This window comes from Agrobacterium salinitolerans (genome assembly GCF_027498475.1).
Taxonomy (GTDB): domain Bacteria; phylum Pseudomonadota; class Alphaproteobacteria; order Rhizobiales; family Rhizobiaceae; genus Agrobacterium; species Agrobacterium salinitolerans.
The window spans coordinates 455,391-568,906 of record NZ_JAPZLN010000003.1; the positions used below are offsets into that span (position 1 = coordinate 455,391).

Annotated in this window: 112 protein-coding genes, 3 tRNA genes, 1 pseudogene and 1 other annotated feature (2 of these 117 cut by a window edge); of the genes and pseudogenes, 55 read left to right on the forward strand and 61 right to left on the reverse strand. The window is 58.9% G+C overall.

What is annotated here, in order from left to right; translation table 11 throughout:
* Positions 1-251, reverse strand: the 5' portion of a protein-coding gene (locus tag O9X91_RS14185; protein WP_162854289.1) for a COX15/CtaA family protein. Its footprint begins 853 nt before the window's first position; only the first 251 of its 1,104 coding nucleotides appear in the window; the start codon lies at positions 249-251; its stop codon lies off the left edge, out of view.
* A 141-nt stretch (positions 252-392) separates the two neighbouring features.
* Between O9X91_RS14185 and O9X91_RS14190 the strand changes: the two genes are divergently transcribed.
* Positions 393-605: a DUF2842 domain-containing protein gene (locus O9X91_RS14190; RefSeq protein ID WP_020811154.1), complete on the forward strand. Its 213-nt coding sequence runs from the start codon at positions 393-395 to the stop codon at positions 603-605.
* Positions 606-702: 97 nt separating this feature from the next.
* Positions 703-1,929 (forward strand): polysaccharide biosynthesis GNAT family N-acetyltransferase UppA, encoded by a 1,227-nt coding sequence (gene uppA / locus O9X91_RS14195; protein ID WP_142912601.1) that lies wholly within the window; start codon positions 703-705, stop codon positions 1,927-1,929.
* Positions 1,930-1,957: 28 nt separating this feature from the next.
* On the opposite strand, the gene uppB is transcribed toward uppA, so the two are convergent.
* Positions 1,958-4,225, reverse strand: a complete 2,268-nt coding sequence (gene uppB, locus O9X91_RS14200) for a polysaccharide biosynthesis protein UppB (protein WP_142912600.1) — start codon at positions 4,223-4,225, stop codon at positions 1,958-1,960.
* A gap of 210 nt (positions 4,226-4,435) precedes the next feature.
* Between uppB and uppC the strand changes: the two genes are divergently transcribed.
* The 6 genes from uppC to O9X91_RS14230 all read left to right on the forward strand — a co-directional run bounded on the left by uppC (position 4,436) and on the right by O9X91_RS14230 (position 10,235).
* Entirely contained in the window at positions 4,436-5,008 is a 573-nt protein-coding gene (gene uppC, locus O9X91_RS14205) for a polysaccharide export protein UppC (protein ID WP_080790905.1), read from the forward strand.
* 16 nt (positions 5,009-5,024) lie between these two features.
* Positions 5,025-6,167, forward strand: a complete 1,143-nt coding sequence (gene uppD / locus O9X91_RS14210; protein ID WP_162520438.1) for a polysaccharide biosynthesis type 4 glycosyltransferase UppD — start codon at positions 5,025-5,027, stop codon at positions 6,165-6,167.
* A gap of 223 nt (positions 6,168-6,390) precedes the next feature.
* On the forward strand, positions 6,391-7,944 hold the full coding sequence (gene uppE, locus O9X91_RS14215; protein ID WP_137410175.1) for a polysaccharide biosynthesis glycosyltransferase UppE: 1,554 nt from the start codon (positions 6,391-6,393) through the stop codon (positions 7,942-7,944).
* Positions 7,941-9,182, forward strand: coding sequence for a polysaccharide biosynthesis O-antigen ligase family protein UppF (gene uppF / locus O9X91_RS14220; RefSeq protein WP_142912599.1), 1,242 nt, complete (start codon positions 7,941-7,943; stop codon positions 9,180-9,182). The genes uppE and uppF overlap by 4 nt, the downstream gene beginning before the upstream one ends.
* A 77-nt stretch (positions 9,183-9,259) precedes the next feature.
* The gene (locus tag O9X91_RS14225) at positions 9,260-9,409 is read left to right on the forward strand and encodes a hypothetical protein (RefSeq protein WP_003521552.1); all 150 of its coding nucleotides are present in this window, start codon (positions 9,260-9,262) and stop codon (positions 9,407-9,409) included.
* A 172-nt stretch (positions 9,410-9,581) separates the two neighbouring features.
* On the forward strand, positions 9,582-10,235 hold the full coding sequence (locus O9X91_RS14230; RefSeq protein WP_269833224.1) for a hypothetical protein: 654 nt from the start codon (positions 9,582-9,584) through the stop codon (positions 10,233-10,235).
* A 59-nt stretch (positions 10,236-10,294) separates the two neighbouring features.
* Here O9X91_RS14230 and O9X91_RS14235 read toward each other — a convergent pair whose 3' ends face one another.
* Entirely contained in the window at positions 10,295-10,831 is a 537-nt protein-coding gene (locus O9X91_RS14235; protein WP_142912597.1) for a DUF1269 domain-containing protein, read from the reverse strand.
* A gap of 218 nt (positions 10,832-11,049) precedes the next feature.
* On the opposite strand from O9X91_RS14235, the gene O9X91_RS14240 reads away from it, so the two are divergent.
* The 3 genes from O9X91_RS14240 (at position 11,050) to O9X91_RS14250 (ending at position 11,951) form a co-directional block, all read left to right on the forward strand.
* Positions 11,050-11,126, forward strand: a tRNA-Pro gene (locus O9X91_RS14240).
* A 138-nt stretch (positions 11,127-11,264) separates the two neighbouring features.
* Entirely contained in the window at positions 11,265-11,525 is a 261-nt protein-coding gene (locus O9X91_RS14245) for a hypothetical protein (protein WP_077982477.1), read from the forward strand.
* Between the two features lie 222 nt (positions 11,526-11,747).
* Positions 11,748-11,951 (forward strand): hypothetical protein, encoded by a 204-nt coding sequence (locus O9X91_RS14250; RefSeq protein ID WP_077982478.1) that lies wholly within the window; start codon positions 11,748-11,750, stop codon positions 11,949-11,951.
* A gap of 304 nt (positions 11,952-12,255) precedes the next feature.
* Here O9X91_RS14250 and O9X91_RS14255 read toward each other — a convergent pair whose 3' ends face one another.
* A complete protein-coding gene (locus O9X91_RS14255; protein ID WP_162520445.1) occupies positions 12,256-12,810 on the reverse strand; it encodes a dual specificity protein phosphatase family protein in 555 nt (184 codons plus the stop codon).
* Between the two features lie 138 nt (positions 12,811-12,948).
* Positions 12,949-13,536 carry a YqaA family protein gene (locus tag O9X91_RS14260; RefSeq protein ID WP_077982480.1) on the reverse strand — a complete coding sequence of 196 codons (588 nt, stop codon included), beginning with the start codon at positions 13,534-13,536 and terminating at the stop codon, positions 12,949-12,951.
* Between the two features lie 520 nt (positions 13,537-14,056).
* On the opposite strand from O9X91_RS14260, the gene O9X91_RS14265 reads away from it, so the two are divergent.
* Complete coding sequence (locus O9X91_RS14265; protein WP_077982481.1) at positions 14,057-14,701, forward strand: exopolysaccharide biosynthesis protein; 645 nt, start codon at positions 14,057-14,059, stop codon at positions 14,699-14,701.
* Between the two features lie 3 nt (positions 14,702-14,704).
* Here the strand turns inward: O9X91_RS14265 and O9X91_RS14270 are convergent, their stop codons facing one another.
* A complete protein-coding gene (locus O9X91_RS14270; protein WP_142912575.1) occupies positions 14,705-14,983 on the reverse strand; it encodes a hypothetical protein in 279 nt (92 codons plus the stop codon).
* A gap of 176 nt (positions 14,984-15,159) precedes the next feature.
* Between O9X91_RS14270 and O9X91_RS14275 the strand changes: the two genes are divergently transcribed.
* A tRNA-Asn gene (locus O9X91_RS14275) sits at positions 15,160-15,234 on the forward strand.
* Between the two features lie 85 nt (positions 15,235-15,319).
* Here O9X91_RS14275 and O9X91_RS14280 read toward each other — a convergent pair.
* Positions 15,320-15,679 (reverse strand): DUF2934 domain-containing protein, encoded by a 360-nt coding sequence (locus tag O9X91_RS14280; protein ID WP_142912574.1) that lies wholly within the window; start codon positions 15,677-15,679, stop codon positions 15,320-15,322.
* A gap of 167 nt (positions 15,680-15,846) precedes the next feature.
* Between O9X91_RS14280 and O9X91_RS14285 the strand changes: the two genes are divergently transcribed.
* Positions 15,847-16,086 (forward strand): hypothetical protein, encoded by a 240-nt coding sequence (locus O9X91_RS14285; protein ID WP_142912643.1) that lies wholly within the window; start codon positions 15,847-15,849, stop codon positions 16,084-16,086.
* Between the two features lie 57 nt (positions 16,087-16,143).
* On the opposite strand, the gene O9X91_RS14290 is transcribed toward O9X91_RS14285, so the two are convergent.
* From O9X91_RS14290 to O9X91_RS14300, 3 genes are all read right to left on the reverse strand, one after another.
* Positions 16,144-16,587 (reverse strand): TIGR02594 family protein, encoded by a 444-nt coding sequence (locus tag O9X91_RS14290; protein WP_077982484.1) that lies wholly within the window; start codon positions 16,585-16,587, stop codon positions 16,144-16,146.
* Positions 16,588-16,700: 113 nt separating this feature from the next.
* Positions 16,701-17,258 carry a methylated-DNA--[protein]-cysteine S-methyltransferase gene (locus tag O9X91_RS14295; protein ID WP_142912573.1) on the reverse strand — a complete coding sequence of 186 codons (558 nt, stop codon included), beginning with the start codon at positions 17,256-17,258 and terminating at the stop codon, positions 16,701-16,703.
* A gap of 136 nt (positions 17,259-17,394) precedes the next feature.
* The gene (locus O9X91_RS14300) at positions 17,395-17,664 is read right to left on the reverse strand and encodes a DUF982 domain-containing protein (RefSeq protein ID WP_162520436.1); all 270 of its coding nucleotides are present in this window, start codon (positions 17,662-17,664) and stop codon (positions 17,395-17,397) included.
* A 189-nt stretch (positions 17,665-17,853) separates the two neighbouring features.
* Between O9X91_RS14300 and O9X91_RS14305 the strand changes: the two genes are divergently transcribed.
* The 4 genes from O9X91_RS14305 to sseA all read left to right on the forward strand — a co-directional run bounded on the left by O9X91_RS14305 (position 17,854) and on the right by sseA (position 22,641).
* Positions 17,854-19,293: a cryptochrome/photolyase family protein gene (locus O9X91_RS14305; RefSeq protein ID WP_269833223.1), complete on the forward strand. Its 1,440-nt coding sequence runs from the start codon at positions 17,854-17,856 to the stop codon at positions 19,291-19,293.
* A gap of 122 nt (positions 19,294-19,415) precedes the next feature.
* Complete coding sequence (locus tag O9X91_RS14310) at positions 19,416-20,453, forward strand: cysteine synthase A (protein ID WP_191217783.1); 1,038 nt, start codon at positions 19,416-19,418, stop codon at positions 20,451-20,453.
* Between the two features lie 12 nt (positions 20,454-20,465).
* Complete coding sequence (locus O9X91_RS14315; RefSeq protein WP_269824234.1) at positions 20,466-21,203, forward strand: alanyl-tRNA editing protein; 738 nt, start codon at positions 20,466-20,468, stop codon at positions 21,201-21,203.
* Positions 21,204-21,219: 16 nt separating this feature from the next.
* Entirely contained in the window at positions 21,220-22,641 is a 1,422-nt protein-coding gene (gene sseA, locus O9X91_RS14320) for a 3-mercaptopyruvate sulfurtransferase (RefSeq protein ID WP_269833222.1), read from the forward strand.
* A 302-nt stretch (positions 22,642-22,943) separates the two neighbouring features.
* On the opposite strand, the gene O9X91_RS14325 is transcribed toward sseA, so the two are convergent.
* A complete protein-coding gene (locus O9X91_RS14325; RefSeq protein ID WP_173988698.1) occupies positions 22,944-23,825 on the reverse strand; it encodes a DUF4344 domain-containing metallopeptidase in 882 nt (293 codons plus the stop codon).
* A 164-nt stretch (positions 23,826-23,989) separates the two neighbouring features.
* Here O9X91_RS14325 and O9X91_RS14330 point away from each other — a divergent pair, with 164 nt between their 5' ends.
* From O9X91_RS14330 to O9X91_RS14340, 3 genes are all read left to right on the forward strand, one after another.
* Positions 23,990-24,457: a DUF1203 domain-containing protein gene (locus tag O9X91_RS14330; protein WP_077982490.1), complete on the forward strand. Its 468-nt coding sequence runs from the start codon at positions 23,990-23,992 to the stop codon at positions 24,455-24,457.
* A 97-nt stretch (positions 24,458-24,554) separates the two neighbouring features.
* Positions 24,555-24,890 carry a PilZ domain-containing protein gene (locus O9X91_RS14335; protein ID WP_077982961.1) on the forward strand — a complete coding sequence of 112 codons (336 nt, stop codon included), beginning with the start codon at positions 24,555-24,557 and terminating at the stop codon, positions 24,888-24,890.
* Between the two features lie 207 nt (positions 24,891-25,097).
* Complete coding sequence (locus O9X91_RS14340) at positions 25,098-27,086, forward strand: bifunctional 2',3'-cyclic-nucleotide 2'-phosphodiesterase/3'-nucleotidase (RefSeq protein ID WP_269833221.1); 1,989 nt, start codon at positions 25,098-25,100, stop codon at positions 27,084-27,086.
* Positions 27,087-27,257: 171 nt separating this feature from the next.
* Here the strand turns inward: O9X91_RS14340 and O9X91_RS14345 are convergent, their stop codons facing one another.
* Positions 27,258-27,800, reverse strand: coding sequence for a DUF2087 domain-containing protein (locus tag O9X91_RS14345; RefSeq protein ID WP_142912566.1), 543 nt, complete (start codon positions 27,798-27,800; stop codon positions 27,258-27,260).
* A 241-nt stretch (positions 27,801-28,041) separates the two neighbouring features.
* Positions 28,042-29,010, reverse strand: a complete 969-nt coding sequence (locus tag O9X91_RS14350) for a LysR family transcriptional regulator (protein ID WP_142912565.1) — start codon at positions 29,008-29,010, stop codon at positions 28,042-28,044.
* A 148-nt stretch (positions 29,011-29,158) separates the two neighbouring features.
* Here O9X91_RS14350 and O9X91_RS14355 point away from each other — a divergent pair, with 148 nt between their 5' ends.
* Positions 29,159-29,776 (forward strand): FMN-dependent NADH-azoreductase, encoded by a 618-nt coding sequence (locus tag O9X91_RS14355; RefSeq protein WP_269834317.1) that lies wholly within the window; start codon positions 29,159-29,161, stop codon positions 29,774-29,776.
* A 32-nt stretch (positions 29,777-29,808) separates the two neighbouring features.
* Here O9X91_RS14355 and O9X91_RS14360 read toward each other — a convergent pair whose 3' ends face one another.
* The 3 genes from O9X91_RS14360 to ilvA form a co-directional block, all read right to left on the reverse strand.
* A complete protein-coding gene (locus tag O9X91_RS14360; protein ID WP_077982495.1) occupies positions 29,809-31,074 on the reverse strand; it encodes a GGDEF domain-containing protein in 1,266 nt (421 codons plus the stop codon).
* A 117-nt stretch (positions 31,075-31,191) separates the two neighbouring features.
* Positions 31,192-31,503, reverse strand: a complete 312-nt coding sequence (locus O9X91_RS14365) for an HlyU family transcriptional regulator (RefSeq protein ID WP_077982496.1) — start codon at positions 31,501-31,503, stop codon at positions 31,192-31,194.
* Between the two features lie 71 nt (positions 31,504-31,574).
* A complete protein-coding gene (gene ilvA, locus O9X91_RS14370; RefSeq protein ID WP_142912564.1) occupies positions 31,575-32,849 on the reverse strand; it encodes a threonine ammonia-lyase in 1,275 nt (424 codons plus the stop codon).
* 80 nt (positions 32,850-32,929) lie between these two features.
* Between ilvA and O9X91_RS14375 the strand changes: the two genes are divergently transcribed.
* Both O9X91_RS14375 and O9X91_RS14380 read left to right on the forward strand, forming a co-directional pair.
* Complete coding sequence (locus O9X91_RS14375; protein ID WP_162520435.1) at positions 32,930-34,387, forward strand: TrkH family potassium uptake protein; 1,458 nt, start codon at positions 32,930-32,932, stop codon at positions 34,385-34,387.
* 106 nt (positions 34,388-34,493) lie between these two features.
* On the forward strand, positions 34,494-34,748 hold the full coding sequence (locus O9X91_RS14380) for a heavy-metal-associated domain-containing protein (protein ID WP_003521591.1): 255 nt from the start codon (positions 34,494-34,496) through the stop codon (positions 34,746-34,748).
* A 340-nt stretch (positions 34,749-35,088) separates the two neighbouring features.
* On the opposite strand, the gene O9X91_RS14385 is transcribed toward O9X91_RS14380, so the two are convergent.
* The 16 genes and pseudogenes from O9X91_RS14385 to O9X91_RS14460 form a co-directional block, all read right to left on the reverse strand.
* Positions 35,089-36,582 (reverse strand): ABC transporter substrate-binding protein, encoded by a 1,494-nt coding sequence (locus tag O9X91_RS14385; RefSeq protein ID WP_269833220.1) that lies wholly within the window; start codon positions 36,580-36,582, stop codon positions 35,089-35,091.
* A gap of 230 nt (positions 36,583-36,812) precedes the next feature.
* A complete protein-coding gene (locus tag O9X91_RS14390) occupies positions 36,813-37,823 on the reverse strand; it encodes an ABC transporter ATP-binding protein (protein ID WP_162520434.1) in 1,011 nt (336 codons plus the stop codon).
* A gap of 11 nt (positions 37,824-37,834) precedes the next feature.
* Complete coding sequence (locus O9X91_RS14395) at positions 37,835-38,902, reverse strand: ABC transporter ATP-binding protein (RefSeq protein ID WP_142912561.1); 1,068 nt, start codon at positions 38,900-38,902, stop codon at positions 37,835-37,837.
* Between the two features lie 138 nt (positions 38,903-39,040).
* Positions 39,041-39,946, reverse strand: a complete 906-nt coding sequence (locus tag O9X91_RS14400) for an ABC transporter permease (RefSeq protein ID WP_142912560.1) — start codon at positions 39,944-39,946, stop codon at positions 39,041-39,043.
* Positions 39,936-40,880 carry an ABC transporter permease gene (locus tag O9X91_RS14405; RefSeq protein ID WP_077982500.1) on the reverse strand — a complete coding sequence of 315 codons (945 nt, stop codon included), beginning with the start codon at positions 40,878-40,880 and terminating at the stop codon, positions 39,936-39,938. Before O9X91_RS14405 ends, O9X91_RS14400 begins: the two co-directional genes overlap by 11 nt.
* 74 nt (positions 40,881-40,954) lie before the next feature.
* Entirely contained in the window at positions 40,955-41,443 is a 489-nt protein-coding gene (gene cueR, locus O9X91_RS14410; RefSeq protein ID WP_077982501.1) for a Cu(I)-responsive transcriptional regulator, read from the reverse strand.
* A 47-nt stretch (positions 41,444-41,490) separates the two neighbouring features.
* A pseudogene (locus O9X91_RS14415) lies at positions 41,491-41,790 on the reverse strand (2Fe-2S iron-sulfur cluster-binding protein); the annotation flags it as partial.
* A gap of 11 nt (positions 41,791-41,801) precedes the next feature.
* Positions 41,802-44,297, reverse strand: a complete 2,496-nt coding sequence (locus O9X91_RS14420) for a heavy metal translocating P-type ATPase (RefSeq protein ID WP_416172075.1) — start codon at positions 44,295-44,297, stop codon at positions 41,802-41,804.
* A 236-nt stretch (positions 44,298-44,533) separates the two neighbouring features.
* Positions 44,534-44,619 (reverse strand) — tRNA-Leu (locus O9X91_RS14425).
* A 236-nt stretch (positions 44,620-44,855) separates the two neighbouring features.
* Entirely contained in the window at positions 44,856-45,584 is a 729-nt protein-coding gene (locus O9X91_RS14430) for a nuclease (RefSeq protein ID WP_217004585.1), read from the reverse strand.
* Positions 45,585-45,748: 164 nt separating this feature from the next.
* Positions 45,749-46,279, reverse strand: a complete 531-nt coding sequence (locus tag O9X91_RS14435; protein ID WP_077982504.1) for a MerR family transcriptional regulator — start codon at positions 46,277-46,279, stop codon at positions 45,749-45,751.
* 273 nt (positions 46,280-46,552) lie between these two features.
* A complete protein-coding gene (locus tag O9X91_RS14440; RefSeq protein ID WP_003502236.1) occupies positions 46,553-46,891 on the reverse strand; it encodes an integration host factor subunit alpha in 339 nt (112 codons plus the stop codon).
* 244 nt (positions 46,892-47,135) lie between these two features.
* Positions 47,136-48,107, reverse strand: coding sequence for a beta-ketoacyl-ACP synthase III (locus O9X91_RS14445; RefSeq protein WP_077982505.1), 972 nt, complete (start codon positions 48,105-48,107; stop codon positions 47,136-47,138).
* Between the two features lie 4 nt (positions 48,108-48,111).
* The gene (gene plsX, locus O9X91_RS14450) at positions 48,112-49,173 is read right to left on the reverse strand and encodes a phosphate acyltransferase PlsX (protein ID WP_077982506.1); all 1,062 of its coding nucleotides are present in this window, start codon (positions 49,171-49,173) and stop codon (positions 48,112-48,114) included.
* Positions 49,174-49,274: 101 nt separating this feature from the next.
* Positions 49,275-49,838: a YceD family protein gene (locus O9X91_RS14455; RefSeq protein ID WP_077982507.1), complete on the reverse strand. Its 564-nt coding sequence runs from the start codon at positions 49,836-49,838 to the stop codon at positions 49,275-49,277.
* Between the two features lie 8 nt (positions 49,839-49,846).
* Positions 49,847-50,386 carry a ubiquinol-cytochrome C chaperone family protein gene (locus O9X91_RS14460; protein WP_077982508.1) on the reverse strand — a complete coding sequence of 180 codons (540 nt, stop codon included), beginning with the start codon at positions 50,384-50,386 and terminating at the stop codon, positions 49,847-49,849.
* Positions 50,387-50,657: 271 nt separating this feature from the next.
* Between O9X91_RS14460 and O9X91_RS14465 the strand changes: the two genes are divergently transcribed.
* Complete coding sequence (locus O9X91_RS14465; RefSeq protein ID WP_077982509.1) at positions 50,658-51,188, forward strand: outer membrane protein assembly factor BamE; 531 nt, start codon at positions 50,658-50,660, stop codon at positions 51,186-51,188.
* A 75-nt stretch (positions 51,189-51,263) separates the two neighbouring features.
* On the opposite strand, the gene O9X91_RS14470 is transcribed toward O9X91_RS14465, so the two are convergent.
* The 12 genes from O9X91_RS14470 to O9X91_RS14525 form a co-directional block, all read right to left on the reverse strand.
* Positions 51,264-53,402, reverse strand: coding sequence for a sodium-translocating pyrophosphatase (locus O9X91_RS14470; protein ID WP_269833218.1), 2,139 nt, complete (start codon positions 53,400-53,402; stop codon positions 51,264-51,266).
* Positions 53,403-53,620: 218 nt separating this feature from the next.
* Entirely contained in the window at positions 53,621-54,844 is a 1,224-nt protein-coding gene (locus O9X91_RS14475) for an MFS transporter (RefSeq protein ID WP_142912557.1), read from the reverse strand.
* Between the two features lie 79 nt (positions 54,845-54,923).
* Positions 54,924-55,421: a transcription antitermination factor NusB gene (nusB, locus tag O9X91_RS14480; protein ID WP_010971444.1), complete on the reverse strand. Its 498-nt coding sequence runs from the start codon at positions 55,419-55,421 to the stop codon at positions 54,924-54,926.
* 4 nt (positions 55,422-55,425) lie between these two features.
* The gene (gene ribH / locus O9X91_RS14485; RefSeq protein ID WP_077982966.1) at positions 55,426-55,872 is read right to left on the reverse strand and encodes a 6,7-dimethyl-8-ribityllumazine synthase; all 447 of its coding nucleotides are present in this window, start codon (positions 55,870-55,872) and stop codon (positions 55,426-55,428) included.
* A gap of 164 nt (positions 55,873-56,036) precedes the next feature.
* Positions 56,037-56,669 (reverse strand): LysE family translocator, encoded by a 633-nt coding sequence (locus O9X91_RS14490; protein WP_173988679.1) that lies wholly within the window; start codon positions 56,667-56,669, stop codon positions 56,037-56,039.
* Between the two features lie 124 nt (positions 56,670-56,793).
* A complete protein-coding gene (locus O9X91_RS14495) occupies positions 56,794-57,405 on the reverse strand; it encodes a riboflavin synthase (RefSeq protein WP_142912554.1) in 612 nt (203 codons plus the stop codon).
* Positions 57,405-58,649 (reverse strand): bifunctional diaminohydroxyphosphoribosylaminopyrimidine deaminase/5-amino-6-(5-phosphoribosylamino)uracil reductase RibD, encoded by a 1,245-nt coding sequence (ribD, locus tag O9X91_RS14500; RefSeq protein WP_269833217.1) that lies wholly within the window; start codon positions 58,647-58,649, stop codon positions 57,405-57,407. Before ribD ends, O9X91_RS14495 begins: the two co-directional genes overlap by 1 nt.
* A 2-nt stretch (positions 58,650-58,651) precedes the next feature.
* Positions 58,652-59,131, reverse strand: coding sequence for a transcriptional regulator NrdR (gene nrdR, locus O9X91_RS14505; protein WP_003496675.1), 480 nt, complete (start codon positions 59,129-59,131; stop codon positions 58,652-58,654).
* A gap of 12 nt (positions 59,132-59,143) precedes the next feature.
* A complete protein-coding gene (gene glyA / locus O9X91_RS14510) occupies positions 59,144-60,433 on the reverse strand; it encodes a serine hydroxymethyltransferase (protein ID WP_077982515.1) in 1,290 nt (429 codons plus the stop codon).
* A 195-nt stretch (positions 60,434-60,628) separates the two neighbouring features.
* Positions 60,629-61,960 (reverse strand): L,D-transpeptidase family protein, encoded by a 1,332-nt coding sequence (locus O9X91_RS14515; RefSeq protein ID WP_077982516.1) that lies wholly within the window; start codon positions 61,958-61,960, stop codon positions 60,629-60,631.
* 366 nt (positions 61,961-62,326) lie between these two features.
* Positions 62,327-62,836 (reverse strand): transcriptional regulator LdtR, encoded by a 510-nt coding sequence (gene ldtR / locus O9X91_RS14520; RefSeq protein WP_026363448.1) that lies wholly within the window; start codon positions 62,834-62,836, stop codon positions 62,327-62,329.
* A gap of 234 nt (positions 62,837-63,070) precedes the next feature.
* Positions 63,071-63,508: a DUF6163 family protein gene (locus O9X91_RS14525; protein ID WP_077982517.1), complete on the reverse strand. Its 438-nt coding sequence runs from the start codon at positions 63,506-63,508 to the stop codon at positions 63,071-63,073.
* A 174-nt stretch (positions 63,509-63,682) separates the two neighbouring features.
* Here O9X91_RS14525 and hemB point away from each other — a divergent pair, with 174 nt between their 5' ends.
* The 5 genes from hemB to O9X91_RS14550 all read left to right on the forward strand — a co-directional run bounded on the left by hemB (position 63,683) and on the right by O9X91_RS14550 (position 66,892).
* The gene (gene hemB, locus O9X91_RS14530) at positions 63,683-64,696 is read left to right on the forward strand and encodes a porphobilinogen synthase (protein ID WP_142912549.1); all 1,014 of its coding nucleotides are present in this window, start codon (positions 63,683-63,685) and stop codon (positions 64,694-64,696) included.
* A 97-nt stretch (positions 64,697-64,793) separates the two neighbouring features.
* Complete coding sequence (locus tag O9X91_RS14535; protein ID WP_077982519.1) at positions 64,794-65,252, forward strand: RDD family protein; 459 nt, start codon at positions 64,794-64,796, stop codon at positions 65,250-65,252.
* 177 nt (positions 65,253-65,429) lie between these two features.
* Positions 65,430-66,188 (forward strand): arginyltransferase, encoded by a 759-nt coding sequence (locus tag O9X91_RS14540; RefSeq protein WP_142912548.1) that lies wholly within the window; start codon positions 65,430-65,432, stop codon positions 66,186-66,188.
* A gap of 96 nt (positions 66,189-66,284) precedes the next feature.
* A complete protein-coding gene (locus O9X91_RS14545; RefSeq protein ID WP_059752528.1) occupies positions 66,285-66,506 on the forward strand; it encodes an AbrB/MazE/SpoVT family DNA-binding domain-containing protein in 222 nt (73 codons plus the stop codon).
* The gene (locus O9X91_RS14550) at positions 66,503-66,892 is read left to right on the forward strand and encodes a type II toxin-antitoxin system death-on-curing family toxin (RefSeq protein WP_059752524.1); all 390 of its coding nucleotides are present in this window, start codon (positions 66,503-66,505) and stop codon (positions 66,890-66,892) included. Before O9X91_RS14545 ends, O9X91_RS14550 begins: the two co-directional genes overlap by 4 nt.
* A 66-nt stretch (positions 66,893-66,958) precedes the next feature.
* Here O9X91_RS14550 and parC read toward each other — a convergent pair whose 3' ends face one another.
* Positions 66,959-69,211 (reverse strand): DNA topoisomerase IV subunit A, encoded by a 2,253-nt coding sequence (gene parC, locus O9X91_RS14555; RefSeq protein ID WP_077982522.1) that lies wholly within the window; start codon positions 69,209-69,211, stop codon positions 66,959-66,961.
* Between the two features lie 229 nt (positions 69,212-69,440).
* On the opposite strand from parC, the gene O9X91_RS14560 reads away from it, so the two are divergent.
* Positions 69,441-70,631, forward strand: a complete 1,191-nt coding sequence (locus O9X91_RS14560; protein WP_137410085.1) for a hypothetical protein — start codon at positions 69,441-69,443, stop codon at positions 70,629-70,631.
* Between the two features lie 43 nt (positions 70,632-70,674).
* Here the strand turns inward: O9X91_RS14560 and O9X91_RS14565 are convergent, their stop codons facing one another.
* The 4 genes from O9X91_RS14565 to aspS all read right to left on the reverse strand — a co-directional run bounded on the left by O9X91_RS14565 (position 70,675) and on the right by aspS (position 76,338).
* Positions 70,675-72,156, reverse strand: a complete 1,482-nt coding sequence (locus O9X91_RS14565; RefSeq protein ID WP_142912547.1) for a SulP family inorganic anion transporter — start codon at positions 72,154-72,156, stop codon at positions 70,675-70,677.
* A 75-nt stretch (positions 72,157-72,231) separates the two neighbouring features.
* Positions 72,232-72,287 (reverse strand) — a sequence feature (sul1 is cis-regulatory element that is thought to sense ions involved in sulfur or methionine metabolism; They are found in Alphaproteobacteria).
* Between the two features lie 77 nt (positions 72,288-72,364).
* Complete coding sequence (gene creD / locus O9X91_RS14570; protein ID WP_269834318.1) at positions 72,365-73,816, reverse strand: cell envelope integrity protein CreD; 1,452 nt, start codon at positions 73,814-73,816, stop codon at positions 72,365-72,367.
* Positions 73,817-74,071: 255 nt separating this feature from the next.
* A complete protein-coding gene (locus O9X91_RS14575; protein WP_137410083.1) occupies positions 74,072-74,548 on the reverse strand; it encodes an FUSC family protein in 477 nt (158 codons plus the stop codon).
* A 2-nt stretch (positions 74,549-74,550) separates the two neighbouring features.
* On the reverse strand, positions 74,551-76,338 hold the full coding sequence (aspS, locus tag O9X91_RS14580) for an aspartate--tRNA ligase (protein WP_142912546.1): 1,788 nt from the start codon (positions 76,336-76,338) through the stop codon (positions 74,551-74,553).
* A gap of 191 nt (positions 76,339-76,529) precedes the next feature.
* Here aspS and O9X91_RS14585 point away from each other — a divergent pair, with 191 nt between their 5' ends.
* The 7 genes from O9X91_RS14585 to O9X91_RS14615 all read left to right on the forward strand — a co-directional run bounded on the left by O9X91_RS14585 (position 76,530) and on the right by O9X91_RS14615 (position 83,905).
* Complete coding sequence (locus tag O9X91_RS14585) at positions 76,530-77,801, forward strand: MFS transporter (RefSeq protein WP_077982527.1); 1,272 nt, start codon at positions 76,530-76,532, stop codon at positions 77,799-77,801.
* An 82-nt stretch (positions 77,802-77,883) separates the two neighbouring features.
* Entirely contained in the window at positions 77,884-79,044 is a 1,161-nt protein-coding gene (gene rnd, locus O9X91_RS14590) for a ribonuclease D (RefSeq protein ID WP_269833215.1), read from the forward strand.
* A gap of 479 nt (positions 79,045-79,523) precedes the next feature.
* On the forward strand, positions 79,524-80,552 hold the full coding sequence (locus O9X91_RS14595) for an adenylate/guanylate cyclase domain-containing protein (RefSeq protein ID WP_217004566.1): 1,029 nt from the start codon (positions 79,524-79,526) through the stop codon (positions 80,550-80,552).
* Between the two features lie 96 nt (positions 80,553-80,648).
* The gene (locus O9X91_RS14600) at positions 80,649-82,007 is read left to right on the forward strand and encodes an esterase-like activity of phytase family protein (RefSeq protein ID WP_269833214.1); all 1,359 of its coding nucleotides are present in this window, start codon (positions 80,649-80,651) and stop codon (positions 82,005-82,007) included.
* Positions 82,008-82,246: 239 nt separating this feature from the next.
* Positions 82,247-82,594 carry a YunG family protein gene (locus tag O9X91_RS14605; RefSeq protein ID WP_077982532.1) on the forward strand — a complete coding sequence of 116 codons (348 nt, stop codon included), beginning with the start codon at positions 82,247-82,249 and terminating at the stop codon, positions 82,592-82,594.
* A 182-nt stretch (positions 82,595-82,776) separates the two neighbouring features.
* Positions 82,777-83,124: a hypothetical protein gene (locus O9X91_RS14610; protein ID WP_217004561.1), complete on the forward strand. Its 348-nt coding sequence runs from the start codon at positions 82,777-82,779 to the stop codon at positions 83,122-83,124.
* 148 nt (positions 83,125-83,272) lie between these two features.
* The gene (locus O9X91_RS14615) at positions 83,273-83,905 is read left to right on the forward strand and encodes a DapH/DapD/GlmU-related protein (RefSeq protein ID WP_077982534.1); all 633 of its coding nucleotides are present in this window, start codon (positions 83,273-83,275) and stop codon (positions 83,903-83,905) included.
* Positions 83,906-83,952: 47 nt separating this feature from the next.
* Here O9X91_RS14615 and ppx read toward each other — a convergent pair whose 3' ends face one another.
* The 4 genes from ppx to O9X91_RS14635 all read right to left on the reverse strand — a co-directional run bounded on the left by ppx (position 83,953) and on the right by O9X91_RS14635 (position 89,661).
* On the reverse strand, positions 83,953-85,476 hold the full coding sequence (gene ppx / locus O9X91_RS14620) for an exopolyphosphatase (protein ID WP_269833213.1): 1,524 nt from the start codon (positions 85,474-85,476) through the stop codon (positions 83,953-83,955).
* Entirely contained in the window at positions 85,473-87,671 is a 2,199-nt protein-coding gene (locus O9X91_RS14625) for an RNA degradosome polyphosphate kinase (RefSeq protein ID WP_077982968.1), read from the reverse strand. Before O9X91_RS14625 ends, ppx begins: the two co-directional genes overlap by 4 nt.
* A gap of 101 nt (positions 87,672-87,772) precedes the next feature.
* Positions 87,773-88,501: a DnaA regulatory inactivator HdaA gene (gene hdaA / locus O9X91_RS14630; RefSeq protein WP_077982536.1), complete on the reverse strand. Its 729-nt coding sequence runs from the start codon at positions 88,499-88,501 to the stop codon at positions 87,773-87,775.
* Between the two features lie 2 nt (positions 88,502-88,503).
* On the reverse strand, positions 88,504-89,661 hold the full coding sequence (locus tag O9X91_RS14635) for an AI-2E family transporter (protein WP_077982969.1): 1,158 nt from the start codon (positions 89,659-89,661) through the stop codon (positions 88,504-88,506).
* Positions 89,662-89,901: 240 nt separating this feature from the next.
* On the opposite strand from O9X91_RS14635, the gene O9X91_RS14640 reads away from it, so the two are divergent.
* From O9X91_RS14640 to O9X91_RS14660, 5 genes are all read left to right on the forward strand, one after another.
* Positions 89,902-90,696 carry a class I SAM-dependent DNA methyltransferase gene (locus O9X91_RS14640; protein WP_142912541.1) on the forward strand — a complete coding sequence of 265 codons (795 nt, stop codon included), beginning with the start codon at positions 89,902-89,904 and terminating at the stop codon, positions 90,694-90,696.
* A gap of 123 nt (positions 90,697-90,819) precedes the next feature.
* The gene (gene purM / locus O9X91_RS14645; protein WP_269833212.1) at positions 90,820-91,893 is read left to right on the forward strand and encodes a phosphoribosylformylglycinamidine cyclo-ligase; all 1,074 of its coding nucleotides are present in this window, start codon (positions 90,820-90,822) and stop codon (positions 91,891-91,893) included.
* Complete coding sequence (gene purN, locus O9X91_RS14650) at positions 91,890-92,564, forward strand: phosphoribosylglycinamide formyltransferase (RefSeq protein WP_077982539.1); 675 nt, start codon at positions 91,890-91,892, stop codon at positions 92,562-92,564. The genes purM and purN overlap by 4 nt, the downstream gene beginning before the upstream one ends.
* Positions 92,565-92,695: 131 nt before the next feature.
* Positions 92,696-93,631, forward strand: a complete 936-nt coding sequence (locus tag O9X91_RS14655; protein WP_269833258.1) for an omptin family outer membrane protease — start codon at positions 92,696-92,698, stop codon at positions 93,629-93,631.
* 224 nt (positions 93,632-93,855) lie between these two features.
* Positions 93,856-94,242 carry a hypothetical protein gene (locus tag O9X91_RS14660; protein ID WP_269824212.1) on the forward strand — a complete coding sequence of 129 codons (387 nt, stop codon included), beginning with the start codon at positions 93,856-93,858 and terminating at the stop codon, positions 94,240-94,242.
* 35 nt (positions 94,243-94,277) lie between these two features.
* On the opposite strand, the gene O9X91_RS14665 is transcribed toward O9X91_RS14660, so the two are convergent.
* Both O9X91_RS14665 and O9X91_RS14670 read right to left on the reverse strand, forming a co-directional pair.
* Entirely contained in the window at positions 94,278-94,904 is a 627-nt protein-coding gene (locus O9X91_RS14665) for an NUDIX domain-containing protein (protein WP_269833211.1), read from the reverse strand.
* 58 nt (positions 94,905-94,962) lie between these two features.
* A complete protein-coding gene (locus tag O9X91_RS14670; protein ID WP_269833210.1) occupies positions 94,963-97,185 on the reverse strand; it encodes a molybdopterin-containing oxidoreductase family protein in 2,223 nt (740 codons plus the stop codon).
* A 41-nt stretch (positions 97,186-97,226) separates the two neighbouring features.
* Here O9X91_RS14670 and O9X91_RS14675 point away from each other — a divergent pair, with 41 nt between their 5' ends.
* Entirely contained in the window at positions 97,227-98,090 is an 864-nt protein-coding gene (locus tag O9X91_RS14675; RefSeq protein ID WP_142912537.1) for a 23S rRNA (adenine(2030)-N(6))-methyltransferase RlmJ, read from the forward strand.
* Between the two features lie 4 nt (positions 98,091-98,094).
* Here the strand turns inward: O9X91_RS14675 and O9X91_RS14680 are convergent, their stop codons facing one another.
* On the reverse strand, positions 98,095-99,042 hold the full coding sequence (locus O9X91_RS14680; RefSeq protein ID WP_077982544.1) for a lysylphosphatidylglycerol synthase domain-containing protein: 948 nt from the start codon (positions 99,040-99,042) through the stop codon (positions 98,095-98,097).
* 207 nt (positions 99,043-99,249) lie between these two features.
* Between O9X91_RS14680 and O9X91_RS14685 the strand changes: the two genes are divergently transcribed.
* Both O9X91_RS14685 and O9X91_RS14690 read left to right on the forward strand, forming a co-directional pair.
* The gene (locus tag O9X91_RS14685; protein WP_077982545.1) at positions 99,250-100,023 is read left to right on the forward strand and encodes a ribonuclease T2 family protein; all 774 of its coding nucleotides are present in this window, start codon (positions 99,250-99,252) and stop codon (positions 100,021-100,023) included.
* A 112-nt stretch (positions 100,024-100,135) separates the two neighbouring features.
* Positions 100,136-100,732, forward strand: a complete 597-nt coding sequence (locus O9X91_RS14690) for a glutathione S-transferase (RefSeq protein WP_077982546.1) — start codon at positions 100,136-100,138, stop codon at positions 100,730-100,732.
* Positions 100,733-100,847: 115 nt separating this feature from the next.
* Here the strand turns inward: O9X91_RS14690 and O9X91_RS14695 are convergent, their stop codons facing one another.
* Complete coding sequence (locus tag O9X91_RS14695; RefSeq protein WP_077982547.1) at positions 100,848-101,504, reverse strand: outer membrane protein; 657 nt, start codon at positions 101,502-101,504, stop codon at positions 100,848-100,850.
* Between the two features lie 349 nt (positions 101,505-101,853).
* Here O9X91_RS14695 and O9X91_RS14700 point away from each other — a divergent pair, with 349 nt between their 5' ends.
* The 5 genes from O9X91_RS14700 (at position 101,854) to O9X91_RS14720 (ending at position 106,089) form a co-directional block, all read left to right on the forward strand.
* Positions 101,854-102,642, forward strand: coding sequence for an SDR family oxidoreductase (locus O9X91_RS14700; protein WP_269833208.1), 789 nt, complete (start codon positions 101,854-101,856; stop codon positions 102,640-102,642).
* Entirely contained in the window at positions 102,639-104,684 is a 2,046-nt protein-coding gene (gene uvrC / locus O9X91_RS14705) for an excinuclease ABC subunit UvrC (protein ID WP_162520430.1), read from the forward strand. The genes O9X91_RS14700 and uvrC overlap by 4 nt, the downstream gene beginning before the upstream one ends.
* A 103-nt stretch (positions 104,685-104,787) precedes the next feature.
* Complete coding sequence (gene pgsA / locus O9X91_RS14710; RefSeq protein WP_077982549.1) at positions 104,788-105,375, forward strand: CDP-diacylglycerol--glycerol-3-phosphate 3-phosphatidyltransferase; 588 nt, start codon at positions 104,788-104,790, stop codon at positions 105,373-105,375.
* Positions 105,375-105,629: a molybdopterin converting factor subunit 1 gene (moaD, locus tag O9X91_RS14715; RefSeq protein WP_142912535.1), complete on the forward strand. Its 255-nt coding sequence runs from the start codon at positions 105,375-105,377 to the stop codon at positions 105,627-105,629. Before pgsA ends, moaD begins: the two co-directional genes overlap by 1 nt.
* A 4-nt stretch (positions 105,630-105,633) precedes the next feature.
* A complete protein-coding gene (locus O9X91_RS14720; RefSeq protein WP_142912534.1) occupies positions 105,634-106,089 on the forward strand; it encodes a molybdenum cofactor biosynthesis protein MoaE in 456 nt (151 codons plus the stop codon).
* Between the two features lie 9 nt (positions 106,090-106,098).
* Here O9X91_RS14720 and O9X91_RS14725 read toward each other — a convergent pair whose 3' ends face one another.
* Complete coding sequence (locus tag O9X91_RS14725) at positions 106,099-106,995, reverse strand: branched-chain amino acid ABC transporter permease (protein WP_269833207.1); 897 nt, start codon at positions 106,993-106,995, stop codon at positions 106,099-106,101.
* Positions 106,996-107,056: 61 nt separating this feature from the next.
* On the opposite strand from O9X91_RS14725, the gene O9X91_RS14730 reads away from it, so the two are divergent.
* Together O9X91_RS14730 and O9X91_RS14735 are read left to right on the forward strand one after the other, a co-directional pair.
* Entirely contained in the window at positions 107,057-107,608 is a 552-nt protein-coding gene (locus tag O9X91_RS14730; RefSeq protein WP_142912532.1) for a CGNR zinc finger domain-containing protein, read from the forward strand.
* Positions 107,605-108,117 (forward strand): hypothetical protein, encoded by a 513-nt coding sequence (locus tag O9X91_RS14735; RefSeq protein ID WP_137410063.1) that lies wholly within the window; start codon positions 107,605-107,607, stop codon positions 108,115-108,117. The genes O9X91_RS14730 and O9X91_RS14735 overlap by 4 nt, the downstream gene beginning before the upstream one ends.
* A gap of 296 nt (positions 108,118-108,413) precedes the next feature.
* Here O9X91_RS14735 and ndk read toward each other — a convergent pair whose 3' ends face one another.
* On the reverse strand, positions 108,414-108,836 hold the full coding sequence (ndk, locus tag O9X91_RS14740) for a nucleoside-diphosphate kinase (RefSeq protein ID WP_003496769.1): 423 nt from the start codon (positions 108,834-108,836) through the stop codon (positions 108,414-108,416).
* A gap of 103 nt (positions 108,837-108,939) precedes the next feature.
* On the reverse strand, positions 108,940-109,635 hold the full coding sequence (locus O9X91_RS14745; RefSeq protein ID WP_077982555.1) for a glutathione S-transferase family protein: 696 nt from the start codon (positions 109,633-109,635) through the stop codon (positions 108,940-108,942).
* Between the two features lie 256 nt (positions 109,636-109,891).
* Between O9X91_RS14745 and O9X91_RS14750 the strand changes: the two genes are divergently transcribed.
* Together O9X91_RS14750 and abc-f are read left to right on the forward strand one after the other, a co-directional pair.
* Complete coding sequence (locus O9X91_RS14750; RefSeq protein ID WP_162520429.1) at positions 109,892-110,938, forward strand: GGDEF domain-containing protein; 1,047 nt, start codon at positions 109,892-109,894, stop codon at positions 110,936-110,938.
* 69 nt (positions 110,939-111,007) lie between these two features.
* A complete protein-coding gene (abc-f, locus tag O9X91_RS14755; protein ID WP_269834319.1) occupies positions 111,008-112,891 on the forward strand; it encodes a ribosomal protection-like ABC-F family protein in 1,884 nt (627 codons plus the stop codon).
* A gap of 221 nt (positions 112,892-113,112) precedes the next feature.
* On the opposite strand, the gene O9X91_RS14760 is transcribed toward abc-f, so the two are convergent.
* A protein-coding gene (locus O9X91_RS14760; RefSeq protein ID WP_137410060.1) for an EAL domain-containing protein crosses the window boundary here: on the reverse strand, positions 113,113-113,516 show its end. Its footprint extends 1,537 nt past the window's final position; 404 of the gene's 1,941 nt are visible here — the last part of the coding sequence; the start codon falls outside the window, past its right edge; the stop codon is at positions 113,113-113,115.

The following is a 113,516-nucleotide window of genomic DNA, read 5'->3' on the forward strand; positions in this document are numbered from 1 at the left end:
ATGCGCTTGTAGAGCTGGAATTCCTCTTCCCATTCGGCGACGGAAAGCGGCGGAATGGCGCCATGGATCGGCTTCCATTCGGTAATCGACAGGCCGGATTCGGTAAGCCGCGTGGCGCCGCCGACGAGGACCAGACAGAAGAGCGTGAAGAGCACGACGCGAAGCCAGATGCGCAGCAGGCGGCGGTCCTTCTCCTGTTTCTGCAGGGCAGCCTCCACCACCATATCCGCAGAACCATTTGCCATCGTCATGCCGCTCGAACGCATCTTTCAGGTCTCCCTCATACAGTCATGTTGATTAGCCCCAACCGGCACCACAAAACAAGGCCTCAGGGTTTGCGGCATCCGGTCGCGGCGGTATAGTCGGCCAGTTGTTCAATCACGGAAGATTTCATGCACCCTCGCCTCAGATCGCTCATCGGCACTATCGTCATCATCTGCCTCGTCGTCGTTTACGCCGTGGTGGCGACGGCCATTGCATCGGCGGCGCTGGCGCAATCGCCCTGGTGGGTGCATCTCGCTTATTTCGTGCTGACCGGAATCCTGTGGGTTCTGCCGGCGATGCTGATCATCAAATGGATGGCCGGACCCAAAAAACAGGGTTAAGCGCCGGCCATTGCATGACACCCTGAGGTCGCAATTTTATAAACCGATTGTTTGCCGCTCAGCGATATAGTCCGACCGAAACAACCGGAGAGAGTGGATGGCGGCTGAGGGGCCGGTCTTTATCAGCGACGAGCAAGCGCCGACCGCCGTGCAAAACGAGCGGCGGGGTGCTGATCGTCTGTTGATTGATCTGGTCGATGACGCCTCCACCATCCGCGTCGACTGGGAGCGGCTGGAAAACGATCCGCTCAATTCGCTGCATCAGAGTTTCGGCTGGTGCTCCATTTGGGCACAAACGCAGGATAGCGCGCTCCTGACGCTTCGCGGCCGGCAACGCGGCAAGACGATCTTTCTGCTGCCTCTCGAAATCGTAATGGAAGGCGGCGTTCGCAAGGCGCGTTTTCCCGGCGGCCGTTTCAACAATATCAATACGGGGCTTTTCGACCCCTCCTTTGCCGGACAGGCCGGACAGGAAATCGCGGCGGCGATTGCCCGGGAGGCGCGGAAGCTGTTGCATGGTCGAGCCGATATTCTGGCTTTGCACAACATACCGCTGAGGTGGCGCGACAGGACCAATCCCCTCTCGCATCTTGCTTCCGTCGAAAACCAGAATCCGGCCTTCCAGCTTCCCCTGCTCGAAAGTTTCGAGGCCACGCTTCGGCAGGTCAATGCCAAGAGGCGACGGAAGAAATTCCGTATCCAGAGCCGAAGGGCCGAGGAAATGGGCGGCTACAGCCATATGATCGCGCAATCGTCACAGGAAAAATACGAAATGTTGCAGGCGTTTTTCCGCCAAAAGGCCGCCCGTTTCGCCTCGCAGGGCATTCCGGATGTGTTTCGCGATCAGTCGGTGAAGGATTTCTTCTACGATCTCGCCAATTTCCCACAGACAGGCACGGACAGCCTGCTGGAGCTGCACGCCATTCGCCTGCATGGCGAAAACGAGGGCGTCATCGCCGCGATAGCCGGACTTTCACGCAAGCAGGATCACATCATCTGCCAGTTCGGTTCGATCGATGAATCCGTTTCGGAACTCAGCCCCGGTGAATTGCTGTTCTGGTTGATGATCGAAAGGGCCTGCCGCGAAAAGGCGGCAATCTTCGATTTCGGCGTCGGCGACCAGCTCTACAAGCGCAGTTGGTGCCCGCTTTTCACCGTGCAGCACGATATATTCCTGCCGGTGACGTTGAAGGGTCGCGTTGCGGCCTCGGCCTATGTCGCCATCGCCCGGACGAAGAGCCTGATCAAATCCAATCCGGCGCTTTATGCGTTGATACAGCGGTTTCGCGCCGGACGGCCGAAGATGGACAGCGCCGCCGACTGAGTTGCCGGCGCTGTAGGTATGCGGCGCCTCAGGCCGCGCTCAGATGGTCCGGCTTGCGCATGCCGGTCAGCGGCAGCGCCTGTCCATAACCCTCGGCAACCAGTTCACCGAGCGTCTTTTCCAACAATTCGCTATCCTTGCCCGGAACCGAGACGATAATTTCCGCCGGCAGGTTGCGCAGCATTTTCCCGAGGCTCGAGATCTGTACCGCGCCGCACTCGACGAGGACGGTATCGTAAGCGTCGGAGAGCGCGCCGAGGATCATCGTCAGACGGTCAATCGCACGCATGGCCTCGCGCGGCTGCGCATTGCCACGCGGCACAATATGGGCGTCGGACAGGCGGTCGCCGTGAATGGTTTCACCAAAGGCGGCCGCGCCCGCCAGAAGGTCCATCACACCGGGAAGTCCAGCCTCCGGCGCCATCAATCGCGTCGGACAGGCTGACGCCGTCATGTCGACGAGAACGACCGAACGACCCATTTCGGACAGAGCACGCGCCAGCATGACGGTCGTGGTCGAACCGCTATCACCGGCCGGAGACACGATCGCGGCGACCGGCTTGGCAAGGCGGGTAGCCAGGAAACCTGCAACGGCGCTAATGGAGAAGTCGTCATTGGCGTCGACCTCCTCCTCCACTGCCTCCTCTTTCGGAGCCGTGACATCCTCCACCGGCAGGGCCGGTATGGCGGCCGCAGCGGCGGCCGGTACACGCCGTTCTTCCTCTTCGGCAACGGGCTGGTATGCGGCGACCGGCATGGCTCGCGCAGCAGGCTGTATCGCTTCATGGCGCGCGACTACAGGCTGTTCCGGCACGTCCGTCGTTTTGTCCGGATCGGCTGGAGAACGGGAAGGAGAAGGCGGATCGGAGAGCGGCGGAACTTGGTTCCTGCCCAACGGCTTCAAGGCCCGGCCGGTGAAGAGCTCCACCAGCATGACGACGATGCAGGACAGCAGAAAGGCCGCCAACGTCACGACGATGGTGATGGCGCCGGTCTTAGGGAAATAGGGTGCGCGCGGCTCCACCGCCGTCGAGATGACGCGCGCATCGGCCGGCGTGGAATCCACCGAACCGGCGCGCGAAGTCGCTTCGCGGTAACGGGCAAGATAGGTTTCCAGAAGCTGCCTTTGCGCAGAAGCTTCCCGCTCCAGATCGTTGAGACCGACCTGCTGTTCGCCGGCACGAACGCTTTCCGATTTCAGCATGTTCAGCTGCTGAACCAGTTGCCGTTCCCGCAGACGCGAAACATTGGCCTCGTTTTCGAGACTTGCCAGCACCTTGCGGGTTTCTTCCTGAATCTGCCGCTGAATGCCGTCAAGCTGATTGCGCAGCGCACGGATGCGCGGATGGCCTTCCAGCATCGAAGACGAGAGATCGGAAATCTGGCTGCGGATCGTCGTCTCGTTTTCCTTCAGCCTCTGGATCGTCGGGGAACCAACGACATCGGGGAAAGTATCAAGCGGACGGCCGTTAGCAAGCGCGCTGCGCACGCCTTCCGCCCGCGCTTCCGCATTGGCGCGCTCGCCACGGATACGGCCAAGTTCGGTGGAGATATCGCTGAGCTGGCGGGTGGCAAGCGTTTCGCCCTGCCCTGCCGAGAGAAGATCGGCGGAGGCGCGGTAATCCGCGACCTTCCTGTCGGCCTCGCGCACCTTTTCGCGCAGATTGGCGATTTCCGGCTCCAGCCAGCGCGCCGCTTCCGTGCTTGTATCCAGCTTTGCGCCGCTTTGCAGGGCGATATAGGCCTTCATCATCGCATTGGGGATGGCGGCGGCGAGCTTCGGGTCCTGCGAGGAAAACTCGACAGTGATGACGCGCGAACTTTCGACCTGATAGACCTGCAGCTTTTCCCGGAAGGCCGTCAGCACCCGCTCCTCGGGCAACACCTGAAGCGGGTCCTTCTTGACGCCGACGGCGACCAGCAGCTGCGAGATGAGCGAAGGATGGGCCTCCGGATCGAACTCATCAAGCTCATAAAGCTTCATGTCTTTCGCGACCTGTTTGATGAGATCGACCGATTGCAGGATCTGCACCTGGCTGGAAACGGTCAATTCATCAAGAACCGGCTCGGCGGGCGCATTGGACTGCTGCGAGGCGCCGAAGGAGGCCGTGCGGGATTCGATGAGCACGCGCGCCTCGCCCTTATAGGCGGGCGACATCATGCTTGAGATCACGAAGGCGGTGCCTCCGGCCAGAAGCGTGATCGCCGCGATCCGCCCCTTGCGCTGCCATATGGCTGCGACAAGCTGCGCAAGATCGATATCCACATCCCTGTCGTCAATGCGATCGCCGTTCATGCAGGCTCCGTAACCGAGACAAACCTCGGGCGTTCAAATATAGATGGTCAATTTTCGCGAAGCTTAAGTCTTGCGGGTAACACAACAGTTAATCCCGGAGAATCCGACGAAATAAAGCCGATATTACCATCGCTCGCGCCGGTTGTTTACCGCACATTAACCCTAACAGAACGATAAGAATGATCAAAGATCGACTCGGAGCCAGATGAGATGCCGCTCGCCGGATCACGACATGTCACCGCACTGACGCTCGCCGTTTTGACGGCCCTTTCCGGCTGCGCGGCATATCAACCCGCGCCGAGGTCCTTTAACGAGGCTGCGCTGCAACCCTATCATGTCGATAGCGGCGACAGGCTGCGCATCAACGTGTTCGAGCAGGCCGGGTTGACCAACACCTATACGGTCGACCAGGCCGGTTATGTCGCCTTCCCGCTCGTCGGTCAGGTTCCCGCACGCGGCAAGACGCTGCCGCAGCTCGAAGCCGCCATAGCCGCCAAACTGCGGCAGGGTTACCTTCGCGATCCAGACGTGACGATCGAGATCGACCGTTATCGCCCGGTCTTCATCATGGGCGAAGTCGGTCGTCCCGGCCAATATTCCTATGTGCCGGGCATGACCGCGCAAAACGCCATAGCCATTGCCGGCGGCTTTACTCCGCGCGCTAATCAGGCCGATGTCGACATTACCCGCAAGATCAACGCCGAGGTGATGACCGGTCGGATCGGGATCACCGCGCCCATTCTGGCGGGTGATACCGTCTATGTGCGTGAACGCTTCTTCTAAGAACGGAGTGGCGCACGTGTCGGATGACGGCCCTCCCCTGCGTATCATTCATTGCTTCCGCTCCCCGGTGGGCGGTGTTTTCCGCCATGTGCGCGACCTCATCGAAGAACATGTGAAGCAGGGCCACAAGGTTGGCATCGTTTGCGACAGTTCCACCGGCGGCGCGCATGAGGAGCGGCTTTTCGCACAGATCACCCCGATGCTGGAACTCGGCCTCACCCGCCTGCCCATCAGGCGGTCCATCAGCCCCGGCGACCTCATGGCGCTGTGGAAATCCTACAAGCACATCAAAAGTTTGCGGCCGGACATTCTGCACGGACACAGCGCCAAGGGTGGCGCTCTTGCCCGGCTGATCGGCTCACTCCTGCGGGCGAACAGGTATCGCGTAGCCCGCCTCTATTCACCGCATGGCGGCAGCCTGCATTACGCCAGAAACAGCCTCAAAGGGCAGCTCTTCCTGCGGCTGGAGCGGTTCCAGGAACATTTCACCGATGCGCTCTGTTTCGTCTGCAATTTCGAGCAGGCGACGTATGAAGCCAAGGTCGGCAGGCCGCGCACCCGCACCGCGATGATCTATAACGGCGTTCAGGAAAGCGAGTTCGAAACCGTACCCGCGCGCGAAGACGCAGCCCGTTTTCTCTATATCGGCATGTTGCGCGACCTCAAGGGGCCGGATGTCTTCATCACGGCATTTGCAAAGATGGAACGGAGTCTCGGCAAGCCCATGTCCGGCGTGATTGTCGGCGACGGACCGGACAGGGACAAATATGCGGCGATGATCGACAAGGCTGGGCTTTCCCGGCGTATTTCCATGCATGCGGCCATGCCCGCCAGACAGGCCTTCGAACTGGCGACGACGGTGGTGGTGCCTTCGCGCGCCGAAGCCATGCCCTATATCGTGCTTGAAGCGCTTGCGTCGGGAAAGACGGTCATTGCCTCACATGTCGGTGGCATTCCCGAAGTCCTCGGAGAAGACAGCGAAGCGCTCGTACCGGCTGGTGACGCCGACGCGCTGGCGCGGATCATGGTCAAGGATGCCGAGGACGCCGACTGGGCGCAGCGGATCATGCCTCGTCCCGACAGCTTCAAAGCGAAATTTTCAACCCCGGTCATGGCGGATGAGATGATGAAACTCTATCGCGACCTGTTATCCACCTGATAGTCATTTCAAAAACACGATTTTTAATTGTATATTCCGGCCATCCTGTAGAAAATCATCATAAACGTTTCTTAGCATGTTTCGGCTAGTTTCCTGCTCGTAGAGCGCGTGCGCCCATTCGGATGCATAAAAGGCGCTCTGCCACTTTGAGGTTGCGCATCGTTCCGTTCGAAAATTCAATGCGATTTTCAGGCCGATGTGCTGGAGGGTGCGGACCAAGGCAATGACCAAGACTGACAAGGACAGAATGCAATTCGATCTGGCGTCATTGCGCAAGAAACTCTCTGACCATGAAGCCGGCGGGTCTTCGGCGTCCGAAACGGTCGTTCTCAATCCGCTTGCACGGCAGATCGCCAACCAGCTTCGCGCCGGCAACCATTCGCCCAATATGGTGATCGGGCAATTGCGGCTTCTGGAATTCACGATGCTCGTCGTCATCGCCGCCATCGTCAACGGCATCGCGGCCGATCGCGGTCTCGAAACCTTTCTGTCGGTTTTCGGCGGCGGCGTATTGGGGGCGGCGCTCTGCGTGTTTCTGTTGCAGGCCGGTGACTGCTATCAGCTTCCGACGCTGCGCACGCCGCTGAAGATGTTCGCCCGCATTCAGGGCGCGGTGTGCCTCTCCTTCGTGGGAATTGCCTGTTTCCTTCTCCTTTTCTTTCCCGATGCGCTGCATTCCTGGCAAGCCTTTGGCGTCTGGTATGCAACGGCTGCGGTCGCGATCTTCGCCGGGCGGCTGATCCTCGGTTTCGCCATTCGTCATTGGGGCCGCAACGGCGTCATGGAACGCCGCGCCGTCATCGTTGGCGGCGGCGATACCGCCAAGGACCTTATCCGCTCGCTGGAGCAGCAGTCCGACAACGATATACGCATCTGCGGCATCTTCGATGACCGGAAAAGCGCCCGCTCCCCCGAAGTTGTCGCCGGTTATCCCAAACTCGGAACCTTTGCGGAGCTGGTGGAGTTCGCCCGCCTGACGAAGCTGGACATGCTGATCATCGCCCTGCCGCTCAGCGCCGAGGCGCGCATTCTCCAGCTTCTGCGCAAACTTTGGGTGCTGCCGGTCGATATCCGCATTGCGGCGCATGCCAATAAATTGCGTTTCCGCCCCCGTGCCTATTCCCATGTCGGCAAGGTGCCAATGCTCGATGTGTTCGACAAGCCGATCCGCGACTGGGATTCGGTGGCGAAACGGGTGTTCGACATCACCTTCAGCCTCATCGGCATCGCCCTCTTATGGCCGGTGATGGTGGGGGCGGGAATTGCCGTGAAAACCACCTCGAAAGGCCCGATCCTCTTCAAGCAGAAGCGCCACGGCTTCAACAATGAGACGATCAATGTCTGGAAGTTCCGTTCCATGTATACGGAGCTCGCCGACCCGACCGCGAAAAAGGCCGTGACAAAGAACGATCCGCGCGTGACGCCCGTCGGCCGCTTCCTGCGCAAATCCTCGATGGACGAATTGCCGCAGCTTTTCAACGTTCTTTACGGCGATCTTTCGCTCGTCGGGCCGCGCCCGCATGCCGTTCACGCCCAGACGGGCGACTTGAAATATACCGAGGTGGTGGAGCACTATTTCGCACGCCACAAGGTAAAGCCCGGCGTCACCGGCTGGGCGCAGATCAACGGCTGGCGCGGCGAGATCGACCATGGCGACAAGATCAAATTCCGGACCGAATATGATCTCTATTACATCGAGAACTGGTCGCTGTTTCTCGATTTGAAGATTCTGTTCCTCACGCCGATACGGCTGCTGAAATCGGAAAACGCCTATTGACCCACACCGGTTACCAGCACGCGGCGGGTTTTGACGCACCTTTGGCCACCATGCGGCTCATCGGTGCGTTCTTCATCGCGTTTGGCGTGTTCCTTTCCGGCTTCGTCATCTCCGAGCCGGCGCCTTATGAGTTGATGATGGTGGGACAGGTGGCGCTCTGGTTCCTGCTCGGCCTTCGCCTTTCGCGCACCGTCGTCCTGCTTCTGTGCCTGCTGCTTGCCTTCAATGTCGGCGGTTATCTTTCGCTCACCACCATGGCCGATCTGGATGAGGGACCGCTTTATCTCGCCGTCTCGACCTTTCTGGCGCTGACATCGGTTTTTTACGCGGCGATCATCGAGGACAAATACCAGCGGCTGCTTTTGATTTTCCGGGCCTGGCTTGCAGCGGCGCTGATCACCGCCCTGCTCGGCATCATCGGATATTTCCACGCCATTCCGGGTTTCGAGGTCTTCACCCTCTACGACCGCGCCAAGGGCGCATTTCAGGACCCGAATGTTTTCGGCCCCTTTCTGGTGACCCCGTCGCTTTATCTGATCTACGGCCTCCTCACCGGCAAGGCGATGCATGCGCCTTTACGGATCGTCGGGCTACTCATCCTGTCGCTCGGCATTTTTCTGTCATTCTCGCGCGCGGCCTGGGGTTTGTTTCTGTTTTCCACCATCCTCCTCGTTTTCGTCATGCTGCTGAAAGAACGAACGGCCGCCTTCCGTCTGAAGATACTCGTGTTGTTTCTCGTCGCCGCGGGCCTCATGGTCGCGGCTATTATCATTGCGCTGCAGTTCAAACAGGTGTCCGATCTGTTCCTTAGCCGCGCCTCTGCGGTGCAATCCTATGATGGTGGGCATCTCGGCCGTTTTGCCCGCCACTATCTCGGCTTCCTGCTCGCAATGGATCATCCCCTCGGCATTGGCCCGATGGTGTTCGACAATATCTTTCCCGCTGCCGAACATAATATCTGGCTGAAGAGCCTGACGACGCATGGCTGGTTCGGTTTCGTGATCTATCTCGTGTTGATCTGCTGGACCGTTGCCGCCGGTTTCAGGCATCTGCTGCGGCCACGCCCCTGGCAGCCGTTCCTCATCATTTCCTGGGTTACTTTCGTGGGACATGTGATGATCGGCGCCGTCATCGATACCGACCACTGGCGGCATTTCTTCCTGCTGCTCGGCATATTGTGGGGGTGCATGGCGCTGGAGAAACGTGAAAGCCTGCGCCGCCGCGCACGCGCTGCGTAAAGACCTACCCTTACGGAACCTTACACCATTTCATGCGTTTAGCCCCCGATTCCGATTGTCAAACGGGGAGACATTTTATGACGCAGACCAATAATCTCTATCTCATTATCGGCGCCCTCATCGTGGTCATTGCCGGTCTCGGCATCTATGTCTGGCACGAGGAAAGCAAGCCGAAGGGAATCGAGATGAACATCGGCCCGAACGGCGTCTCCGTTCAGGAGAACTGATCCGCAAGCGTCGCGCAAAGTCCAGCCATTAAGACCGGGTGCATCCCAAGCCGAACGCGGCCAGGATTCGCCCGGTCTTCTTATGAGAGGAGACGAAAGGCGGGATCGATGCCCGCCGAGCCGGTTCGGTACGAATGATGCGTATCGCCCGATCAAGGAAACAGCTAGCGCAATGGTCTCCTCCATCGACCTGTCCACACGCCTCACCGCAACCAGAATGGCCCTCAAGGCCATCAAGGAGCAGGAAGACAATCCCGCCGTCACGTCCTCATCCTCGACTCGGACGTCTCTGCTCGGTTCCTACGGGCTCGACACCACCAACTCCTCCTCGTCCACCAATACCAGGCTCACGCAGCTTCTGGCGCAATATGCCCAGACCTCGAACGAGGATACGCAGACCGACGACACGGATACCCGGCTTTCTTCCGGCGATATTACCAAGGCCGATTTCATGAAGGCGTTGAAGGAGACGCTGGAAGAACTGACCGCGGATCCGGACAAGGCTTCGCAGGCCAAGGCCATGCTGGAGGCTTTGACGGCCGGCACGCTGACCGTCTCCGATCCTGCCGAAAGCGCGCAGGTCAAAGCTTGGGACGTGGCCGCAGATACAAAAACCACTTCCGGCCCTGCTATGAATATCGCCATGACGGGATGGAGCGACTTTCTGAAAGACCATCTCAAACGCGACGGCTCGACCTATGCGAGAAGCGAAACCGGCGCCTATGTCGATACTATCTCTGGCGACAACGCGTTTTTCGGCAGCGTCGGCAGCCGCTATTATTATCTCACCTGGCCACAGGCGAAAAACGGCACTTTGACCGTGTAAGCCGCATTCCCGGATGGCTGCGCCATGGAACATGCCGCAGCCTCGCTTTCAACGCCCGTTCAGGCGGCAGGCGCGGCAGCCGGTTCGGCTCCGCCGGAAAGCGCCTTTTGTAACTGCGCTTCCTGCGCCGGCGACAGCGACGTCTTGATGACCCGTCCGCGCAGGCCTTCGAATTCCGCCAGTACCTTTTCCGGCTGCACCTTGCGGATCAGCACGAACAGCGCCGAAGAACCATTGGGAATGGTCTCGCCGAGCGATTTGATGAAATCGTCATCGATACCGAAATCCGTCAGCGAACCCGCAAGAGCGCCCGTGCCCGCACCGATCGCGCCGCCGATGGCAAATCCCGCCAGCGGGTTGAGGAACAGCAGGCCGACAAGGCCGCCCCAGAGGCCGCCGGACAGGAAACCGGAGCTTGCACCTATCGCCGTCAGATTGACGCTCTGCTTCAGATGCACCTTGCCGTCTTCATCGCGAACGACAACCACGGCATCTTCCAGATCGACCAGATATTCCTTTTTCAGGCCAGCAAGCTTCAGAAGCACCCTGTCGGCCACTTCCGTTCCGTCAAAACCAACAACGACAAGTTCAGACATAGTTCGTCTCCCTGAGTTTCAATTCCGCTGCGATTGAACGCCGAAGCGGGCGGCTTGTTCCGGCAATGATGGAAAGAGGATGTGTCATGCGTTTGACGACCGCCCGTCCGGACTGCTTCAGCCCTTCTACACCATCCACATCCTTTGCTCCTTTTTTTATGAAAAGACCATTTTCCGCTTGCGCCCTAACAGGCTTATATATAAACGGCTTTCAGGTTCGGAGCGTAGCGCAGCCCGGTAGCGCACTTGACTGGGGGTCAAGGGGTCGTGGGTTCGAATCCCGCCGCTCCGACCATTAAAATCAGATAGATAGCCAGTTCCCCCAGAGCTGGCTATATTTGTTTCAGCCATCTGGTAACCCGCGCCATGCGCGAATTTAAAAGACCGGATTCGGCTATACATTTGTCCAGGCCTGAGAATGAGGTGCGCCTAGATGGCCAAAAAAACGAAAATAGAACACTCGGAATTCTCGGGCGAGTTTGAAGACGACGGCGTCACGGTTTTGGTTGATATCTACCGGCCCGCCGGCACCCAGCAGGATTGGACGCTCGAAGTCATCAGCGAGCATGACGATGTTACCACCTGGGACGAACCCTTCGCGACCGATAAAGATGCCTGGGAAGAATTCCTGGCAACGTGTGAGAAGGACGGGATTCGCAGCTTTCTGGATGGCGAGGATCCGTCCATCCACTAACGTTCGAATGCTCGACGCCGGACCGTTGGGGGTCCGGGGAAAAATCCCGTACTGCGACCATTGTGGTGAGGGAGAACATTCTCCGCATAGTTTTTGAAAATACAGTCTTCACTGTAAAGCCGCTGACCACCGCAGGGCAATCCCTACTGCCTTGTCGACTCTCCGTTGTTGACTCCTCGCTAAAATTAGAACATTTAGTGAACAAAAGAGAGGTCATCCGATATGTCCAACGCTGGAAAAATCACCCCCATACGGCCTGACGACATAGCGGGCTATGTCATCCAGTGTCACGACGGCGATGCGAAAGCGGCTGTCGAAGCCCTTCTCGGCGAAATCGAGCATCTACAGGAACAGCTTTCCCTGGCGGTCGCCATTATGGGAAAGGGATATACGCGCGGATGGACGCCGGATATCGGACGCGATTAGAATCGTCTTCGCCAGCCTCTTTTGGACGCGACGATACATGCGGCGAGCTCGAGCATTTCCCGTAAAAGTGCGAAGCGGTTTTACGTCCGGAAATGCGTGAAAACAAAAAGGGAGAGCACGTCCACAGATTCCGCTTAAACCGGACGTGCTCTGGGGGACGATTGGACCTAAGGCGTCGCGCCCCCGCCATTTTGTCCCGATGCTGCCAAGGCGAAGGGATGAGTCATAGGCTGCTTAATAACTGAACGGAGACCGGAAACAGGCGGCCCGGCATCCTTGCCTGCGTCGCCTGCCATTTACACATTCAATATTCGTTAGAGGCGATGGCGAAATCGTCGACGACGGGCATCTTTTCCGCGTTTTCCCAGGTCCGGTCCATGGCGTAGGTTTGCGACAGATAGGGAATGCCGATATGGCCGAAGCGGAAGGAAAGCTGGCTTTCCGCCTGTTCCTCGTCAAGCTTTGCCACGCGGCTGAGATAGAGCGCGGTGGCGAGGCCTGTCCTGTCCGCACCGGCCTTGCAATGAATGAGAATGGGCTTCGGCGCATCGCGCATGATGGCGACCAGTTCGTTGACCCTGTTCATATCGAGCTCCTGGCTTGCCGACATGCCAAAATCGATATGATTAAGTCCGAGATCGCGGGCGGTTTCGACCTCATCGCGATACCAGGCCTTGGATTCGTTCGCGCCGCGCAGATTGATGACCGTCCTGATACCGTGATCTTTGGTATAGCGGACGAGCTGCTCATTGCTCGGCTGATTGGAGCGATAAAGCTGCCCTGCGACAACCTCGTGAAAATTGCCCAGAAGCTGAATAGCGTAGAGATAACAGCCTGCGGCAAGCACAGCAAAACCCATGCCCCAAAGCGAGCACTTCCAGAATCTTCGCATAATAAAACGGTTCCCCTATTCGACGAGAGAACCGATACAGGTGGATTCTGACAGTAAGCTGAAAGTTCTGCGACAGTATTGTAAGAGTAGAAAAATTGCGCTTGATCAACGCACGAAAACGTAAACTGCATAGACCGCGATGAGTGCGGCGGCCGCCGCCGCAGTGATGGCGCCAAGGCGTTTCTCAATAAAATGACGTACCGATTCCCCGTATTTCTGCAGCAATCCGGCAAGGATGAAAAAGCGCGCGCCGCGCGTGACGACGGCAGAAAGAATGAACAGGCCAAGGCTGATATTGGCCGCGCCGGAAAGGATCGTCACGACCTTGATCGGCGGCAGATGCGCGAGCCCTGATGTCACCAGCAGGAGAACGATGGTTTCGTAGTCCACCGAGTTCTTCAGATGCTCGAAGCTGTCGAGCTTGCCGTAAAATTCGAGAATGGGCCGGGCGATGCTCTCAAAGGCATAATGACCGAGGAACCAGCCGGCGATACCGCCGAGAACCGAGGCGACAGTTGCCACGAGCGCATAAAACATCGCCTTTTTCGGCTTTGCCAGCACCATGGGTAGGAAAAGCACATCCGCAGGCACGACGAAGACGGAGCTTTCCACGAAAGCCACGATTGCCAGCCACCACACGGCGGTTTTACGCGCGGCGAGCGCCATCGTCCAGGCATAGATGTTTTTCAGCATGTGGTTTCTCCGGGAAGAGTGTTGCGGAGTGAAGGCAGGCAGGAGCCAAGGCATATCGGCGGTGATTCATGCGGTTTACCGACAGCTGCCGGAGGGCGGAGAACCGAACCCTGAATGAGGATTAGAGACAACGCAAGAGAATGGCAAATGTTGGAAGATTTATTTTTGCATCGCAAAAAATCATAAAGACGCGCATTTCCGGCCTATTCCGAAGGCCGGTTGTTGCAATGCAAAATTTCATCCTACGGTAGATGAACTCGCCTTTTTGCTGTAGAATAGCAATGGCGGAAAGAGGAGGAAGTTATCATGGACTATGTAAACTTCGTTACATCGATTAATCCGGTCATACTTGTCATTCTGCTGGTCGTTCTTCTTGCAGGCGCATACAGCAGCTGGGTTTCGCACTAAACAGGGCGAAACCGCACGACCAAATGTGAAGAGGCTCGTTTCTATCAGCGATAGGCATCGGGCAGGATGAATGGTATCAATCCCGGAGTTAAATCAACTTCCGGGACGACGCATGACGAACGAATTCGCATTCACTGATACGTCTGAAAAGCTCAGCACGACGCTTGAGAAGCTGATAGGAAAATTGCAGGGCCAGACGATTACGTTGCGCGAGTTGATGGAAGCGATCGGCGAACAGGGCCTGTTGCTCATCTGCGCTATCGCTTCCCTGCCCTTTCTCATTCCGGTTTCCATTCCCGGCGTCAGCACCGTCTTTGGCGCGGCGATCATCCTTGTCAGCCTGGCAATTACCCTCAACCGCCTGCCATGGCTGCCGGCGAAAATCCTTGACCGGAAGATGGAGACGGCAAAGCTCGTCCCGGCACTTCAAAAAGGTATCGCCATTGTCTCCAAGCTCGATGCTTTCATCCGCCCGCGCATTCCCGCGCTGACGACGGGCATCATCGCCAACCGGATCAACGGACTTGCGCTGATGACGGCGGGCGTATTGCTGATGATGCCGCTTGGCTTCATTCCTTTCTCCAACACCCTTCCAGGCGTTGCGATCCTGCTTTTTTCGGCCGGGATGATTCAGCGGGATGGCGTCACCGTGCTTGGCGGCTATCTTTTCCTGGGACTGACATCGATTTATTTCGCCGCGCTCGCCTATGCGGCGTTGTGGGCCGGCCAAGGCATCAGCAGCTCCATCGGCGCATAAGACCTAGTGCCGACCGTTATTGCGAGTGTCGCGGCGGTTGTGTCGCGACGCCCACCACACCGCCATCCGTCGCCGCCGGCGGCGAACCGCAGGGAGATCGTGCGAAAGCACAATGAGCCCAAGCGGTATCATCCAGAATCCGAGAACGGGCAGGAACCCCAGCGTTCCGCCCACCACCAGCGCCGAGCCCGTCGCAATCCTGCCAACGCGGGAACGCGGCATGGCAAGGCTCCATTTTCCGACATGGAGGCGCTGTGTTCTGTGGTCGATTCCGAATTTCATTCCATCCTGCCCTTTAACATCTGGCCTGTGGATATTTTTTTCATCGGCGATAAGCCCGGAAAATCGGGACTCTGACGAGATAAAACAAGAGGAATGCGTTTTTTTTGAAAAAACCGCTTGGCAAATCGGAAAAGCATTTGTATTACCCCGCTCACACCGCGCCAAGCGGTGGACGTTCCCTGGTAGCTCAGCGGTAGAGCATTCGACTGTTAATCGACAGGTCGCCGGTTCGAATCCGGCCCGGGGAGCCATTTTCTCTCAAAACATATAATGTAGAGCGTAAAATGGCTTTCCGCCCGGCCGGATAGACGCATCGCGCTTTTATACCTGAAGGCTTCAGGCTTTTTTCGGTGCGCGTTTGGTGGCCCGGGTTGTCGCGGTAAGCGCTGGCGGATCGCTCGCAGGGAAACTTTCTTCAAGGCTTTCGGTCAAATCATCGTCCTTGTCCATCTGAGATGCCGTCTGCTCTTTCTGAAGCGACTTTACAGCCGGTGACTTCGTTTTCTTTGCCGGCGTTTTAGCGGCGGGGGATTTTTTTGCGCCGCTTTTGCTGGCAGATTTCGCCTTGCCGGCATTGTTGGAGACTTCCTGCTCCGCTTCCATCCAGTGCCGTTCGTGATGACCCTCCGGCCTTCCCTCTTTCTCCCATATTGCGCGGGCTCTTTCCCGGATTTCGGCTTCGCGATCATGGTCCATAACGGCCTCCCTCTTTTCGTGGCACCGGCTTTATTTTGCCCATGGAAAACCCGAAAAAGCTAGAATTTGTTCCGCCTTCGAAAGCCGTAGATACGGATTTCGCGATCATCGAAGGAACCGCCCCGGCGGCCGATCGTTTGCTCCACGATAACAACAGGAGAATTCCGATGACCGGCGCCAGGCATAAAAGTCCCGAACCTCTCGATATTCGACAAAAAGACGTGGCGGATTTTGAAACCGACAGCGATCTGAAGTCTAAAGAAAGTGAAATCTATCCGGATGAATCGATCAGCCTTCGCGCGCGCAGGCAGGCGGCGCGGCAGCATGAGGATGCCTTTATCGTGGCGACCGACCTGGAAGACGACGATCAGCGAGACGCGGCACCAGGCACAAGAGAGCAGCCTTAGACCTGAAAAAGGAAAAGGCGGGTCAAAGCCCGCCTTTATCAAAAAATGCAAGGAGATTTATCGGCGGACCGAAACGATGGCCTTGCGATTGAAGTTCGACACCTGCACCCGGCCGGACTGGTTACCGCCGAGGATCTTGGCCGTCTTGCCGCTCATGCTTTTCAATATTCCGGCATGGTAACCACGGCCGTTGCGAATGACAACGACATCGCCCGGCTTGGCCTGACTGACAGGCACGGCATAGCCGAAGGATCTCCAGGACTTCGCAAACCCATAGGATTTTGGAGATTTCCGCCCGACCTTGCTGGCGACGGCATGCAGGAAAAGGCCGCACCAAGGGGTACTACGTGGATTTGCGCCAAGAATGTTCTTGAGGCTCTTGTTATTTTTGGACTCATGCAGCCCGGTGTATTTTTCTGCCTGGTTCAGCATGCCGGCGGAGGCCGATGCAACGACTGTAAAAGACAAGGCAACCGATAGAATTAACGCGGATACTTTCAAACGTTTCGCCCTTATGTTAGAGGGCGCCCGTGTATTGTGACAATTTAGCGACAATTTGACGAGAAATGGGCAGAAATCAGACGCCTATTCATGCGCGCTCATCTGTCATTGCTTCAAAACAGGCTGCCCTGCGCCTCATCGGCCCGGCTGCGGCCGGCATTTTCGAGATCCAGCATACGCAATTTGGTGGTGGTTCCACCCGGCGCAGAGAAGCCGCCAAGCCTGCCGCCGGCGGCAAGCACCCGGTGACAGGGAATGATCAGCGGCACCGGATTTTTCGCCATGGCCTGACCGACATCGCGGGCCTTTTCCATACCAAGACCAAGCGTCTTTACGATGCCGCCATAGGTCGTCGTGTTGCCCCAGCCGATCTGCCGCGCGACGGCGTAAACATCGAGGAAAAAACGATCCTGCCCGGCGAGATCGAGTTCGACTGTGGTAAAGTCGATTTCCTCGCCGCCAAAATAACGGGTGATCATTGCAACCACCTCACGCGTGCGTGTTTCCGGAACAGCGAGAGAGGCGGACGGCAGGCGCTTCAGGAGAAGCTTTTCTGTCTCGCCGGCATCAGGGCTGGGCAATTGCAGACGCGCGATACCATGCCCCGCCCATGCCAGGCCGCAATGGCCGAGGGCCGTGGGAAAAACAATATAACCGTGGTGGTTGCTCATCGCCGTCACTCATTCGCCTTTTCGTATGCACGATGCCATATCCCACATTCGAAACAACCCCGTTCCCACCCTCTCAACACACAAGGCCACCCGTTTTTGGCGGGTGGCCTTTTACACGTCAGTTCCGAAAATCCGTTCAGGATGCGATTTTGTCCGGCTCTTCCACCAGGCACTGCGCCTGCCGACTGGCGGCGACGAAGGCCGTGCGGGCGATTTCTCCCGCTACGTCGCCCATCAGCGAGGCGCGGCACAGGCGCAGCGCCTGTTCATGCACCTTGTCGCCCCGTTTGGGCCATTCATGCTGGAGAAAATCGAAAGCGTCGTAAACGCCGTTGAAAATCCGGGGAGCGCCGTTTTCAAGGGAGATGGTAACGGGCTTTTCCCACTTAACGTCATTCAGCAACATTGATTGCACTTCCATGCTCTATTAACCCGCGACAAACGCCGGCTCCTCCAGTTGGTTCCCTTTATCAGCGGTTTCAAGGGCGAAAAAATAACCCCCTAGAAACCGTGCGCCCCCATCTTTTCATTGTAGCCGATTTGCGGAACAAAGCGGTTCAACACTCGTTCAAGCGGAAGTGAACCGGGACCCTTCATGTCAACAACAGTCTCCCCCGCAATCGTCTGGTTCCGCAAGGACTTGCGCCTTTCGGACAATCTCGCCTTGCTTGCCGCCGTGGAGCGCGGGGGGCCGGTCATCCCCGTCTATATCAGGGAAGAATCATGTGGCCCGCTGGGCGGCGCACAGGAATGGTGGCTTCATCATTCGCTCGCCTCGCTTTCCGCCGCACTGGAAAAAACCGGCAGCCGTCTTCTGCTTTTAAGCGGCGAGGCCGAAAAGACGTTGCGCGCGCTAATATCCGAAACAGGCGCCGACGCGATATTCTGGAACCGCCGATATGATCCGGCCGGCATGGCCACGGACAAGGCGCTCAAACAGAAGCTACGCGACGACGGGCTGACGGTCCGCAGCTTTTCCGGGCATCTCCTGCACGAGCCATCACGGCTGCAGACGAAATCCGGCGGGCCTTACCGGGTCTATACGCCCTTCTGGCGGGCGCTGGAGGGCGGCGAAGAGCCACACGCGCCGGCGGATGCGCCAAAGAGCCTGAAGGCGCCCCAGGTCTGGCCGAAGTCCGAAAAACTCGCCGACTGGAAGCTGCTGCCCACCACGCCGGACTGGGCAAAGGATTTCAGTGACATCTGGACGCCCGGCGAAAACGGTGCGCAGGAAAAACTCGATGATTTCATCGATGGTGCCCTGAAAGGTTATGAAGAAGGCCGGGATTTTCCGGCAAAACCCGCGACGTCGCTGCTTTCACCGCATCTTGCCACGGGCGAAATATCGCCGGCGGCCGTCTGGCACGCCACGAAAGGGCTTTCGCGGCATATCGCCTCCGATGATATCAGCCGTTTCCGCAAGGAAATCGTCTGGCGGGAATTCTGCTACCACCTGCTGTTCCATTTCCCGGAACTGGACGAAAAGAACTGGAACGACGGTTTCGACGCCTTTCCCTGGCGGGATGATGAGACGTCCTTCACGGCCTGGACGCGCGGCATGACGGGTTACCCGATTGTCGATGCCGGCATGCGACAATTGTGGCAACACGGCATCATGCACAACCGGGTGCGCATGATCGTGGCGTCCTTCCTCATCAAACATCTGCTGATCGACTGGCGCAAAGGCGAGAAATGGTTTCGCGATACGCTTGTCGATGCCGACCCGGCGTCCAATGCCGCCAACTGGCAATGGGTGGCGGGCTCGGGGGCGGATGCCTCGCCGTTCTTCCGCATCTTCAACCCCATATTGCAGGGAGAGAAATTCGACGGCGATGGAGATTATGTACGCCGCTTCGTGCCTGAGCTTGAAAAACTCGAGCGCAAATACATCCACAAGCCGTTCGAAGCGCCGAAAGATGTACTGAAAAAGGCGGGCATCGAACTCGGGAAGACCTATCCGCTGCCGATCGTCGACCACGCAAAGGCGCGCGAAAGAGCGCTTGCCGCCTATGCCGCAGTGAAGAAGGCCACATAAAACTGGGTATCGGCAAAATTTTGCGTGGCTAAGCCAAAGCCGGGAAGATAATTTCTTGCCTTGAAGCGGTTGTAACGGGACATAACGGCACCTAATTTCCGCTCAGACAAGAAGGCTCGATCATGACCATTCATCCCTCTGCGCTCAGTGCTATCGGCAACACGCCGCTCATCCGTCTGAAGGCTGCTTCTGAAGCGACGGGGTGCGAAATCCTCGGCAAGGCGGAATTCCTCAATCCCGGCCAGTCGGTGAAGGATCGCGCCGCGCTCTACATCATCCGCGACGCCGAACGGCGCGGACAGTTGCGCCCAGGCGGCACCATCGTGGAAGGGACGGCCGGCAATACCGGCATCGGCCTGTCGCTGGTCGCCAATGCGCTTGGCTACAAGACCGTCATCGTCATTCCCGAGACGCAGAGTCAGGAAAAGAAGGACGCACTAAAACTTCTCGGCGCAAAGCTGGTCGAAGTGCCTGCGGCTCCCTATTCCAACCCCAACAATTACGTGAAGGTCTCCGGCCGGCTGGCAAAACAGCTCGCCGCCACCGATGAGAATGGCGCGATCTGGGCCAATCAGTTCGACAATATCGCCAACCGTCAGGCGCATATCGAGACGACGGCCCCGGAAATCTGGGACCAGACAGACGGCAAGGTGGATGGCTTCATCTGCGCAGTCGGCTCGGGTGGGACGCTTGCGGGCGTGGCCGATGGCCTGCGCGATTTCAATCCCGACATCAAGATCGGCCTTGCCGACCCTGAAGGTGCCGCCCTCTACGAATTCTACAAGCACGGCGTCCTGAAATCCGAGGGTTCTTCCATCACGGAAGGGATCGGCCAGGGCCGCATCACCGCCAATCTGGAAGGTTTCGCCCCGGACTTTTCCTATCGAATTGCAGACGCGGAAGCCTTGCCCATTCTCTTTGATCTGGTCACGAAAGAAGGCCTTTGCCTCGGCGGTTCTTCGGGCATCAACATTGCCGGTGCAATCCGCCTTGCCCGCGAGCTCGGTCCGGGGCATACAATCGTGACGATACTTTGCGACTACGGCAATCGTTATCAGTCGAAGCTCTTCAATCCGGATTTCCTGCGCTCAAAGGGGCTTCCCGTGCCGCAGTGGCTGGCGACCAAGAGCGAGATTCCGGTTCCCTACGAAACCGTTTAAGGAAATGCCGAAATGCCTGTGAATGCCCTGTTCCGTGACGATTTTTATCTTTCCACCGCAGAAGCGATCGTCACGGCGGTGCATGAGGATGGCGGCATAGAGCTAGACCAGACCTGCTTTTACGCCACCTCCGGCGGCCAGCCGGGCGATAGCGGCTTTCTCGAGCGGGCCGATGGGTCGCGCATCGAACTCGGCATCACCAGAAACGGTGCCGACAAGAGCGTGATCGTCCATGTGCCGCTCGAAGGCCAACCTTCACCCAAGGTCGGCGAAAAACTGACGCTGCATGTGGACTGGCCGCGTCGTTACAAGCTGATGCGCATGCACACCGCCTGCCACCTGCTCTCCGTCGTCTGCCAATGGCCGATCACCGGTGCGGCGGTCGGCGAGGATGAATCGCGTGTCGACTTCGACATGTCGGAGACCATCGACAAGGACGAGGTGACCGCAAAGCTGATGGAGCTGGTGAAAGCCAACCACCCCGTCTTCCTGCAATGGATCACCGACGAGGAGCTTGCCGCCAATCCGGGCATCGTCAAATCCAAGAATGTGCGCCCGCCAATGGGTCTTGGCCGGGTCAGCCTCGTCTGCATCGGCGAAAATTCCAGCATCGACAGCCAGCCCTGCGGCGGCACCCATGTTTCCGAAACGCAGGAAGTGGGCGATATTCACATTGCCAAGATAGAAAAGAAGGGCAAGGAGAACAGGCGGTTCCGCATTCGTTTCGGCGCGCCTGAAGCTGCTGCCTGAAATCAGGAGAGACATCGTGAGCACGGATAAGAGCCGTTTCGTCGTTTCGGCGGACTGGGTGGAAAAACAACTCGGCACGACCGGGTTTCGTCTCGTTGATGCCTCATGGTATCTGCCGGCGCACAAACGCAACGGTGCGGAAGAATTCGCAGCCGGCCATCTGCCCGGTGCGGTCTTTTTCGATCAGGACAAGATCGCCGATCATACCACCGGCCTGCCGCACTCCCTGCCCTCGCCGGAATTCTTTGCGGAACAGGCCGGTTCGCTCGGGCTCAGCGACACCGATACGATCGTGGTTTATGACGGTCCCGGCTTCTTTTCCGCGCCGCGTGTGTGGTGGATGCTGCGGGTGATGGGCGTGCGCAAAGCCTATGTGCTGGATGGCGGCCTCGACGGCTGGAAACGCGAAGGGCGGCCGCTCGAAACCGGCACGCCGGAAATCGAGCCGGCGACCTTTACGCCTGACTTCAACGAAAAGCGCGTGACGTCGCTGGGCGCCATGCGCGGCATCGTCGACAGCGGTGAAAAACAGATTGCCGACGCTCGCGGCGCCGGACGCTTTACCGGCGACGAGGCCGAGCCGCGTGCCGGCATGCGCTCCGGCCACATGCCCGGCGCGCGCAGCCTGCCCGCAACGGCCTTTTCCGAAAACGGCCACTTGAAGGATTTGACCGCCATCCGCAAGATGGTGACCGATGCCGGTATCGATCTTTCGAAGCCCGTCGTCACCAGTTGCGGCTCGGGCGTCACCGCCGCTGTCATCACCCTAGCCCTGGAATCGCTCGGCCATAAGGATAATTCGCTTTATGACGGCTCATGGTCGGAATGGGGCGGATTGCAGGATACGCCGGTGGTTACCGGTCCGGCGGATGCAATCCCCACATTGTCGCACGGGCCGCTGAAGGCGCATGTGACGCAGCTCGAAATGACGGCGCCGCCGAAGGTCAGCCTGCCGATCCCCGTGAACATCCAGACGGCGCTGATGCGGGTCAACAATATTCCCCTGCATTTCTACCGCTATCTTTACTGGCGGGTGGGAAAACGCTGGCACTGGCAAAAGCGCATGCGCATGAGCGACGCCGAGCTTTCCGCCATCCTGCGCGATCCGAAAAACAGTGTCACGGTTCTTTATATGAATGGTGCGCCCGCCGGTTTCTTCGAACTGAACAGGGCGAGCGACGAGGTGACCGAGCTTTCCTATTTCGGTCTACTGGAAGAGGCGATCGGCGCGGGCGTCGGCAAATGGTTCCTTCTGCAAGCGCTTTACGCCGCCTGGCAGGACAATCCGCAGCGGGTGACGGTGACCACGAATACGCTCGACCATCCGCGCGCATTGCAGCTTTACCAGATGATGGGTTTTTCGCCCGTCGGCACCTATGAGGCCTGGGTGGAGCCGCTTGCCGATACCGAGCTTTTGGAGATATCGCTGCGCAATTGAGTAGCGCCATTGAGAGCAACGCGTGCCATTCTCCGATAAGGAGTGTCTGTTCCCCGCTCCCTCATCCCTGTGCTCGTCACAGGAGTCCAGCCAGCCCAAGTCCTTGGGCTGAAAAAGACTCTCTCGCCGCGCAGACGCCGTCAGCTAGATTGCCGTGACAAGCAACAGGAATGAGGGGGTGAGGGAAATGTCAGCGCAGGAACCGCTGCGCAATGTTGGTGGGGATACTTTTTACGGCTCAGCAGCACGGCACTTTCCTCCCATATCAGGAAGCCAGATCGCCAGCGGCCGGCAATCTGCCTTCAGATTTCCCGTTCCAGATTAACGGCTGCCGTCGGTATTTTCCCGCCTACAGCACCTTTGTCTTCCGTGACGGTGTTCTGCAGATGATCGGCAATCAGTTCCGCCTGGAACTTGCCGAGTTCATAACAATAGGTGATCTCGCGCTTTTCCGCCGACCAAAAGACGTCGGGACGGCCGCAGGATTTGGCCGTCAGCTTGACGTCCCCTTTCAGGCCATAGCTGCTAAAACTGCGGCTGATGAGATCGAGAACTTTGGATTCCTTGATCATGATGGCGTATGGTTCAAGTTCCGGGTCGCGCGGCGGCATGTAGCTGATGGAGAATCTGGAAGGCGCCTGGCTGCGGTGGGGCGCGAGAAAATTCTCCCACGCCGACGCAACGCCCGGATAGGCGGCGGCGCATTTGTCGAATTCGGCATTGTTGAGCCCCATCATGGCGGCCAGATCGCCATAACCGTCCTTGTCGCGGCCAACCATCAGGCAGGCCATGTTGCGATCACGGCTCCTGTCTGGCACCAGCACAGAGAAGACCGGGGCTTCATGCTCAGGCAGGGTCTGCGCCTCACGCGCCAGATACCAGCTATCCGTGGCATTGACGAGCGCGGTGTCGAGCCACTCCTCGTTGGCCTGGAGGATAAGCGTTCCTGCGAGTTGATCCGCCGGGGCCTGGGAACTTGCCGTCTGCGCCGTTCCGAAATCCGAGATCAGCATGCGCGCGCCCTCGTGATAAAGCGAGAAGATCGCATTGCCGATGACGAAATTGACCGCCTGCTGAAGCTGTTCGTCGGACAGGCCATCGAGGCCAGACGCCATCTGGGCCTGAGCGGGAACCGTCAAGGAAACGAAAGCCAGTGGAACGACGGCCAGAAAACGACGGAACATAAAATCAGACCTTCCGGGAACGAGGAGCGTCACTGATTCCCGAAGCTAACGAGTCACGCAATGGGCCGGTTGCATCGCCCGTCAAGAATCGGGTGGATAGCGATCCGTTTCGGGACCATAGCTGCAAAGAAGCAACGCCAATCCCAACACAGGAGGTTCCCGACATGACCGATCTCGTTTTCACCGCAATGCCGGCTAAGGAAGCCGAAGCTTACCGGGCAGGAGCCGCCGACGCTTATGGCAATGCACCGGAGAACGCCGTTTCTCCTGGAGGTATGCCATGCCGCCACTGCCTTCGCCAGATCGGTGAAGGCGACGCGATGCTGATCCTCGCCTACCGGCCCTTTCCCTCGCTGCAGCCCTATGCGGAAACGGGGCCGGTGTTTCTGCATGCCGACGCCTGTGAGCGCTACCCGCAGACGCAGACCATTCCGCCGATGCTGGACAGCCCGGATTACATCGTGCGCGGTTATGGGGCCGATGACCGCATCGTCTACGGCACCGGCGCGGTGACGGCGACAAACGAAATCGTGTCACGCGCGCAGCAACTTCTGGAACGTTCGGATGTCGCTTATGTCCACGTGCGCTCCGCCCGCAACAATTGCTATCAGTGCCGTATCGACACAGCATAATCGGTAATTACATGCAATTTTAAGAGAAGAACTAAACGGCTCTCAAGTTTTCCGCGCCATGATGCAGGTATCGGAAACAATTCATTTGAGCAGCAAAATGACAAACAACCTCAATATGGCGACCCGGACCGCGCCCCGCAGCAAAACCAGGATTTTTGCGACCGTGCATTATTTCAGCCAGTCGACCAGAGGGCGTGTTGTCGATCTTTCCGCCACCGGAATGGCGCTCGAACTGGACGGGCCTTTCGCGGCTGCCAAGGGCAGCCGGGTCAAGGTGCAGAGTGAAGATCTGGGCTTCATCGAGGGCGTTGTGCAGTGGCAGCACATGAACCGCCTTGGCCTGCAGCTCAAGCTTTCCACCAATACGCTGGCGCAGCTATCCTCCTATTTTCGCTTCTTCCACGAAGAAGTGAGACCAACCCTCGCGCGCTGATCCAGAGCACGGCAATGCGCAGAGCGAAGAATGCGCATTCTCCAGTGCGGCGACACCTGCGCCGCACTGCCGTGATAAAAAATTTATCAAACGGTTGAAAACCGGCCCATCTGTCACGGCCCTGTCATTTTGGTGATGGACTCCTCTGCGATTGCTTCTACCCTGTCATTTTTCAAGACAGAGCAAGCTTCATCCGAAGGAGTTCCCATGTCGTCGCTTCTCGCTCTCCACCCCATTACCCGGCGTTCGCTGCTGGGCGGCATCGCAGCCTCCTCGGCGCTGGTGATGCTGCACCCTTTTGCTGCGCGTGCGGCGACCAACCAGGCGCATCTGCGCATCATGGAAACGACCGATATCCATGTTCACGTCTTTCCCTATGATTATTACGCCGATAAGCCGAACGACACGATGGGGCTTTCGCGCACCGCCTCGATCATCGACAAGATCCGCGCCGAGGCCGGCAATTCGATGCTGGTGGATAATGGCGACTTCCTGCAGGGCAATCCGCTCGGCGACTATATCGCCTATGAGCGCGGCATGAAAGCCGGCGACAAGCACCCCGTGATCAACGCCATGAACGTGCTGGGGTATGATTGCGGCACGCTCGGCAACCACGAATTCAATTACGGTCTCGACTATATGTCGAACACGCTGGCGGGCGCCGGTTTCCCTTATGTCTGCGCCAATCTCACCAAGGGCCAGCTTGCTTCCGATCCGAAAAACGACGAGCTGTTCTTCAAGCCCTATGTTATCCTGGAAAAGCAGATACGCGACGGCGGCGGCGTGACGAGCCCGGTCAAGGTCGGCATCATCGGCTTTGTGCCGCCGCAGATCATGATGTGGGATTCCAAGAACCTCGAGGGCAAGGCCCAGACGCGCGACATCGTCGAGGCGGCAAAAGCCTGGGTGCCCGTGATGAAGGAAGAAGGCGCCGATATCATCATCGCCCTTTCCCATTCCGGCATCGATGGCAAGGGCCAGAGCGACCGCATGGAAAACGCCTCGCTCTATCTGGCGGGCGTGGAAGGCATCGACGCCATCTTCACCGGCCACCAGCATCTTGTTTTCCCCGGTCCGAAGACCTGGGACGGTATCGAGGGTGCGGATGCGGTGAAGGGCACGCTGATGGGCAAACCGGCCGTGATGGCTGGTTTCTGGGGTTCGCATATGGGCCTGATCGACCTGCTGCTCGAAAAGGACGGCAAGAGCTGGAAGATCGTCGACTTCACCTCCGAAGCCCGGCCGATCTATCATCGTGACGACAGCCGCAAGGTCGTTGCCGACTACACCGACAAGCCAGAGGTTCTCGCCGCCGCCAAGGCCGATCACGAGGCGGCCCTCGCCTATGTGCGCCGTCCCGTCGGCAAGACGTCCGCACCGCTCTACTCCTATTTCGCGCTGGTGGCCGACGATCCGTCCGTGCAGATCGTTTCCAACGCCCAGACCTGGTATATCAAGGACATGCTGAAGGAAGGGCAATACAAGGATCTGCCCGTGCTTTCGGCAGCAGCGCCCTTCAAGTCTGGCGGTCGCGGCGGCGCGGATTATTATACCGATGTCCCCGCCGGTGACATTGCCATCAAGAACGTCGCCGATCTCTATCTCTATCCCAACACGGTGCAGGCGGTGCTGATCAACGGCGCGCAGGTGAAGAACTGGCTGGAAATGTCGGCCGGCATGTTCAATACGGTCGAGGCCGGCGCAAAGGATGCACCGCTGCTGAACGCCGACTTCCCGTCCTATAATTTCGATGTCATCGATGGCGTCACCTATCAGATCGACATTTCCAAACCGGCGAAATTCGACAAGGACGGCAAGGCGGTCAACCCGGAGAGCAACCGCATCGTCAACCTGCAATTTGAAGGCAAGCCCATCGATCCCGAGCAGAAATTCGTGGTGGCCACCAATAATTACCGTGCGAGCGGCGGTGGCAAATTCCCCGATATCGCCGGTGACAAGGTGATTTTCGTGGCCCCCGACACCAACCGCGACGTGATCGTGCGCTACATCATCGATCAAGGCACCATCAATCCGTCCGCAGACGCCAACTGGTCTTTCGCACCGGTGGCCGATACCACGGCGATCTTCGAGACCGGCCCCAAGGGCCGCCACTATGCAACCGATATCAAGGGCGCAAAAATCGAGGATGCCGGCGATGGCGCGGAAGGTTTCGCGAAGTTCCGTCTGGTTCTTTGAGGGCTGCGGCCTTTCGGCTGTTGGCGGCAGGGTGAAGCTCTGCCGTCATCCTTGGGCTTGTCCCAAGGATCTAACCACGTCAACAAATCAATCCGTAGCAGATCCTCGGGACAAGCCCGAGGATGACGCCGAGTTTGATGGAAACTATCGGCAATACCGAGGGCTATCCCCTCAATCGCGCCCACCGAGCGTTCGCAGCAGAAGCGGCAGTTCCAATGGCGGCTTCTGCTCTACACGCCGATAATCGCTACCATCGCGGTTGCGGCGGATGAGCCTCAGGCCGACCATGTCGCGCCTCAGCATGGCTGCATCCCCGAACAGGTGCAGGCTATCCAGAAAGCTGTTGAATTCGCGCTCTGAAAAGCTCTGCCCGGCGGGAATTTTCGCCCACAGATACCAGAGGCACAGTTCCTGATGCGAGCGGCGGGCCGGCCATTGCATCATCCGGCCGGCAGCGTCGAAGACACGAACTGTCTTCAGCACCCTGCCCTCATTGGCGGCCGAAAGCATCTCAGGGCGGGATTGCCCACTTTCAGCGGATGGGTTTCTTGACGCGCGCAGATGCTGGAAATTTCGGAACCCGGCAGCGCGGCTCAGCAGATTGAGCATCTCCACATGGCTTGGCTTTCGGTCCAGCCTGCCGATCTGTTCACGGACGGATTTGGCGAAAGTCGACAGGTCAGCGATATCGATGGAAAGGATCGAACGTGGCATGACTTACCCTCATGTGCCATTCCGAAAAGGTGTCGCTGATCGCCGGCTTCCGACATGGCACAGGATAAGTGCTGTCAAACTTTAAAAATGCAGGTTTAGCTTCCCTTACGGGACGGCGATGCCTCGGTGAACTGCTGACCGTAATTTAGGTATAGGCAGGCGATCCACCCACGTCAATTGGCCTTGCTGGCATAGCGGCACCTTCTCAGCCTAAAGGTAATTGTCGCAACTTCAACCAATGTCACTCAGCGGCGACAGCAATTGTCCTCTGCTTTTGGGCAGCAAGCATCCCGTTGAAATCCTTATGCTTCGGGCAGGCCGAAAGGCGCTGCTGAAATGCTTCGGTGAGCCATTGGCCGGCGGGGCCGGCGGGTGAATCGACACGCCGCAGCGCAAAGAGCGGATATTCGCCCTGCTCATAGGCCTCGAGTTCAAGCGCTTTGAGGCCGCCATTGGCCAGGTCGTTCCGCACGATCGATGCGGGCAGGCCGCCCCAGCCCAGACCGCCCTTAATGAGCTGGTATTTCGTGGCGATGTCGCTGACCCGCCATGTCTTGTAGGACAGCACGTTGAAATCCCGCCCCTTGGTGAGGCCCGATGCATCGGTGACGACAAGCTGAACTTCCTCGCGCACGTCAGCGAGAACCAGAGGCCGCTCGATCTGCGCCAGCGGGTGGTCTGACGCAACCACCGGCAACATGAAGGAATGGCCAACCTTTTCCATCACGAGTTCATCGTCCTGGCGCAATACCGCCCCTCCGATGCCGATGCCGGCCTTGCGGGAAAGCACCATCTCCATGACCATGCCCAGCTCTCCGACATTGAGGCTGAAGGTGACGGTGGGGAACTGCTGGCGAAAATCCCGCAGCACGGCCACGACAGCCTCGGCCGGCACCATGGTGCTGATGGCAACCGAAAGTTCCGCCTCAAGCCCCTGCTTCAGCCCCTTGGCGCGGGCGCGCATCTCCTGCAGGCCGGCGACAATACGCCTTGCATCCTCCAGCATGGCGCGACCTTCATCCGTCAGCTTCGGCTGGCGCACGCCGCTGCGCTCGAACAGTGTCACTTCAAGCTGCGCCTCAAGGTTGGCGATGGTGTAGCTGATCACCGACTGCGCACGATTGAGCGCCCGTGACGCGGCGGAAAAACTGCCGGTCTCGGCCACCGTCAAAAACACCTGCAATTGATCGAGTGTCGGGTTCGCGTCCATGTACCATCCATTTCATCGATAGATTGCTTCCACATTATCACAGTTTTCTTGATGGCAACAATTTTCCATATAGGGGCAAAGGAAGGGCATTGTGCTCTCCCGCCCTCCCAAGGCGCCCGTCAATTCATCGCTTATGCAAGGAAAGACCATGTCCAACATTCTTCTCATCACCTCCAGCCCGCGTGGCGACGAATCGGTTTCCAACAAGTTCGCCGGTGAACTCGCCAGCAAGCTGGAGGCAAAGTCGGCTTCCAACACCCTTGTCCACCGCGATCTCGCTGCTGACCCGATCCCGCATCTCGACACCGTCAAGACCGCCGCCATCCGCAAGGCGCCCGACCAACGCACCGCTGAAGAAGCGGTTGCCGCCGATTATTCCGACAAGCTGGTAACCGAGCTTCTGGCCGCCGATACCGTCGTCATCGGCACCGGCCTCATCAATTTCAACATTTATTCCGGTCTCAAGTCCTGGATCGACAATGTCGCGCGCGCCGGCCAGACCTTCAAATACACCGAAACCGGCCCGGTCGGCCTTGCCACCGGCAAGAAGGTCTACATCGTTCTGGCCGCTGCCGGCGTTTATTCCGAAGGCCCGGCCGTATCGATGAACCACGCCGTTCCTTACCTGAAGACCGTCCTCGGTTTCATGGGCATGACGGATGTGGAAGTCATCTACGTCGAAGGCCTGGCATTCGGTCCGGAAGCAGTCGAAAAGGCCGTAGCTGCCGCCGAAGCCAAGGTTGAAGAGCTGGCGCAGGCCGCCTGAGACAATTTAATGGAGGCTGATGCGGTAATGTATCAGCCGACCCACATTCCGTAACGGCCGTGGACCTGATCACGGCCGTTATTTTTTGCCGCATAGAGCCGCGAGTCGGCTTCCGACAGAAGTTCCATAAATACCCGCCCGTCCTCAAGACCAGTTGCAACACCGATACTGACGGTCAACGGCGTTCCATCGGGCCGGCGCAGACCCGCCAGCACGGCGGCGCGCAGACCTTCCGAGAAGGCGAGCGCGGCCTCATGCGACATCGCCGGAAGCAGGGCCACAAATTCCTCGCCGCCGAAACGGTAGAGATGACCATGTGGCTGGACCGACCGCTTTAGCACGGCTGCGAATTCGCGCAGAATTTCATCGCCCTGTAGATGACCGAAGGTGTCATTGACGGTCTTGAAATGATCGATATCGACGATAAGCACACTGATCGCCCGCCTCTTTTCGGCGCAGTCAAGCACGATGGAAGGCGCGTCGAGTTCCATGCGGGCACGGTCCGAAACACCCGTCAGCATGTCGCGCCCGGAGCGCGACAGCAGTTCTTCGTAACGTTCGCGGAAAGTCAGATCGTTGAAGACATCCGCTATGTTGCGGCGCGTGAGGAAACGGCCCTTGGCGGATGTCAGCCCAAGATAGATCGCGAAGAGCAACGAATAAACGGCAACGGCCGACATCTTCGCTTTCCAGCCATCGTAAAAGACATCGAGAGGTGCGTTGAACAACAATCGCAGCGCTCCATAAAAACCTGCCTGATCGAGGCTCAGGATAACGACGCCGCAAATCGCGAAGCGCAGCACGATATGGCGCTGCAGATAACGACCCAGCTTTTCGTAAAACAGGATGATGGCGATGGCGTCGATGTAAAGCAGGCTGGTTCCCCAAACCATCAGCACGCCCATCTCATCCAGAAATGCGGCGCTGACCGACTGCCCGGGAACAATCGCCACCGTCTGATGAAAACGGATGATCTGCGCCATGATGACGGTCAATATATTGCCGAGAAACAGGCCGTAGATCGGTTGCCGAACAACCGCCGCGTCCTCGCGCATATAGAGCATGAGGATCATCATCAGCTTGCCGGCAAAAAGGATCGAGGAGCCGGGCGACGCCACGCCAAAGGGCAGCTGCACATAAAAAACGGCCGCCAGATAGGTTTCCAGGAAGTGCATGACACCCAGCGCGGTGAGAAAAACACCGATGCCAAGAATATGCCGGTAATGAAGGAATGCCGTCATTACCGAAAAATAGACGATGGCCTCCGTCAGGAAGAGGGCCAGATTTGCCCATTGCATCGGCACACGCCCTATCGATCCACATCACGCCGGTCTATCGGCGCGACTCCATGCCCTTCACAGACGATAGGCCCAAGCAACCAACGGAATCTTAATTTAGAGAATAAGAAAACGTCATCATTTTCCTGGAAAAAGCGACGCGCCGTTCTGCTCAATGATGAGCTTCGCCTTGCGGATCGTGAACTCCACGGCATCGTCCATGCTCGTGAAGACGTCGGCGCGCACAAATTCATGCACCAGCACTTCGTCGCCGGCCTTTTTCTCGATACGGCCCGCCAGGCGGAACTGGCCGCCTTCCTTGATCGGCGTCGCATAAATCAGATAGTCGCCATGCGCATGCGGCTCGGCCTGCGCCACCTTCTGCGGCGCGTCGGCGGACGGCTGGCCGGAGCCGAAGGCCGAGAGGATTTTGGAAAAAAACGATGCCATGGCTTTCACTCCCTCAATCAATCATACGTGGAAAGGCGGCGCTACACCGCCCTTCCCTGTGCCTTGCCGGATCAGATGATCAGGTTCGACAGAATGTCGTTTTCGGTGATGTCTTCATAACCGAGACCCGCCGCTTCAAAGCGCTCCAGCAACCCGGCGAAGTTTTCCTGCGCATTGGTTTCGATGCCGATCAGGATCGAGCCGAAGTTGCGGGCCGATTTCTTCAGATATTCGAAACGGGCAATATCATCGTCCGGGCCGAGCAGATTGAGGAAATCGCGCAGCGCACCGGGGCGCTGCGGCAGGCGCAGGATGAAATACTTTTTCACGCCCGTGTAACGCATGGCGCGTTCCTTCACGTCCGGAAGGCGCTCGAAATCGAAATTGCCCCCGGAAACCACGGCAATCACCGTCTTGCCTTCCAGCCTTTCGCGGCCAAGCTTTTCCAGCGCGGCAATCGAAAGGGCACCAGCGGGCTCCAGCACTACGCCTTCGAGGTTCAACATCTCGATGATCGTCACGCAGATGGCGTTTTCGGGGATGAGCTGGACCTGATCGGCCGGAAAATCCTTCAGCGCCGTGAAATTCAGGTCGCCAATGCGGGCGACGGCAGCGCCGTCGACGAAATTGTCGATCTTGTTAAGCGTCACTGGTTCGCCGCGTTCGAGGCTCTTCTTCAGGCTCGGCGCGCCCTCAGGCTCGCAGAACACGAAGTTCTCCTTCTTCACCGTACCGGCCAGAAAACCGGTGAGGCCAGCCGAAAGCCCACCACCACCAACGGGCATGACGACGATGTCAGGCTTCGTGCCTTCCGGAAGCTGATCCATGATCTCGGCGGCGACCGTCGCCTGTCCCTCGATGATGTCCTCATGGTCGAAGGGCGGCACCATGTAGCCGTCATTATCCTGCACGTGCTGGCGTGCGGCGGCATAACACTGGTCGAATATATCGCCCACCAGACGGATCGAGATAAATTCGCCGCCGAAGATGCGGGTTTTTTCGATCTTCTGCTGCGGTGTGGTCACCGGCATGAAAACGACGCCGTGAACACCGAAATGACGGCAGGCGAAGGCGAAGCCCTGCGCATGGTTGCCGGCCGAAGCACAGACGAAAACCTTGCCCTTGCCGGCCTTGGCCACCGCTTTGCGCAGAAAGTTGAATGCGCCTCTAATCTTGTAGGAACGAACCGGGGACAGATCCTCACGCTTCAGCCAAATCGACGCGCCATACCGACGGCTGAGATGTTCATTCAACTGCAGCGGTGTTTCGGGGAATATTTCCCGCACTTCCCGCCGCGCTGCTTCCACAAGCTGCTTGTCCACGATAGTCAATCCATTGAAATTCATAATGGCACCCGCTATGCCATAGGAAGGCGTCCGAGACAAAGACTCATTTCAGCGCGGCAACAAACTCCAGGTTTCATTTCTTGAACAGCAACCTTCTGCGCTCGGTCATATATGTGGCCTCCATTTTCGGGCTTTACATGGCGACAGCCATGTTTCTGCCGGCGCTCACCGATCTCTATTACGGCAATGACGACTGGATGGTGTTTGCGCTGTCGGGTTTCATGTGCGGGGGCTTTGCGCTTGCCTGCGCGCTGGCGACGCGCGGGCCGATTGCCGCCTTCAACAAACGTTTCGGCTTTTTGCTCGTCAACCTGCTCTGGCTGGTCTTTTCAATTGTCGGCGCGGTTCCGCTTTACCTGTCCGAACTCGGCCTGACACTTGGCCAAGCGTTTTTCGAATCCGTTTCCGCCATTACGACAACGGGATCCACCGTTGTTTCCGGGCTTGACCACGCCCCGCAGGGCATCCTCCTCTGGCGCTCGCTGCTGTGCTGGCTTGGCGGTATCGGTATCGTGGCGCTCGGCCTCTTCATCCTGCCGCTGCTGCGCGTCGGCGGCATGACGTTCTTTCGCATGGAATCCTCCGATACCGGCAATGACCGGCCTTTCGCGCGGCTCGCAAGCTTCACCCGGGCTTTCGTGGCCATTTACATCATCATGACGCTTGCCTGTACGATCGCTTACGATTTTGCCGGCATGTCGCACTTCGATGCGCTGAACCACGCCATGTCGACGGTCGCGACCGGTGGTTTCTCCACCCATGACGCCTCTTTCGCCTATTTCAACAATACGGCACTGCTGTGGATCGCCACCGTCTTCCTGATCTTCGGCAGTCTGCCCTTCTCGGTGATGATCCTGTTGGCCGTGCGCCGCCGGCTGGAAACGCTGCGCGACCCCCAGATCGTCGTCTTCCTGGGATATCTCTGCGCGATTTCCATCGCCGTCGGCGTCTATCATCATCTCAGGAACGGCGTGCCGCTGAACGACGCGCTCAGCCATTCCTTCTTCAACATGACCTCGATCCTTTCCACCGGCGGCTTTGCCAGCGACGACTATACGCTCTGGGGGCCTTTCGTCGTCGTTGTCGCCTTTTTTGCCACCTTCATGGGCGGTTGCTCCGGGTCCACGGCGGGTGGCATCAAGGCCTATCGTTTTCTCATCATGTTCAACGTGGCGCGGGCGGGCCTGAAGAAGCTGATCTATCCGAACGCCGTTTATTCGGTTCGTTATGGGCAGCAGGTGGTCGATCCCGATACGATCCGGACGATTTTCCTGTTCGTCAGCTGTTATGTCGCGCTTTGGATCGCCGGCAGCCTCGCCATGAGTCTGATGGGTTATGATTTTCTCACGTCCATATCTTCGGTGGCAACGGCGCTCGGCAATGTCGGACCGGGTATCGGCCCCGTCATCGGCCCCTCTGGTAATTTCGCCACCATTAGCGATCCGGCGCTTTACGTCCTGTCGATGATGATGCTGCTAGGGCGTCTGGAAATACTGACGGTCCTGGTGCTGCTGATGCCAATTTTCTGGCGCAGCTGATATCGTGGCACACTTGTTGAGCGCCGGCGAATAAAGCGCTTGACCTTCCCACGTTGGAATAGTCCAGGCTCCTCCCGTTAGAATTCCAAACCATGGAGAACCGCCTATGTGCACCGCTCACCAGCATCACGCCGAAACCACGACGGCGCCGGTTGATGCAGACCTTTCTTTTCACGTTGAGGACATGACCTGCGGTCACTGCGCCGGAGTGATCAAGGGCGCGATCGAAAAGACCGTTCCCGGCGCTGCCGTGCATGCCGATCCGGCAAGCCGCACGGTCGTGGTTGGCGGCGTCTCCGATGCGGCACGTATTGCCGAAATCATCACCGCTGCTGGCTATACGCCTGAAGCGCGCGCCTGAACGAAAAAATGCTGGCGGCAGCTTTTCCATGCTGCCGTCGGTCCGCCTTGCCACTCGGTTCACGCTCGATTTCAGCGTAAGGAATGGATGAGGTCCAATATCTCTCCATCGCTCCTCGGCAGATATCCCCTTTTTTCTCGGACAAGACGGCAGTAGGTTGCTCAAAACCAATTGCCGACGTCGCCGACATCGATCGTGGCGAAAACCGCGTCGCAGGCGGGCCTATCCCCCTGCGAGCGAGGGAAGCGTTGAGCGTTGAGCGTTGAGCGGGTCTTTGAAGCCATGCGATTTCTTTGCGCAACCCGGCTCCTCAGAGCCGGGCTCCCTTCGCAATGCCGATCTACTTGATCGCCATATCCTTCGTCAGCACGAAATAGTTGATCGGATGCGGCCGGAAGTTTTCGAGTTTTTCGGAATAGGCATCGAACACGGTTTCATGGACGAGAAAGACCGAGACGGCATCATCATAAATCTTCTTCGCTATCTCACCATAAATCGCGTAACGCTTGGTGGGCTCCACTTCGGCATAAGCAGCCTTGATCAACTTGTCCGTATCTGCATTGCAATAATGCGAAATGTTGTATGTGCCGGTGCAGGAATAGTCGGCGTTGAGATATCCAGCCGGCTCAATCACATCCGTGGCATAACCGCGCGACAGCAGCACCATGTCGAAGTTGCCGGCAAGAAGATCAGGCTCAATCGCACTATATTCTGCGACACGGACACCGGCCGTGATCCCGATCTCCTGCAACTGCGCCTGAATAATAGCGGCCACATCCTTCAGCTCGGTCTTCATCGTGTAAGCAAGTATGGTGACTTTCAGACTGCCCGGGGCGATGCCGGCCTCCTGGAGGAGAGATTTTGCCTTTGCCACGTTATAGGCCGATGCGGGTTCTTCCACCGCCCATGGCTGCCCCGGGGCAAACGGCATGCTCGCGCTTTTGACCTTCTCTTCGTAAATACTGCTGGCGATGCCGGCGGCATCGATTGCCGCACGCACGGCCTCACGAACCTTTTTATCGTTGAACGGTGGCCTGGAATTATTCAGCAGCAATTCTGTGATGCGCGGTACCGAAATGGTGGCGACCTTAACTCCCTTGGTTGCCTCGATGGATTTGATCGACCACGGCGGGACCAGGCGCGAAATCTGCACTTCGCCCGTCCTTATCTGGGTGGCGCGCGTGTCTGCGTCGGGAACGAAATTAACGCGACCCCCGTCAAGTTTCGGCATGCCGCCCCAATATCCGTGATTGGCCTTCATGACCATATATTGATTGGGATCGACTTCCGTGATCTCGAACGGCCCGGTGCAGGTGCCGATAGGATTGATCTTGCCGTCCTTATAGGCCGATGGCGCAAGAATGGCAGTGGCGGGGCTTGCCAACTGCGCAGGCAACAGCACCGACGGTTCGATCGTCGTCACCTTCACAATATCATCGCCAACGGCCTCCACACTGGCGATCTGTTTCGGCGAAAAGGCACGGGCAGGAACGGATGCTTTCAGGAGATTGGTGAGCGCGTTGACGACTGCTGCGGCGTTAAAGTCTTCGCCGTTCTGGAATTTGACGCCCTTGCGCAGCTTGAACTCCCACACTTTAGGCTCGATCTGCTTCCAGGACTCCGCAAGAGATGCCTCCTGCCTCATGTCGAAGCCAATTCTGACAAGGCCTTCATAGCACCCGACACGCATGCCCATTGTGGAATCATCCGACGCCATCTGCCATGCGGCTTTTATGGCGTAGTTGTCATCATAGGTCACAGTGCCGGCATTTGCGGCGTTAGCCCCGAAAGCCCCGGCAATGGCGCAGGTGGTTAAAAGTGCGTGCTTTATCATTGCATAATTCCCCTTATCTTTGATGGCGACGCTCACAATCTAGTTTCCCTAAGCTTTTAATATTATCTATCATTAATTACAAAGAATCACATTGACGGACACGACAATACATCCGCCTTCTTTACATTCATTTTACGTTTTTTATTCGGAATTTTATTCCGTTGTTACTTCACGTACGCACTATTCGACTGTTTTTCACATTCCCTGAAAAACATTCAGTGCACCGTTTCTCAACCCAGTTCCCGCCAGCGGTGGCAGCGCGCAAAGTGCTCTCCGGAAACGCCTTCCAGAGTCGGCTCCACCTCACCGCAGATTGCGGTCGCATATTTACAGCGGGTGTGAAACTTGCAGCCACCAGGAGGGTTGAGAGGGCTCGGCAGATCACCGTCCAGAAGCATTTCCGGTGCATATAACCCCGTCTCGTCCAGCATCGACGAGGCGATGAGAGCTTTCGTGTAGGGATGCTTGGGCGCGCGGAAAAGCTCTTCGCGGTCGGCGATTTCAACGATGCGTCCGAGATACATCACGGCAATGCGATCACAGAGATAACGCACCACGCGCAGGTCATGAGAAATCATCAGAACCGTCAGGCCGTGGCGGCGCTTCATGTCCATCAGGAGGTTCAGGATCTGCGTGCGCATCGAGGCGTCGAGTGCCGATGTCGGTTCATCACAGACAAGGAAACTCGGATTGAGAAGAAGCGCGCGGCCGATGACGACGCGCTGCAACTGGCCGCCGGAACACTGGCTCGGATACCGATCGTAAAAGGAACCGTCGAGACCGACTTCCTCCAGCATTCGGAAAACACGCGCCGTGCGCTCCTCGCGGGTGCCGATGCCGTGCTGGGCAAGCGGCGCCTGCATGCTCTGGCCAATGCGCATACGCGGATCGAGTGCGGAATAAGGGTCCTGAAACACCAGTTGCACAACCCGGCGCACGCGCCGGAGCGCCTCGCCCTGCATGTGCAATATGTCGTGATCTCCGATGCTGACCTCACCCCGCGTCGCGTGCGTCAGGCGCGTGATCAGTCCGGCAACAGTGCTTTTGCCGCAACCGGATTCGCCGACAAGGCCCAATACCTCCCCCTCGCCGATCGTCAGGGAAACATCGTCGACGGATTTCACCACACGGTGACCAAGGCCCGATATGGGATAATATTTGCAGAGATTCTTCGCGACCACATAGGGCCGGCCGCTGTTTTCCGCCGATGGCGGCATCTGTGTCATGGCTTTGGATAACATCATCGCCTCCTTCAACAAACCGCATGGTCGGCATGGTCGTGACCGGCCTGGTCGTCGCCGACTGCCCAGCACCGCGCCTTGCGCCCTTCAGGCAAGGCATTCAATGCAGGCTCCATTGCCATGCAGCGGCTTCCCATGCCTTCAGACTTTGCGAGCGCGCAACGCGGATGAAACCGGCAACCGCAGGACATGTCGTGGGCCTGTGCGCCGGAACCGGGGATCGTCAGCAACTGTCCCTCGCCGTCGGTAGTCAGCAGCGAACAGCTGATGAGTGCCTTGGTATAGGGGTGCTGCGGCGCCTTGAGGATCGCCTGGGTCGGCCCTTCCTCGACGATGCGGCCGGCATACATGACCGCGATCCGGTCTGCGAAGGCGGCAACGACCGAGAGATCGTGGGTGATGAGCAAAGTGGCAAGCCGGCGCTTGCGGCGCTCGTCATCGAGCAGGCGGAGTATCTGTGCCTGAACGGTGACATCAAGCGCCGTCGTCGGTTCGTCGGCGATCAGAAGCTGCGGATTGCCTGACAGTGCAGCGGCAATCATGACACGTTGCGCCATACCGCCGGAAAGCTCATGCGCAAAGCATTGCGCCCGCGCCGACGGATCGGGAATGCCGACATCCGAAAGAAGGCCGACGACCCGGTTAAGCGCGGCGTGCCGGCTCATTTTACGGTGGATCCAGAGCGGCTCCGCTACCTGCGTCCTCACCCGACTGGTCGGGTCGAGCATGGCCTGCGGCTGCTGGAACAGCATGCTGATATCGGCCCCGCGCAGTGCATCGAGTTCGGAAGATGAAAGAGCGAGAATGTCGCGGCCGGCAAAGGAAATGCGGCCGGAATTGATTTCCGCGCCCTGCGGCAAAAGTCGCATCAGCGACAGCGCCGTCATGCTCTTTCCCGATCCGGATTCGCCGACGAGAGCGACGACTTCGCCGGCGTTGACGGAAAGCGTCAGGCCCGAAATAACAAACTTGCGGCCATTTTGCGCCGGCACTGAAACGTGCAGGTCCTCTATCTCCAGAAGCGGTGCGCATTCGGGGGACATGGCCGTATTTGCAAGCGTTTGTCCTTCGATATTCATAAGAGTTCCCCTTATTTTTATTGAATCGGAGGCATTGCGTATTTTCATGCGGCTTCAGACGATATTACTCTCCTTCCTGCTCCGTTGCGTCGTCGATGTTTGGCAATCGTCAAATCCGTCATTGCCCGCCCGCAGGCGTCAATGACCGTTGGTTTTCTTTGTTTCAAGATTCAGGCCATGGCCGATCCACGTTACGCTGAGCGCCGCCAAGAAGATCGCCAGACCCGGTGCGATGACGAGAACGGGCATCCGTTCCGCGTAAGCCTGCGCATCGGCCAACATCAGCGCCCAGTCGGCGGCCGGCGGCTGTACGCCAAGGCCCAGAAACGACAACCCGCCAACCGTGATCAGCTTGTGGCCGAAGCGCAGGAACGCCACCGCCGCAATCGGCCAGATCGTGTTGGGAATAATATGCCGGAAGATAATGAAGCGCCGTGTGCAGCCGAGCACCTCGGCGGCGCGGATATATTCGCGCGAATTGATCGAGAGCGTCAGTCCCCGCGCCAGCCGTGCAAAAGGTGTCCACCCGACGATCGTCAGCGACGCGATCAGCGTGCCATATCCCGGACCGAAAATGGCCACGAGGAAAATCGCGATTACCACGTCCGGTATGGCGATGAGCAGGTCCACGATGCGCATCAGCACCTCGTCGAGGATGCCGCGGCTGCGGCCGCTGATGATGCCGATGAAGGTCCCGATCACGACAGAGAGAATGACGGTGACGGCGGCAATGGTGACCGTGAAGCGGCCGCCGACCAGCAGCCGGCTGAGCACATCGCGGCCCAGGTGGTCCGTTCCCAGCCAGTAGAGGGCGCTCGGCGCGTTCAACCGCAGACGCAGGTTCTGCTTTGCCGGATCATAGGGCGAAATCCACGGCGCGATGACCAGCAGCAGGATGATGACCAGAAAGATCGCCGCACCCGCATAGAAGGTCCAGTGACGGCAGCGGATGAAATCCGTAAACCGGGCGAGGTTCGAGGGGCGCTTGGGCGCAGTCATCGGCATGGCGGCGGCAGGCGCGCTCGGGAAGTGACTAATGGTCATGGTGACCTCGCATTGCTGGATTGATCAGGACATAAAAGCTGTCGGCCAAGGTATTGATGAGGATGGAGAGCGCCACGATGCAGATGAAACCGCCCTGCAGCATCGGGATATCGCGATTGACCACGGCGTCGTAGAGAAGCCGGCCCATGCCGGGGATGGCGAAGATGACTTCCACGACCACCGATCCACCCAAAAGGCCCGCGAGCCACAATGCGAAGAAGGTGACGACCGGCAGCGAACCGTTGCGGACGCCGTGCCGCAGAACCGTGCTATGCATGCCGAGACCGCGGCTGCGGGCCGCCGTGATATAAGGCGCGCGCAGTACCTCGGCCATGGCCGCGCGCGTCACCTGGGTGAAATAGGCGAGCGGCCTGAGCGTGAGCGTCAATGCGGGAAGCACCAGCGAGCGCCAGCTATCCCATCCGGCTGACGGCAACCAGCCGAGATAAAGCGCAAAGACCAGAGCCGACATGGGCGCAAACCAGTATTCGGGCGTTGCGACGAAGGTCTGGATCATCAGCGTCGCAAAATTATCGAGCCGTCCGCCGGGACGCATGGCCGCCAGCGTACCGAGCGGCAGGGCGACGGCGACCGCGAATGCAAGCGCCGTCAGCGCCAGCGTTACCGACACCCAGAGCGAGCGCATAAGTTCGGCAGCGACGGGCTGGCTGCTGGTGAAAGAAAAACCGAGGTCGCCGCGCAACGCATTCGACAGCCATGCGAAATATTGCACATAAAGCGGCCGGTCGAGCCCGAGACTGACCCGTAGCGCCTCCACCGCATGCGGATCGAGCGCGGTATCGCGCATGCGTGAAAACAAGATGGTGCGAGCCGGATCGCCGCCCGCCATATAGGGTAAAAGAAACGCGATGACGGACACGATCGCCAGCATCAGGCACAGAATAAAGAAGCGCTGTATTACCTGTATCCACATGGCTTGGTCTCCTTCATCGTGATTGGCAATTCGCACTGCATTCATTGCCCGCTCCCCCAAAAGGAACCGGGGGCTTATTTCACTGGGCGCTGTAAATCCATCACCGGGCCTGCTGTGCCCTTCAGCATGCCGGTGCGTTTGGGGACGACGGCAACCGCTGAAAAATCAAGATCTTCCGCATGAGCAAGGTCATGAATGATCGGGCATTCCGGCTCACCATTGTCCGGGCAATAGGTCGCGAGGTTTCGGAGCGTGTCCGCCATCTCCCTCAGCGTATCCATCTTCGCTTCCAGGTCGACGACATGTTCCATGACGATGCGTTTGACATCGCAGGAGGCGCCACCGGGGTCGCGCCAGAGGGTCATGAGTTGCCTGATTTTTTCGATGGAAAAACCGAGATCGCGTCCGCGCCGGATAAAGCGCAGCGTTTCCAAGTCGTTGGCAGTGTAGACCCGATAGCCGGATTCCGTGCGGTTTGCCGATTTGATCAGGCCGATTGTCTCGTAATGCCTGATCATCTTCGCAGAAACACCGGAGGCGGTGGCGGCTGTGCCAATATTCATCGATCCTGCTCCTATCTTTCCGAGGTAGAAAATACATCCGCGCGATTGTCGGAGAGCGGCTCAGCTCCATTGAGCCAGCCGATCACCACGTCGCCTAATGGTACGGCTCGGCATGCAAGCGTCAGACCATCTGCCTTCTCTTCCTCTGTCAGAGAAAAGGGCGTGTGCTTGAGAAGATCGACATCGCCGGAGATCAGCCTGGATTTGCAGGCGCCACAGCGGCCCATACGACAGCCATGCGGATAAGCGATCCCTGCCGCCAAGGCGGCCTGGAGGACAGTCTCGCCCGGCGCCACAGAGATGCTGCGTTCGATCTGCGGCAGGAAAACGGTGTGTTGAAGCGCCATGTCTGCTCCTCCTATTCCGCCGCTGCGAGCTTAAGGCCCGCAGGTCTGTCCACCAGGGGCGCACGGAAGCTCTTCAGGCGTAGCGCGTTCGTCAATACGAAGACGCTGGAAAGCGCCATGGCTCCGGCAGCAAGGACTGGCGACAGCAGAACGCCGTTGACAGGATACAATATTCCGGCCGCGACGGGAACGAGAGCGGCATTGTACGCGAAGGCCCAGAACAGATTCTGGCCGATATTGCGGATCGTGGCCTTGGAGAGTGCGATGGCGTTGGCGACGCCACGCAGATCGCCGGACATCAGCACCACGTCGGCGCTTTCAATCGCGACATCCGTGCCCGTGCCGATGGCAAGCCCGACATCGGCGGCGGCCAGCGCCGGTGCATCGTTGATGCCGTCGCCGACGAAGGCGACACGTCGACCGTCGGCGGCGAGCCTCTTGACCGCCTCGACCTTGCCGTCGGGCAGGACTTCCGCCACCACCTCGTCAATGCCGAGCCGACGGGCGATGGCTTCAGCGGTGCGGCGGTTGTCACCCGTGATCATCGTCACTTTAAGGCCGAGCGCATGCAGCGCCGCAATCGCCTCCGGGGTCGTCTGCTTGATCGGATCGGCAACGGCGACGATCGCGACCAGCCTGCCATCGACGGCGGCATAAAGCGGCGACTGCCCTTCCCTGCCCAGCCGCTCGGCATCTTCTGCGAACATCGCGACATCGTAACCGAGCTTGGTCATGAACCGGTCCGCACCTGCTTCCACCCTGCGGCCGTCGACCATGGCTGCAACACCAAAACCGGGGGTCGCCTCGAAGCCCTCCGCATCGACAAGCGTCATGCCGCCATGTTTCGCAGCCTCGACGATCGCTTCGGCAATTGGATGTTCGGAATGGTTCTCCAGCGATGCGACGAGGCGCAACACCTCATCCGCATCGAAGCCCTCTGTCGTGGTAAAATGAACCAGCTTCGGTTTGCCGAGCGTCAGCGTGCCTGTCTTGTCAACAGCGATCACGTCGGCGTCGCGCAGCGTCTGAAGCGCATCGCCACGGCGGAACAACACGCCCATTTCCGCGGCGCGGCCGGTGCCGACCATGATCGAGGTCGGCGTGGCAAGGCCCATAGCACAGGGACAGGCGATGATGAGCACCGCAACCGCATTGACGAGCGCGAAGGTCAAGGCCGGATCTGGCCCGAACATGAACCATACGATGAAGGTGGCGAGCGCTGCCAGCATTACCGCCGGCACGAACCAGTTTGTCACCTTGTCTACCAGCGCCTGAATGGGCAGCTTGTCGGCCTGCGCCTCCTCCACCATGCGGATGATCTGGGCTATCAGCGTATCTGCGCCGACCTTGGTGGCGCGGAAGGTGAAGGAGCCATTGCGGTTCACCGTGCCGCCGACCACTTCGGAACCCTCGGCTTTGGTAACCGGGACCGGCTCACCCGTGATCATCGATTCATCGACATAAGAGGAGCCACTCAGAACCAGACCATCGACCGGCACTTTCTCACCGGGGCGAACGACGATCACATCACCCGTTCGCACATCCTGTAAGGGTACATCGATTGTTTCGCCATCGCGCAGCACGCGGGCCGACTTGGCCTGCAGGCCGACGAGCCGCTTTATCGCCTCGCTGGTGCGGCCTTTGGCGCGCGCTTCCAGGAAACGACCAAGGAGGATGAGTGAGACGATGACCGCTGCTGCCTCATAATAGACATTGGCCGTGCCACTCGGCAGGATTTTGGGCATGAAGGTTGCGACGACCGAAAACCCCCAGGCGGCGGCGGTGCCAAGTACGACGAGCGAATTCATGTCCGGCGCAAACCGCAGAAGCGCGGGGATGCCTTTTTTGAAGAAGCGCAGGCCGGGACCGAACAGAACCAGCGTGGTCAGCACGAATTGCAGATACCAGCTTTCCCGCATGCCAACCGTTTCCATCACGAAATCATGGATGGCGGGCACCAGATGCGAGCCCATTTCCAGTACGAAGACCGGCAACGTCAGTGCAGCGGCGACGGCAAGGCTGATTTTGAGGCTCCGCAGTTCCGCCTCGCGCTTGTCCTGCTCTCCATCCGTGGCTTTGTCGGCGACAACCTCACTCGCCTTATAGCCCGCCCGTTTGATGGCATCCGAAAGGTTGGCCGCAGACACGGCGTTGCCGGCGACGCGGACGGTGGCGCGTTCCGTCGCCAGATTGACGCTTGCACCGGAAACACCGGAAACGGCCTTCAACGCCTTTTCGACACGTCCGACGCAGGAGGCGCAGGTCATGCCCTCAATATCGAGTTCGATGGTTTTTTCTTCGACGCCGTAACCGGCCTGCCGCACCGCCTCGATAACGGCCGGCACATCCGGCGACCCAGAAAAGGAAATGTCGGCACGTTCCGTTGCCAGATTGACCGAAGCTTTCAAAACGCCCGGCACCTTGGCAATCGCCTTTTCCACGCGGCCGACACAGGAGGCGCATGTCATGCCATCGATCGCAATCTGATGACTCGCCCGGAGCTCCATTTGTGACATGCGTATGACCTCTCTTTTCTTGTGTTGAAAAAAGATAGGGCTTCCCATCGTGGCAAGGTCAAGAGGTTCTTTTTGATGATTCCCGGGGAAAAATGCCGCCCTCGTAATCAAGCTCATTTTTTAGGCGCGCGCGGGCGTTCGCGCGATTTACACCCAAAAGCCAGGAACCCCGTTTAAATGCCCCGAAATCGCAGGAAAACGAAAAGAAAATTTTAATCAGGACGATATGGTGCGGACGGCGGGACTTGAACCCGCAAGACCAATGGTCGGCAGATTTTAAGTCTGCTGCGTCTACCGATTTCGCCACGTCCGCATTGCCGCGCCACGAACCGTTCCGGCCGGGGCGTTACAAAAAATCGTCATGCTGCCGGCGCCCGGCGCTGGGTTCCGGTCCCGAAGATGACTGAGCCTCATCTACACAGGCCGAACCGTTTCGGTCAACGGGGCCTCCAAGCATTTCCAGGAAAAGTGGAACCCGGTTTTCCGTCCGGGAAGGCGGCGAACCAAGAGCGAGAGCGTTTTCGCGATTCGACAAAAAGAGAGAATGCTCTACCCACACCAGGACTGATTTTTTGCCGATGCCGGATGCGCGAGCCCTTCGCGCACGAGTTGATCGGCGAAGGATACGCCCGAACGCGAAAGCCGTTTGCGTTCCGTGGCTTGTCCGCCCGCAGCACCGCCGGACGCCACATCGAAGGCCCCGGCATTCAACATGTCACGAAGCCTGACCTTCGCAATGAAACCGCGCTGGCGCTCTTCCATGCAGCGCGCCCGGTCGATCTGCGGCACTTCTATGCCGGCAAGCTGCATTTTCACGCCCCTCATCCAGAAGGTGTTGCCGTCGGCCACGCAATTGTTGAGGCCGGAACGACCGCAGAAGGCAAAAGTACCGCTTTTTTCACCGAGCGAAATTTTTTCGACCGAAGGACGGGTTTCCGGCAAGATAGCGGCGACCTGGCTCGGCTGCGAGGCGGACGGCATGGCGATCGAGCGCGGTGGCACCGGGCCGTTGCCGGGCAGAGCTGGCGATGCGGGGCGAATGGACGCCACTTTCTCCCGCGTGACGGAATCGCGTTTGGCCACCGTGGCAACTTTCGAAGAACTCGTGGTCGAAGATGTCGCCTTTGCAACATGCCGCTGCGGCAAAAGACTGTCGCGATGTTCGTAAGCCTGAATGCCGCCGGCGACGACGCCCAGCATCAGCACCCAGGGCCAAACGCTACCGCCGCTCGATTTCTTCGCCGTACGGCGTCGTGCTGTCGATTTTCGGTTGCTCACGATCGGACTCCTTTCAACGGAGCCGCATTATCGGCCAAAGGAGTTTCCGAAAGGTTGGCGTTGCCGCGCGTTTTCGCTTTTCACAGAAAAGGGGGAAACGCCCTAACCCCTTGTTTTCTCGATTTCCCGAATGGAAAGCACGCAAATGAGCTGTGGATAAACCGTCAGCGGACCTGATCGAGAAGGCGCTTGCATTCGAGGAGGTCGAACAGGGCTTCCTGCAAAAGCGCCTGGTCGTCCTTGCCGATGCTCGACTTGCCGACCGATATTTCCGCATCGCCGCCACCGCCGAAGCCAAAAAAACGGCCGCTTGGCTTGGCCTTCGGACGGCCGACGACCTCGTCCCCATCGGTATCGACGACACGCGGTTCGGCGACTTCCTTTTCACCGCTCGCCGCCATGATGGCTTCCATGGTTGCGAGATCACCGGAGGCGATGGCCGCCACGAAGCGGTTACCATTGGCTTTCAGCAGCTTCTGTACGCCCTTAATGGTGTAGCCATGGTCATAAAGAAGGTGACGGATACCCTTCAGGAGATCGATATCGTCAGGGCGGTAATAACGGCGGCCCCCGCCCCGTTTCATCGGCTTGATCTGCGGAAAGCGTGTTTCCCAGAAACGCAGCACATGCTGCGGCAGGTTCAACTCATCCGCCACTTCACTGATCGTCCGAAACGCGTCGGGGCTTTTATCCAAAATTCCACTCCCATCCGAACCGGAGCGCCATGCATCCGGCCGGACACTGAACGAGAACGCTTTTCACACGCCGGTCAAACATTGCGCGACATCCGTTCTGAACCCGCGCAGACGCCATTGCGGCGAGATACAAATCACTAAAATTGATTATGATGTGAGTCGACCGGATTTCAACGGCTTGCACGTTGAAATTCAAGCATGTTCACAAGAAGAATGGGGAAAAAGGCTCACGATACGACAAAAAGGCGTGTCGCTTATAACTCTAGAGAAGGATTATGCTCCGGCCTTCTGGCCCTTCTGCTTGGCCTTGCGGGCCGTATGCGCCTTCAGAATGCGCTGCTTCAGCACATTCGAGGCCTTGAAGGTCATGACGCGACGTGGGGAGATCGGAACTTCCTCGCCCGTCTTGGGGTTGCGGCCGATACGCTCGTTCTTTTCCCGGATTTGAAACGTCGCGAAGGAAGAAAGCTTGACGACTTCGCCGCGGGTGATCGCGTTGCAAATTTCGTCAATGATCGTCTCGACCAGTTCAGCGGATTCGGTGCGGGACAGCCCGACTTTACGAAACACAGATTCTGCAAGATCTGCGCGTGTCACTGTCTTCCCGGCCATTTTTCCCCACAAACCGTGTCTGAACTCTTCTCTAGGAGCCGCCGAGATTATTTCCCTTGTGGCGACCGGTCAAGGGATTGTTCCAGATTCATTTGAGGCTTTCGGCAATCAGTGCAAGGGCTTAGGGCGAGTGATACGCTTTTGACACAGGCTCGGGCCGCTCCGGCGCGTCCGATCGAGGCGTGAGCGCGAAAATCACAACCGATTTCGCGCCATCGCCCCGGCAAACGCGAAAATCGCGCCTTTACCAGCGCAGCAGCACCGCGCCCCAGGTGAAGCCGCCGCCCATGGCCTCCAGCATCACCAGATCGCCCTTCTTGATGCGTCCATCACCGGCGGCAACGGCGAGCGCCAGCGGAATGGAGGCGGCCGAGGTGTTGCCGTGCTGATCGACGGTGATCACGACTTTTTCCGGGTCTATGTTAAGCTTCTTGGCTGAACCGTCGATGATGCGCTTGTTGGCCTGGTGCGGAACCAGCCAGTCGAGATCGTCGGCCGTTGTGCCGGTCGCCTCGAAGGCCTGCTCGATGACGTCGGTGATCATGCCAACGGCGTGCTTGAATACTTCGCGGCCTTCCATGCGCAGATGACCGACCGTGCCTGTGGTGGAAGGACCGCCATCGACATAGAGCTTTTCCTTGTGCGAGCCGTCGGAGCGCAGCTGTGCGGTCAGGATGCCGCGATCAGCGGAGGTGCCTTCACCCTCACCGGCCTCCAGAACCAGCGCGCCGGCGCCGTCACCGAAGAGGACGCAGGTCGTGCGGTCCTTCCAGTCGAGGATGCGCGAGAAGGTCTCAGAGCCGATCACCAGAACGCGCTTGGCCATGCCGCCGCGAATATAGAGATCGGCGGTCGATACGGCATAAACGAAACCGGAGCAGACGGCCTGCATGTCGAAGGCGAAACCGTGGGTCATGCCAAGACGGTTCTGGATGTTCACCGCCGTTGCCGGAAAGGTGTTATCCGGGGTCGAGGTGGCCAGAATGATGAGGTCGATATCGTCGGGCGTGAGGCCGGCATTGTCGAGGGCGGCACGCGCCGCCGCTTCGCCGAGAGACGCGGTGGTTTCACCTTCGCCGGCGATATAACGCTGACGGATGCCAGTGCGCTGCACGATCCATTCGTCTGACGTCTCGACGACACCTTCGATTTCACTGTTGGTCATGACACGCTTCGGAAGCGCTGCCCCGAAACCACGAACTATAGAGCGGATCATTCCCTTATTCCTCGTCAGCCACGAGAGCTTCGGGCGCCGGGGGCGGAAGCCGTCTTGCGTGGTAAATTTTCAGATCATTCTCAATCTTGGCCGTCAGGCCGTTATGAACCATGTCGTAGCCGACATCCACGGCGGAGGCAAAACCAACGGCATCCGTGCCGCCATGGCTCTTGATGACGATGCCGTTGAGGCCCAGAAACACGCCGCCATTGACCTTGCGCGGGTCCATCTTTTCCCTCAGCACATCGAAGGCACTTTTTGCGAGGATATAACCGATCTTGGCGAAGAAGCTGCGGGAGATCGCCTCGCGCAGAAGCGTGGTGATCTGGCGCGCGGTGCCTTCGGCGGCCTTGAGCGCGATATTGCCGGTGAAACCTTCGGTCACCACCACATCCACCGTGCCCTTGCCGATATCGTCGCCTTCGACAAACCCGCGATAATCGATGGTGGCGAGATCGGCCTCGCGGATCAGCCGTCCGGCCTCACGCACCTCTTCCTGACCCTTGACCTCCTCGACGCCGACATTCAGCAGGCCGACGGTCGGACGGTCGATATCGAACAGCGCACGCGCCATGGCGCCGCCCATCAGGGCGAAATCCAGCAGCTGCTGGGAATCAGCGCCGATGGTCGCGCCGATGTCGAGCACGATGCTTTCGCCTTTCAGTGTCGGCCAGATGCCGGCAATCGCCGGGCGCTCCACCCGCGCCATGGTGCGCAAACAGAATTTCGCCATGGCCATCAAGGCGCCGGTATTGCCGGCGGAAACGGCAACATCGGCTTCACCGAGCTTCACGGCTTCAATGGCGCGCCACATGCTGGAGACGTAGCGGCCGCGGCGCAGCGCCTGGCTCGGTTTCTCGTCCATGCTGACCGAGACTTCACAATCGTGAAAGACCGACTTTTCCCGAAGCGTGGGATATTGTGCCAGAATGGGGTCGCATTTGCTCTTCTGCCCGTAGAGCAGAAAAGTTACATCGTTGTGCCGTTCAAGCGCCTTGGCGGCACCGGGTATGGCAACATCTGGGCCGAAATCGCCGCCCATGACGTCAATTGCAATTCTGATCACTCGTCCCTTATCCTTACTTGCCGCCAATCAAGCGGATTTTGCGCGAAAATACCTTTTCCGGCTCTTGTTACAATAAAATTATTTCAGCCCGGCTGGGCCATTCAGTCTTTTTTCCAATCTTTCAACACGGCAAAGGGCGATGGCGGCTTGTCATCGTCGGCCTCTTTTTCAGCCTTTTCGGCAAATTCCACATTCGGCTTGCGCGGATAAGGGTCGATGGCAAGGGCCGCAAATTCGGCAACCACGGCACCGACATCGATGCTGTCGCCGGTGAACTGGTCGGGAATGTCGGGACCATCGGGATCGAGTACGATCTCGCCTTCTTCGTTCGTCACCATCCGCGCCAGCTTCGATCCTTCCGGCACGAAAATATGCTCCACGGTCTCATCGATCTTGCTCGAAACCGGTTCCAGCGTCACGACGCAGGATTGAGTGACCGCCGCATGCACTTCGCCCTTGATCTTGATGCCATCCTTCTTCCAGCGGGTTACCTGCAGCTCCGCCTTCAGATATTCGACGGAGACCACATCCCAGAATTTCGCAAGCGCCTTCAACTCCTCGGCGCTGGCTTCGAGACCAATCCTGACCGGATTGGCGGAAATATGGCCTACCTTGACGGGATAGGAAAAAGGCAGGTCATCATTTGCGGGGTGTCGCGCGTTCATCGTGAACCTCATTGTCCAGGCAGGGGCAGCGTCAGGCTTCCGGTTGCTATCGTTTCTTCGGACTGGGCGGCAAGGGCATCGGATGTCTCCATCATCCAGCCCGCCAGCCCTTCCATCTCGGGTGCCTTCTCATCTACCTGCGGATATATATTGCGCCGGAGCGCCGCGGCAAGGGCGACACGGTCGGAAGCATCCAGCGCCGCCGCATAGGATTCCAGCCGCCCATAGAACATGCCGGCGAATTTCTTCATGCGTTTCGGCACACCCTGATCGCCTATCCCCAATTCGCGGATGGAATGATCGAGGTCCTGAAAAAAGGCGTCGACGATCTCCTGGGCGATCTCCTGCCCGCTGACACCTGACGATTTGGTGCGGCGAAAATAGAGAATCATGATGACCGACAGCATCTCGAAGCGGCCCATGACCGTGTCGGGCACACCGAAGTCGAGATAAAACCCGGGCGCGCGGGCGGCAGCCGTCAAGGTCGCATATTGCCGGTCGACTATGGCGCGATTGTTGTTTTTCTGTCTGAACAGCCCGAATATCATCGTTTTTTTTCCGAAGGGGACGGGTGAATTCGCTTACCGCCCATCGCACTTGTTGCATGATCGTCAAAGCTGGTTTACCGAAGCATCCACGAATTGCAATGCTGTCACGGTCACGTTCGTCTTTGGGCTGAAACAGTCGAAGAGAACCGGAGGAGTTCCAGAAGGTCGGGAAAGCATTGAATTTGGGGGGTGATCGGGATTTTCCGTCCCCGGATTGACACAATCATGTGCACAGACACTGTGCACCACGCAATGCCGGAAGGTGCCATTCATGATCGCAGTCGGGGAAAAGCAGTTGAGCAAGCAGAAATCCGCAAGTCACGGCAAAATTCTGAGCAAGACCGCCATCGCAATCGTGCTCGCATCCGGCCTGCTTTCCGCCTGCACGAGCACGACAGACGTATTTCACAACGGCTACGTCATGGACGAGCAGGCCCTCCAGCTGATCCCCGAAGGTTCCAGCCGTGAGCAGGTTCTCCTGACCATGGGCACGCCTTCCACCACGGCGACTTTCGGCAACGAGGTGTTCTATTACATCTCGCAGAAGCGCGTACGCCGCGCGGCTTTCATGAAGCCGTCGCTGGTCGAGCAGAACATTCTCGCCATCTACTTCAACAAGGACGGCGTGATCGAGCGCAAGGCCAATTATACGCTGCAGGACGGCAAGGTATTCGACACGATTTCGCGCACCACGCCGACGGGCGGCAAGGACCTCACCTTCCTGCAGCAGCTGCTTTCCGGCGGCACCTCGGGCGCCAATATCGCCAAGAGCATTCTCGGTCAGGGTGGGAACACCCCCTGATCGGAAGAAGGATAATAAATTCAAAGGCCCGGGGAGCGATCCCCGGGCCTTTTCATTTGGCGGAAACGTCAGCCTTCAGTGGGCAAGAACAGCCAGCAGCAGCAGTGCCACGATATTGGTGATCTTGATAGCCGGGTTGACGGCCGGACCCGCGGTATCCTTGTAGGGATCGCCGACCGTGTCGCCCGTTACCGATGCCTTGTGCGCCTCGGAACCCTTGACGTGGCGCACGCCGTCTTTGTCGATGAAACCGTCTTCGAAGCTCTTCTTGGCATTGTCCCAGGCGCCACCACCCGACGTCATGGAAATTGCCACGAACAGCCCGTTGATGATGACACCCAGCAGGGACGCACCCAGCGCGGCAAAGGCTGATGCCTTGGAGCCCGAGATCAGCAGAACGCCGAAATAAACCACGAGCGGCGCCAGAACCGGCAGAAGCGACGGAATGACCATTTCCCTGATCGCCGCCTTGGTCAAAAGGTCCACGGCCCTGCCGTAATCAGGCTTTTCCGTGCCGGCCATGATGCCGGGTTTTTCGCGGAACTGGCGGCGGACCTCCTCAACGATGGCGCTTGCCGCCTTGCCCACCGCCGTCATGGCGATGCCGCCGAAGAGATAGGGAATGAGACCACCGAACAGCAGGCCGGCAACCACGTAAGGATTGGCGAGGCTGAAGGAAATCTCGCCTATATCCTTGAAGTAGGGATAGGTCTCGCCATTGGCGGCGAAATAGGAGAGGTCGTTGGCATAGGCCGCAAATAGCACCAATGCGCCGAGACCAGCCGAACCGATGGCGTAACCCTTGGTCACCGCCTTGGTGGTGTTGCCGACGGCGTCCAGCGCATCGGTCGCCTTGCGCACGTCGGGATCGAGACCAGCCATTTCAGCGATACCGCCCGCATTGTCCGTGACCGGGCCGAAGGCGTCGAGCGCGACGATCATGCCCGCCAGCCCGAGCATGGCGGTGACGGCGATGCCGGTGCCGAACAGGCCGCCGAGCTGGTAGGTTCCGATGATGCCGCCGACGATGACGATGGCCGGCAGCGCCGTCGATTCCAGCGAGACCGCAAGGCCCTGGATGACGTTGGTGCCATGGCCGGTGACCGATGCCTGGGCGATGGAGTTGACCGGTCGCGTGTTGGTGCCGGTGTAATATTCGGTAATGACGACGATCAGCGCCGTTACGACGAGGCCGACCACTCCGCAGAAGAAGAGATTGGTGCCGGTGATTTCCATGCCGGCCACCGTGCCAACCGTTCCCCAGCCGACCGTGGCATGAGTGGCGACCGCAAGACCGGCGACCGAGAACACGCCGGTTGCGATCAGCCCCTTGTAGAGCGCGCCCATGATGGAGTTGTTGGTGCCGAGCTTCACGAAGAAGGTGCCGGCAATCGAGGTCAGGATGCAGGCACCGCAGATCGCCAGCGGATAGACCATGGCGCTTTCCAGAATCGGCGTTCCCGCAAAAAAGATCGCGGCAAGAACCATGGTCGCGACCACGGAGACGGCATAGGTTTCGAACAGGTCGGCCGCCATACCGGCGCAATCACCGACGTTATCGCCGACATTGTCTGCAATGGTCGCCGGGTTGCGCGGATCGTCCTCGGGAATGCCCGCTTCCACCTTGCCGACGAGATCGCCGCCGACATCCGCACCCTTGGTGAAGATGCCGCCGCCGAGGCGGGCGAAGATGGAGATCAGCGATGCGCCGAAACCGAGCGACACCAGCGCGTCGATAACAGCGCGCGAGCCGGGTGGATGGCCAAGGACGGACGTCAGAACGAAATAATAGATGGAAACGCCAAGCAGCGCGAGGCCGGCGACCAGCATGCCGGTAATGGCGCCCGACTTGAAGGCGATATCGAGGCCGGCACCAAGGCTATGAGATGCGGCCTGCGCGGTACGCAGATTGGCGCGCACGGAAACATGCATGCCGACGAAACCGGCGACGCCGGACAAGACTGCACCGATAACGAAACCGATAGCTGCGATGGCCGACAACAGATACCAGGCAAGAACGGCGACGATCAATCCGACGATGGCGATGGTGAGATATTGACGGGTGAGATAAGCCTGCGCACCTTCACGGATAAAACCTGCTATTTCACGCATACGCTCGTTGCCCTGATCGGCATCGAGAACGCTCTTGGTGGTCCATACCGCGTAAACCACGGACAGGACACCGCATAAAATTACGATGGGTATTACGGTCATGCGCACTTACCTCCCAAAAGGCCGGGTCTCACTCCCTCCCCGGCGTGGCGAAACCTTGTGCAGGGAGATGCGGACGGCCTGTCCCAAATCCCGTCTTGGGCATTTGTTCCCCTCCCAAGGAAAAATGTCCTCGCAGCGGAGATTGCGTTGGCGCGAGGTGTCGCGTCAAGCCCACAAATTTGCCTGAAACTTGAAAGGAGTAGAGCGTGGCGCGAGACTCAGGCCGCTTTTTTGCGACTTGTCAGGACGAGCGACAGGACAAGCAGAAGGCAAAGCCCGGCAACCGGCCAAATAACGAGGTTCATTACCGACCAGCCCCAAGCCGTAAACACCTTGCCGGAAGAGAAGGATGACAGGGCCACGGTGCCGAACAGCACGATATCGTGGAAGCCCTGCACCTTGTCCGCCTCATGCGGGCGATAGCTTGACGTGATGATTGCGGTTGCGCCGATAAAACCGAAATTCCAACCGAGCCCGAGAAGGACGAGAGCCGCCCAGAAATTCCACAACTCGACGCCCATATGCGCGACGATGGCGCAGGCCATCAGCACGATGAGGCCCGCCGCGACGATTTTTTCCGAACCGAATCGGGAAATCAGCATGCCGGTGAAGAAGCTCGGGCCGAACATGGCGAGAACGTGCCACTGGATGCCAAGCGTGGCGAGTTCCGTCGGGAAGCCGCAGCCGACTACCATGGCGAGCGGTGCGCCGGTCATCATGAAGGTCATCAAGGCGTAGGAGCCTATGCCGCAGATCATGCCCGTGATGAAACGCTGGGTTCGGACGATTTCCGACAGTGGCCTTGGCGCCTCAGCGTGCGTGGCGGCAGCCTTGGGATCGGGCAGTTTCAAGAACGCCAAAATGACAATGGATAAAAGCCCCAGCGGAACAAGCGCGATAAAGGCCCCCGCAAAGGTGACCGGCGCAAGCAGGTCCTTGCCGAAAATCGCGAGCTGTGGTCCGACGATGGCCGAGATGATGCCGCCAGCCAGAATCCAGGAGATCGCTTTGGGTTTGTAGAAGGATGGCGAGGCGTCAGCTGCGGCGAAGCGAATTTTTTGCGTAAAGCCGCCGGAAATGCCGATCAGCAGCAGACCGAGGGCAAACAGCCAGAAATCGGAGCGGAAGAGCGCGACCGCGGCAATGCCGCCGCCGACAGAGCACATCAGCGCCCCGACCATGAAGCCTGCCTTGCGGCCGAGGAAGCGGGATGCGGCCGCCACGCAGATCGCGCCGAGCGCAACGCCGATATTGAAGCCGGTGAGAGGCGCGGTCGCCAGCGACTTGTCCGTCCCGAGCAACTGATAGCCGGCAAGCGCGCCGACCGAAAAGCTTAAGGGCGCGGCCGATCCCATGATCGCCTGCGCCATGGTCAGGAGGAAGACATTGCGCTTCGCCTCGTCCAGTTGAACTTCAAGTCCGGGGACGGAAACCGCGCTCATCTCTTCCTCATTTGTTATAGAGAATTTTCGCATTTCCGGACGGAAAAGCGGATTCCGTTTTTCCTCGAAATGCTCTCATTCAGCGTTTTGCCTCGCCGCGAACCTGTTTGGCAATGCGATCCAGAACCGCATTCACCAGCTTGGGCTCGTCATGCTCGAAGAAAGCACGGGCGATTTCGACATATTCCGTGACGATGACGGCAACCGGCACGTCCTTGCGCTCGAGAATCTCGAAGGTGCCGGCACGCAGTATGGCGCGCACGGTGGCATCGAGGCGCGACAGCGGCCAATCTTCCAGAAGGGCGGAGCGCACCAAGGGATCGATCTTCGTCTGATCGCGGACGACGCCGGAAACAATCGAACGGAACCATGAAGGATCGGCCTTCAGGTAGGTATCGCCATCGACTTCCTGGCCGAGACGGTGCGCCTCATATTCGGCAACAACTTCCATCACACCGGTTCCGCCGACATCCATCTGGTAAAGCGCCTGCACGGCCGCAAGGCGGGCCGCGCCGCGCTGGTTGGCGGGCTTTACCGAAGGCTGGCGCGGTTCGCCGCCGTTTTCAACATCCGACATGCGTTCAGCCACCCAGTTTCTTCTTCAGCTCAATCATCGTCAGAGCCGCACGGGCCGCGAAGCCGCCCTTGTCCTTGTCGGAGCGGCGCACGCGCGCCCAGGCCTGCTCGTCATTTTCGACGGTGAGGATGCCATTGCCGATCGGCAGCGATTCGCTGACGGCGAGATCCATCAGGGCGCGGGAGGATTCATTGGCGACGATATCGAAGTGATAGGTCTCACCACGAATGACCATGCCGAGCGCAACGAAACCGTCATACTCCGTGCCGTCATTGTCTGCGCCATCGAGCGCCATCGCGATGGCCGCGGGGATTTCCAGCGCGCCGGGAACGGTGATGACGTCATAGGTGGCGCCGGCTTCATCAAGCGCGAACTTCGCGCCTTCGAGAAGCGCATCCGCCATATCGTCGTAAAAACGTGCTTCCACGATAAGAAGATGGGGTTGGGACATGATATTTTCCTGAAAAGCTTGACGCCGGATCATACCGGCTTTTGCGGCGGTCAAACCACGGCTGGCCGTTTTTGGCAAGTAATTTCATGTGTCACCGGCGCGAGAGGCCGCGTTTGCGGGGCATTTGGCCGGGTTTCACGTCTTCCGGCGCGGCTCCGCGACAATCAGGTTTTCTGGAAGGCGAGATGGACGCCAAGCCCCATCAGCACCGTCCCGGCAGCGCGGCGGGCAAGCACCTGCACCGCACTGGAACGCTTCAAACGTCCGACCATGGCGCCCGCCAGAAGGACACCGACGAGATCGGCCGAGGAAAAAATGAAATTGACGGCGATGCCGAGGATCAGGAACTGCAACCAGACCGGAAAGGCAGCCGCCGGATCGACAAATTGCGGCAGGAAGGCCAGAAAGAACAGCGCTGTCTTCGGATTGAGCACATCGACGATGATGCTGTCGATAAAGGCGCGGCGGGCCGATTTCGGCTCGATGGTCAGATTGACCGCCTCGCCCTCGAGCTTGCTGCGCAGCATCGAGAAACCGAGCCAGACGAGATACAGCGCGCCGCAGAGCTTCACGGCGAGATAAAGCCAGGGAACGGCCTGAAACAGCACCGAAAGCCCTGCCGCAGAAGCGAAAATGTGGAAATAGCAGCCGACATGGATGCCAAGCACCGCCATCAGCCCGGCAAACCGGCCGCGCGCCATGGTTTGCGCCGCCGCATACAGCATGGCGGGACCGGGGATATAGGCGAACAAGGCGGTGGTTATGAAAAAGGCTGTCAGCAGTTCGAAGGACGGCATGATGTATTTCCCCTACCCCGTTTGGAGCCCCAAAACGTCTTTATAACGTTTACGCTCCAACCGGAAGCAGGGCGTCGGACAAGAATTGATCTGCCGCGACGTCCGCTGACTCATCGTCCTCAGTTTAAGCCGGCGGAAATTCTGCAAGCCTTGCGGCGTAACGCGCCATGGTGTCGACTTCGAAATTCACGAAATCGCCCGGCTGGCGTTCGCCCCAGGTGGTGACGGCGAGCGTATGGCGGATCAACAGCACGTCGAAATCTGTGCCTTCGACGGCGTTGACGGTCAGCGAGGTGCCGTCGAGCGCCACGGAACCCTTGGGCGCCACGAATTTCGCCAGATGCTCCGGAGCGCGCAGGCGAATGCGCACCGCCTCGCCTTCGGGTTCCACGGAAAGTATTTCCGCCTTGCCATCGACATGGCCGGAAACGATGTGGCCGCCAAGCTCATCGCCGATCTTCAGCGCCCGTTCCAGATTGACATGGGTACCCTTTTGCCAGCCGGCAATCGTTGTCAGGCGCAGCGCCTCTTCCCAGGCCTCGACCTCGTACCAGCGCTCATTGCTGCCGTCCTCCGGCAGTCTCGTCACCGTCAGGCAAACGCCGCCATGGGAGATCGATGCGCCCATATCGATGGTCTTTGGATCGTAATTGGTCGCCACCCGCAGACGCACGCCTTCGGCCAGAGCTTCCAGCTCGGATACGGTTCCGACATCGGTGACAATTCCGGTAAACATCAAATCGGCCTTTCATAACAGAAGCAGCGATCCGGCCCATGGGCGGTCTCGCTGACCAGAGCATAGTCGCCCGTGATATCGGCACGGTTGAGCGGCGTTTCAATGCCGCCCTCACCGATCACGACCGGGCTTTCGAACAGCATGATACGGTCCACCAGCCCCGCTTCAAGGAATGATTTTGCGGCAAAGGCGCCGCCTTCGACCAGAAGTTCCGACATGCCGCTTTCGGCGAGGATGTGCAGGAGATTTTCGAGGGTGGGGGCTTCAAGAATCTGGACGCCGGCGTCGGTGAGAAGTTGGCGGCGGCGGTCGCGGCTACCCCCCTCTGCCCTGCCGGGCATCTCCCCCTCAAGGGGGGAGATCGATGGGGCGCTGCCTTGCCAGACCTTGAAGGTTGACGAATGAGAGGTGGAGTCGAAATTTGAGCGAGCGGACAGCCCCTTGCCGATCTCCCCCCTTGAGGGGGAGATGCCCGGCAGGGCAGAGGGGGGTAACGCCGCAACGATCACCGGCACCTCCCGCGCTGTCTTCACCAGCTTCGATGTCAGCGGCAACTCAAACTGCCGATCCAGCACGATGCGAACCGGCGAACGATCCTCGAGACCAGCTATTCGGACCGTCAGTTCGGGATCATCCCCAATGGCCGTCCTGATACCAACGAGAATGCAGTCGCAGCGCGCCCGCAGCTCATGCACGGCATGGCGAGACTCGGGACCGGTGATCGCCACCTGCCCCTCACCTTTCCTGCCGATCATGCCATCGGCAGAAATTGCAAGCTTCAGAATCACATGCGGGCGTTTTTTCATCTGGCGCGTAAGGTAGCCTGCCAGCGCCCTTTTACCTTCGTCCCGCAACAGGCCGGTTTCCACGACAATGCCGGCATCGCGCAATATCTGATAACCGCGGCCGGAAACGCGCTCATCGGGATCATCCACCGCCACCACGACACGGGCGACGCCGTATTCCACCAGGGCATTGGCGCAGGGCGGGGTTTTGCCCCAGTGGGAACAGGGTTCGAGCGTCACATAGGCGGTGGCGCCGCGCGCCGCCTCGCCGGCGATTTCCAGCGCCTGCCGTTCGGCATGCGGGCGGCCGCCAACGGCGGTCACGGCCTCGGCGATGATTTGCCCGTCTTTGACGAGAACACAGCCGACGGAGGGATTGGTGAGCGTTTGGCCCTGATGGCGAAGCGAAACCTCGATGGCGCGGGCCATGAACCTTTCGTCATCGGCACGGGTGGTCACGGCTAGACTCCGGCGTCCGTATCGCGGGCGATCTTGGCGTTGATTTCGGCGATAACGTTCTCGAAATCCTCGGCATGGCTGAAATCGCGATAGACCGAAGCGTAACGCACGAAGGCTACATCATCGAGGCTTTTCAGTGCTTCAAGAACCTGTAGACCGATTTCTTCCGAGGGAATTTCCGTCTCACCCGAACTTTCCAGGCGGCGAACGATGCCGGAGACAGCGCGTTCGATCCGGTCGCGATCGACCGGGCGTTTGCGCAGCGCGATCTCGAAGGAACGCACCAGCTTTTCCCGGTCGAAGGGCAGCTTGCGGCCGCTTTTCTTGATGACCATCAACTCGCGCAGTTGCACGCGCTCATAGGTCGTGAAGCGGCCGCCGCAATCGGGGCAGATGCGCCGCCGGCGGATGGAGGTATTGTCCTCCGCCGGACGCGAGTCCTTGACCTGTGTGTCTTCGGAACCGCAAAATGGGCAGCGCATCGTCTTTTTTCCTTACATGTACGGGTACATCGGGAAACGGTCGGTCAGGCCGACGACCTTTTCACGCACCGCAGCCTCGACGGCGGCGTTGCCCTCGTCCGAATTGGCAACCTTCAGACCATCGAGAACCTCGACGATCAGCTTGCCGATTTCTCGGAATTCCGCTTCCTTGAAACCGCGCGTCGTGCCGGCCGGCGTGCCGAGACGGACACCCGAGGTGACGAAGGGCTTTTCCGGATCGAAAGGAATGCCGTTCTTGTTGCAGGTGATGTAAGCGCGGCCAAGAGCTGCTTCCGCGCGCTTGCCGGTGGCGTTCTTCTTGCGAAGGTCAACCAGCATCAGGTGGTTGTCCGTGCCGCCGGAGACGACATCCAGACCGCCTTCGATCAGCGTTTCGGCCAGCGCCTTGGCGTTCTTTACCACCTGTGCGGCATAATCCTTGAATTCCGGCTGCAAAGCTTCACCGAAGGCAACGGCCTTGGCGGCGATGACATGCATCAGCGGGCCGCCCTGCAGGCCGGGGAAGACGGCCGAGTTGAACTTCTTGGCCAGATCCTCGTCATTGGTCAGGATCATGCCGCCACGCGGGCCACGCAGAGACTTGTGCGTGGTGGTGGTGGCAACATGGCAATGCGGGAACGGCGACGGATGCTGGCCACCGGCAACGAGACCGGCGATGTGGGCCATGTCGACCATCAGATAAGCGCCGACTTCATCGGCGATCTCGCGGAAACGCTTCCAGTCCCAGACGCGAGAATAGGCGGTGCCACCGGCGAGGATGAGCTTCGGCCGGGTTTCCTTGGCCTTGCGCTCCACCTCGTCCATGTCGAGAAGGTTGTCGCCTTCGCGCACGCCGTAGGACACGACGTTAAACCATTTGCCGGACATGTTGACTGGCGAACCATGCGTCAGGTGACCGCCCGAATTCAGGTCGAGGCCCATGAAGGTATCGCCCGGCTGCAGGAGTGCGAGAAACACGGCCTGGTTCATCTGCGAACCGGAGTTCGGCTGGACGTTGGCGAAGTTGACGCCGAACAGCTTCTTGGCGCGCTCGATGGCGAGCTCTTCAGCGATGTCCACGAACTGGCAGCCGCCGTAATAACGCTTGCCCGGATAACCTTCCGCATATTTGTTGGTCATGATCGAACCCTGCGCTTCGAGCACGGCGCGGGAAACGATATTTTCCGATGCGATCAGTTCGATCTCGTGGCGCTGGCGACCCAGTTCCTTCTCGATCGCGCCGAAAATATCCGGATCGGCTTCGGCAAGCGGGCGGGAGAAGAAAGCATCTGTGTTCGACATGATGAAGGCTCCTGAAACAGTAATGCGATGGCGTCTTAGCGCCCTGCCCGGACAAGAGCAATACGGGCAGCGAGATTTGCCCGTCAAACTGCGACGTTGGGGCGAAAAGTGACAGTTGTTTTCGCCATCGACAAAGAAAAAGCCGCACCAGGATGGCGCGGCTCTCTCTCTCTATCCGAAAATGAGGGATGACCCTCAATTGCGCGGCAGCAGATCGTCGTCCACGGCACCTGCCGGCTGCTCCATGCCCGCGGTGGTGTTGAGCGCCAGTTCGGCATTGCCGTCCTTGCCGTAGATATCGTCGCGGAACTGAACCACGCCGTCCTTTGCCGACCATGCGGTGATATAGACGAAATAAACGGGAACTTCCTGAGCGAGCTTTATTGGCGTGTTGACGCGGGTGGCGATGACGCGTTCCATCTCCTGGCGCGACCAGCCGGGCGTGTCGCGCAGCAGCCAGCTCGTCAGGTCGCGCACGTTCTGCACGCGCACACAGCCGGAGGATTCGAAACGCATCAGCTTGTTGAACAGGCCCTGCTGCGGCGTGTCGTGCATATATTCGTTATTGGGATTGTGGAAGTTGATCTTCGTGGACGACATGGCGTTGATCTTGCCGGGGTCCTGACGGAACATCAGGTTCGGAGCCTTCGGCGCGAACCAGTCGACTGCGGTTGGTGACACTTCCTGTCCCTTGCCGTCGATGAGGCGGATATTGTTCCGCTCCAGATAGGTCGGGTCCTTCTGCATCAACGGCACGATGTCCTTTTCGACGATCGAGCGCGGTGCGGTCCAATAAGGGTTCAGGATGACTTCGTAAATCTTGGAGTTGATCACATGGGTCGGACGGCTGGCGCGACCGACGACGGCAGTGTTGCGCAACACGACGCGTTCATTCTCCACTGCCTCGATGGCGGCGGCCGGGATATTCACCATCAGGTGACGCTGGCCGAGATCGCCCGACATGGACTGGATGCGAACAAGGTTGGTCTGTAGCTGCGCCAGACGAATCTGCGCGGAAACATTGAGCGCCTTCGTGGTGTATTCGCCGATGACGCCATCCGCCGGAAGACCGTGACGGGCCTGAAAACGCTTCAGCGCGCCATCGACATAGGAATCGAAGGCGCTGGAGATGCCGGCTTCGCGCGGCAGGTCGCCGGACACCATCAGTCGCTGACGCAGCGCCTGCACGGAAGGATCGGAGACGCCTATCTGGAGACGCTGCTGCGACGCGGGCACTTCCGGCCAGCCGCCATTCTGCACTATCTGCTGATATTGCATGATCGCCTGCTGCATATAGACAGGCGCTTCGCGTCCAAGAACCGGATTGTTGGAAACGACACCCACGGCCGAACGCGAGGAATTGGCATCGAACTGGTCATCCCAATTGCCACGGCGCGACGAGCCCATGAGATCGTTCAGCGCGTTCTGCGCAAGAGCCGGCGCAGCGAGTGCTGCAACACCAACGGAAACGGCCGAACGCAGAAGCGTGCGGCGCGATACGGATTCGGAAACGGTTTTTTTTGTCATTCTACCTACCAGCCACTCTCTTCGGCATTATCAACAATGCCTAAATCAATATGATTAACAAACACGTACAACGTGTCTGCCGGCTGGTAGTACTCACCACCCATCTGTTGGGCGCTATTGTCTGGCAGAACAGTCGGCACTTGCCGCAACAGCAGGAGAAACAGCCGGCTCCTTCACCTTTGCCGGTCCCATATCAATATGGCCGATTCGTGTCACGGGCCTCACCTCACGAAGCTTTGTTCGCCTGAAAAACAGCGCGAAGGCCCGAACAAGGGTTATGCGTGACAGAGAAAACCGCGGAACGCGGAATCCGCAAGCCGGAAGCAAAATAATGCTCCCGGCTTAAACAGTGGAACCGTCTTGCGGTTACAGGCGGTAAGCGATCGAGTCGTTCCAGAAGCGATCGAGGCGCTGCAGCAGCTTGTTCATCTCGGAGAACTCGCCAGTGCCGATGCCGCCGACCTTTTCGATCGAGCCGACGTGGCGTTCATAAAGGCGGGCAACCGTTTCGGCGATTTCCTGGCCCTTTTCGGTCAGGCTGATGCGGACCGAGCGGCGGTCGACGCGCGAACGCTGGTGGTTGATGAGACCGAGATCGACCAGCTTCTTGACGTTATAGGAGACATTCGAGCCGAGGTAATAACCACGCGAACGAAGCTCGCCAGCCGTCAGTTCGGAATTGCCGATGTTGAACAGCAGCAGGGCCTGAACGGCGTTGACGTCATCACGACCCTGACGGTCGAACTCGTCCTTGATGACATCGAGGAGGCGGCGGTGGAGGCGTTCCACCAGGTGCAGCGACTCCATGTAGAGCGAGCGGATGGTATCTTCATGTGCATCGGCAACAACGGCCTGCGGCTTAACTTTGCTATTGATCATGACTGCCTCACTGTTTTGTTTGGCGGTGTGTTTGTTTGTCTCCCGCCTTGAGTGAGAACCTAATCAATGCGCATAAAATTCTACTTAAAAGCTACGATTAACAAATGCTTACCTGCATTTTCCCCGGAGGGCCAAACTTGTGGCGAAGCGGGAACGCCCTGAGCGTGAACATTATAAATCAATGACTTAACGGGAAAAATTGGCGTGAAAACGGACCGAATTGCTTTATTCTTATGGTAAATCAATTCTTGCGCGTTCTTCATTCTGGCGGTGATCCAGCCAGAAAGCGACCAGGAATAGTATATAAATGGTTGCCACGAGACCGTGCATGACGGGCACCAGCGTGTTGGCACCGAAGATATGCGGCCACACCTTATACATGGCGATCTGCGCACCCGCGCCCATGACCCACATGACCGCACCCCAGGAGGCTCCGAGCCATAGCCCGAGTGCTGCAACGGGGAAAATAACGGCCAGCGCGCTGCCAGCCACGCGCCAGGGCAGGTTCAGCATATCGAACCGCCCATGGCCGCCAAGCGAATAACCTGTCAGCATCGCCCAATATTGCAGGCCGAACCAGAAACAGGAAACCGCAACCAGCCTCATGAAGACCAGAAAGAGGATTTCCGCGAGCGGGCGTTTCGGCAGAGGTTGAGAATCAGGTTCCATGGCCGGAAGATACGGTCTCGACGAACGGGCGACCAGCCCATATTGAATCTCGCCACCCGCCTTGTCAAAGCATCATCGTCGTCGCAGGACGCTGATGAGGGAAGATTGTCGCATTCGCATGGGCCACGCTTCATGATATGCAGCTTTCGAAATTTGATCGAAGGACATTCTGACATGCAGGACAAAACGCATCTGGTCGACGAGATCACCGGCCATCGCCGCATGCGGCGCAATCGCAAGGCGGATTGGACGCGCCGTCTGGTGCAGGAAAATCGCCTGACCGTTGACGATCTCATCTGGCCGGTCTTCATCGTGCCGGGCAGCAATATTGTCGAACCCATCCCCGCCATGCCCGATGTCAACCGCATGAGCGTCGACCGGCTGGTGGAAGCAGCGAAGGAAGCCGCCGATCTCGGCATTCCCGCCATCGCCACCTTCCCGAATATCGAGATGGAGCTGCGCGACGAGACCGGCTCCAATGCCCTCGAGGCCAACAATCTCATCAATCAGGCAACGATCGCAGTTAAAAAAGCCGTTCCCAACATCGGCATGATCACCGATGTCGCGCTCGACCCTTTTACCAGCCACGGCCATGACGGTATTTTGCGTGGCGACGAGATCGTCAACGACGAGACTGTGGATCAGGTCGTCAGGGCGGCCATCCTTCAGGCGGAGGCAGGCTCGGACATTATCTCCCCTTCCGAGATGATGGATGGCCGCATCGGCGCCATTCGCCGTGGTCTCGACGCCGCCGGGCACCAGAATGTCGGCATCATGGCCTATGCGACGAAATTCTCGTCGGGCTATTACGGCCCCTATCGCGAGGCCATCTCGACGGCGGGCCTGCTGAAGGGTGACAAGAACAGTTATTACATCAGCCCCGCCAATGGCATGGAGGCTATCCGCGACGCAGCACTCGACGTGGAGGAAGGCGCCGATATGCTGATGGTCAAGCCCGGCCTGCCCTATCTCGATATCTGCTGGCGGCTGAAGGAGAATTTCGGCCTGCCGACATTCGCCTATCAGGTGTCCGGCGAATATACCCAGATCAAGGCGGCCGCCATGAACGGCTGGATCGACGGCGAGCGGGTGATGATGGAAACGCTTCTCTGTTTCAAGCGTGCGGGCTGCGATGGCGTACTCACCTATTTCGCCATCGAGGCCGCACGCAAACTGGCAAAGGGCTGAGGCCTGCACTTATTGTATTCGGTCGTTTTCTTCCCATATTGTCTGCTGACACGGCACTCATGCCGCGCTGTCATGCCCTCTCAGGAGAAAACGACCGATGAGCCTCGACCAGAACCCCACCTATGCCGCACCGGATGACTGGCGCGCCTATAGCGGCGTCCTGAGCCGGCGGGTCTTCGCGTTTCTGATCGATTACGCGATCGTGCTCCTCTTGTGTATCCCGGCTGCCGTGATCGTCTTCTTCCTCGGCATTATCACGCTGGGTCTCGGCTTCTTCCTTTATCCGGCGCTCTTCGTGATCGTTGCGGTGCTCTATTTCGGCATGACACTCGGCGGCCCGTCGCAGGCCACCCCGGGGATGCGGGCGATGGGGATTGCGATGGCGCGCATGGACGGACGGCGAATCGATTTCCTGCTGTCGACCGTTCACATCGTGCTTTTCTGGGTCATCAACTCGGTTTTGACGCCGCTGATCCTGCTTGCAGGCCTGTTTACCGAGCGCTCGCGCCTCGTTCACGACTTCCTGCTTGGCACCGTTATCGTCAGAACGCGCTAATATGGCGGAAAGCCGCGTAAACGCGGCTTTCAACCCTTACAATACCTCATCCCGCAGTTGACGTTTTCCGTCATTTTGCCATTCTGTGGCATTATGCATGTCGCTTGAAGCGCCGCCGCCGTCCCCGTGAAATCGCGGCGCGCTTTCATAACAGACGCAGGAGGCGATCACGGTTCGATGAACACGCAGGCGACGCCCTCTCCTCAATTCTATCTTACGGCGCCGGCCACCTGCCCCTATCTGCCGAACCAGATGGAGCGGAAGGTCTTCACCCATCTGGTCGGCCCGCGCGCCGCGGAAATGAACGACCTTTTGACCCAGGGCGGTTTCAGGCGCTCGCAGAACATCGCCTATCGCCCGGCCTGCGAAACCTGTCGCGCCTGCGTGTCCGTGCGTATCCTCTCCGAGCAGTTCCAGCCGACGAAATCGATGCGACGCGTTCTTGCCGCCAACAGCGATGTCGTCGCAACAGTTCATGCCGCCGAACCCTCCACAGAACAATTCGCCCTCTTCCGCCGCTACCTCGACCACCGGCATCAGTCCGGCGGCATGTCCGACATGTCGGCGCTGGACTATGCGATCATGGTGGAAGACACCCATGTGAACACCCGCATCATCGAATACCGCGTGAGAGAACCCGGTTCCGGCATCGATTCCAGCAAGCGCGGCGAACTGCTGGCCGTGGCACTCAGCGACGTGATGAGCGACGGCCTGTCGATGGTCTATTCGTTCTTCAATCCGGAGCTGGAAAAACGCTCGCTCGGCACCTTCATGATCATCGATCACATCACCCGCACCCGCGCACTCGGCCTGCCGCATGTCTATCTCGGCTACTGGGTCGATGGTTCGGAAAAGATGGGCTACAAGACCCGCTACCATCCGCAGGAGCATCTGACGTCGCGCGGGTGGGAGGTTTATACGCCCGAAGAAAAGTAACCGGCATTTGGAAGTGTCACATCCAACCTCCGGAAATCGTACATTGTGTGCGAAGCTTAGCCATGTTATAACGCCGTTATAACAGGAGCTATCGTCATGAACATAACGATCCGCAAAATCGGCAATTCCGAAGGCATCATCATTCCGAAGGAAGTTCTGGATCGCATGGGTCTCAAGGCCGGCGACGCGCTGGAACTCAGAGAAACTGCCGGCAATATCGAACTCGTTCCCGAGCATGCGGAACTGAGAGAACAGCTTGAAGCCGCCCGGCGTGGTATGAAAAAATACCATACAGCTCTGAGAGAACTCGCCAAGTGAGCAATATAAAGTGGCTCTCCCGTGTCGCCATCGAAGTTATACATCAAGAGCAATTAGCCGAACACGGTGGCTTGCCGGGCCTCAAGGATGAAAACGCACTCGAGGCAGCTTTGGCGCGTCCATTGCACAAAGCTGCCTATGGAGAAGAGGAACCACTGAAACTCGCCGCCGCTTATCTTTACGGTATAGCGCGCAACCATCCCTTTTCCGACGGTAACAAACGCACGGCTTTTCTTGCCGCCTACACTTTCCTTTTTATCAACGGACTTGAAGTCGTTGCCGAGCAAGCGGACATCGTGGCTTTTGTTCTCGATGTCGCTGCAGGTGAGATCGATGAGGACGGCGCATACCGTTTTCTCAAAGATCACACTATACCGCTCCATTGAACAGAAACGCCGCATATCGTTTCGATACGCGGCGCTTCATCGATAACCTGTCAATACCAGACGGCTTTACCCGCCAAACTTCCCGCTACGCGGAAAGCCCTTCGGCACAGTGCGGCCCGCCGTCGCGCGGTCGGCCAGCCATTCGCGCAGCTCTTCACCGACCTTGTTGAAGAGACGCCCGGCCGTGTCGGACCAGCTGAGGCCCTCGGCAAGCGCGAAACATTTCACGTCGACAACGCCGCCATCCTTGTAGCGCTGGAGGCGCACGCCCTTGCCACGCGACATTTCCGGTATCTGCGCCAGCGGGAAGGCCAGGAGTTTGCGGTTTTCGCCGACGACAGCGACGTGGTCGCCGGTAACGGGAACCGCGAGCTTGGCTTCGTCAGGCATGGATACGTTCATGATCTGCTTGCCCTTGCGGGTATTCGCGACCATTTCGCTTTCCGCAACGATGAAGCCGTTGCCGGCGGTGGAGACGAGCAGCAGTTTGCGTGATGGATCATGTACGAAGGCGGTCAGGATATCCTGATCGTTCTCCATGTCGACCATGATGCGGATCGGCTCGCCATGTCCGCGGCCGCCCGGCAGCTTGTCGGCGCCGAGCGTATAGGCCTTGCCGCCCGTCGTCAGCAGCAGCAGCTTGTCGGTCGTCTGTGCCGGGAAAGCGAGCTTCGGGCCATCGCCCTCCTTGAAGGTGAGCGACGAGGTATCGGACATGTGCCCCTTCAGCGCCCGGATCCAGCCCTTCTGCGAGATGACGATGGTGACCGGTTCTTTCTCGATCATCGCCTGCTGGATGGCCTCGATATCGGCATCCGGCGCATCCGCGAACTGCGTGCGGCGGCGGCCAATCTCGGTCGCCTTGGCGTATTTCTTTTTGACCTCGCCGATTTCCCAGGCGACCGTCTGCCACTGCTTGTCGTCGGAGGCAATCAGCGCTTCGATTTCGGCCTTCTCATTGCTGAGGTCGTCGAACTCCTTGCGGATTTCGAATTCCTCGAGCTTGCGCAGATTGCGCAGCCGCATGTTGAGGATGGATTCGGCCTGCAGGTCCGTCAGCGACCATTTCGCCATCATCACCTGTTTCGGCTCATCCTCCTCGCGGATGATGCGGATGACTTCATCGATATTCAGGTAGGCGACAAGCAGGCCGCCCAGAATTTCCAGCCTGCGGTCGATGGCCGCCAGGCGGTGGCGGGAACGGCGGACAAGAACGTCCTTGCGGTGCGCCAGCCACTCGCTCAGCACCTCGTTCAGCGCCATCACCTTCGGCACCTTGCCGAGCGATAGCACATTCATGTTGAGCGGCAGTCGGCTTTCGAGATCAGACAGGCGGAACAGCGATTCCATCAAGAGCGTCGCATCGACCGTTCGGCTCTTCGGCACCAGCACGATTCGCACGTCTTCGGCGGATTCGTCGCGTATATCCTCAAGAAGCGGCAGCTTGCGGGCAATCAGCAGCTCGGCGATCTTCTCGATCAGGCGCGATTTCTGCACCTGGAAGGGTATTTCGGTGATGACGATCTGGTAACCGCCGCGGCCGAGATCTTCCGTCTCCCATTTGGCGCGCACGCGGAAACCGCCACGACCGGTCTTATAGGCATCGAGAATATTCTCGCGGCTTTCGACAATCACGCCGCCCGTCGGAAGATCGGGGCCGGGAATGAATTCCACCAGCTTCTCCACCGACGCATCGGGATGCTTGATAAGATAAAGCGCCGCATCGCATAATTCATGAGCATTGTGCGGCGGGATTGACGTGGCCATGCCGACAGCGATGCCGGATGCTCCGTTCGCCAGCAGGTTCGGGAACGCGCCCGGCAGAACAACCGGCTCTGAATTTGACTCGTCATAGGTGTCGCGGAAATCAACTGCATCCTCGCCGATACCCTCGAGCAGAAGCTCGGCCACCGCCGTCATCTTACTTTCGGTGTAACGCATGGCGGCGGGGCTATCGCCATCGATATTGCCGAAATTACCTTGGCCGTCCACCAACGGATAACGCAGCGAGAAATCCTGCGCCAGACGCGCCAGCGCATCATAGATCGCCTGATCGCCATGGGGGTGGTAGTTACCCATCACCTCGCCGACAATCTTCGCGCATTTGCGGAAGGCGGAATTGGGCCGCAGACCCATTTCGCTCATGGCGTAGACAATACGCCTGTGAACCGGCTTCAGGCCGTCGCGCACATCCGGCAGCGCACGATGCATGATCGTGGACAAGGCGTAAGCGAGGTAGCGCTCTTCAAGCGCTGCCTTCAAATCGACCGGATGGATGTTATCGTCTCCGCCGGACGGAGGTACAAGATTTTTTCCCATGGTGCTTGACTAGCGGAAATGCCGATTCCCGGCAAGAAATTCAGGGGTCGCAGCTGTGGATGAACGCAACCCTTTCATGCGATTTTTTGTTAACCGCGTTGCAAATGCCGCAATGCCGCCGTCATGGGAATCGATCTAAATCCTATAGACCTTTGAATAATCGCGAATATAAGTATCAGCATTCGAATTCGAACACGGTGCACAGCCGTACGTTGAGGGAAGAAACATCATGAGACTGAAATCCACCCGGCAGGTTCTTTTCGCGAGCGCCGCGCTTCTTACGCTTTCGGCGCCCGCTTTCGCGCTGGATGGCGGGGATGTTCTGAAGAAGATCAATGCGGCCTATGCCGCACAGGGCGGCGAGATCGCTGCCGGCTCCGTCGCCGTTAACGGCTCGACGGTGACCCTGAACAGTGTGACCTTCAACCCGGTCGCCGATCCGGCCAAGAAAATCCCGGTTGGCAATATCACGCTCGAAGGCGTCGAGGAAAACAACGGCGGCTACAAGATCGAGAACGCCCGTTTTGACGATATCGACTACCGGCAGGACAAGGTTGAGATCAAGGCGAGCGACATCTACATCTCCGGTCTCGTCATTCCCGCAGACTCCACCACCGGCACCATCGATGCGCTGATGTTTTATGACGAAGCGCATAGCGGCCCGATCTCCGTTTCTGTCGACGGCAAACAGGCTTTCTCGCTTGAGGAAACCAGCGCGACGATGTCGGTCAGCGATGACAAGAACTCCATTGGCTTCGACCTTGACGCTTCCGGTTTCAAGGCCGATCTCAGCGAAGTCACTGATCCCGCGACCAAGGACGCGATCGAAAAGCTGAAGCTGCAGGCGCTCTCCGGCGACATGACCATGAGCGGCAGCTGGGAAGTGGCCTCCGGTACCATCGATGTTGAAGAATACGCCATCGACCTCGATGATGTCGGCCGTCTCAACATGTCGTTCGGTTTCTCCGGCTACACGCTCGCCTTCATCAAGTCGATGCAGGAGACGGTGAAGGCGCAGGCCGCCAATCCGAACAAGGAACAGGCGGATCAGGCGGCGAGCCTCGCCATGCTGGGCCTGATGCAGCAGTTGTCCTTCATCAACGCGGAGATCAGCTTCGAAGACGCCAGCATCACCAAGCGCGCCATCGACTATGCCGCAAGCCAGCAGGGCATGACGGGCGATCAGCTTGCCCAGACCATCAAGGGCATGGCCCCGATCATGATGGCTTCGCTCAATGTTCCGGAATTGCAGAACATGGTGTCGGCAGCAATTAACACCTACATCGACAATCCGAAAAACTTCTCGATTACGGCGGAACCGGAAAAGCCGGTTCCCTTTCCGATGATCATGGGCGCTGCGATGGGCGCGCCGAACACCCTGCCCAAAATGCTCGGCGTGACGGTGACGGCAAACGAATAGGACGACAAAGCCCCGGTTCAAAACCGGGGCTTTTCATTTTCACTCAATGCAGCGGTGCGGCAGCGGCTTCCTGCTTGTCGTGCAGGGCGAAGCGGTCGATCATATGGGCGCTCGCCTCATTGACGCCGATCACCTCGACCCGCTTGCCGCCTCTGCGGAACTTCAGGACCACCTTGTCCAGCGCGCCGACCGCCGAAATATCCCACAGATGCGCCTCCGTGACATCAATCGTCACCGCCTCCACCTCTTCGGCAAAATCGAAGGCGGCGATAAAGCTTTCCGTCGAAGCGAAGAAAATCTGGCCGTCGACGCGATAGATCCGCTCTCGGCCATCGGCTGAAAGCTCCGGCCGGACATGGAAGAGTTTTGAAACCTTGCCCGCAAAAAACACGCCGGAGAGAAGGACGCCGGCCAGCACGCCCTTTGCAAGGTCATGCGTTGCGAGCACCGTGCCGACCGTCACCAGCATGACGATGCTGGAGGATGGCGGATTGCGGCGCAGATCAAGAATGGAGCGCCACGAGAATGTGCCGATGGAGACCATGATCATGACAGCTACCAGCGCGGCCATGGGAATAATGCGCACGAGATCATCCAGCACCAGGATGAGGAACAGCAGGAACGCGCCCGCGACGAAAGTGGACAAACGGCCCCTGCCGCCGGAACTGACATTGATGACGGACTGGCCGATCATGGCGCAGCCGCCCATGCCACCGATGAGGGCAGACGCTATGTTGCTCGTCCCCTGCCCGATACATTCCTGGCTTTTGTTGCTGCCCGTATCCGTCATGTCGTCGACGATCTGGGCCGTCAACAGCGATTCCAGCAGGCCGACAGCGGCGAGCGCGACGGAATAGGGAAAGATGATCTGTAGCGTCTCGAAGGTCAGCGGCACCTGCGGCAGGGCCAATATCGGCAGCGTCGAGGGCAACTCGCCGAGATCGCCGACCGTGCGGATATCCATGCCGGAGAAAACCGCAACGCAGGTCAGGGCGACGATGGCGACCAGCGGTGACGGGATGATCTTCGTGACCAGCGGAAAGAGATAGATGATCGCAAGGCCAGCCGCGATCATGACATAGGTTTCGACCGGCACGCCGATCAGTTCCGGCAATTGCGCCATGAAGATCAGGATCGCCAGCGCGTTGACGAAACCAGTCATGACTGAACGCGATACGAAACGCATCACCCGACCGAGCTTTGCAAAGCCCGCCGCGATTTGCAGTACGCCCATGAGGATGGTGGCCGCGAAGAGATATTGCAGCCCGTGTTCCTTGACAAGCGTGACCATCAGGACGGCGGTGGCGGCGGTTGCCGCCGAGATCATACCCGGTCTGCCGCCGGTGAAGGCGGAAACGCAGGCGATGGCGAAGGAGGCGAACAATCCCACCTTCGGATCGACGCCGGCGATGACGGAAAAGCCGATGGCTTCGGGAATGAGGGCGAGTGCCACGACGATGCCGGAAAGGAGATCGCCGCGAATATTGGAAAACCACTCACGTCTGTAAGTCTGAAATCTGTTCATTTAATTTTTTTCGCAAAGAATGACGCACCGGCCGGAGCCATGTCCGGTAGATTAAGAAGGACTGTCGGTGCTTTGCGTTGTCTGGCGGATCGGCGGCCAGAAGAGCCACCCGGAATTTCACCGGGTCCGTGGTGAATGCCCCATCTATAAACGGCAAAAAAGCGGGCCGCAAGTTGTGCGCCCGCTTTTAAGATCAAGCTATCCCACCTCAGGTGGCGTTGGTCCGTGTGCTGTTTGCGACGTCGATCGAAACAGCCGCTCCAGACCAGTCCACTTTGCGTGTTGCAAACATGGTCGCCGCGATGGCGATGAACGATATGACCGCGCCGGCAAGCAACGCATACTCGTCCTCATTCAAGACCAGATACATCACGCCATAGGCCACCGCCAGAACGCTGAAAAGCGCAAAACCGTTGCTGCGACTACGGGTGGCACTGCCAAGGTAAAAGGTAATCAGGGCCGCTGTGGAGAAGGAGGCCGCCGCATAGGCAACGGTGAAACCCGTATGTTCGGCGAGCGCGAGCAGCAGCACGTAGAAGACGATGAGTGCCAGACCCGTCAGCACATATTGTATCCAGTGCACAACGCTGCCGCCCTTGAGTTCCACAATGAAGACGGCGAGGAAGACAAGCGAGATGAAGCCGATGGAATATTTCAAAGTTCGGGCGATGACCTGATAGAACTTCACCGGCTCAACGAGATTGATCGTCATCAGGCTGTTGGAGAGCGGCAGCCGCGAACCCTCGACAACACGGTCTATGCCTCTTGCGAGATAGGGAATAGTCCAGCTGGCGTTGAAATCCGAAGCCGTGACCGTTTTGATTTCCGGCAGGAACAGGCCTTCGAAACCCGGATGCGGCCAATCGGCTTTTGCCGTAAAGCCCGTCGTCTGGCCGGCGGGTGCGATGGCGAAACTGCCCGACCCATTCAGCGAGAATGCGATATCGAAATCAAAGCCGCTCTCGATCAGGTTTCTGTCGATCGGCCTGTGCACGCCCGCATCTGATCTTATGGAACTGTTTTCACCGGCGCGGCTTGAGATGACAGAAATATCGCGCATACCGGGATCGAAGGGCAAAACTGCGCCGCCGTTTATCCGAACCCCGGCGCTCGACCTTATACCGGTAATATCCTCTATGCTGAGGACGAGAATGGCGTTGTCGAGGCGCGGTGTGCCGGCAAAACGGGCGAGATCTGTCAGGACTCCCTGCCCGAAGCGCCCCTTCAGCACGAGATCACCGTTATAGACGGGCAAGCTGTAGATCGAGAGCTTCTTTTCCTCGGTTTTGAGGTCCGCTGTCACCTGCAGCGTTTCCGGCATGACCAGCGCCCACTCCGTCACGCGATCCACGATGGTTCGGCCATCAACCTCGCGGCGGCGCTCCACGTCGAAGGGCACGGCAAGATAAGGGCCATTCACAACCTGATCGCCGCCCCACCCGTTCGCGATCCGTCCGGAAACCTCCCTCGCCCGGGAGGCGCGCTCTTCCGTCAGCCCCCAGACGAGCATGAGTGGAACCAGCAGGATCATCGAAATGAGACCGATCATCAGAAACTTCGCGCCGGGTGAACGCAGGCTGGCGGCAAAATTGCCGCGCGGCATGGCTGGAGGAATTGGCCCGACCGGCGGTGGCGGCTCTTTGTTCGTCTCGTGTACCATTCTGAAATCCTCATAAATATGATCGCGCCAGAACCGGAAAAATTTCGGCTGGCGCCGTCCCAGTTTTAAAATCAAGTGGCTTGCATCCCCGAATTGGATACAGCCCCATACTGGGGTTGGATTTCGGCCGTTTATTCGCGGAATTCGGTAAATCTCGCGGAAAAATTGTGGCGGCGCCGGGATTGGTGTGCCAGCAATAGTTCATATCGCGAGTGGTAGCTGGCTTTGGGGCGAAAGTGATGAGCGCAAGCGGAGCTAGAGCTTCAGCCGCTCGCGAAAGAAGACGAGCGCTACGGCCACACCGGTCGCGACGCCCACAATAACATCGACAAAACGGACAAGCCCGGCAACCTGCGGCCCCATCAGGAGCACCAGCATGGCTGAAGCGCCAGCCTGTATCGGCACGACCGGCGGCAGGCCGAATATGGAGGCGAGGATCATGGCGATGAAGGTCGCCGAGGCCAGCCGGATTTCAGCGAAATCATGTGGGACAAGGAGCGCGACCTCCCCGACGAGAATGCCGATGGTGACACCGACCATCAGCCCAAGGCCCTGACGGACATGGCTTGGAATTCCAGGAGCAAGGCAGATCAACGCGCTGATCGCAGCAAAGACGGGTTGTGGATGGCCAAGCCACCGATGCGCCACCCAGAACGCAAAGGCGGCCGCAAGTGCGGCCGCCAATGCACGGGTGAAGGCTGCGCGAACCCGGTCGAGCAGCGTCTTCAACACGATCAGTCTTTCTTGGACGGAACGACGCGCAGCGCCAGTTCGCGAAGCTGCGTCGGCGTTGCCGGCGACGGCGCGTTCATCAGGAGATCCTGCGCCTGCTGGTTCATCGGGAATAGCGTGATTTCGCGCAGGTTCTTCGCGCCGACCAGCAGCATGACGACACGGTCGATGCCGAATGCGCAACCGCCATGCGGAGGCGCGCCGTACTGGAACGCGCGGTAGAGGCCGCCGAAGCGCTCTTCCACGTCGCTCTGCGACAGGCCAACCTTTTCGAAGGCCTTGACCATCAACTCGGGCGACTGGTTACGGATCGAACCGGAGGCGATTTCGAAGCCGTTGCAGACCGCGTCATACTGGAAAGCCTTGATGGAGAGCGGGTCCTGCCCTTCCAGCGCTTCCATGCCACCCTGCGGCATGGAGAAGGGGTTGTGGGCGAAGTCGATCTTCTTTTCTTCTTCGTTATATTCGAAGAAGGGGAAATCGACGATCCAGCACATTTCGAAACGGTCGCGGTCGATCAGGTTCAACTCGTCGGCAGCGCGGGTGCGCGCTTCACCGGCAAACTTGTAGAACTTGGCAGGATCACCGGCGACGAAGAAGCAGGCGTCGCCCGCCTCCAGGCCAAGTTGCTGGCGCAGCGCCTCGGTGCGTTCCTCACCAATGTTCTTGGCGAGCGGGCCGGAGCCGCCGACCTTGCCGTCTTCTTCCTTCCAGAAGATGTAACCGAGGCCGGGCTGGCCCTGGCTCTGCGCCCAGGCGTTCATGCGGTCGCAGAATGCGCGCGAACCGCCGGTCTTGGCCGGAATTGCCCAGACCTGAACCTTCGGGTTGGAGGCGATCATGTTCGCGAAGACCTTGAAACCCGAACCATCGAAGTGCTCGGTCACGGCCTGCATGACGATGGGGTTGCGCAGGTCCGGCTTGTCGGAGCCGTATTTGCGGATCGCTTCATCATAAGGAATGCGCGGCCATTCTTTGGTGACAGGCTTGCCTTCGGCAAACTTTTCGAAGACGGCCGTCATCATCGGCTCCATCGTGGTCCAGACATCTTCCTGGGTCACGAAGCTCATTTCGACGTCGAGCTGGTAGAATTCGCCGGGCAGGCGGTCGGCGCGCGGGTCTTCGTCGCGGAAGCACGGCGCGATCTGGAAATAACGGTCGAAACCGGCCACCATCAGAAGCTGCTTGTACTGCTGCGGCGCCTGCGGCAGAGCGAAGAACTTGCCTTCATGAATACGCGACGGCACGAGGAAGTCGCGCGCGCCTTCCGGCGAGGAGGCCGTGAGGATCGGCGTCGTATATTCAGCAAAGCCGGCATCGGCCATGCCTGTGCGCATGGCGGAGATGATCTGCGTGCGCTTGACGATGTTCTTGTGCAGCGTTTCGCGGCGCAGGTCGAGGAAGCGGTATTTCAGGCGAACGTCTTCGGGGTAGTCAGGCTCACCGAAGACCGGCAGCGGCAATTCCTTGGCCACGCCGAGAACCTCGATCTCCTGGGCGTAAAGCTCGATCTCGCCGGTCGCCATGCCCTTGTTGACGGTGTCTTCCGAACGCGCCTTGACGAGACCGTCGATGCGGATGACCCATTCGCCGCGCACGGTTTCGGCAACCTTGAAGGCCGGGCTGTCGGGATCGGCCACGACCTGGGTGATGCCGTAATGGTCGCGAAGGTCGATGAAGAGAACGCCGCCATGATCTCGCACGCGGTGAACCCAACCGGAAAGGCGAACGGTTTCGCCGACGTCGGACTTGCGGAGAGCGGCACAGGTGTGGCTGCGGTAACGATGCATTTTTATATCCTGGAACGTGTCGTGCGCCCGTTGGAGGCCAGATGGGCGGCACTGTCGAAATTTGCCGGAAAAGCGCATGGCCAGCCTGATTTGTCAAGGCAAAGCGCAACAATGTCGCCTTCAGCCTGTCCTTTCCTCTGCCTTCGCTTTAGATAGGACTAATCCAGCCCGCCAAACCGAGTCGGCCCGCAATGAGCCAGATCAGACCTCTTATTCCGCTTCTCGTGACTGCCGGTATCCTCATCGGCGGCAACGGCCTGCAGGGAACCTATATAGCGCTGCGCGGTCTCTCCGAAGGTTTTTCCGCCAGCACCATCGGCCTCATCAGCGCCGCCTATAGCATCGGATTTGCACTCGGCTGTATTTCCGTAACGCGGCTTTTGCGCAAGATCGGGCATATCCGAACCTTTGCAACCATGGCCGCGGTCGCCTCCGCCGCTTCCATCGCCATGCCGCTCATCATCCACCCACTATTCTGGATGCTGATGCGTTTCGTCATCGGCATTGCGGTCGCCTGTCTTTTTGCAGCTATCGAAAGCTGGATCAACGCGCAGGTCACGAATTCAAATCGGGCGCGCACGCTCTCCATTTATCGTTTCGTCGATCTCGGCTCCGTGACGCTGGCGCAATATGTCATTGCCGTGATGGGTGTCGAAGGTCCGGTGGTGTTTTCGTTAATTGCGATAGCGCTGGTGCTGTCGCTGGTGCCGATCTCGCTTGCCGACAAGTCCAACCCTGCCCCGCCGAAACAGATTCCCTTCGATCTTTTCGCCGTCTGGCGCATCTCCCCGCTTGCGGTCGTCGGTTGCGTGGCGGTTGGCCTCAGCATGGCAGCCTTCCGCAATATCGGGCCGATCTATGCCGAGCAGATCGGCTTTTCCGTTACCGCCATTGCCACCTTCATGAGTGCGGGCATTATCGGCGGGGTCGTGTTGCAATATCCGCTCGGCGTTTATTCCGACCGTTACGACCGGCGCATCATCATTCTCGCCACAACGGCGGGCTCGGTCATCGTCGGCCTGTTTCTCGCATTCTTCGCCGGCACAAATGAATGGAGCAACATCATCGGGGTCTTCATCTTCGGCGCTTTCGCCCTGCCGCTTTATTCATTGAGTTCCGCCCACGGCAACGACCACGCCAAGGAAGGCGAACATGCGATGATGTCGGCTGGACTGTTGTTTTTCTGGTCTGTCGGAGCGACGGTCGGGCCGCTTCTTGCCTCCGTCCTGATCGATCATTTCGGCCCGAAGGCGCTGTTCAGCTATACGGCCGCAATACAGATTGTTTTCATCGCTTACACGATTTACCGGCTGCAGGTGCGCGAAGGCGTACCACTTGAGGAACGGAACTGGCGGTTCAGCTCGCTGTTGCGCACCTCGGCCTATTTCCAGAAGCTCGCCGCCCCCAACCCACCCAAAAAGGATGGGCCGGAGCCCAATCCGCCTGAGAAAAACGATCCTTGAGCCTTGAAAAGCGGGCTTTGTATTGACATGCGCGCGGCAAAGGGAAAGTAAGACGGATAATTTTCACGAGTGGCCATTTGCAATGATTGAAACGACTGCCGCCCTCGCCGAGGCCTGCACGGAACTGGCGAAATCGGAATTCATTACCATCGACACCGAATTTTTGCGGGAAACGACCTTCTGGCCAGAGCTTTGTCTCGTCCAGATGGCGAGTCCTACCCTTGAGGTGCTGGTCGACCCACTCGCCAAGGGCATTGACCTTACGCCGTTGTTCGAACTGATGGCCAATCCAAACGTCGTGAAGGTTTTCCATGCGGCGCGTCAGGATATCGAAATCATCTATCATCTGGGCGGGCTGATACCGCATCCGATCTTCGATACGCAGGTCGCCGCCATGGTCTGCGGTTTCGGCGATTCGATTTCCTACGATCAGCTGGTCCAGAGAATCAAGAATGTGCAGATTGACAAATCCTCGCGCTTTACCGACTGGAGCCGTCGTCCGCTGACCGAAAAGCAGCTGGATTATGCGCTGGCCGACGTGACCCATCTGCGCGATGTCTATCTGGCGCTGAAAGCCCAGCTGGAGCGCGAAGGCCGCTCGCTGTGGCTGACCGAAGAGATGGATATTCTGGAATCGCGCGACACCTATGACATGCACCCCGACGATGCATGGCTGCGGTTGAAATCGCGTCTGCGAAAGCCGACGGAACTTGCGATCCTCAAATTCATCGCCGCCTGGCGCGAGCGTGAGGCGCGCTCCCGCAACGTGCCGCGGTCGCGCGTCCTCAAGGACGATGCGATCTTCGAAATCGCCCAGCAGCAGCCGAAGGACGCCGAGGCGCTGTCGCGGCTTCGCACCATTCCCAAGGGTTGGGAACGGTCCGCCTCCGGCACCGCCATCATCGAAACGGTGAATGCGGCGCTGGCACTGCCGAAAGAAGAGATGCCGAAGGCGCCGCGTCACAGCCACGCACCGGAAGGTTCCGGTGCTGCCGTGGAGCTTTTGAAGGTTCTGCTGAAGCTGACGGCAGACAAGCACGGCGTCGCCGCCAAGGTTATCGCCAACAGCGACGATCTGGACAAGATCGCCGCTGAGGGCGAAAAAGCGACCGTGGCGGCGCTGACCGGCTGGCGGCGGCAACTCTTCGGCGATGTGGCCCTGAAGCTCATCAATGGCGAAGTCGCGCTGCGCTTTGCCGGCAAGAAGGTCGAGGCGGTGGAGGTTGCGGCAAGCGAGCCATAACGGCCCGCCGCTTTCCACCCCGACGACGACCTCCTCGACCGCTATAATCGCGGCCCGAAAGGCATGGGCTGCGGCTGGAGAGGCTGGAAGGAGAACGTTCCCTTCATTGACTGCGCCACCTGCACCCGCACGGGAGAACGCTGTTCGACCGGGCCTGGATCGACGTCGACCGGCTGCGTTTCGCCGCCTTCCCCGTCAAATGGTCGAAACGCTCGCCGGATGACTGGCCGCAATCCCCGCTTGAAACCGCCTATCACAGAACATTCTATCAGGCGTATAAGAGCGGCAACGCCGATTTTGCGGCAACGGCGCAACAGCCTTACCAATCCTTCATGCAACCTTACCGATTGCTCACTTTTTGCGGCGCTTTTTCCACATTAATGTCGCATATGACCTCAACAGAAGCTTCGCACGAAGGGAGCGGCCTGCCCTTCTTTCCCAAGACCAAAGCCTTCCCTTCCCGAGACCCAAGAACCGACATGAGAAAATTGCTGCCCATTCTGGATTACGTGGTGCTCTTCGTTGCCGTGGCCGGCAGCGGCGTGGCATACGCCTTTCTGGAATATGGCGGCGGTGCATTGATCGGCGCGACCTATGCGTTGTTTGCCTGCGCACCCATCCTCGCTTTCGAGCGCGGTTACATCATGCCTGGCCTGTCGCGGCAGGTGAGCGCCCTGCCGACGCCGGCCTATATCGCCGTCGGCCTCGTCATTTATGCCATCCTCGTCTTTTGCGGCTTCGGGCTTGGTGGCACGATCCTGTGGTTGAGCGGGATATTTCCAGGTACCTGGAAACGCGCCGTCCATGCCGAGCTGCAGACGCTGATCTTCACCCTCATTGTCTGCGGCATCATCGTCTTCATCATGAGGGTGCGCGAGCTTCTCGGCCGCGATATCTTCATCGACCTCATCCTGGGGCGTTATCGCCGGCCGGTCAGCGAAGACCGCGTCTTCATCTTCATCGATCTCGTCGGCTCCACCTCCTTCGCCGAGACCCATGGCGACCTGAAGGCCCAGGAATTTCTCGGGGAAATCTTTGCAAGCTACGCCGCACCTGTCAGAAAACACGGCGGCGTCATCGACGACTATATCGGCGACGCCGCCATCATCACCTGGCCCTATCACATGGCGATAAGGCGGGCGGCCTGCGTGCGCTGCGTCTTCGATATTCAGGCGACCATTGAAAATTCCCGCGACGTGTGGCTTTCCCGCTTCGGCGAGGTGCCGCGCCTGCGCTTCGCCATTCATGGCGGGCCGGTCATTACAGCGGAAATCGGCGTCGACCATCACAAGATCACCTATTTCGGCGATACGGTGAACACGACCTCGCGGCTCGAATCGCTGAGCAAGATGCTCGGCCATCCGGTGCTGATTTCCGCCGACCTCGCCCATCAACTGGTGCTTCCCAAGGGCGTGCGCAGCGAATATCTCGGCGAACATGCGGTGAAAGGCCGTGGCCAGACGCTGGGCGTTTGCACGCTCAGCCAATATCAGGCGCCCGCCGTATAATTTCATCAAAGCTTCAAACGGCAATCACCCGCCTGTCATGTGGCGACCCTATCGCGTCAATCCTGTCTTCAACAGGTATTGAGAGGGGTCTCCATCATGAAGCACATTCTTTTTGCGTCCTGCGCCATCCTTGCACTCGCCTCCATCTCGCAAGCCGCCGAACAGGAGTTCCCGGCAAAGCTGGTCTCTCACGCCATCCTGCCGGCAAACACCATCATCCCGGCGCCCACGGACGCGCCTGAGCACCTCAAGACCTCCGCCAAGTTCACCACCGCCGACCGCAAGCGCGCGGAAGGTCTCGGCACCGTACCCGGCAAGGACGGCGTGCGCCTGACCGGCCTTTCCATGCCGTTCAACGGCCAGCCGATGCAGGGTTTTTCCGGCATCAAGGCGATGCCGGACGGCAGCTTCTGGAGCCTTTCCGACAACGGTTTCGGTTCCAAGTTGAATTCCAGCGACGCCATGCTGATGCTTCACCATCTGAAGTTCGATTGGGACGCCGGAAAGGTCAATGCGCTTGAAACCGTGTTCCTTTCCGATCCTGACATGAAGGCGCCCTTTCCCATCGTTCTGGAAGGCTCGAGCACGCGTTACCTGACGGGCGCGGATTTCGACGTTGAATCCATTCAGCCGGTTGCCGATGGTTTCTGGGTCGGCGAGGAATTCGGTCCCTACATCCTGAAATTCACCCGCGACGGTAAGCTGACCGACGTCATCTCTACCAAGGCCGGCGACATCGAGGTGAAGTCTCCAGATCATCCCGCCCTTGCCCTGCCTGGCAACCCGACGCAGAAAATGCCCGCTTTCAACCTGAAGCGTTCAGGCGGTTATGAGGGCATGGCGCTCTCCAAGGACGGCTCGAAGCTCTACGGCCTGCTGGAAGGCCCGCTTTACACAGCCGACGGCCAGGTGGAAAAAACCGACGACGGCGCGACCGCGCTGCGCATCGTCGAACTCGACACCGCCAAGAAGGAATGGACCGGCCGCAGCTGGCTTTATCCCCTGGCGGAAGGCGGCGAGGCAATCGGCGACTTCAACATGCTGGATGACGCGACCGCCCTCGTCATCGAGCGCGACAACGGCGCCGGCACCGCCGACAAGGCCTGCGCCGACCCCAAGGCTCCAGCTGCGGACTGCTTCGCCCGCCCTGCCAAGCTGAAGCGCATCTACAAGATCGAATTCAACGACGCCAATGTCGGCAAGTCCACCCGCAAGATCGGCTATATAGACCTGATGAAGATCTCCGACCCGGACAACAAGAAGCGTCAGGGCGGCGGCAACGGCTATTACGACATGCCTTTCGTCACCATCGAGAATGTCGACCGTGTCGATGCCAACCATATCATCGTCGGCAACGACAACAACCTGCCCTTCTCGGCCGGTCGGGCTCTGGACAAGGCTGACGACAACGAATTCGTCCTGCTGGAGGTCAAGGACCTGCTGGGCGCAAAGTAAGACGAAGGCTGCTGTCACTTGCTTTGACGGCTGCGAATGATCCCGACGGAGCGCCCGGCAGACACAAATGTCTGCTTGGTGCTCCGTTGCTATTTTCCAGAGCTAGAGCAACTCCGGTGAACGCCGGCTCATCTCCATGGCTCTAACTCTTTGTTTTTGCGCATTTTCAGACGTAAACCGAGCGCACTTCTGCTGAAAATGCTTTAACCGAAACATACGTATGGAAAAGAAGACGTTTCATGCAGGACCATGCAGAAAGACTTTATTACGCCCTGAAGAAGAGTTGGTCGGGCGAGACGAGCGGCTTCTGGTCGCGGGAAAACCCCGCCAAGGGCCAAGGCAGCGTCACCGCGCTGGTGGTGCAGGATATTCTTGGCGGCGAACTCGCCAAAACCGCCGTCAGCGGCACCGAGCATTTTTACAATATCGTTGAAGGCACGCGCTGGGATTTCACGTTTAGCCAGTTCGATGTTCCGGTCGGCTATCAGGACAGGCTTGCCAGCCGCACCGAAGCCATGGCGACAATAACGCCGTTGCAATATGCCTATCTCAGCGCCTGCATCCGCAAGGCGCTCGGGCACGGCTGAGCCGTTTGCAAAGCAACACCAGCCCATTGCCGTTTCGATCCGCGCATCGCGGCACGGTGGTCAACCAGTGTGTCGCGTGTGTCGCGTTTCAGGACCATGATTGCAATCTTTCCCGCAAAGCGGACACAATCCATGCGATAATATCGCCAGCAAAATGGTTGCACCGACAGGAGAGACATTCGATGAGTGAGAGTTGCCCGGTTCTGACACCGGCTGAGCGGCAAGTTCAGGACATATTGGTGCGGACGGAAGCAGCGATGATGGCATCCGTTCATGCAGCACTCGAACATGCCAGCAAAGAGGTCACTGAGGCGTTCCGGGCCGTTGGTTCCGACATGCAGCCACCGCCCCACGATTATTTTGCCGCTGTCGCCCATCAGCAGCTCTTCCTGATGTTATGCGGGGCCGACCCGAAAACCTTCGAGGGCGGCGACCCCGACATCGCCGGCCACCTTATCCGGAACGCGCAAAACATATCCGACCACTACTGGAAGAAAACGCCTGCCGCGGCAGATGTCCCTGGCAAGTGATACGCTCGGCGTAAGACAGGGCTTCGCGGCACGCGGCGGCACGCGCGATCTGCGTTTCAGAAGGATGCCCGGCCGGACACCTTTTGCCATTCCACGTCACAGCACCTTCATCATCACCGGTTAAGCAGGCGCAAATTCGGAGGCTGGAATGGATTCGACCGCACAGATCAAGCGCCCGAAAATCGCAGAGACCGTCATCCATGCGACGGCGAGCATAAGAGATTCCAATATCGGCGAATGCTGCGAAATTCTGGCTGACACCGCCCTGCACAATGCCGACCTCGGCAATTACTCCTACCTTGGACCCCGTTGCATGGTCGGCGATGCAACGATCGGAAAATTCTGTGCCATCGCCGCAGAGGTCAGGATAGGCGCTCCGAACCATCCCATGGACCGGCCATCCATGCACCGTTTCAGCTATTGCCCTGAATATTATTCTGCGGATGCCGTGCGCGATGGCGCCTTTTTCGAGCGGCGCAAGGCGGATCGCGCCATCATCGGTCACGATGTCTGGATCGGTCACGGCGTTATCGTCTTGCCAGGTGTCACGGTTGGAGACGGCGCAGTGCTCGCCGCCGGCGCGGTCGTCACCAAAGATGTGCCGCCCTACACCATCGTCGGCGGCGTTCCCGCGAAGATCATTCGCGAACGATTTTCGCGATCCATCGCGGAAAAGCTGTCTTCAATCGCATGGTGGGACTGGCCATTCGAAACAATCATGGCGCGGCTTTCCGACTTTCAGTCGAGCGACATAGAAGCATTTTGCGAGCGCTGGTCATAGCGTACACAAGAACCGTTCCTGTCACAAAACGGAAACATCGCCGTTCGTTACTCGAACACGAAGGCCAGCCGCTTGCCCGTCAGCTTCGCCAATTGCTGCAGGCGGCCATCCAGTCGCTCGCCGGCGAAATCGCAATAATCGTGCGGCACGACGAATTCCATATCGAGATCGGGGTTGCCGGATTTGCGAAATTTCAGGTGGTCGACGACGCCCGGCATCGAGGCCGAGAAGAGGTAAACGACGCGGAGTAGGCCGCCCAGCAGCTTGCCGAGTTCCTGCAACCGGTCTCCCGCCATAGCGGCGAGCGGCTGTGTGGTGCCGTTGTCGTTCAGACCTTCGAAGCGATAATAATTGGCGAGCGCAATATAGGCGCGGCCGGGATGGGTGATCGCCACGAAGGAGGAATGGGCGATGATGTTGAGCGCCTGCAACCCGCGATAATCGGGATGGGCACGCCAGCTGATATCGGCCAGCAGGCAGGCCGCCTGCCGGTAGCGGCTTTCTTCTTCCGTCTCGTCAACACCGAATACAGGAAAGGTGCGACCGCTCCAATCCGCCAGTTCCCGCGCATGTTCGGGAGAACGGGCACGCAAAATGGCAAGCTCATCTGCCGCGACAAGCAGCGGATCAGAATTCCGCTCTTCTTCCGTCAGCAGCGAATAAAGATACCCTTCACGCACGCCCTGCGCGGAGAAGGCGATCTTGGCCGGCTTCATCGCTCTCAGAACTTCCCGCATGGCGATGGCACCGAAGGGAAGAAGCGAGCGGCGGTTCTTGGAAACCGCCTGCCAGGCCGGATCCTTGCTATCCCGGGAGACGATGACTTCTTCCAGAAAATTCAGCATTTCCGCCAGCGGCAATTCATATCCCTGCATCATGTGCAGCGGATAGCCCGATATCTCCATGTGCAGCTTGGCGATGTTTCGCCATGTGCCGCCCACCGCGTAAAAGGTGCGCCCCTCACCCGCCGCCAGAAGTTTGGCGAAGGATTTGACGTGTTTTCTCGCAATCGTCGCCGCTTTTTCCAACGAACCGTCCGACTGCTCCGACAGCCGCAGACCGCCGAGCGGCAGGGTGATGCCCTCGCCGCAGTTCTTACCCTTGATGTCGATGAGTTCGAGCGAACCGCCGCCGAGGTCGCCGGCGATACCGTCTGGATCATGGAAACCGCTGATCACGCCATAGGCGGAATAAAGCGCTTCCTTTTCACCCGACAGGACCTCAATCTCGCAGCCGAGAATGGCTTCGGCTTCACGGATGAAATCCGGGCCGTTTTCCGCTTCACGCGCTGCCGCTGTCGCCAGCACATAAAGCTGTTGCGCCTGGGCCTGCTCGGAAAGCGCATGGAAGCGCCTCAGCGCCATCAAAGCGCGGGTAACGCCCTCCTCATGCATGCGCCCCGTCAGCGCCAGTCCTTTGCCAAGGCCGCACAGGACCTTCTCGTTGAACAGAACGGCGGGCGCGCGGGAAAGACCTTCATATACGACGAGACGAACGGAGTTCGAACCAATATCTATGACGGAAACGGGGGCGAGGCCGGTCAGCCGCCCCTGTGCTTCTGATCGAGTCATTCAGCCTGTTTCTTGCGGGACGAAATCAACCCGGCAATCAATTTGGGCGCACTGGATTTCAAGGCTTCACCACGTCCGGAAAGGCTGGGATTGGTCATGAAATAGTGCTGCGCGTTGAACGGTTCTTCGCCTTTACGCACCTCGATGCGCCTCGACGTTCCGTCCGCAAGTATCTCGTAGCTCTGCTGGTTGTCAATGAGATTGCCCAGCATAATCTGTGAAAGAACCTGCTCGTGCACGGTGGGGTTGGTGAGCGGAACCAGCGTTTCCACACGGCGGTCAAGGTTGCGCGGCATCATGTCGGCCGAGCCGATATAGACCAGCGCCTTGTCGGACGGCAGGCCAAAACCATTGCCGAAGCAGAAAATGCGGCTGTGCTCGAGGAAGCGGCCGACGATGGATTTGACGCGGATATTGTCCGACAGGCCCGACACCTGCGGGCGCAGGCAGCAGATGCCGCGCACGACGAGGTCGATCTCCACGCCAGCCGCGCTGGCGCGGTAAAGCGCATCGATGATTTCAGGATCGACCAGCGAATTCATCTTCATCCAGATCGCCGCCGGCGCGCCGCGCTTGGCATGCTCGATCTCTTCGTTGATGTGCTTCACGATGCGGGCGCGCAGCGTATAGGGCGAAACGGCCAGCTTCATGCCCTCTTCCGGTTCGCCGTAACCCGTGATGAAGTTGAAGATGTTCGCCATGTCATGGGCGATCTTCGGGTTGCATGTGAAGAAGGACAGGTCGGTGTAGATCTTGGCGGTGATCGGGTGATAATTGCCGGTGCCGAGATGGCAATACGTTCTCAGCTTGCCATCCTCGCGGCGCACAACCATCGACATCTTGGCATGGGTCTTGAGTTCGATGAAGCCGAACACCACCTGCACGCCAGCGCGCTCCAGGTCGCGCGCCCAGCGGATGTTTGCTTCTTCGTCGAAACGCGCCTTCAGCTCGACCAGCGCAGTGACAGATTTGCCGGCTTCGGCTGCGTCGATCAGCGCACGAACGATCGGACTGTCGTTGGAAGTACGGTAGAGCGTCTGCTTGATGGCAAGCACTTCGGGGTCGCGCGCCGCCTGCAACAGGAACTGCACCACCACGTCGAAGCTCTCATAGGGGTGGTGAACCACCATGTCCTTTTCGCGGATGGCGGCAAGGCAATCGCCGGCATGTTCGCGCACGCGCTCCGGGAAACGCGCGTTGTAAGGTTCGAATTTCAGGTCGTCGCGCGGCGCGCGCACGATTTCCGAAATGGTGTTGAGCGCGAGAAGACCGGGCAGAACGGCGACGCGGTTATCCGGTACGCCAAGCTCATGCACCACGAACTGGCGCAGCGACTGCGGCATTTCGCTATCGGTCTCGATGCGGATGACCGAACCGCGGCGGCGGCGCTTCAGCGCGCTTTCGAAAAAGCGGACCAGATCTTCCGCCTCTTCCTCCACCTCGATATCGCTGTCACGGATGATACGGAACGTGCCAAAGCCCCGGACGCTATAGCCGGGATAAAGCCGGTGGATGAACAGGCCGACCACATCTTCAAGCGTGATGTAGCGGATGGCGTTCTTGTCGTCCGGCAGGCGCACGAAACGGTCGAGCGCGGGCGGCAGACGCAGGAGCGCCGTCATCGGCTCGCGGCCGTTGACGCTGTCGAGCTGCAGGCCCATGGAAAAGCCGAGATTGGGAATGAAGGGGAACGGGTGCGCCGGGTCGATGGAGAGCGGCGTCAGAACGGGGAACATGCGTTCCTCGAACTCCGTTTCCAGCCAGATGCGGTCGGCGTCCGAAAGTGCGGCGGGGCGCACGATGAAAATTTCTTCTTTGGCGAGATATTGCTGCAAAACAGCGAGCGATGCCTGCTGCTCCATCTGCAGATTATCGATTTCCTTCAGAATATCTTCGAGCTGCTCGGCCGGCGTCTTGCCGTCAGGCGTCCTGACGGTGATCTTCTGGCGTACCTGCCCTTCAAGGCCGGCGACGCGGACCATGAAAAATTCATCGAGGTTGGCGGCCGAGATGGACAGGAAACGCAGCCGCTCAAGCAGCGGATGATCCGTGTTCAGCGTTTCCTCGAGAACGCGGCGATTGAACTGGAGCCAGGAGAATTCGCGGTTGATGAAACGCGCCGGGCTGTCCCAGAGGTTCTCGCCCTCAGCCACAGGCTGAACCTTGTTGAAGTCTTCCTGCGCGATAGCGTCCATGCCCTGTTCCGTCCCCTGACCGATTTCCGTCCCGTGATCCTGCTGCATCGCGTGATCGTCCTTCTTGCCCGTATAACAGTTTGACGACGGAACTGTGACAGTCAATCGACGTCCAGTCCGCTGCCCGCCGTTGCGTTGTCCATCGCATTGAGGACTTCCGCCACCAGCGGACGGGTAATTCTCGTTCCACGCGCGAGCGCCAGACGGTCGATCCGATCCACGATCGTCTGCGCCGTATCGAGCGAACGCTCCATTCTATTGACGATGTAACCTATGAGTTTGTCATCCATGTAAAGCTGTCGGTCGGCGAAGAGTTTCACCAGCACCTGCGCCAGCAGCCCTTCGTCCGGCTCGCCGGTTTCCACCACCGTTACCGCTTTGAGGCGCGAGCGCAGATCCGGCAGCGTCACCGGCCATGCGGCGGGCCATTGCCGGCTGGTCATCAAAAGCGTCGTGCCGTGCTGGCGAACGCTGTTGATGACATGGAAAAGTTCGGTCTCGTTAAAACCGCGCCGGTCGGCGTCCTCGAAAAGAACCGGTCCCGTTTCGGCAACACGCGCGGCATCGGAGCCAGCTTCAGGGTGAATGTCGCGCGCGTCGCTGATATTTTTCCAGATATTGGCGAGATGGGATTTGCCCGAACCCGGCGGCCCGGCCAGCACCACGACGGGCGAGCGCCAGTTCGGCCATTCATCAATAAGGCTGACGGCAGCCGCGAGCGAGGCGGAGACGAGGAGATCATCCCTGCCGGAGGCGGACTGGTGCGAGAATGCGAGCGGCAGCTGCTCGGCCTTCGACCGGGCGTTGTCGGTTTTGATTTGGTCAGTCATCGTCAGCTCTGAGAGTCGACCTTGCCGGAGGACGTTTCCCCTTCTTCAAGGGCGGGGTTTGTGTCCCAGGGAAGGTTGGCGGCATGCCCGTGGTAAAGATCGCTTTCAAGATACCGCGACAAGGCGAAGCGGACAAGCACACCGACCGCCGCCGCCGCCGGCACCGCCACGAGAAGCCCGACGAAACCGAAAAGCGCGCCGAAGGCGAAAAGGGCGAACATGAGCCAGACCGGATGCAGGCCAACGCTTTTGCCGACGAGCTTCGGCTGCAGGATATTGCCTTCGATAAACTGCCCGGAAAAGAACACGACGAGCGTCAGAAACACATAGATGTAATCCGGCCAGAACTGCACGATGGCGACGCCGACGGCAAGGATGAGGCCGACCATGGAGCCGATATAGGGAATGAAGCTGATGAGGCCGGAGAAAAGGCCGATCAGCAGGCCGAAATTCAAGCCCACCAGCGACAGGCCGACGGCATAATAAACGCCGAGAATGATGCAGAGCGACCCCTGCCCGCGCACGAAACCGGCAATGGTCTTATCCATGTCGCGGGCGATCTGGCGGACGGTATGGACATAATCGCGCGGTATCCAGCTATCGACCTTATCGATCATCCGGTCCCAGTCGAGCAACAGATAGAAGGCGACCACGGGCGTGACGACCAGCAGCGACACGACATCGACGAGCGATTTGCCGGAATTCCATATCTGCGTCAAAAGCGTGCCGATGAAACCCGCGCCTTCGGTCAAAAGCTTTGAAAAATTCTCCTTCACGGCGTCAATCTGGCTGCTCACCCAATCCGGCAGGAGATTGGTGTCGGCGCCGGCGATCAGTTGCTGCAGCGAGGAGATATATTGCGGGATGCGCGTGATGAATTCCGAGGCCTGGGCGGCGATCAGGGGAATGATGATGATGAGCGACAGCGCGAAGATCAGCACGAAGGAGACGAGAATGACGACGGTGGCCATCAGCCGGCTCAAGCCGCGCCGCTCCAGCCAGTCGGCAACCGGGTCGAGGAAATAGGCGAGCGCCATGCCCGCCACGAAAGGCAGGAGAATGGAGCTGAAGACCATCAGGAAAAGGATAAAGACGGCAAGCACGCCGATCCAGAAAAACACCTGCCGGCGCAGGCTCGTCCCGCTTACATGTGGTTGCATCCGTTCATCCTTTATCGCCGCACCGTCACCGCCCATGATGGAGATAGGATGCGCATATGCACATGGTCAAGACGGCGCTTTCACGCGCCGACAGAAGGAGACTGCCCGTACAGCAGCAAAATCCCTCATTTCCGGCCATCCCTCGCAACGGCAGGTTGACCGGCGGTAAATATTAGACAACTATCAAATATTGCCGGGAGAGCCAGCGGCGCTCTTTCGTATCCGGCGACCGGGGGCACGATGCAGAACAGCAGCGAAAATGGCATCGCGGAATATAATGCCGGTCTCTTCGATAATCCCGAAGTTGCCGAATGGTATGACAACCAGCAGCTTTACCCGGCCGAACGCATCATTCTCGATCAGTTCCGCCATGCCTATGCGGGCAAGCGGCTGCTTGACCTCGGCGTCGGCACCGGACGAACGACGAAGCCGCTTCTGCCGCTGGTGGAAGATTATATCGGCATTGACCGTTCGCAGCCGATGCTTGCGCTGGCGCGGCGCAATTTTCCCGCCGCCACGTTTCTCGACATGGATGTGCGGGCGATCGGCCAGTTCGGCGCGGAGCGTTTCGATTGCGTGCTCGGCGCGCTCGCAATTTTAAGCGCCTTCGATCATGAGGAGCGGCTTGCCATCATCCATGCCGTGCGAAGCATTCTCGCACCCGGCGGATATTTCATCTTTTCGTTTCACAATCGCGAATGGAAGCGGGCCGGCGGCATGCCGCTGCACCGACGTTCCTGGCACCCGCGCGAGGTGGTGAATTCGCTGCATCCGCAAAGCTGGATCAACTATCTGCGCCTGCAACCTTCGACACGGCGAACACCGGAATACGCCATTCTCGCGGATCAGGCGCACCGCTGGAGCGGCTTGTTTTATTTCATCGACCTTGCCGCCCAGACCCGCCAGTTGCAGGATGCGGGCTTCGAGGTGGTCGCCCGTTATGGCGAGAACGGACGACAGATCGAGAAAAATTCCGATACGTCCAATGACGGCCTGCTCAATCTCGTCTGTCGCGTCGCGCCGCAGCCATCGTGAGCACCCAATCCGGCTAGCACCGCCAAAGCCGTTAAAAACCGGAGCTTTTGCCACTCAAACCCTTGCATCAGGCCCCGTCCCGTGCGAATGGCGACGCCAAAGGAACCAGCGGAGACGAGAGCCATGAGCCAGTCGGGCAAGAACGGTCTTACCTATAGCGATGCGGGTGTGGATATCGACGCCGGCAACCTGATGGTCGAGAAGATCAAACCGGCGGTGCGCTCCACGCGGCGTCCCGGCGCGGATGGCGAAATCGGCGGCTTCGGCGGCCTGTTCGATCTGAAAGCCGCAGGTTTCACCGATCCGGTTCTGGTCGCCGCCAATGACGGAGTCGGCACCAAGCTGAAGATCGCCATCGATGCTGACTACCACGACACCGTCGGTATCGACCTCGTCGCCATGTGCGTCAACGATCTCGTCGTTCAAGGCGCGGAGCCGCTGTTCTTCCTCGATTATTTCGCCACCGGCAAACTCGACCCTGACCAGGGTGCGGCCATTGTTTCCGGCATCGCCGCCGGTTGCCGCGAATCCGGCTGTGCGCTGATCGGCGGCGAAACCGCTGAAATGCCCGGCATGTATTCCGATGGCGATTACGATCTTGCCGGTTTTGCCGTGGGTGCGGCCGAACGCGGCCAGCTTCTGCCGGCCGGCGACATTTCCGAAGGCGACGTCATTCTCGGCCTCTCCTCTTCCGGCGTTCACTCCAACGGCTTTTCGCTGGTGCGCAAGATCGTGTCGATTTCCGGTCTCGACTGGAGCGCGCCTGCCCCCTTCGCCGACGGCAAGAAGCTCGGCGAAGCGCTGCTGACACCGACCCGCATCTATGTGAAGCCGCTTTTGAAGGCGATCCGCGAAACCGGCGCACTGAAGGCGCTGGCGCACATTACCGGCGGCGGCTTTCCGGAGAATATTCCGCGCGTTCTGCCAAAGCATCTCGCCGCCGAAATCGATCTCGGCGCGATCAAGCTTCCCGCTGTCTTCTCCTGGCTCGCGAAAACCGGCGGTGTTGAAGCCAATGAAATGCTGCGCACCTTCAATTGCGGCGTCGGCATGATCGTCGTCGTTTCGGCTGAAAATGTCGAAAAGGTCACGGAGGTTCTGACCGCCGAAGGCGAAACCGTCTTCCCGCTCGGCCGCATGGTCGCCCGCGAAGAAGGAGCGCATGGCACCATCTACAAGGGCGCTCTCGGCCTATGATGAGCGCCGCCTTCCCGTCCGGCCGCAAACGCGTCGTCGTTTTCATTTCCGGCAGCGGCTCCAATATGGTGTCGCTGGCCAAGGCCTGTCAGGCGGCGGATTTTCCAGCGGAAATCGTCTGCGTGATCTCGGACAAGGCGTCTGCGGGCGGGCTGCAAAAGGCACGCGATCTCGGTATTCCGACGCTGGTCTTCGAGCGCAAGACTTATCCCAGCAAGGCCGAGCACGAAGGCGCCATTCTGGCGGCACTTGGCGAGATTGCGCCTGATATCATCTGCCTTGCCGGTTACATGCGGCTGATATCTGGGGATTTCATTGCCCCCTATGAAGGCCGCATCATCAATATCCACCCTTCCCTGCTGCCGCTTTTCCCCGGCCTGCACACCCATCAGCGTGCCATCGACAGCGGTATGAAAATTTCCGGCTGCACCGTGCATTTCGTCACCGAAGGCATGGATGAAGGCCCGACCATCGCGCAAGGCGCAGTGCCGGTGCTTTCCGACGATACGGCCGATACGCTTGCGGCACGCATTCTAACCGTCGAGCACCAGCTCTACCCACTGGCGTTGAAGCGGCTTGCCGAAGGCAAGGTTCGAATGGAAGACAGCAAGACTATATTCGCTGACGACGAGATTAAATCCGAACCTCAAAGCCTGATATCCGTCTTGTAACTTATTTATTACTAAATTACAAAATTCTTAATATTGTAATTTATGCCGAATAAACCGATTATTTACCATAATCATCTTTAATGGCATCAACGGCCTTTCATTTCAGGCTCTCCGGTCATTCAGGAGCGATTATGCCATTTTCGAGATTTTCACTGCCGCTCTCGGCCGCCTTGGCCATCAGCACGACCGTGCCAGCAATGGCGGAACCGGGCGGCATTACCGCCTCGCTGGATGCAGGCGTTCTTAACATCAAGGCCACCGAGACTCTCTACAGCGGAAGCCATAAAAACAGTCAACTCGACTGGAAAACGACGAATGCTATGGCCCTGCGCGGATCGCTCGGCCTGGAGCTCTCGCCCGACTGGCGGATCAAGACGGAAGGGCGAATCGGCTTTGCCGGTGACGGCTACATGACCGATTATGACTGGCTGTATCCTTATTATAAAGATACGTCCAAGGAAGGATGGAGCCACCGCTCGCAGCATGGTGACACCCGACTTGATCACTACCTGACCGGAAGCATCGAACTGAACAGAACTCTCCTGGAGGACCCGCTGCAACATCTCAGCGCGGGTATAGGCTTTCGTTACACAGACGTACAATGGTCGTCATATGGCGGGAGTTACATCTATAGCTCGCGCGGCTTTCGAAATTACGTCGGGGATTTTGGCAACGGTGAAAAGGCGATTACCTACCGGCAGCAAATCCCCGTATTTTACGGCAACCTGACCGGCGGACGCAAATTCGGCAACTGGTCGCTGAACGCCGGAGTGGAAGGGGGCGCAATGGTCTATGCCAAGGCAACCGACGACCATTGGATGCGCTCCATCCGCTTCACCGATAAATTCGATATTGGCGGCATGGTCGGGGCAAAAGCTGGCATCGCTTATGACCTGACCGAGAATGCCTCCATCTATCTGGATGGTGCTTACGAATATACGAGCTTCGGCAGGGGTGACAAAACCGCGACATCCTTCGGAAGCGGCAGCGGTACGGTTTATAGCAATGCCGGCGGCGGCGACATGCAGTCGCTTTTCGTGGGAATGGGCGTCAAGGGACGGTTCTAGCATGCGGTAACTTTGAGACGGAAGCGCAGCATAGGGCGCTCGCCGATGGTCAGCGGACATCACCGCATATTGGTGAGACGCACGCCGTATCGTCGCCCCCATGAAAAGCCGCGTTCGGGCGATGATTGACCTCTTGTTTTCATCGGCGTTACTTTATAGTTGCTAAGTAATCTGTTTCAGAAATTATTATTCAAGTTATTCTCACTAAAAAAATTTGGCGATTTATGATGAAATCAATTTGTATTGTTTCCGCTTTTTACGTGACAGCATTCTCCATCTCCTCCGCGATGCTGGCTCCGGTATTTGCAGCCGAGAAATTTGCGACCAAGGCTGAATTCATCACAGCCACCGCCGGAAAGACGCTCACAACGAAGACCAAGAAAGGTGATACTTTTACGGCTACTTATGACGCCAATGGCAAGGGCAAGTTTTCCATCGAAGGCAAAACCTCGGGCGACCTCAGTTGGACGTTCAAGAACGATACCTTGTGTTCCGAATTCAAGTCGATGAAATTCAAGGAATGCAACAAAGTCGTCGTGGGCAGTGGAACGGAACTGAAATTTCTGGACGCGAAGACCGGTAGCCTCAACAACACTTACAGCGTTAAATAGGCTAACTTGTCCGCATCTTTAAGGGTCGGCGCCGATCAGCTCTTGTTTAGGAGGCCGCGATTTAAAATCGCCCATTGCAGCAGGATGATCGTCTTGGAATCGGTGATCTCACCCGAGGCGATCATTCCGAAGGCTTCGTCGAGGCCATAGGTCAGAACCTCCAGATCCTCGCCTTCGTCCTCCAGCCCGCCGCCGTTGCCGGCCTGCACGTCGAGGTCGATGCGCGCGACGAAGAGGCTGACCTTCTCCGTCAGCGTGCCGGGGCTCGCATACATGTCGAAGAGATATTCGACCTTTTCGACAGCGTAGCCGGATTCCTCCATCGCCTCGCGGCGAATGGCATCGGCGGCATCGTCGTCATCGAGAAGACCCGCCGGCACCTCGATCATGAAGCTCGGATCGCCGTTCACGAAAGCGGCAGGGCGGAACTGGCGCACCATCACCACGCTGTCGCGCTTCGGATCGTAAAGAAGAATGGCGGCGGCGCTGCCGTGGTCGTGCACTTCCCGCACGATGCGCATTGTCCTACCGTCAGGCATGCGCTGGTCGAAAATGAGCTTCTGCATGTGAACGAAGCCCTTCCACACCGTCTCTTTTTCCACCAGCCGGATTCTGCCGGCATCGATCTCGGCCGGAAGGTTTTTCGCCTGCGTCTGTGTCACCGGATATGTCCTTGTCTGTCCTGGGATTGTTTCAGACTGCCTGTGCTGCGGTGCAATATCAAGCCTCACCGGCCTCCCCGTCGCGGCGCAGCCACACCTTGTTGTCGTGGAAGGCCGCTCCCCCGTAAGGCGCGACGGCATCGGCACCGGTCAGAACATTGATGCCCTCGCCGTCCAGATGCGCCTTGTTCGGCCACAGGCCCTCCGCAATCAGCACACCCGGCCTTGCGCCCTCCACGATCTTCGCATGGAGGCGGACCTCGCCGCGTGTATTGCCGATGCGGACGATATCGCCATCCGCAATATCGTTGCGGGCCGCATCCTCGGGACAGACCATCAATTCCGGACGACCTTCCTTCTGCACGGAAGTTTTGGTTTCCGCGAAAGTGGAATTCAGGAAGTTGCGCGCCGGTGACGTCGCCAGCCGGAAGGGATAGTCCGCATCCGCAACCTCGATGACATCGACCTGATCCGGAAATTTCGGAAACTCGGACACCGGTCCCATGACACCGATGTTTTTCGGGGGCTTGTTGGGAGAAGGCCCCGTTGCCCAGTCGGGACTGAAACGGAATTTGCCGTCGCCATAACCAAAGCCCTCCAGATAATGCGCGACCTCGAAAGGCGGCTGCGCATCGATCCACTTCTCTTCGGCCAAAGTTTCGAAATCGCCCCAGCCGCTGATTTTCAGCATACGGTCCACATGGTCGTGAGCCGAAAGGCCGAAGCCCGGCATATGGTCGACACCGAGGCGTTTTGCCAGTTCTTCGATGACGAAGAGATTGGTGCGCACCGTTTCCGGCGGCTCCACCAGCTTCGGGCCGAGTAGGATATGGTTCTGGCCGCCAGCGCGGTAGATGTCGTCATGCTCGAGAAACATGGTGGCGGGAAGCACGATATCGGCCAGATCGGCCGTCTCCGTCATGAACTGCTCGTGCACGGCAACAAAGAGATCGTCACGCAGAAAGCCCTGCTTTACCAGCCGCTGCTCGGGCGCGACATTGACGGGATTGGTGTTCTGGATGAGCAGCGCCGTCACCGGGCCGCCATGGCGCAGAGCTTCTGCGTCCCCTGTCAGCACGCGGCCGATTTGCGACTGGTCGAGCTGGCGCACGTCGGGGTCGGCATAGGCCGTTCCCATCAGCTCCGCCTTGTTGAGACGGAAGATGTCACCATTATTGTGGAACGCGCCGCCGCCTTCATATTGCCAGGAGCCGAGAACCGTGGCGATGGAAAGCGCCGCATGCATGGCGACCGCACCGTTGCGCTGGCGGGCAAAACCGTAGCCCAGCCGGAAGAAGGTCTTTTTCGTCGTGCCGACGAGCCGCGCGAAAGCCTCGATCTCTTCCACGGAAAGACCGGTGATCTCGGATGCCCATTGCGGCGTCTTCGACTTCAGATGTGCTTCAAGCCCGTCTGGATCGTCGGCGAAACGCGCCATGTAATCGCGGTCGGCATAACCGTCGCGGAAGGCGATGTGCATGACGGCGCAGGCAAGAGCTGCATCCGTGCCAGGGCGAACGACCAGGCGCATATCCGCCTGTTTCATGGTCGGATTGTCATAGATATCGACAACGACGATCTTTGCGCCACGTTCCTTGCGGGCTTTCACCGCATGGGTCATGACATTGACCTGGGTGGCCACCGCATTGGTGCCCCAGATGACGACGACATCGGCCTTGGCGATCTCGCGCGGATCGGGGCCGCGCAAGGCGCCAGTGCCCATCACATAGCCCGTCCAAGCCATGTTAGTGCAGATCGAACCGAAAAAGCCGGAATATTTCTTGGCGTGGCGCAGGCGTTCGATGGAATCGCGCTGCACCTGCCCCATCGTGCCGGCGTAAAAATAGGGCCAGATGGCCTCGGCACCGTGCCGGGCTTCGGCTTTGACGAAAGCGTCGGCCACCTCGTCCAGCGCTGCTTCCCAGGAAATTTCCTGCCAGTCGCCCGTCCCCTTTGCGCCCTTACGGCGCTTCGGCGTCAGTAGACGGCCGGGATGGTAGATGCGCTCGGAATAACGCGCCACCTTGGCGCAGATGACGCCGGCGGTATATGTATTGGCATTGGCGCCGCGCACACGGCCGATGCGGCCATCGGCATTGATATCGACCTCCAGCGCGCAGGCGCTCGGACAGTCATGCGGGCAGACCGTGTGTCCGATACGGACTTCGGCCTTCGGGGCGGCTTTTTCAGCGGAAATCGGGGTCGCAACGTTCATGGCTTTTGTATATTGCATCAACGATGCGGCAAAAAGGCCGAAGTGACGTCCATCAAGAATATTCATCCAGACCATTCATCCCGGTAAACGGCAAGCGAGACATATCCATGAACTACCGCCACATCTATCACGCCGGCAATTTCGCGGATGTCCTCAAACATGCCGTTCTCGCCCGCCTCGTGCGTTACCTCCAGAACAAGGACAAGGCGTTTCGGGTGCTGGACACCCATGCCGGCATCGGCCTTTACGACCTCACCTCCGAAGAGGCACAAAAAACCGGCGAATGGCAGACCGGCATCGGCAAGCTGATGGAAGCCGACCTGCCCGCACCCATCGCCGAATTGCTGGAACCCTATCTTGCCGCCGTGAAGGAATTGAACCCGGAAGGCGGCGTGAAATTTTATCCCGGCTCGCCGAAACTCACACGTATTCTGTTTCGCCCGCAGGACCGGCTTTCGGCCATGGAACTGCACCCGGATGACAGCCGGTCGCTCGCGCGTCTTTTCGAGGGGGACTATCAGGTGCGTGTCACCGAGCTGGACGGCTGGCTGTCGCTCGGCGCGCATCTGCCGCCGAAGGAAAAGCGAGGCCTGATCCTCGTCGATCCGCCCTTCGAGCTTGAGAATGAATATCAGCGTCTAGCCGATGGTTTGAACAAGGCCTATCGGCGTTTCTCCACCGGCACCTATTGCCTGTGGTATCCCTTAAAGAAAGGCGCGCCGATCAAGGATTTCCACGAGCGGCTGCAATCCTTCGATATTCCGAAGATGCTGTGCGCGGAACTTTCCGTCAAAAGCGACCGGCTGGATGGCCTCAGCGGCTCCGGCCTCATCATCGTCAACCCGCCCTATACGCTGAAGGAAGAGCTGCACACGTTGCTGCCCTACCTGAAGACGACGCTGGCGCAGGACAGGTTCGCTTCGCAGCGCGCCTTCTGGCTGCGCGGCGAAGAAAAAGCGGAAGATAATTGAGGGGCTACCTCAGCCCTTCCCGCTTCTGCGCCTGCGCAAGCTGTGACCGTTCGAAGAACAGGATCACAAACAGGGCCATGATGAAGGGAATAATGAGGTAGAACAGGCGGAAGACCAGAAGCGCCGCGATGACGTCCGCGGGGTTCATGTCCGGCAGGCCGGTGACGAAGACCAGTTCCAGCACTCCCAGACCGCCCGGCGCATGCGAGATGAGCGCCGCCGAGAAGGAAACCAGAAATATGCCGAGAATAACCATATAACCGGGATTTCCGGCTTCCGGCAGCGCGAAATAGATGATGCCGGCCGCGCCGATCAGTTCGATCGGGCCAATGACGAGCTGCTGCGCAACAAGCTTCGGTGCGGGGTAAGGCAGCACGAAGGAGCCGATTTTAAGGGGCTTCAGCCTGAGCAGGCTGCCGAGAACATAAAGGCTGACGAATAGCAGCAGCACGACGCCTGTCGTGGTGGAGGCTTCGACCGGCAAAATGCCGGTGAACCGTTCGGTGATGTCAGGCTCGTAAAGCAGCACCAGCCCGATCAGCATGATCGTGCCGATGAGAAAGGTGAACGAGCAGAGGCCGACGAGCACGCCCACTTCCGCCACACTCAGCCCCTTGGACGTATAGGCCCGATATCGCACCACGGCACCCGAGAATACCGAGGCCCCGACATTGTGGGAAAGCGCATAGGTGGTGAAAGAGGTAAGCGTGATGAAGAACCAGTTCACCTTGCGGCCAAGATGCTGCAACGCGATACGGTCGTAACCGGCGAGCGCGGCATAGGCCAGCAGGGTTGCAAGGCCCGAACACAGCCAGTCCCGCACGCGAATGGCTTTCAGGCTGTCCCAGAGATCATCGAGCGACAGCCCGCGCAGTTCGTGAAAAAGCAACCATGCGGAAAAACCGATCGTCGCAAAGCCAACGACGGGCCAGATATATTTCTTGAATTTCATGCGGTCATGCCCGCCAATTTCCCCCAGCTTCACCCCGCCCCGTTCCGTCTTTTGCGGAAGATTCGTTTGACTTTATTCGTTATGCGGCAAAGCTTTCAACCTTTTCATCAAAGATTGGCGGTTTGCCCCGTTCACAAGTTGATGTAAGACCGGATCGTCGCCCGCCGGCGATGTGAGGTCGTCCACTTTCCGGAGAACGTACACGGAATGAAGCGTTATGCCGGTTTCATCGCCCTGGGCCTTCTATCGCTCGCCGCGTTATGGTTCGCGCGGGGAAATCCGGTGCCGACCAGCCCCGCCAGCAACCGGCAGACACAATCCCAATCGCAAACCGCCGGCAATTCCCGGCCGGACGCTCAAGGGCGCGAAGTTTTCCAACAGGCGACAGGTAAAAACCCTGCGCCCCGCGGAGACGGGTTCGATTTTTACGTGCTGTCGCTCTCCTGGTCACCGGCATTCTGCGCCAGCTCCGAAGGCTCGGGCAACCGCCAGCAATGCGGCAGCGACAGGCGTTACGGTTTCGTGGTGCATGGGCTGTGGCCACAGAACGAAAACGGCTACCCTGAATTCTGTCGAAGCGGCGAACCCGACCGTGTTCCGGACGCGATCGGCCGCCCCCTGTTCGACATCATGCCGTCCATGGGCCTGATCGGCCACCAGTGGCGCAAGCACGGTTCCTGCTCCGGCCTGTCGCAGCGAGACTATTTTTCGGCGACACGAGCCGCCTTCGAAGCCATCCGACTGCCGGAAAAGATCGCCTCGGGCGCCGAGGCCACCACTCTCTCCGCCGACGCCATAGAAACCGCCTTCACCGACGCCAATCCCGGCCTGTCGAAACGCGGCATCTCCATCAGTTGCGACGGCAGGCGCCTTGAGGAAGTGCGCATCTGCCTTAACAGAGACATGACATTCCGCGACTGCCCCGAGCTTGACCGCAAGGGCTGCCGCGCCAACACCACGGAAATCATCCCCATTCGCTAGCGCGCATCGGATATTCCCTGTTGCGTTCTTCTACATATTTTCCAGACATAAAACCGCTATGCAGTCTTATAGACTAATCCAGTCCACAGACGACAACCCACAGGACCCGACCATGGAACTGCTCTACTCGCCCGCCTCCCCCTACTCCGCCAAGGTACGTATGGCCGCGCGCCACCTTGGCATCGACATTACCTCCGTGCGTGTCGATACCAGTGCCGAGCCGGCAACGCTGATGGACAACAATCCGCTCGGCAAGATTCCGGTCCTGCTTCTGGATGAAGGCGGCTCGGTCTATGACAGTGTGGCGATCATGCATTATCTCGACCGTCTTTCGGGCGGCAAGCTCTACCCGAAAAAGAACGGCAAGCGTACGGATGTGGAAATTCTAGAAGCGCTGTGCGACGGCATCATGGATTGCCTGCTGGCCATCGTTTACGAGCGTCGTTTTCGCCCGGAAGATAAGATCCACCAGCCATGGATCGACAAGCAGTGGAGCAAGGTGGCTCGCGGACTTGATTATCTCAATGCAAACCTGCCGAAAACCGGCAAGAAGCTGCATGGCGGCCATTTCGCCCTTGCCGCGATGATCGGTTATCTCGACCTGCGTTTCGCCGGGGAATGGGCCGAAGGACGCGATGCTCTGGCGGCTTGGCCTGAAACCTTCGGCAAGCGTTTCGAGGCCTATGCAGAAATGAAGGCCGCCGCTTGAGGCTTTGACTCGAACAACGCCCGGCCTGATCGCCGGGCGTTATTCTGGCCCTATGCCAAAAAACAAAAAAGCCGAGGCGTAAACCCCGGCTTTTCTTTGACCGATCCGAAAAGGATCAGAATTTGACGCCGATACCGGCCTTGACGGAGTGATCGTCGAAACCACGCGAGAAGGCGCCGGAGTCGAGACCGTAGTCCTTTTTCTGGTAGTCGCTATAGCGATATTCCAGACGGGCGGTGATGTTATCGGTCACCATGGCTTCCACACCGGCACCAACAGTGTAACCGAGAGCGGTGGCGCTGTCCTTGGAGGTCGCGTCACGCACCTTGTTATCGGAAACTGCCAGACCGGCCGTGCCGTAGAGCAGGAACGGGTTCATGTCGTAACCGACGCGGGCACGCAGCGAGCCGTTGACGCCCTGCTTGCCTTCGATGGCGTTACCGGCAACCGTACCGGCAGAGCCCTTCTCGTCACCGAGATTGATGTCGGCTTCACCACCGTAAACGATCTGGCCGTTTTGCATGTTGTAACCGCCGTACAGGCCGCCGCCGAAGCCCTTGGCGTCACGGCCGTCATTGCTGGAGCTGAAACGGCCCCAGTCATAGTTGACCGTACCACCGAGGTAGGCGCCGGACCAATCCTTGACCGGTGCGGGCTGGTCGTAGGACACCGGTGCCTGTGGCACTTCATTTACGGCGTCAGCGGCGTGAGCAGCCGAAAAGCCGGCGACTGCCATGGTCGAAGCCATAAGGGTTGCTACGAAAATACGCATGCTATTCTCCTTTCAGGACCGCTCTGTACTCAAAACATTGTTCTCAGACGCGGTGTAAACTCGTCGGGTTAATCGCCCCTCTGGAAACTGAATTTGATAGGAGAATGCGGAGATCAAAGAGCCAAAATGTGAATTGTTTGGGGCAGCGGCGTGACTAGAATTAGACGTTGCCCAATTGCCACAGGGAGTTTATTAACCCTAACAGAAACCTAACCAGCAATAGATCGCCTTTAAACTTAGTTATATTCAAATTAAACCGAAATTGCATTGCGAATAAAAAATCGCCCAATTCTTTTGGGGATGCGTGACAGCTTGCGATTTGCATCTATATCCAGCACATAGGGAATATATGAGCAAATGCAGGTCCGTCGTGAAAGAACATATACCGAAGACAGTCTTGATAACGGGGGCCGCCCGCCGGCTGGGGCGGGCAATCGCCACCGATCTCGCAGCCCACGGCTTTGCGATTGCCGTCCACGCCAATGAATCGATGGCACAGGCGGAGGAATTCGCTAACGAAATAAGGCAGAAAGGTGGCAAGGCCGTAGCCGTTCAGGCGGACCTGACACAATTCGCGTCAACAATGACGCTTGTCGAAAAGGCCGCCTCAGCCCTCGGGCCGATTGGTGTCGTCGTCAACAATGCCTCGGTTTTTCTGAAGGATTCGGCGGAAACGCCCGATCCTGATGTCTTCGATGCGCATTTTGCGGTTCATGTGCGGGCCCCTTCCCTCATCGCCGCCGCCTTCGTCGAGCAATTGCCTGCGGATACATCCGGGCTGATCGTCAATATAATCGACCAGCGCGTGCTTGCGCTGACCCCGCGTTTTTATTCCTATACGCTTTCGAAATCGGCCCTTTGGACCGCAACACAAACCATGGCACAAAGCTTCGCGCCACGGGTGCGGGTCAATGCCATCGGGCCGGGTCCCACCTTCAAAAGCGAAAGACAGGCGCCCGAGGACTTTCAGGCGCAGATCGACGGCCTTATATTAAAGCGTGGTCCTGCGCCGGACGAGTTCGGGCGGACGATTCGCTTTCTTTACGACACGCCGTCGGTCACCGGACAAATGATCGCGCTCGATGGCGGCCAGCACCTCGGCTGGGAAACCCCTGACGTGGCGGAGATAAATGAATGAACGGAAAGAAGCTGCCTGACGGCGGTATTCTCTTCGATGAAACCGACGACGAAGACGACGATGCAAACCTTGCCGTGACCGATGCGGCCGAGGCATCGAGCGACGTTGCCGGCATGGACTGGAATGCGGGCTGGAAGAATGAATCCGGCCTGAAGGGCATGGATCTGATCGGCGAATTCGTCAAACACCTGCCGAATGCGCCGGGGGTCTATCGCATGTTCAACGAGGCGGGCGACGTTCTGTACGTCGGCAAGGCGCGCTCGCTGAAGAAGCGTGTCGGCAATTACGCGCAGGGTCGCGTGCATTCCAACCGCATTGCCCAGATGGTGCGGCTGACCGCGCATATGGAATTCGTCACCACCCGCACGGAAACAGAGGCGCTTCTTCTGGAAGCGAATCTGATCAAGCGCTTGCGGCCGCGCTTTAATGTGCTTTTGCGCGACGACAAGTCGTTTCCTTACATTCTCATCACCGCCGACAATCGTGCCCCGGCGATCTTCAAGCATCGCGGTGCGCGGGCGCGCAAGGGCGATTATTTCGGCCCCTTTGCGTCCGCCGGCGCTGTCGGCCGTACGATCAATTCGCTGCAGCGCGCCTTCCTGATTCGAACCTGTACGGACAGCGTGTTCGAAACCCGCACGCGTCCCTGTCTTCTTTACCAGATCAAGCGCTGTTCCGGCCCCTGCACGCATGAGATCAGCGATCAGGGGTATGAAGAACTCGTCAAGGAAGCCAAGGATTTCCTGTCCGGCAAGAGCCAGAGCGTCAAGACCGCGATTGCGCGGCAGATGAACGAGGCGGCCGAGGATCTCGATTTCGAGCGCGCCGCCGTCTATCGCGACCGGCTGGCCGCACTTTCCCATGTCCAGAGCCATCAGGGCATCAATCCCGCCGGCATCGAGGAGGCGGATGTCTTCGCCATCCATCACGAAGGCGGCATCTCCTGCATTCAGGTGTTCTTTTTCCGCACCGGCCAGAACTGGGGCAACCGCGCCTATTTCCCCAAGGCCGACCCTTCCCTGCCCGGCTCGGAAATCCTCAACGCCTTTCTGGCGCAGTTCTACGACGACAAGCCTGTGCCGAAGCAGATCCTGCTGTCGGAGGCTGTCGAAGAACAGGAACTCCTGGCGGCTGCCCTCGGTGAAAAAGCCGGGCACAAGGTGACGATCAACGTGCCCCAGCGCGGCGAGAAGAAGGACATTACCGACCATGTTCTGGCCAATGCCCGTGAGGCGCATGGCCGCAAGCTGGCGGAAACCTCGTCTCAGGCGCGGCTGCTGAAAGGCATGGCCGAGACGTTCAACCTTCCCTATGTGCCGCGCCGCATCGAGATTTACGATAACTCCCACATCATGGGCACCAATGCCGTGGGCGGCATGGTGGTGGCGGGGCCGGAAGGTTTCGTGAAGAACCAGTACCGCAAATTCAACATCAAATCGACCGACATCACCCCCGGTGACGACTTCGGCATGATGCGCGAAGTGATGACCCGTCGCTTCTCGCGCCTGCTGAAAGAAGAAGGCAAGCCGGATCGCGAACGCGTCCCGACCCCGGAGGAAGCGGCCGACCTGCCCTTCCCCGCCTGGCCGGATGTGATCCTGATCGACGGTGGCCAGGGCCAGATGACCGCGGTGCGGGCCATCCTCGATGAACTCGGCATTCGCGACTGCGTGACCGCCATCGGCGTCGCAAAGGGCGTTGACCGCGAGGCGGGCCGCGAACGCTTCTTTGCGGATGGGCGCGCCGATTTCTCTCTGCCGCCGCGCGACCCCGTGCTTTATTTCATCCAGCGCATGCGCGACGAGGCGCACCGCTTCGCCATCGGCTCGCACCGGGCACGACGCAAAAAGGAAATGGTGCGCAATCCATTGGATGAAATTTCGGGAATCGGTCCGGGACGGAAACGCTCCCTGCTGCAGCATTTCGGCACGGCAAAGGCGGTTTCCCGCGCCGGCCTCAACGATCTGATGGCTGTTACCGGCATTTCGGAGACGGTGGCGCGACAAATTTACAATCACTTCCACGAGAGCGGCAGCGATTGACGCAGAACGGTGGGACCGAACTGCTAAAAAAACATAATCACGTGTTGACGCTATGCCTTGGCGGCGGCATCAAGACAGTTGATCTCAGACTGACAGGTTTCCCATGGCTTCGCGCGCATACAGCATTCCCAACCTTCTCACCTATGGCCGCATCTTCGCGGTTCCTGTCATTGTCCTGTGCTTTTACGTCGAAGGGAAACTGGAAAGCTCGGATTTCGCGCGCTGGACGGCTCTGTGGCTGTTCATCATCGCTTCGCTGACCGATTTCCTCGATGGTTATCTGGCGCGTATCTGGAACCAGACCTCCAACATCGGCCGCATGCTGGACCCGATCGCCGACAAGCTTCTGGTCGCCTCCGTGCTCCTTTTGATGGCGGCGGATGGCACCATTGCCGGCTGGTCGCTCTGGGCGGCCATCACCATACTCTGCCGCGAAATTCTGGTCTCGGGCCTGCGCGAATATCTGGCGGCGTTGAAGGTCAGCGTTCCCGTCACCCGCATCGCCAAATGGAAGACGACCATCCAGATGGTCGCCATCGCCTTTCTTCTTGCCGGTCCGGCCGGCGACAAGGTTCTGCCCTACACGACCGAAATGGGTATTACCCTGCTGTGGCTCGCGGCGGCGTTGACCATGTATACCGGCTATGATTACTTCAAGGCCGGCCTGAAACACATCGTGGACGAAGACTGATGACGCGGATCGTTTATTTCGCCTGGGTTCGCGAGAAGATCGGCACGGATGAAGAGGAGCTGGACATCCCCTCCTCCATCACCACCGCCGGCGAGCTGATCGCGTGGCTTGCGACGCGCGGTGAGAATTACGAAGCGGCCTTCGAATTCCCCAATGTAATTCGCGTCGCCGTCAATCAGGAACATGTCGAGCACGATGAGAGCATCGTCGGCGCGCGCGAGATCGGCATCTTCCCGCCGATGACGGGGGGATGAGCGGGTGCAGCCGACAGTCCGCGTTCAGGCAAAGGATTTCGACGCTGCGGAAGAAACCCGCCGGCTGACGGAAGGGAACAGGAGCATCGGCGCGGTCGTGGCCTTCACCGGGCTTTGCAGAGATGATGGCGGCACGCTTGCGGCGCTGGAACTGGAACACTATCCCGGCATGGCAGAGGCGGAAATAACCCGCATCGCCAAGATTGCCATGGAGCGCTTCGGCCTTCTCGGCCTCACCGCCATCCACCGCCACGGCAAGATCGCTACCGGCGAAAATATCGTCCTCGTCATCGCAGCTTCATCGCATCGACAGGCGGCCTTCGATGGCGCGAATTTCGTGATGGACTATTTGAAGACATCCGCCCCGTTCTGGAAAAAGGAACATGGCAAGGATGGCTCGGCGGGCGACTGGGTGGCGGCAAAGACAACCGACGATACGGCCAAGGACAAGTGGAGATAGGGGCCAGACTCAGGGTGCTTCCACCCTGCTGCGCATGACAATCAGCCAGCCGACCAGCATCGCCAGAACCACCGCATCGCGCCAGGCGGCCGGTCCGTAACCGACCCAGAACGTTTCCGCAAAGCCGACGGCGGCGGCCCCAAGGCCGCAGATGGGCGGACTGGCATAACCGCCCGCCGCTGAAATCAGCACCACCTTCAGCCCAAAAACCAGACCGGCCCCGAAATCCATGGTGCCGTAATAAAATGTGGCCAGCACACCGGCGATGGCGGCGACCAGACCCGCCGCGCAATAGGACAGCAGAAATATCCTGCCCGCATTCACCCCGCATAAAGCGGCGGCAAAAGCATCGTCCGAGACCGCCTTCCAACGCCTGCCGAAAGCGGAACGGTCAAGATAAAACGACCCTGCGAGAATGAGCAGGCAGAAGGCCGCCGTGTTCAGTATCTGCATCGGTGTCAGGGTCACGGCAAAGCCGCCATCGGCCCAGAAGCGCACCGGCTGAGATAACAGCGGCGGCAGCCATAATTGCCTTGTATCGGCGGCGAGCCTTGCGCTTTCGGTCAGCGCGATCAGCACGCCGACGGAGGCGACGATCACGGCATTGGGAGAGGCTTGCGCCAGCGGCCGCATCACCGCCCTGCCGACAAAACCCGCCACCCACAGCCCGCCGAACAGGCCTGCCCCCGCCCCGAGCGCCAATGTTGCCGGCAGAACCAGCCACAGCCGGTTCCAGCCGAAATCCGCAAATAACAGGCAGGTCTGGCCGGCAAAGGCGAATATGGCGCCATAGGTTAAATCGGCGCGTTTGGTCACCGAAAAGGCGACGGCATATCCGAAGGCCAGAACCGCATAAAGCGAGGCGACCGGCACGGCATTCAGCAATTGTTGCAGGAAATAGGCCAAGCGCTTCCTCCCTCAATTATTATAACTGTTAAAACTCATTTTGACAGTTATAATACGTGGCATGACCTTTCGCTGGACAGAACATCGTTTCGCAGGCGGCGCATTGGCGCTGGATGTCGCCAACAGCGTGATCCTGCGCTCGGATGCGGCAAAAATAGTCGACCGTTTTGCCGTGCCGGCGCAGATCGCGGCCTTTGCCGAAGCGGCCACAAAGCTCGGCGCGGAACGTGACAGGTTTCCCACACTCATCGCGCCCGAGGCGGAAAAGCAGGCGGTTTTTCTCGATCTTCGCGAGGCTGTCGACGATTATTTCCGCGCCGCCATTGCCGGCGACGACGATGGTGACGACAGGCTGGCCGGGCTTCTCTTCGCCTGCGGCACGGCGCTGCGGACGTTTCCGCTTGCCGAAAACCTCGGCAACGCCACCGCCCATTCCGCCCTCTCGCTGCTTGCCGGCGAGACACGGGAACGGCTGCGCATCTGTGGCAATTGCGGCTGGCTTTTCATCGACCGCAGCAAGAACAGAAGCCGTATCTGGTGCGATATGGCGGTGTGCGGCAACCGACGGAAGGCCAGCCGGCACTATCATCGGAAAAAGGAGGCGCAAACATGAAAGGAATCGCCCTTCCATTGCTGACGATTGCAGGGATGCTCGCCCTTTCCGGCTGCCAGCGGGACGAACCGCGTGAGGTGGCGAAGATCTCCGGCCGGATGTTTGTGTTTAACTACCGCGTCGCCATCGCCACCTATCTGGTGACGCTTCAGCGCATCGCCCCCGTTCGTGACGGCAGCACCATTGAGGCGACGTTCGAAAACCCGCGCGGTGGTCCAGACCTCGCCAGCCGCGAGAAGATTTTTCCGAAAGACGAAAAGATCACGGTTCAGAGCCCACCCGTGGAATGTGTGAAGCAGGACCGGCCCTATAAGGTCACCATCCGCATCAAGGGGCCGGAAGGCGATATTCTGCAGACCATCGAGACCACGATCCGCTCCGACACTGACCAGTCGCTTCTTCCCGCCAAGCCGCTGGTGGTCGGCCCGCTCTATACGCCCAATCCGGAGGTATTCAAACCGGATGGCACGACGGATATGCGGCCAGTTCAGGGATGCCCGGCATCGTAGGCCAGACGGAATGAATGACGTGAAGACTTTTCCTTTCTCATTCCTGTGCTCGTCACAGGAATCTAGTCAGCCCAAGTCCTTGGGCCGAAAGGACTCCTCTCGCCGCGCAGACGCGCGTTGGCTGGATTCCTGTGACAAGCAAAGGAATGAGAAAGGTGGAATGACTGCGGCTGCAGCCTAGTCCTTTCCCGCCTATCCAAACAAAAAACGGAGCCTCTCGGCCCCGCTTCTTCGAGTCTTTTCAGCAGCTTCGTGCAATCGCCTGCAACGACGATTCAAGCCGTTGAGATTTTGAATCAGCCGACGATTTCGGTTTCGGCGAACCAGTAGGCGATTTCCTGAGCGGCGGTTTCCGGAGCGTCGGAGCCGTGAACGGAGTTTTCGCCGATGGAGAGCGCGAAGGTCTTGCGGATGGTGCCTTCAGCGGCCTGGGCCGGGTTGGTGGCGCCCATGATCTCGCGGTTCTTCAAGATAGCGTTTTCGCCTTCCAGAACCTGAACGATGGTCGGGCCGGAGGTCATGCCTTCAACGAGTTCGCCGAAGAAGGGACGCTCTTTGTGAACCGCGTAGAAGCCTTCGGCTTCGCGCTTGCTCATCCAGACGCGCTTGGAGGCGACGACGCGCAGGCCGTTGTCTTCAAATACCTTGGTGATCGCGCCCGTCAGGTTACGCTTGGTTGCGTCCGGCTTGATCATCGAAAATGTGCGTTCAATCGCCATATGTCCGTTTCCTTTTCCTTCAGAGAAAGTGGGCGGTCTTTACCCGCCCAAAGGCCCGAAAACAAGGGGGATCGACGAGATTGCGACGATCATGCCAGACATTTCACGCCGCTGTCACACTGCGGCCTCTCGCATCGTAGAGATCGAGACAACCTTCGAACCAGTCCCGCACGGGGTCGTTTTCGGCGAACAAATCCGCCCCGGTGGTAATGCGCGCCCATTGCAGGGCGCCGAAGACGATATAATCCGCAAAGAGAGGCGATGCGCCGCCGATGAAAGGCTGGAAGCTCAGCATACGCCGGATCGGCGCAAGCAATGCCGGGAAGGCTGCGATTTCCGCCTCGCGGTTCGCCACCACATCCTCGAGCGGGCGGCCGAGGGCTTTCGTGCGGCTGTCGCGGAAATAACGGCGGTCCGGCTCGTCCAGCATATTGTGGATATCGAGCACGGCAATACGGACGATGGCCGGGTGAAGCATCGTCTGCGACCAGCTTTCGACGAAACGGGCCATGGCCTTGCCGCCCTCGCCGTTGAACAGCGACGGGCGCTCCGGGTAAGCCTCGTCCAGATAAAGCGCGATCTCAAAACTGTCACTCACCAGCTCGTCACCGTCTCGCAGGATCGGCACGGTCTTCGAAAAACCATCCTCCACCGTCGGGATCACGGTGAAGGGTAAAGGCCGCTCCTCGAAATCCAGCCCCTTATGCGCCAGCGAAAGCACAGTTTTCCAGCAATGGGGAGAAAATGGCCGGGAAGTATCGCTTCCGCATAGCGAATAAAGCGTTCTGGAAGTCGTCATGGGCTGCCCTCTTCTGCAATATCGATAAAACGATATAAGAACGGCCGGGCGATGAAATCAAATCAGGATTTGTCATTCAATCGATCACAAGCGCATGTGATCCGTGAGTCTGTGCGAAGTGAAATTTTTCACTTCGCAGCGCAACAATTTTTCCCTGATTCAATCAATTTTAAAGCGTTGCTTGTAAGAATAACACCATTCAACAATCGGTTATTGCCGGTCTATTCATAATAATCTCTCGGTATTGGGGCTGTCAGTGACGACATCGGCGGGCGATAAAAAACGTGATCAGGCGCGAAGTTCTCTTGTCGTCACCAAAATTACGCAGTTCATCGCCAAGATGAACATTGCGCCTCTGCCGCGCAATTATGAATTGATCTACGAAATATTGTCCGGACACAATCCTGCCATGGGTCGCGACATTCTTGCGCTCGGCAATGCGCCACAGCAGCATGAAATCGACCTCATCGGCCAGCGGCACAATCTGCCCGGCTTTTCGCGCATCGAAGCCGAACAGATGGCAAGCGAGGCCCTCGATACACTGACGCAGATTTCCGCGCGGCTTGATGCAACCCTTCGACGCACAGAGACTTTCCTGGCCAGCCTTGAGCAGGATGAGGATGGCGAGCGGTCCGCAGCGGAGCGCTTGGTCGATTTGCTGGGCGACATCCACGAAGAGCAGACGAGCCTTCGGAATTTCATCGCCATGGGACTGGTGAAAATCCGCGAGGTTGAAAGAAACCGGGGCGAGCTTCAGGTCGCCTCGTTGCGCGACGCGCTGACGGCTCTACCAAACCGGGCCGCCTTTCTCGAAAAGCTGGACCTTCTTTTTTCAAAGGACCGGGCTGCATCCGCCACCTCGCTCGTGCTGCTGGATATCGATCATTTCCGGGAGATCAACGGCAAATACGGCTCGTCCGCCGGCAACAAGGCATTACGACGTCTCGCCGCCCTGTTTCGCAAAACCATCAAGAAAGACGATTTCGTCGCCCGTATCGGCGGTGATGAATTCGCATTTCTGTTTGCCGGCGTATCGCAAAACACGGCCGAGGCCATTGCCGAGCGGCTGCGGCAGAGCGTGGAGGCGTTGCGCTTTGCGACCGCTGGCGGCGATGGCGAACATCTGACGGTGTCGATCGGCGTCGCAGAAGTGGATGGCACCGCCACGCCCGCCGAATTTTTCGACCATGCCGAACTCGCGCTGCTTTCGGCCCGCTGCGGCGCACGCAATTGCGTCGTCGGTTATTCGCGGGAGGTGGCGCAGCATAGCCGCAACAGCTATCTGGTGCAGCTCGGCGATTGACCGTTTAATCTCGCGCGATGTGGCGCGGGCGCTCTTGCCTTGGCCAGACAGTTCGGCCAAAACGGCGCCATGATTACGATTACCAATCTTTCCGCCCGCATCGCCGGGCGTCTGCTTCTCGATCATGCCAGCGTGACGCTTCCCGCCGGTGTGAAGGCGGGCCTTGTCGGCCGCAACGGCGCCGGCAAATCCACCCTGTTCCGGGTCATCACCGGCGACTTCTCGGCGGAAAGCGGTTCGGTGACGATCCCGAAGCAGGCGCGCATCGGCCAGGTGGCGCAGGAAGCTCCAGGCACCGAAGACTCGCTGATTTCCATCGTGCTTTCCGCCGACAAGGAGCGCAGCGCACTTCTGGCGGAAGCAGAGACCGCAACCGATCCACACCGGATCGCCGAAATCCAGATGCGGCTTGTCGACATCGACGCCCATTCGGCCGAAGCGCGCGCCTCCAGCATTCTTGCCGGCCTCGGTTTCGATCACGAGGCGCAGCTTCGACCGGCCTCCTCCTTCTCCGGCGGCTGGCGCATGCGCGTTGCGCTCGCCTCCGTGCTGTTTGCCGAACCCGACCTGCTGCTCCTCGATGAGCCGACCAACTATCTCGACCTCGAAGGCACGCTCTGGCTGGAGGATTATATCCGGCGGTATCCACACACTGTCATCATCATCAGCCACGACCGCGATCTTCTCAACAACGCCGTCAATTCCATCGTGCATCTGGACCAGAAGAAGCTGACCTTCTATCGCGGCGGTTACGACCAGTTCGAGCGGCAGAAGGCCGAGGCCGACGAATTGCAGATGAAAGCGAAGGCGAAGAACGACGCCGCGCGCAAGCATCTGCAAAGCTTCATCGATCGTTTTCGTGCCAAGGCCACCAAGGCGCGCCAGGCGCAGAGCCGCATCAAGGCGCTGGAGCGCATGGGCACCGTGGCCGCCGTGATCGAGGATCATGTCCAGCCGATCACATTTCCCGAGCCGGAAAAGCAGCCCGCCTCCCCCATCGTCGCCATCAATGGCGGTGCTGTGGGTTATGAGCCGGGCAAATCGATCCTGAAGCAGCTCAATCTGCGGATCGACAATGACGACCGCATCGCGCTGCTCGGCTCGAACGGCAACGGTAAATCCACCTTCGCGAAATTCATCTCCGGCCGGCTTGCCCCCCAGGCGGGCGATCTTCGCGTTGCTCCCGGGCTCAAGATCGGTTTCTTCGCGCAGCACCAGCTGGATGACCTCGTGCCGGATGAAACGCCGGTCGAACATGTGCGCAAACTGATGCCGCTGGCGCCCGAAGCGCAGGTGCGCGCCCGTGTCGCCCAGATGGGGCTTGCGACGGAGAAAATGGCGACGGCGGCGAAGGACTTGTCCGGGGGCGAAAAAGCCCGCCTGCTGATGGGGCTTGCGGCCTTCCATGCGCCGAACCTGCTGATCCTCGACGAACCGACCAACCACCTCGACATTGACAGCCGTCGGGCGCTGATCGAGGCGCTGAACGATTATAGCGGCGCAGTCATCCTCATCTCGCACGACCGCCACCTGATCGAGGCGACGGTCGACCGGCTGTGGCTGGTGGCCGACGGCACGGTCAAGACCTTCGAAGGCGACATGGAGGAATATCGCGATATCGTCGTTTCCTCTGGCAGGAAGAAGGAAGACAAGACCGACGCCGTCCCCGATCAGGCATCCAAGGCCGATCAACGCAAGGCCAACGCGGAAAAGCGCGCCCAGCTCGCGCCGCTCAAGAAAAAGATCAATGAAATCGAATCCCTGACGGCAAAGCTTGAGAAAGTGATTCAGTCGCTCGACAAGGAGCTGGCGGAGCCGGCCCTTTATGAAAAGGCCCCTGCGAAGGCTGCCCAGAAAGTGAAGGAACGTGGTGAGGCGGCTGCAAAGCTCTCCGATGCGGAAGAGCAATGGCTGCTGCTTTCCAGCGAATATGAGGATGCGATGGCGGGCTGACGAGGCCGGGTTTGCAGTGCATCCCCTCTCCGTCCGGCGACCTCCGAGGAAGCCGCCGAACCTATTGTCGATCTTACTTCGCGTCGATCGTATTGAGGCCTTCACGCGCGCATTCGACAGCGTTTGCGCCGTTGCGACCGAAGGAGTTTCTCAGCACAGACCGGGAAAACATTCAATGCAGCGGTCACCGAATTCACCCCTGACCGCCATTGGCCTCCGCGCTAAGCGCAAGCCCTGCGCGGCTGCAATCGCGCAAGCGGTACGGCTGGGGAATAAAGATAACCCTGCCCGAAGCGAATGCCCATCTGCATGAGGAGCCGGCTCTGTTCCTCGGTTTCTATGCCTTCCGTCACCAGCTTCGCACCATAGCGCTCGGCGCTCTCGAAAGCGAGCGCGATGGCCTCCCTGAACCGCGACTGGTCGAGCCTCGACGTCATCCAGTGATCGATCTTGACCTCTTCGAATGGGAACCGCGCGAGCAAAGTGAGTGCGGCATAACCGGTGCCGAAATCATCGAGCGCCAGCCGGACGCCCGCGGCAATCAGCGTGTCGAAATTCTGCTGTACGACGTCGGTGGTCGGTATTCTGCTCATCTCCGTCACTTCGATTGAGAGGCGATGCGCCG

Excerpts from the sequence above, each read along its gene's own strand:
- O9X91_RS14190 (WP_020811154.1), top strand. The coding sequence starts at position 393 with ATGCACCCTCGCCTCAGATCGCTCATCGGCACTATCGTCATCATCTGC.
- uppA (WP_142912601.1), top strand. The coding sequence starts at position 703 with ATGGCGGCTGAGGGGCCGGTCTTTATCAGCGACGAGCAAGCGCCGACC.
- uppB (WP_142912600.1), bottom strand. The coding sequence starts at position 4,225 with ATGAACGGCGATCGCATTGACGACAGGGATGTGGATATCGATCTTGCG.
- uppC (WP_080790905.1), top strand. The coding sequence starts at position 4,436 with ATGCCGCTCGCCGGATCACGACATGTCACCGCACTGACGCTCGCCGTT.
- uppE (WP_137410175.1), top strand. The coding sequence starts at position 6,391 with ATGACCAAGACTGACAAGGACAGAATGCAATTCGATCTGGCGTCATTG.
- O9X91_RS14225 (WP_003521552.1), top strand. The coding sequence starts at position 9,260 with ATGACGCAGACCAATAATCTCTATCTCATTATCGGCGCCCTCATCGTG.
- O9X91_RS14230 (WP_269833224.1), top strand. The coding sequence starts at position 9,582 with ATGGTCTCCTCCATCGACCTGTCCACACGCCTCACCGCAACCAGAATG.
- O9X91_RS14235 (WP_142912597.1), bottom strand. The coding sequence starts at position 10,831 with ATGTCTGAACTTGTCGTTGTTGGTTTTGACGGAACGGAAGTGGCCGAC.
- O9X91_RS14245 (WP_077982477.1), top strand. The coding sequence starts at position 11,265 with ATGGCCAAAAAAACGAAAATAGAACACTCGGAATTCTCGGGCGAGTTT.
- O9X91_RS14250 (WP_077982478.1), top strand. The coding sequence starts at position 11,748 with ATGTCCAACGCTGGAAAAATCACCCCCATACGGCCTGACGACATAGCG.
- O9X91_RS14255 (WP_162520445.1), bottom strand. The coding sequence starts at position 12,810 with ATGGGTTTTGCTGTGCTTGCCGCAGGCTGTTATCTCTACGCTATTCAG.
- O9X91_RS14260 (WP_077982480.1), bottom strand. The coding sequence starts at position 13,536 with ATGCTGAAAAACATCTATGCCTGGACGATGGCGCTCGCCGCGCGTAAA.
- O9X91_RS14265 (WP_077982481.1), top strand. The coding sequence starts at position 14,057 with ATGACGAACGAATTCGCATTCACTGATACGTCTGAAAAGCTCAGCACG.
- O9X91_RS14270 (WP_142912575.1), bottom strand. The coding sequence starts at position 14,983 with ATGAAATTCGGAATCGACCACAGAACACAGCGCCTCCATGTCGGAAAA.
- O9X91_RS14280 (WP_142912574.1), bottom strand. The coding sequence starts at position 15,679 with ATGGACCATGATCGCGAAGCCGAAATCCGGGAAAGAGCCCGCGCAATA.
- O9X91_RS14285 (WP_142912643.1), top strand. The coding sequence starts at position 15,847 with ATGACCGGCGCCAGGCATAAAAGTCCCGAACCTCTCGATATTCGACAA.
- O9X91_RS14295 (WP_142912573.1), bottom strand. The coding sequence starts at position 17,258 with ATGAGCAACCACCACGGTTATATTGTTTTTCCCACGGCCCTCGGCCAT.
- O9X91_RS14300 (WP_162520436.1), bottom strand. The coding sequence starts at position 17,664 with ATGTTGCTGAATGACGTTAAGTGGGAAAAGCCCGTTACCATCTCCCTT.
- O9X91_RS14305 (WP_269833223.1), top strand. The coding sequence starts at position 17,854 with ATGTCAACAACAGTCTCCCCCGCAATCGTCTGGTTCCGCAAGGACTTG.
- O9X91_RS14310 (WP_191217783.1), top strand. The coding sequence starts at position 19,416 with ATGACCATTCATCCCTCTGCGCTCAGTGCTATCGGCAACACGCCGCTC.
- O9X91_RS14315 (WP_269824234.1), top strand. The coding sequence starts at position 20,466 with ATGCCTGTGAATGCCCTGTTCCGTGACGATTTTTATCTTTCCACCGCA.
- O9X91_RS14325 (WP_173988698.1), bottom strand. The coding sequence starts at position 23,825 with ATGTTCCGTCGTTTTCTGGCCGTCGTTCCACTGGCTTTCGTTTCCTTG.
- O9X91_RS14330 (WP_077982490.1), top strand. The coding sequence starts at position 23,990 with ATGACCGATCTCGTTTTCACCGCAATGCCGGCTAAGGAAGCCGAAGCT.
- O9X91_RS14335 (WP_077982961.1), top strand. The coding sequence starts at position 24,555 with ATGACAAACAACCTCAATATGGCGACCCGGACCGCGCCCCGCAGCAAA.
- O9X91_RS14340 (WP_269833221.1), top strand. The coding sequence starts at position 25,098 with ATGTCGTCGCTTCTCGCTCTCCACCCCATTACCCGGCGTTCGCTGCTG.
- O9X91_RS14345 (WP_142912566.1), bottom strand. The coding sequence starts at position 27,800 with ATGCCACGTTCGATCCTTTCCATCGATATCGCTGACCTGTCGACTTTC.
- O9X91_RS14350 (WP_142912565.1), bottom strand. The coding sequence starts at position 29,010 with ATGGACGCGAACCCGACACTCGATCAATTGCAGGTGTTTTTGACGGTG.
- O9X91_RS14355 (WP_269834317.1), top strand. The coding sequence starts at position 29,159 with ATGTCCAACATTCTTCTCATCACCTCCAGCCCGCGTGGCGACGAATCG.
- O9X91_RS14360 (WP_077982495.1), bottom strand. The coding sequence starts at position 31,074 with ATGCAATGGGCAAATCTGGCCCTCTTCCTGACGGAGGCCATCGTCTAT.
- O9X91_RS14365 (WP_077982496.1), bottom strand. The coding sequence starts at position 31,503 with ATGGCATCGTTTTTTTCCAAAATCCTCTCGGCCTTCGGCTCCGGCCAG.
- ilvA (WP_142912564.1), bottom strand. The coding sequence starts at position 32,849 with ATGAATTTCAATGGATTGACTATCGTGGACAAGCAGCTTGTGGAAGCA.
- O9X91_RS14380 (WP_003521591.1), top strand. The coding sequence starts at position 34,494 with ATGTGCACCGCTCACCAGCATCACGCCGAAACCACGACGGCGCCGGTT.
- O9X91_RS14385 (WP_269833220.1), bottom strand. The coding sequence starts at position 36,582 with ATGATAAAGCACGCACTTTTAACCACCTGCGCCATTGCCGGGGCTTTC.
- O9X91_RS14390 (WP_162520434.1), bottom strand. The coding sequence starts at position 37,823 with ATGTTATCCAAAGCCATGACACAGATGCCGCCATCGGCGGAAAACAGC.
- O9X91_RS14395 (WP_142912561.1), bottom strand. The coding sequence starts at position 38,902 with ATGAATATCGAAGGACAAACGCTTGCAAATACGGCCATGTCCCCCGAA.
- O9X91_RS14400 (WP_142912560.1), bottom strand. The coding sequence starts at position 39,946 with ATGACCATTAGTCACTTCCCGAGCGCGCCTGCCGCCGCCATGCCGATG.
- O9X91_RS14405 (WP_077982500.1), bottom strand. The coding sequence starts at position 40,880 with ATGTGGATACAGGTAATACAGCGCTTCTTTATTCTGTGCCTGATGCTG.
- cueR (WP_077982501.1), bottom strand. The coding sequence starts at position 41,443 with ATGAATATTGGCACAGCCGCCACCGCCTCCGGTGTTTCTGCGAAGATG.
- O9X91_RS14420 (WP_416172075.1), bottom strand. The coding sequence starts at position 44,297 with ATGGAGCTCCGGGCGAGTCATCAGATTGCGATCGATGGCATGACATGC.
- O9X91_RS14440 (WP_003502236.1), bottom strand. The coding sequence starts at position 46,891 with ATGGCCGGGAAGACAGTGACACGCGCAGATCTTGCAGAATCTGTGTTT.
- O9X91_RS14445 (WP_077982505.1), bottom strand. The coding sequence starts at position 48,107 with ATGATCCGCTCTATAGTTCGTGGTTTCGGGGCAGCGCTTCCGAAGCGT.
- O9X91_RS14455 (WP_077982507.1), bottom strand. The coding sequence starts at position 49,838 with ATGAACGCGCGACACCCCGCAAATGATGACCTGCCTTTTTCCTATCCC.
- O9X91_RS14460 (WP_077982508.1), bottom strand. The coding sequence starts at position 50,386 with ATGATATTCGGGCTGTTCAGACAGAAAAACAACAATCGCGCCATAGTC.
- O9X91_RS14465 (WP_077982509.1), top strand. The coding sequence starts at position 50,658 with ATGATCGCAGTCGGGGAAAAGCAGTTGAGCAAGCAGAAATCCGCAAGT.
- O9X91_RS14470 (WP_269833218.1), bottom strand. The coding sequence starts at position 53,402 with ATGACCGTAATACCCATCGTAATTTTATGCGGTGTCCTGTCCGTGGTT.
- O9X91_RS14475 (WP_142912557.1), bottom strand. The coding sequence starts at position 54,844 with ATGAGCGCGGTTTCCGTCCCCGGACTTGAAGTTCAACTGGACGAGGCG.
- nusB (WP_010971444.1), bottom strand. The coding sequence starts at position 55,421 with ATGTCGGATGTTGAAAACGGCGGCGAACCGCGCCAGCCTTCGGTAAAG.
- ribH (WP_077982966.1), bottom strand. The coding sequence starts at position 55,872 with ATGTCCCAACCCCATCTTCTTATCGTGGAAGCACGTTTTTACGACGAT.
- O9X91_RS14490 (WP_173988679.1), bottom strand. The coding sequence starts at position 56,669 with ATGCCGTCCTTCGAACTGCTGACAGCCTTTTTCATAACCACCGCCTTG.
- O9X91_RS14495 (WP_142912554.1), bottom strand. The coding sequence starts at position 57,405 with ATGTTTACCGGAATTGTCACCGATGTCGGAACCGTATCCGAGCTGGAA.
- nrdR (WP_003496675.1), bottom strand. The coding sequence starts at position 59,131 with ATGCGCTGCCCATTTTGCGGTTCCGAAGACACACAGGTCAAGGACTCG.
- glyA (WP_077982515.1), bottom strand. The coding sequence starts at position 60,433 with ATGTCGAACACAGATGCTTTCTTCTCCCGCCCGCTTGCCGAAGCCGAT.
- O9X91_RS14515 (WP_077982516.1), bottom strand. The coding sequence starts at position 61,960 with ATGACAAAAAAAACCGTTTCCGAATCCGTATCGCGCCGCACGCTTCTG.
- O9X91_RS14525 (WP_077982517.1), bottom strand. The coding sequence starts at position 63,508 with ATGGAACCTGATTCTCAACCTCTGCCGAAACGCCCGCTCGCGGAAATC.
- hemB (WP_142912549.1), top strand. The coding sequence starts at position 63,683 with ATGCAGGACAAAACGCATCTGGTCGACGAGATCACCGGCCATCGCCGC.
- O9X91_RS14535 (WP_077982519.1), top strand. The coding sequence starts at position 64,794 with ATGAGCCTCGACCAGAACCCCACCTATGCCGCACCGGATGACTGGCGC.
- O9X91_RS14540 (WP_142912548.1), top strand. The coding sequence starts at position 65,430 with ATGAACACGCAGGCGACGCCCTCTCCTCAATTCTATCTTACGGCGCCG.
- O9X91_RS14545 (WP_059752528.1), top strand. The coding sequence starts at position 66,285 with ATGAACATAACGATCCGCAAAATCGGCAATTCCGAAGGCATCATCATT.
- parC (WP_077982522.1), bottom strand. The coding sequence starts at position 69,211 with ATGGGAAAAAATCTTGTACCTCCGTCCGGCGGAGACGATAACATCCAT.
- O9X91_RS14560 (WP_137410085.1), top strand. The coding sequence starts at position 69,441 with ATGAGACTGAAATCCACCCGGCAGGTTCTTTTCGCGAGCGCCGCGCTT.
- O9X91_RS14565 (WP_142912547.1), bottom strand. The coding sequence starts at position 72,156 with ATGAACAGATTTCAGACTTACAGACGTGAGTGGTTTTCCAATATTCGC.
- creD (WP_269834318.1), bottom strand. The coding sequence starts at position 73,816 with ATGGTACACGAGACGAACAAAGAGCCGCCACCGCCGGTCGGGCCAATT.
- aspS (WP_142912546.1), bottom strand. The coding sequence starts at position 76,338 with ATGCATCGTTACCGCAGCCACACCTGTGCCGCTCTCCGCAAGTCCGAC.
- O9X91_RS14585 (WP_077982527.1), top strand. The coding sequence starts at position 76,530 with ATGAGCCAGATCAGACCTCTTATTCCGCTTCTCGTGACTGCCGGTATC.
- rnd (WP_269833215.1), top strand. The coding sequence starts at position 77,884 with ATGATTGAAACGACTGCCGCCCTCGCCGAGGCCTGCACGGAACTGGCG.
- O9X91_RS14595 (WP_217004566.1), top strand. The coding sequence starts at position 79,524 with ATGAGAAAATTGCTGCCCATTCTGGATTACGTGGTGCTCTTCGTTGCC.
- O9X91_RS14600 (WP_269833214.1), top strand. The coding sequence starts at position 80,649 with ATGAAGCACATTCTTTTTGCGTCCTGCGCCATCCTTGCACTCGCCTCC.
- O9X91_RS14605 (WP_077982532.1), top strand. The coding sequence starts at position 82,247 with ATGCAGGACCATGCAGAAAGACTTTATTACGCCCTGAAGAAGAGTTGG.
- O9X91_RS14610 (WP_217004561.1), top strand. The coding sequence starts at position 82,777 with ATGAGTGAGAGTTGCCCGGTTCTGACACCGGCTGAGCGGCAAGTTCAG.
- O9X91_RS14615 (WP_077982534.1), top strand. The coding sequence starts at position 83,273 with ATGGATTCGACCGCACAGATCAAGCGCCCGAAAATCGCAGAGACCGTC.
- ppx (WP_269833213.1), bottom strand. The coding sequence starts at position 85,476 with ATGACTCGATCAGAAGCACAGGGGCGGCTGACCGGCCTCGCCCCCGTT.
- O9X91_RS14625 (WP_077982968.1), bottom strand. The coding sequence starts at position 87,671 with ATGGACGCTATCGCGCAGGAAGACTTCAACAAGGTTCAGCCTGTGGCT.
- hdaA (WP_077982536.1), bottom strand. The coding sequence starts at position 88,501 with ATGACTGACCAAATCAAAACCGACAACGCCCGGTCGAAGGCCGAGCAG.
- O9X91_RS14635 (WP_077982969.1), bottom strand. The coding sequence starts at position 89,661 with ATGCAACCACATGTAAGCGGGACGAGCCTGCGCCGGCAGGTGTTTTTC.
- O9X91_RS14640 (WP_142912541.1), top strand. The coding sequence starts at position 89,902 with ATGCAGAACAGCAGCGAAAATGGCATCGCGGAATATAATGCCGGTCTC.
- purM (WP_269833212.1), top strand. The coding sequence starts at position 90,820 with ATGAGCCAGTCGGGCAAGAACGGTCTTACCTATAGCGATGCGGGTGTG.
- purN (WP_077982539.1), top strand. The coding sequence starts at position 91,890 with ATGATGAGCGCCGCCTTCCCGTCCGGCCGCAAACGCGTCGTCGTTTTC.
- O9X91_RS14655 (WP_269833258.1), top strand. The coding sequence starts at position 92,696 with ATGCCATTTTCGAGATTTTCACTGCCGCTCTCGGCCGCCTTGGCCATC.
- O9X91_RS14660 (WP_269824212.1), top strand. The coding sequence starts at position 93,856 with ATGATGAAATCAATTTGTATTGTTTCCGCTTTTTACGTGACAGCATTC.
- O9X91_RS14670 (WP_269833210.1), bottom strand. The coding sequence starts at position 97,185 with ATGAATATTCTTGATGGACGTCACTTCGGCCTTTTTGCCGCATCGTTG.
- O9X91_RS14675 (WP_142912537.1), top strand. The coding sequence starts at position 97,227 with ATGAACTACCGCCACATCTATCACGCCGGCAATTTCGCGGATGTCCTC.
- O9X91_RS14680 (WP_077982544.1), bottom strand. The coding sequence starts at position 99,042 with ATGAAATTCAAGAAATATATCTGGCCCGTCGTTGGCTTTGCGACGATC.
- O9X91_RS14685 (WP_077982545.1), top strand. The coding sequence starts at position 99,250 with ATGAAGCGTTATGCCGGTTTCATCGCCCTGGGCCTTCTATCGCTCGCC.
- O9X91_RS14690 (WP_077982546.1), top strand. The coding sequence starts at position 100,136 with ATGGAACTGCTCTACTCGCCCGCCTCCCCCTACTCCGCCAAGGTACGT.
- O9X91_RS14695 (WP_077982547.1), bottom strand. The coding sequence starts at position 101,504 with ATGCGTATTTTCGTAGCAACCCTTATGGCTTCGACCATGGCAGTCGCC.
- O9X91_RS14700 (WP_269833208.1), top strand. The coding sequence starts at position 101,854 with ATGAGCAAATGCAGGTCCGTCGTGAAAGAACATATACCGAAGACAGTC.
- uvrC (WP_162520430.1), top strand. The coding sequence starts at position 102,639 with ATGAACGGAAAGAAGCTGCCTGACGGCGGTATTCTCTTCGATGAAACC.
- pgsA (WP_077982549.1), top strand. The coding sequence starts at position 104,788 with ATGGCTTCGCGCGCATACAGCATTCCCAACCTTCTCACCTATGGCCGC.
- moaD (WP_142912535.1), top strand. The coding sequence starts at position 105,375 with ATGACGCGGATCGTTTATTTCGCCTGGGTTCGCGAGAAGATCGGCACG.
- O9X91_RS14730 (WP_142912532.1), top strand. The coding sequence starts at position 107,057 with ATGACCTTTCGCTGGACAGAACATCGTTTCGCAGGCGGCGCATTGGCG.
- O9X91_RS14735 (WP_137410063.1), top strand. The coding sequence starts at position 107,605 with ATGAAAGGAATCGCCCTTCCATTGCTGACGATTGCAGGGATGCTCGCC.
- ndk (WP_003496769.1), bottom strand. The coding sequence starts at position 108,836 with ATGGCGATTGAACGCACATTTTCGATGATCAAGCCGGACGCAACCAAG.
- O9X91_RS14745 (WP_077982555.1), bottom strand. The coding sequence starts at position 109,635 with ATGACGACTTCCAGAACGCTTTATTCGCTATGCGGAAGCGATACTTCC.
- abc-f (WP_269834319.1), top strand. The coding sequence starts at position 111,008 with ATGATTACGATTACCAATCTTTCCGCCCGCATCGCCGGGCGTCTGCTT.